Origin of the sequence: Actinoplanes hulinensis, assembly GCF_019429605.1 — a bacterium.
Lineage (GTDB): Bacteria > Actinomycetota > Actinomycetes > Mycobacteriales > Micromonosporaceae > Actinoplanes > Actinoplanes campanulatus.
In genome coordinates this window covers 57672-167459 of the sequence record NZ_JAHXZI010000022.1, presented here as the reverse complement: position 1 = coordinate 167459, position 109788 = coordinate 57672, and the positions used below count along the sequence as shown (strand labels likewise).

Sequence of the window (109788 nt, the reverse complement as noted above, 5' to 3'; positions counted from 1 at the left end):
CACTGTTGACGTTCTTGATCAAGTAATTCGAACCCGAAGCGACCAGCGTGAACTGCTGCCACGTGGAGTTGACGGTGCAACCCCACTGCTGCAACAGGGCACCGTTGGCCGTCGACGCGCCCGGCACGTCGAGACACATGCCGGACCTTGTCACCTTGAGCTGGTAGACGACACCGGTGACCGGCGCCGCCTGGGCGGGCGCCGTGGGCATGCCGAACAGCACACCCGCGGCGAGGAGCGCGAGGATCAACACCTTGCGCATCATGGGGATTCCTTCCTTCCGGGTCAGGGGGTTACCGGAGGCCGGTGGTGGCGATGCCCTTCACCAGGTATTTCTGGCCGGCAATGAAGAAGCCGATGACCGGTGCCAGGGACAGGAACGACATCGCGAACATCTCGCCCCACTGGCTCTGTCCTTCGGAGTCCATGAACTGCCGCAGGGCGAGCGGGACGGTGTACAGCTCGGGGTCGGTGAGGTAGAGCAGCGGGCCGAAGAACTCGTTCCACACCGAGATGAAGGTGAAGATCGCGGTGGTGGCGAAGGCCGGCAGGCAGAGCGGCATGATGACCTTCCAGAACGTACGGAAGGGGCCGCAGCCGTCGATGCGGGCCGCGTCGTCGAGCTCCTGCGGCAGCGATCGCATGAACTGGACCATCAGGAAGATGTAGAACCCGTTGGTGGCCAGGAAGTTCGGGACCAGCAGCGGGTAGTACGTGTTGAGCCATTCCAGCCGGTCGAACATGACGTACTGCGGGACGACCAGCACATGGCCGGGCAGCATCATGGTGCCGAGCATCATGGCGAAGAACAGCTTGCGGCCGGTGAAGCGCAGCCGGGCGAAGGCGTACGCGGCGAGCGAGCAGGACAGCAGGTTGCCGACGATGCTGAGGATCACGATGACCAGCGAGTTGACGAGATAGATCTCGAACGGTTCGCTGAGCGCGGTCCAGCCACGGGCGTAGTTGCCGAGGTCGACCGCGGCCGGCCACAGTGATTCGTCGGTGAAGACGGTGTTGCTGGGCTTGAGCGAGCTGGAGATCATCCACAGCAGCGGGTACATCATGAGCACACCGACCGCGCTGAGCAGCACGTGGCGCATGAAGCGGGGACGGTGGCGTTTCGGCGGCGGTTGATCGACCGGCGGCTCGACGGACGTTTTCCGGGTCATGGTGAGCGTCATGGAAGCCCTGTCAGTTGTCGTAGAAGACCCAGAAGCGGGCCGCCAGGAAGTTGACCGCCGTGAACCCGGCGATGATCACCAACAGCAGCCAGGCCAGCGCGGACGCATAACCCATGTCGAATTCGGCGAAGCCCTTCTGGTACAGGTACAGGTTGTAGAACAGGGTGGATTCGCCGGGGCCGCCGGTGCCGTTGCTGATCACGTACCCCTGGGTGAAGGTTTGAAAGGACGCGATCAGCGCCTGCACCAGGTTGAAGAAGATGATCGGGCTGAGCAGCGGCAACGTGATCGAGCGGAACTGCCGCCACCCGGAGGCGCCGTCCATCGACGCGGCCTCGTAGTACATGGCCGGGATCTGCCGCAGCCCGGCCAGGAAGATCACCATGGGTGAGCCGAACGTCCATATGTGCAGCAGGATCAACGTGCTCAACGCGTACCGGGGATCGGAGGCCCACCCGGGGCCTTGAATGCCGAACCAGGCCAGGAAGTCGTTGACGATGCCGTTGTAGCCGAAGATGTAGCGCCACAGCATGACGATCGCGACGCTGCCGGCCAGGAGAGAGGGCAGGTAGTAGACGCTGCGGTAGACGGCCAGCCCCCGCACGCCGCGGTCGAGGACCATGGCGACGGCAAGGGCGACGATCAACGACAACGGTACGGAGACCACCGTGTAGATGATCGTGACCTTGAGCGACTGGTGCAGTTTGGCGTCGTCGAACATCCGCCGGAAGTTGTCCAGTCCGGCCCAGGTCGGTGCGGTGAGCAGGTCGTAGTCGGTGAACGCCAGGTACAGCGACGCGAAGAACGGGACAATCATGAACAGCATGCCGCCGAACCAGGGCAGCAGGAACAGGTAGCCGGCCCGGTCCTGGCGCCGGATCGCCGTCATCCGTTGATCTCCTTGCGGGCCTCGGTGATGAACCGCTCTCCGGCGGCTGCCGGTTCGAGCCGCCCGAACTCGACCTCGGTGCTGATCGTCTTGAGGATGTTGGTGAGTTTGCTGGCGCCGACCGGATAGGGGTACGACGACGGCAGCTTCTCGTTCTGCAGCGCGCTGAGGAATTCGGTGGCCCGCTTGTTGTCGGCGTCCAGGTCGGGCACGATCTGCTCGGCGATCTTCCGGTTCGGTGGCACCCCGCGGGTGGCGCCGGAGACCCGGGCCGCCTCCACGTCGTTGATCAGGAAGTTGAGCAGCTTGAGCGTCTCGTCGGGATGCTTCGAGGTGGCGGCGATCGACCACAGGGCCGGGGTGTCGATGGACTGCCCGCGGCGGGCGGTCTCCCCCGGGATGCGCAGCATGACGAGATTGCCGCCGCACGCCTGGTTGTAGCCGAGCAGGTTGTTCGACGGGATGATCTGCGAGGCGATCGACTTCTTGGCCAGGTAGGACTGGGCCGGTGAGGCGCCGTTGTTCTGGTCGATGAATCCGGCCGGCGGGAACGCCTTGGCGGCGCGCAGACCTTCGGTCAACTCGAACCAGGCGGTGACGGTGCCGGCGGTGGCGCCGAGTCTGCCGTCGGCGGTGAAGAAGTCCTCGCCCCGCTGGCGGGCGAAGACGAGCAGGTTGGCTACGGTCCACGGCTCGAAGTTGGCGCCGTAGACCTTGCCGCCGCTGGCCTTGGTGACGGCGGCGGCGAACGTGGACAGGTCCGCCCAGGTCCAGGTGTCGCCGTCCGGGATGCTCACGCCGTACTGATCGGTGATGGTCTTGTCGACGACGAAGCTGATCGTGTTGAGGCCGGAGGGCACGCCGAAGATCTGTGGGCCGACCTGGCCGAGCGCCCGGGCCGGCTCGGTGAGACCGGTCAGGTCCAGGGCGCCGCCGTGTTTCGCCAGGTCGAGCAGGGTGCCGCGGTCGGCGTACTCGCGGAGGCTGTCGAAGCGCATGGCCATCAGGTCGGGCGGGTCGCCGGCCGCGAAGCGCGCGGCGAGTTTGTCCTTGTACGGCGAGCTGTCCTGGTATTCGGTGCGCACCCGGATGCCGGGGTTGGCGGTCTGGAAGAGGTCCAGCGATTTCTGGGTGAACTGGGCGCGCTGGGCGTCGCCCCACCACACCATGTTGATCTCGATCCGGCCGTCGTCGTCATCGCCTCCACCGCCGAAACCGCGGCCGCATCCGGGCAGGGTCGCGGCGGTGGCGGTGAGCCCGGCGAGGGTGAGCAGGTGGCGCCGGGTGGGTCCGGCGGTGTTGCCGATTGAGTTCACGATGGGTCCTCCCGACCGGCGAGCGGATTTGTTTCAGTGTTTTATCTATCGAGTACCATCCATGTCAACCGCCTCGGCGGAGTTTGTTTCAGAGGTTGACTTAAATGCGCCGGCGTCGATACCTTGCCGGGCATGCCGAAGGCTCAGGCACACGAACTCCGCTGCGCCGGCCGGGTCGTCGCCCGCTACGTCTGGGATCCGCGACTGCCCGCGACCGTGTCGCCCCGGCCCTACCTGCACCCGGTCACCACGCTCGGCGGCACCACGGTCACCGGGTTCATGCCCGACGACCACGTCCACCATCTGGGCGCCAGCATCGCCCTGCCGATCGTCAACGACGTCAACTTCTGGGGCGGCAGTACATATGTGACCGGGCATGGATCAATACGTCTGGACAACCACGGCCGGCAGGACCACCACCGCTGGCTGCACCGGGACGACGACCGCGCCGAACACGAGCTGCACTGGGCCGGCCGCGACGGCGTCACCCTGGTCCGCGAGCGGCGTGCCCTGACCGCCCGGCAACTCACCCACGACGCCTGGATGCTGCGCGTCGACTTCACCCTGACCAGCGCGGACGGCACCGCACTGGAGATCGACAGCCCGGCCGCCCGGGGCCGGGAAGGCGCCGGGTACGGCGGATTCTTCTGGCGCGCGCCGGCCGGCCTCGACCGGGTGCACGCCTTCGGCCGCGACACGAACGGCGACGTGCACGGCAGCCGCGACCCCTGGGTGGCGCTCAGCGGCCACCACCGCGGCGGTGCACCGTGGACGCTGATCTTCCTGGCCGACGAGAAGGACCCCTGGTTCGTCCGGTCCACCGACTACGCCGGCGTGTGCTCGGCGATCGCCTGGAAACGGCTCACCGTCGCGCCCGGCGGCACCCTGACCCGCGGCCTGACCGTGGTCATCGCCGACGGCCCACCCAGCAGCGCCATCACCGACACCGCGATGGCGGCCGTCCGCGAGGAGCCGGCATGACAGACCGATTTCACAACCCGATCCTGTACGCCGACTGGCCCGACCCCGACGTCGTCCGCCGTGGTGACGACTTCTACCTGGTCGCGTCCAGCTTCAACCGGGTCCCGGGGCTGCCGTTGCTGCACTCCACGAACCTCGTGGACTGGCGGATCATCGGCCACGCCCTGACCCGGCTCGTCCCCGAGGACCACTACCGCGTGCCCCGGCCGGGTTGTGGGGTCTGGGCGCCGTCGCTGCGCCTGCACGACGGCCGGTTCTGGATCTGCTACCCGGATCCGGACTTCGGCATCTATGTGACCACCGCCGAGGACCCGGCCGGCGAGTGGAGCCCGCCCCGGCTCGTCCTGCCCGGCCGGGGGCTGATCGATCCGTGCCCGCTGTGGGACGACGACGGCAGCGCCTACCTGGTGCACGGCTGGGCGAAGAGCCGGTGCGGGTTCAACAACCGGCTCACCGCGTACCGGATGGCCCCGGACCTCAGCCGGTCCCTCGGCGACGGGGTGCTGATCGTCGACGGGGACGCCATTCCCGGCTGCCGCACTCTCGAGGGTCCCAAGTGGTACCGGCGCGACGGCTGGTACTGGATCTTCGCCCCCGGCGGTGGAGTGGCGAACGGCTGGCAGTACGTGATGCGCTCCCGTCACGTGTTCGGCCCCTATGAGCCGCGGATCGCGCTCTCCCAGGGCGACAGCGACGTCAACGGGCCGCATCAGGGCGCCTGGGTCCCCACACCCGGCGGCGAGGACTGGTTCGTGCATTTCCAGGACCGGGGGGCGTACGGGCGGATAACCCACCTGCAGCCGATGACCTGGGTGGACGGCTGGCCGGTCATCGGCGACCACGGCACACCGGTACGCGCGCACCGCACCCCGGACGGCCTGCCCCGGGTACCGGTCGCACCGGCGACCAGCGACACCTTCCCACGCGGGCGGCCCGGTCCGCAGTGGAGCTGGTCGGCCAACCCGTCGCCGGGATGGATCGTCGATCACCCCGGTGACGGGTTGCGCCTCGCCTGCGTTCCCGGTGGCGGCGACCTGCGTACCGCCCCGAACCTGCTGGGCCAGCCGCTGACCGGGCCGCACCTGCGCGCCGAGGCGACACTGCGGCTCAGCGGGACTGAGTCCGCGCGGGGTGGGATCACGGTTCTCGGGCGCACGTACGCCTGGATCGGCTTGGAGAAGACGCCCGGCGGAACCCGGTTGACCTGCCGGATCGCCGACGCCGAAGGCGAGGCGGAGAAGGACGCGGCGGCGCCCGTCACGGTCCCGGACAAGGCCGGGGTGCGCCTTTCCGTGACCGTGACCGACGGAGTGGTGACCGGGTTCGCCGCCGAGTACGGCGGTGAGCGGTGGGAGTGCGGCCTGCCGTTCACCGCCACCCCGGGTGGCTGGATCGGCGCGACCGTCGCGCTTTTCGCCACCGGCCCGGACGGTCACGCCGACTTCACCCACTTCCACGCCATCACCTCGGAGCAGAAATGATCACCGCCGTAGTCCTCGCCGCGTTGGCGGCCATCGTCCCGGTGAGCACCACCGACGGCAGCACAGCCACCACGGCCGGAGGGACCGAAGGGTTCATCAGAGCCGGCACGGCTGACGGGTTCGCCGCTGGCACCACCGGGGGCGGTGGGGGCGTCACGGTTCGCGCCACCACGTTCGAGCAGCTCCGGGCGTTTGCCGCGGCAGCGGATCCGCTGGTCGTGCAAGTGGTGGGCAGCATCCGGGTCGATCCGTTCGGGGACATGATCCCGGTCGCCTCGGACAAGACGATCATCGGTGCCGGACCGGGTGCGGAGATCGTGGGTGGTGGTCTGTTCCTCAACGGCAGCCACAACGTGATCATTCGAAACCTGACGATTCGCGACTCCTACATCCCCGGCGATTTCGACGGCAAGAGTCCCGCCAACGACAACGACGGCATCCGCCTCGACACCGCCGATCATGTCTGGATCGACCACACCAGGATCGAACGTGTCGGCGACGGCGGCATCGACATCCGCAAGGACAGTGATCACGTCACCCTGTCCTGGAACGTCGTGAGCGACATCAACAAGGCACTCGGCGTCGGGTGGACGCCGAACGTATTGACCAGGTTGACCGCACATCACAACTGGATCCGCAACACCGTTCAACGCAACTGGAGTATCGACAACACGGCGGCCGCACACCTCTACAACAACTATCTGGAGAACGTGACCCAGTACGGCACGATGAGCCGCAACAACGCCCGGGTGCTCGTTGAGGACAGCGTGTTCGAGCAGGTCAACGACCCGCTGGTCGTCCATGGCGCCGCGGCGGGGCTCGCGCAGAGACGAAACATCCTCACCGGCACGACCGGACGGGCCGATCACGCGGGCGAGGCGTTCGAGGTGCCCTACGGCTACTCCCCCGACGCCGCCCGACGGGTCAAGGACCTGGTCACCCGGTATGCCGGGCCGCAGCCGACGACACGGTCCACACCGTCGACGATCACGGTGGCACTGGACGGCAGCGGCGACTACGGCAGCCTGCTGGCGGCGCTCGGCGCCACCCGTGACGCCCGTGGACCGGTCACCATCCGGGTGGCGCCGGGCCACTACCGGGAGCAGGTGCGGGTGTGGCCCAGCCAGTCGGACGTCACCATCGCCGGGCCCGCCGACGCGGTCATCGCCTACGACCTGGACTCGGGCGGGCAGAAGTTCTACGGCGGGCCGCTCGGGGACGACGCGGCCACGTTCACGCTGCTCGGCGAGGGCACGACGGTTCGGGGGCTGACCGTCACCGGCACCGCGGCGCCCGCTATCCGGGCCGCCGGCGACCGCACGGTCCTCGCCGGCACCCGGCTGACCGGGTTCCTGGCCGGGCACGGGCGCAGCTACCTGCGGGACTGCACGGTCGCCGGCGGCGGGGATCTGATCACCGGGACGGCCGTGGCGGTTCTCGACCGGTGCATCATCGATCCGGCCGCCGGCGCGAGCGTCACCGCGGTGGCCACGCCCGCGCGTCAGCCGTACGGAATCCTGGTCTCGAAATCGATCGTCGGCTGCGCCGCGGAGACGGGAACCGCTCTCCTGGGCCGGAGCGGGCAGGTCGTGGTCCGGGAATCCGTGCTCGGCCCACGGGTCGCCGCCGCGCCGTGGCTGGCCGGAAGCGGGCGGTTCGGTGAGTACGCCAACACCGGGCCCGGCAGCGGCCGTCCGGAGATGAGCCGTGACCAGGCGCGGCGGTACACGGTCGGCGCGTACCTCGGCGGCTGGCGTCCCCGAACCTGATCCGGCTCATGACTATCCTGCTGGGGAATCGACCGACCAGCCCGGAGGCAGCCGTGACCGGTGACGCCCGTGCGACCCTGCGTCTCGCCGACCAGGTCGTCGCCGAGTACACGTGGCGTCCCGACCTGCCCGTGGCCCTGTCGCCCCGGCCCTACCTGCATCCGGTCCGCACGCTTGGCGGGATCTGTGTCACCGAGCTCATGCCCGCCTCGCACCGCCACCATCTCGGTGTCAGCGTCGCCGTCGCCGAGGTGGACGGCGCCAACTTCTGGGGCGGGCGCACCTTCATTCCCGGGCACGGTCCCGCCTGGCTCGACAACCAGGGAACCCAGGCGCACGCCCGCTGGCTGCGGCGCACCCCCGAGCAGATCGGCCACACCCTGCGCTGGACCGGCATCGACGGCGCCCTGCTGCTGACCGAACGGCGCGAGATCTCCGCCCGGCGGCTCGCCGACGACGCATGGGCGCTCGACTTCGGGTTCACACTCTCCAACGCCGCCGACCGGGACATGCCGGTCCGCAGTCCCGCGGTACACGGCCGGCCGGGCGCGGGTTACGGCGGCTTCTTCTGGCGGGCGCCCGCCCCTGACTCACCGGTCCGGATCGACGCGGAGAGCGGTTCCGGAGTGGAGGCGACGCACGGGCGTACGTCCCGCTGGTTGTCGGTGCACGGCGGCGCGTGGACGCTCGTCTTCATCGGCGGGACCGAGCGGACCCGTTCCGACCGGTGGTTCGTGCGCACCCGCGACTATCTGGGCATCGGGTCGGCGCTGTCGTGGGACGAGCCGCTCGTCCTGGCCCCCGGATCGTCCTTGACCCGCCGGATGGTCACGGTGATCGCCGACGGCACGCTCTCGCCGGAGCGGGCCGCCGCCTACGCCGACGAACTGGCCTCATGACCCGCCCGGTGCACCGGGTCGCGCCCGCCACCGACACGCCCGTCCGGCAGGACAGTCTCCGCGCCCACAACCTCATCCTCACGTTTCGGCAGATCGTCGGCGCTCCCGTCCCGATCTCGCGGATCGAGCTGGCGGCGGACACCGGCCTGACCCGCCCGACCATCTCCCGCATCGTCGACGAGCTGCTCACGGCTGGTCTGGTCGTGGAGGCGGAGCCGGCGCGGTCCGGCAACAGTGGCCGTCCCCGGGTGGGTTTGAGCCTGGCGCGGACCGGGCCGGCCGGGTTGGGCCTCGACATCCGCGCGGACAGCCTCTCGGTCTGCGTCGTCGACCTCACCGGGACGGTTCGTCACCTCGATTTCACCCCGCATCGCGCTCTTCCCGGCCACGGTTATGGCTCTGCCCCGAGCCGCCGCGCCGTCGCGGACCTGGACAGGACTCGGGGCGGGGGGCGAGGACTGGATCCGGAGGACACACTGCGGAGTCTGGCCGCCATGGCGGAGAAGGCGATCCGCGCGACGATGGCCGAGAACCTGACCGTCGTGGGCGCCACCCTCGCCGTACCGGGGCCGGTCGACGGCGGCATGGTCCGCTTCGCGCCGACGCTGGGCTGGCGGGATGTCGACGCGGGTGGGATTCTGTCCGCCCTGATCGGCACCGACGATCTGCCGGTCGGCGTCGACAACGACGCAGGGCTGGCCGCGCTCGGCGAGCTCTACGCGGGCGGTCCCGAGCTGCGCGACTTCGTCTGTGTGAGCGGTGAGTTCGACATCGGCGCCGGCCTGGTCCTCGGCGGGGTCCCGTTGCGCGGCTCCCGCGGCTGGGGCGGCGAACTCGGCCACGTCATGGTGGACAGCGCCGGCCCGGCGTGCGCATGCGGCGCCACCGGCTGTTTACAGTGCTACGCCGGCCTGCAACGCTTCATCGACGCCGCCCCGGATCTGGCATCGTCACCGCAGCAGCCGGCCGTCGCCATCGACACGCTCGTCTCGAACGGTTCCCCGGAGATCCTGGCCGCCCTGAACCGGGCCGCCTCCGCCCTGGGCATCGCCGTGTCCGCCCTGGTCAACCTGGTCAACGTGGACACCGTGCTGCTGGGCGGCAGCTACTCCCTGCTGACCTCGTGGCTGACCGACGGCATCGACCGTGAACTCCGTAGCCGGGTCCTGACGACCCGCTGGTCCCCCATCGAGGTCCGCCCCTCCCTGCTGGGCCCGGACGCCGCGGTGATCGGTGCGGCCTTACAGGCCATCGACCAGGTGCGGCGAGACCCCAATCCCTGGCTCGCCCGCCGCGGTTGACTCTTCTCCGGTACGGGTGAGCACGCGCTTGCTCACCAAGCTGTTCAACACCGCGGCCGACATGCTGAACGGCCAGCACACGACGGTCCGGGTGGCGGCCCCACCTCGCGAACCAGCCGACCGATCGCCCTGGGGCCGGTGCCCGTACCGGGGCCGATTCGCTGCCCGTCGCAGGCCCAGCCCTCGCACCAGCCGATTCGCTGCCCGTCGCAGGCCCAGCCCTCGCCCGGTGCCCGCACCGGCCGAGTCGCCTCCTGTCGGGGGTCGGCTTCCGCGCTCGCCACGACAGCCGCACCTTCTCCAACGGCCGCGTCCTCTACCGGCCGCGTCGGCGGAGGGGAAGCGTGAGCACGACGAGCGGCAGGAAGATGAGCAGGCCGAGAAGGAGCCAGCGCTGGGTGGAGCGGCCCTGGATCGGATCGCCGATACCGGCCGTCTGGGCGACCGGTGCGCTGCCAGTGCTTACGGACGGGGCGACGACGGCGGATCCGGCCACCGTGAACTGGAACTCTCCGTAGCTGAGGTCGTCCTTGACCCGCCCCGCCGTCCAGCTAACTCGGTGCACGCCCGGCACGGTGATCCGTACGGTTCTCTCGAAGTTGATGTCGAGCCACACCCGAACCGGTCCCTCCTGGCAGGGCCGGCCGTCCGGGCCGGTGACGACGATGTCACTGAACTCCGGGTAGGTGGGGTCGTTGACGCTGACCCGGACGACCTTGATCGGCTCGGTGACCGTCGACCTGGTCTCCGGCACCGTCTGCAGCACCAGATAGTCACCGGCCAGAGCCGGTGCCCCGCCCGGCCCGGCCACCAGGCCGGTGACCAACGCACAGATCATGAAGAATCCCAATGTCCCCCGCACGAGCTGATGATCAACTATGGATGGCGGCCGCCTGGACGCGGGGTCGGCCCTTCGGGAAGTGGCAGGTCGGCGAGGTCACCTACGAGTTCAAGAAGCTGGACCGGCGGCACGTGCTCGGCCCGGGGACCGGCTGGGACAAGGCGTTCGACCTGCTGCGGGCGCTGGCCGCCATCCACGGCGACGACGGCGTACGTCTAGTGGTCGGGTTTGTTGGATAATCGTGCTCCGTTCAGTTTGTCCGGGTTGGTGATCGAGTAGACGCCGTTCACGGCCGAACCGTCGAAGGTGAGCACCAGGACGGCCACCGGCGCCTCGCCGTCGAAGACGACGATCGCGGGGTCGCCGCCGACGATCCGGTAGCCGACGTCGAAGCCCACGACGCCGGCCGCGACCGAGGCCAGGACACGGGCCACCGCGTCCCGGCCGTGGATTGGGTCGGGGCTGGTGGCGGGGCCCTTGCCGCCGCCGTCGGTCCACAGCGTCACATCCGGTGCGAGCACCCGCAGCAACTCCTCGACGTCGCCGCCGATCGCCGCTTCCAGGAAGCGCTCGGTGACCGCCTGCCGGGTGCGCGGGTCGGGCCGGTACCGGGGCCGCCGAGCGTGCACGTGTGATCGGGCGCGGTGGGCGACCTGCCGGATCGCGTCGGGGGTGCGGCCGACCATGTCGGCGATTTCAATGAGCGGGTACGCGAACACCTCGTGCAGCACGAACACTGCCCGCTCCAGGGGACTGAGCGTCTCCAGGACGACGAGCAGCGCCATCGAGGCGGTGTCGCGCCGCTCGGCCGGGTCGCCGGTGACCGGGGTGACGAGTGGCTCGGGCAGCCACTGACCCACATATGTCTCCCGTCTCCGGCCGATCTCGGCACGCCGGGCGAGGGCCTGATTGACGGCGATCCGCACGAGGTAGGCGCGTGGGTTGTCGACCTCGCGATCGCGGGCGGTCCAGGCGAGCCAGGTCTCCTGGAGCACGTCCTCGGTGTCGGCGACGCTGCCGAGCATGTCGTAGGCGATCGAGAACAGCAGCTCCCGATGATCGACGAAGTCCTGTGTCGCGGTCACGCCACATGAGATGACGTCAGGCTCCGGGAACGTGACGGGATGTGACCCACCTCTCCGCCCGTCACGTTCCTGGTGAGGACGCCCCTCTTGGATGGCATGACTCGCACCTTGATTCGTGACGTCCGCGTCTTCGACGGTGAGCGGACCGTCCCCCGCGCCGACATCCTCATCGACGGCGCCCGCATCACGGCGCCCGACGGCCGTCCGGCTGACACGGTGGTGGACGGCTCCGGGCGCACCCTGCTGCCGGGCCTGATCGACGCGCACACCCATGTGGTCGACGGCAGCCTGGCCGCCGCCCTGGCCCACGGGGTCACCACCGAGCTGGACATGTTCTGCGTGCCCGGCAATCTGGCCCGCCAGCGGCGTCTCGCCGCTAGCCGCGACGATGTCGCCGATCTGCGCAGCGCCGGGATGCTGGCGACCGCGCCGGGCGGTCACCCGACCCAGCTGCTGGTGGACGCCGGGGCGCTGGGAGACGCGGCCGGGCCGATCGACGCGGTGACCGGCCCGGCGGACGCGAAACGGTTCACGGCGGACCGGGTGGCGGAGGGCGCCGACTATCTGAAGATAGTGGTGGACGACGGGATCTTGCACGGCGGGCACTTCCCCACACTCGCCCCGGCGACGGTCGCGGCGCTGGTGGAGGCCGCCCACGCGCAGGGACTCCGGGCGATCGCGCACGCCGTGACCGCACGGGAGATCGCCATCGCCCTCGACGCGGGTGTCGACGGGCTGGCCCACGTGCCCGCCGATCTACCGGCCGGTCCGGAGCTGTCCGCGCTGGCCGCCCGGGTCGCCGCCGCGCGTGTGTTCGTGGTGACGACGCTGGTCTATTTCGAGGCGATCACCGCACAGGCCGCGGCGGCCGACCATGCGAAACCGTCGGCCGCGACCGACGCCGGCCACGCGGCACGGGCCCTGCACGAGGCGGGCGTGGTGCTCCTCGCGGGCACGGACGCCAATCCATATGTCCCGGAGCACGGCATCGCGATGCACCGCGAGCTGCTGCTCCTGACCGGGGCGGGGATGTCCCCCGATGCGGCCCTGGCTGCCGCTACGAGCATCCCGGCCCGGGTCTTCGGGCTCACCGACCGCGGGCGCATCGCTCCTGGCTTCCGGGCCGACCTGCTGCTCGTCGACGGCGACCCGACCAGCGACATCAGCACCACGAAAGCGATCGCGGGGGTCTGGCGAGGAGGCGTCCGCCTACAGCCCTGACCGGCCCCTCCCCGACCACAGCCGTCCGGCGAGGAGGCGTCCACCCACAGGCTCCTCCCTCAATCACAACTGTCCTGGAAGGAGGCGTGGTGGTGCTGTGAACAGATCGATTCCGCCGGCGGGGCGATCGCCCGGCAAACCGGGATCAACCCCTTCATCAGGGATCGTCCTGGCCAGCTCAGGCCTCGATGCCGGCCGCCTTCAGCATTCGGCTCACGTCAGACCATTCGCCGCTCGCCGCCGGGAGCGGGGCCGGGGATCCGATCGGGTCCTTGAAGCCGCTGGAGGTGGAGACACAGACGACCGGCCCGTCGAGTGGTGCCATGCCGCGCAGCCCGGCCAGGCCGGCCGCACCGGACAACTCCACCCAGAGTCCCGAGCGGGCGAGTTCGGCCTGGGCGGTTCGCAACTGCTCGTCGTCCACGGCGACGGCGAGCCCACCGCTGGAGCGCACGGCGAGCACCCCGCGATAGCCGCTGACCTGCGACACGATCGAGTAGGCCGCAGTGGGCCCGACGTCGACCCGGGCTGCCGGCACCCCGCGGCGGAGGGCCTCCACGAGCGGCGCCGCGGCGGCGGGTTCGCAGGCGATCATGCGTGGCACCCGGTCGGCGAGCCCGAGTCGTTCGAGTTCGGTGAAGCCCTTCCACACGCCGTAGAGCAATTCGCCGTACCCGGTGGGAAGGAAGACAGCGGTGGGCGTGCCGATCTCCAGATGGATCTCGTAGGCGATGGTCTTGTAGCCCTCGGGCCCGAAGGGGTGCCCGGTGTGGGTGACGGTGGTGCTGCTCACCGGGTGCAGGCCGCCCCGCTCGGCGATCCGCCGCATCACCGGCCACCGCCGCTCCCACGGCACGGGCAGCACCACCGCACCGTAGGCCCGCAGGAAGGCCGTCACCTGCGGCGCCGGAGCGGGGCCGGTGATCACCACGCAGGGCAGGCCGTTGCGGGCCGCGTAGGCGGCCGCCGAAGCCCCGTGGTTACCGGAGGAGGCGACCACGACGCCGGGCGCGCCGACACCGACGGCCGCGCTGACCGTGCAGCGGTTGAGCCGGTCCTTGTGGCTCCACGTCGGATTGCGAGACTCGTCCTTGATGTAGACGCCCGCTTCCAGTTCGACGAGCGGCGTCCCGCCCTCGCCGAGCCCTTCGGCCGCGAGCGGTGGCAGGAGCGCCGGAAAGCGGTCGGCGGTGAGCCGGCCGGCCGGCATCCGGTCGTAGTCGTAATCGACGTCGACCGGATAGGCGATCTCGGTGCTGCTCGTCTCGGGGCACCCGCTGGTCAGTGGCGGCCAGAGCGGATATCCGATGCGGGTGTCCCCGAGCGAGCGCTGTCCGGTCGCGAGCGATTCGACGGTTGCCATGGTCAGCAAGGCTATGCGTCGGGCGACAGACGGCGGTGACGGCGTTCGCAAAGCCCGTGGGCGCCCCGCGGGACTCCGTCATCAGGCGGGCTGGGACATACTGGCCGGATGAGACAGTCGTTGAAGGACCTGACTGTCTCCGAGCACTCCGACTGGTTCGGCCTGGGCCCGCTGGCGCTCGCCGCCCTGGCCGGTGTCCGCGCCTTCCTCGCGGACGAGCCCTTCGTCCGCTGGGCCTGGACCACCGTCGCCGTCGTCATGCTGATGCTCTGCGGCGCCTACCTGATCTGGAGATCAGCCCGGCGAAAGCCGGAACCGGCCGGTCGTGAACCACAGGAGGACGCCGAGGCCGGGCGCCAGGCTGACCAGTAGGATCCACCGGGTGAGCGATCGTCTGCTCAGCCCCGCCCGGATGATGCTGACGATCGTGGCGACGAAAAGCGCCACCCCGCCGGCGAGCAGGACGGTCCAGAAGGCGATGCCGCCGAGGGTCGTGCCCAGGTCGGCCGCGGCGATCGAGTGGAAAGTCATTACTGCGCTCCTCGTGTCGTTGACGCATCCCATGGTGTCGGCGCCGGAGAGTCCCGGGCGTCAACCCTGGGTCTGAACACCGAGGTCAGACCCAGGTCTGACGCGCGTTCCGGCCCGCCCGGATAGCCTGGTCGTGTGACACGGGCCTATGGAGGAGACGCGGCGGTCGCCGCAGTGCTGATCTACCTGATCGGCTCCTCGACCCTGGACCCGCCCGGTCCGGCGTGGACCGGCGCGGCCGCGGTGGCATGGCTGGCGGCGGCCGCGATCGCGCTACCGCTCGTTGTCCGCCGCAGATGGCCCCTGCCGGTGCTGACCGTCGTGGTCACGGCCGCCACGATCGCCACCGCCACCGGCGTGGTCGGCCTCGGCGTGATCGTCGTGACCTGGTTCCCGGTCACGCTCGCGCTCTACACCGCGGCCACCGCGACCGGCCGGATCACGGTGGCGCTCGCGCTGGCCGTCGCCCTGGCCGCGCCGGCCGTCACCATCCCGTGGCTCTATCTGCGGACCGGTGTCGGCTCCACCGACGCGCCGGGGAGCGAGGTGCCACTGTGGTGGCAGGTGGAGCTGGGCGTCACCGTGGTCGCCCTGGTCTCCGCCTGGGCGATCGGCCGGCTCGTCCGGTGGCGGCGCGCCCTCCAGGCCGACGCCGCCCGCCGCCTGGCCCGGGACGCGGTCGCCGACGAGCGGCTGCGGATCGCCCGCGAGCTGCACGACATCGTCGGGCACAGCCTGAGCCTGATCGCGGTGAAGGCGACCGTCGCCAACCACATCGCCGAGGAGCGGCCGGCCGAGACCCGGGCGGCGCTGCTGACCATCGAGAGGACCAGCCGGTCGGCGCTCACCGAGATCCGCCGGCTGCTCGACGTGCTCCGCGCCGACGACGACGCCGACGGCGGTGCCGCCGAGCTGGCCCCGGCGCCGGGCGCCGCCGACCTGACCGATCTCGTCGAGCGGCTGCGGTCCACCGGGCTGCTCATCGACCTCGAGGTCAGCGGCACCGGCGAGCTGCCGACCGCGGTGGGCCTGACCGTCTATCGCATCGTCCAGGAGTCACTCACCAACGTGATCAAACACGCGGAGGCGAGCCGTTGCCGGGTGGCGGTCCGGGCCGCCGGCTACGAGGTGCGCATCGAGGTCACCGACGACGGGCGGGGCCGCCAGGCGCCACGGCGGCGGCGCGGCGGTCAGGGCCTGATCGGCATGCGCGAGCGTGTGAGCATGTATGGCGGCAGCCTGTCCACGGACACCCGGCAAGAAGGCGGGTTCCGGGTGGTCGCCGTCGTTCCGTACACCGCAGTCGAGGAGACCGTGTGACCGACTCATCCGTGCCGGACATCAGCGTTCTGCTGGCTGACGATCATGCGCTGATGCGGGAGAGTTTCCGGGCCCTGCTGGACGCGACACCCGGCCTCACCCCGGTCGGCGAGGCGGGCAACGGCGTGGAGGCCGTCCGGCTGGCCCGGCAGCTGCGGCCCGATGTGGTGCTCATGGACGTGCGCATGCCGGAGATGGACGGCATCGAGGCGACCCGCCAGATCTGCTCCGCGCCCGAGACCTCCGCGGTCCGGGTGCTCATCCTGACCACGTTCGACCTCGACGAGTACGTCTACGCCGCCCTCCAGGCCGGCGCCAGCGGTTTCCTGGTGAAGGACTCCACAGCGGCCGAACTGCTGGGCGGCATCCGCCTGGTCGCGGCCGGCGAGGCACTGCTCGCGCCGCGGGTCACGCGCCGCCTGATCGACGCCTTCACCAAACAGATCAAACCCCTTCCTGGTACGCCGCACGGCCTCGACACGATCACCGAGCGCGAACGCGAGGTGCTCACGTTGATCGCCGGCGGCCTCTCCAACACGGAGATCGCGCAGCACCTGCACCTGGGCATGGGCACCGTGAAGACCCACATCGGACGGCTGCTGCACAAGCTGGCCGCCCGGGACCGCGCCCAGCTGGTGATCGCCGCCTACGAGTCCGGCCTGGTGACCGCCCAGGGCTCCCGCTCGTGAAGCCCGGCGGAGATCCTCTACGGACCTCTCGCCGAGCGATTGGATGACGTGTTCGCGAAGCGGCCGACGCCCCTCGATCGTCGCGGCCGCAGCGACGATGCGAGGCAGCCACGCCGCTACCTTGACAAGGCGGAGCCGACAGCATGCCGGACAGGGTTGATGCCCTCAAGGGACGGCCCGGGCGAGGGCGCACAGGAGAACGCCGTCAACGACAGCCCGGGGCCTGGGCGCACAGGAGAACGCCGTCAAGGACAGCCCGGGGTCTGGGCGCAGGGCAACGCCCTCAAGGACGACCCCGGGCCAGGACGCGGGGCAATGCCCTCAAGGACGACCCCGGGCCAGGCACCAGGCTTCGACCTCGTCGGCCAGCCAGACTCGGCCCTGGGCGAGCTGGGCGATCGGGCGCGGGAAATCGGCGCGGTTGGTGATCTGGTAGACGCGCTGCCGGCTGATCCCGCCCAGCCGAACACGAACCTCCTGGTGACCGACCAGGTTCGGGAAAAGAAAGTCCACGCCGCCAAGCCTAGGCGCACGACAACCTGTCTAGCGCCTATGTCACTCGAACGGGTGAGTCGAGGGCAAAGCCCTCGAGCGGCCCCGAGCGGCACAGGCGGCGAACAACCCCGACTGGCCCGGATTGGCGAGGAGTGCGGCGGGAAGGCGCGCGGGCACGCGAGCAACTTCAAGCGGGGGCGGATCGGCGAGCAGCCCCAAGCAGTGCGGATCGGCGAGCAGTTCGAGCCCACGCAACGTGGGGACGACAGGTGGCGACGGCCGACGCTCCGAAAACGGGCCGGCTGACCGGCCCGCGCCACCGGCGAGGTCGCCGCGGCCCGGGTACACCGAGCGTCACCCGACGCCGTGAAGCCGCCCCGGCCAGGCACCCATCGCACCTTCGCCACCGCGGCCGGATCGGTGAAGACGAGCACGGATTCGTCGAGCCGCCGCCAGGTGAGCTCACCCGACCAGCCCTCCTCGGACTCACCGGCGACCAGAAGCACTTCGCGGTCCGCGATCCGGAGGCTCACCTCGGCGAGAATCTCGCCGTCCAGGTAGACCGACACCTCTTGGACCGGCCCGGTCGGCAGATCGGTCAACGCCCGGCGCCGGTAGCCGCGACCCCAGCCGTCTCCCGCGCGACGCGCGCCCGGCTCCGCCCAGATGCCGAAGTAGCAGTCGTTCTGGTAGGTGCCGACACTGACGGCGCCGTCCACCATCACCGCGTCCAGGAGAAGAAGCTGGAGGTTCGGGACGTCGGGACCGTCGTACTCGGGCTCGCCCTCGTCACCGCCCCGAACCGCCATCTCCACGCCCTGCCACGAGCCGACGACCCGCCCCCGCAGCGCCAGGAACACGGCGGCCTGGTCGCGCACCCAGTTCTCGATCGTCGGCATGAGCGGTGAGGCTATCCCAGCGGGAACCGGTAGTTCACCGTCGAGCCGGACCGCTTCCTCGAAGATGTCCATGGTGGCCGACGATACGGTGATGATCACACAGGAAAGGGTGCCGCGGTGTTTCGACTGGAGCGAGGAGCGACCGGATTCCGGCACGCCAAGGAGCCGGAGCTGCCGGAGATTCCGCTCCGGAGATTCCGCGGCGGCTCCCACGAGGCCGCACGGCGCGCCGGTGGGGCCGTAGAACAGATCCGTGAGCGGGCCTATCCACGCGACTACCACTCGGCGGTCATCGTGGCCTCGGGTAGCCGGTTCGTGATCCTGTGCCACGCCGTACATCCGTGGATCGCCTTCGCCGAAAAGGACGCCGGCGACCTGGACAGCCCGGGGACCTTCTCGGATCCACCGGTATGGGCCACGGCGTACACCGACATGGGTTTTGTGGTCATGAGCCGTGAGCTGCTCGACTCGCCGCTCAGCGACGTCGACACGACAGCCCTGGGCGAGGGCGAATGGATGCAGATCCACTCCTGGCGGCCGGAGAGCACGGGCCGCGCGGTGTTCAACTCCTGGGATTGAGCCGGCGGATGTCGAGAACGCCCGGCCCGCTCCGTCCCAGGGGCATGAGACCGCAGGAGATCAGCACGATTCTCGACCGCCCGGCCAGCCGCGAACTGCTGGCGCGGGACCTGCTCCGGATGGCGTATGTCGCCAAGGACGGCAGCCCGCGCAACATCCCGATCGGCTTCACCTGGAACGGCTCGCAGATCGTCGTCTGCACGGCGAAGAACGCCCCGAAGCTGCCGTCGCTGCGCCGCGATCCGCGGGTGGCGCTGACGATCGACACCGAGGTGCACCCGCCGAAGATCCTGTTCATCCGCGGCCGGGCGGAACTCGACACCGTGGACGGCATCCCGGAGGAGTACCTGCGGATGAACGGCACCTACGAGATGACCGCCGGGCAGCGCGCCGAGTGGGAGAGCGGGGTCCGGTCGCTCTACGACGGGATGGTCCGGATCGTCATCACCCCGACGTGGGTAAAGCTCATCGACTTCGAGACGACCCTGCCCAGTGCGGTCGAGGAGCTGCTCCGGCGGCGGACCGAACGGCAGCGGGCCGGACGTCAGGGCGCCTGACCCAGCCGCCGGGCGATCCGCTCGACGGCGAGGAGGTCCTCCGGGGTGAGCCGGTCGATGAAGTGGTGCCGCACCGAGGCGACGTGGACCGGTGCGGCGTCGGCGAGCGTCTCCAGGCCGTACGCGGTGAGCACGAGCAGGCAGCCCCTGCCGTCGGCCGGGTCGGGTTCGCGCCGCAGCATCCCACGCGTCTCCATCCGGCTCGCGTGCCGCGACAGGCGGCTGCGTGACCAGCCCATCTTGTCGGCCTGCCGGCCCAGGGTGCTGGTGTGATCAGGCTGCTCCGACAGGGTGCTGAGCACCTCGTAGTCGGGTTCGGAGAGTTCGATCGAGGCCAGGTCCCGGGCCGTGCCGGTCTGCACGGCGACGACCACCCGCAGGAACGCCCGCCAGGCCCGCTCCTCGTCCGGGCTCAACCATTTCGTTGACATGTAATCAACCTAGCATCTAACCTTCGTTTCCATGTCAACGAAACCGATCCGTGTCCTGGTGCTGACGTGCAGCACCCGCCCCGGCGCCCTCGGGCCGGCCGTGAGCCGGTGGCTGACCGAGACGATCGCCCCGCGCGCCGCCGAACTCGGCGCCGAACTCGTGCCGGTGGCCATCGACGACCTGAACCTGCCGTTCCTCGACGAGGAGGAGCCGGGTGGCCACCGGCACGAGCACACCCGCCGGTGGAGCGCGATCGTCGATGCGGCGGACGGCATCATCGCGATCACCCCGGAGTACAACTACGGCATGCCGGCGACCTTGAAGAACGCGCTGGACTACCTCACCCGCGAATGGACGTGGAAGCCGATCGGTTTCGTCAGCTACGGCCACACGTCGGCGGGCACCCGCTCGGTGCAGCACGCCAAGCAGGTCGTCACCACACTGCGCCTGGTCCCGCTGGGCGCGACGGTCGCGATCCGCATCGGCGACGGCCTGCGCCCCGACCCCGCCCGCGACGAGGCCGGCATCGGCTTGCTGGACGAGTTGGTCCGCCTGGCCCATGCGCTGCGCCCGATGCGCGAACGCTCCGCGACGGCGCCCGGGCCGCTCCCGGGCTCCTACGTGCGCCCGCTGACCTCGGACGACGCCTCCGAGGTCGCGGTGCTGCAGCGATGCTGCTGGGTGGACGAGGCGCTCGCCAACGACAGCCTGGCGATCCCGGCCCTGCACGAGTCGCTCGAGGACGTCCGCGACTGGCTGTCGACCTGGCACACCACCGGCGTCTGGCGCGACGGCCGCCTGCTGGGCATGGTGCGGGCCCGCCGCACCGGCGCCGACTGGCACATCGGCCGGCTCGCCGTCGTCCCCGACCTCCGCGGCCGGGGCCTCGGCCGCTGGCTGCTGCGCGCCGCGGAAGCCGCCGCCGACCCCGGCTGCCGGCGCGCCGAGCTCTTCACCGGGGCCAAGAGCCTGCACAACATCGCCCTCTACCACAGCGAGGGCTACCAGACGATGCCGCCCGCCGGCCCCGACGGCACCACCACGCTGGCCAAACCCCTCCGCTGACGCCGAGGTCCGTGCTTCGCTCCCGCTTTCCTTTTCCTGTACGGCTACGCGTTCCGCCCGGGGCAGACGGCGATCCAGCTGCCGGGTCGCGCCTTTGCCGCCCGCGCCGGGCTGAGCTCGGTGGTCCGGCTCAACCCGTCCGGCCGGCCGTCAGGGCTGTCTCGACGCAGTTGACGACGCGCTCACGGCCAGCTGGGGGCGGGCGCTCGCTGGGCGGGAGCGGCGGCAGGTGGGTGGGTGGGTGGCGGCGGGCCGGCCTGCCCGGCCACCGATCTCAGCCCGGCGGGCGCGGCACAGGCCGGAGCGGGCAGCGAGATCGCGCGGCACGGCGAAACGGTCCAGAAAGTACGGAACTGCGGCACGCGTACCGGAAATGAATCGCTAAGGCCGGGTGTCCTCTTCGCGCAGGCAGGCGACGGTGCGGTTCTCGTCGTCGCCGGCGACGCCGTGGGTGATGCCGGTGAAGCCGGGCCATCGCCGGGCCAGAATCTGCTCGTGGCGCAGGAAACGGACGATCGTGGCGCTGATGCGCTCGCCGGGGACCAGCAACGGGATTCCCGGCGGGTAGGGCGTGAGCAGCACCGCGGTGGTGCGGCCGGCGAGTTCCGCCACCGGGACGTGTTCCACCCGCCCGGCCGCCATGGCGGTCCACGCGCGGGTGGGCAGGGTCACCTGGTCGACCGGTTCGGTGTAGATCGCGGTGGACAGTTCGGCCAGGTCGGCGTCGTGATACGTGGCGTGCAGGGCCTCGCAGATGTCCCGGAGACCGCTTCCCACGTATCCCGGAAAGGCGGCGGCGAATGCCGGCATCAGCCGCTCGATCTTCGCGTTCCCGGCATAGGCGCTCTTGAATCGGTGCAGTTCCGCGATCAGCGAGTTCCAGCGGCCCTTGGTGATGCCGATGGTGAACAGGACGAACAGCGAGTACAGGCCGGTCTTCTCCACCACCACCCCGTGTTCGGCGAGATAGCGCGCCAGCACCACGCCGGGGATGCTCGGTGCGCCCGGTGGGCTGAATTCGCCGTGCACGGTGAGGCCGGGCGTGGTGAGCGTGACCTTGATCGGGTCGAGCATGGCGAATCCGTCGTCCACCCGGTCGAATCCGTGCCAGGCGGCGTCGGCCGTCAGTTCCCATTCGGATCGTTCCGGAAGTCCGGTACGGGGCGGGGTGTCCGGGCCCCAGACGCCGAACCACCAGTCCGGCGATTCCGCGCCGATCCGGATGACGGTGCGGCGGAACTCCATCGCCTCGGTGATCGTCTCCTCCACGAGTGCGGGACCGCGCTTTCCCGCCATCATCTCGGCGGACACGTCGCAGCTGGCGATGATGGCGTACTGCGGGCTCGTGGACGTGTGCATCCGGTAGGCCTGGGCGAAGACCCGCTCGTCGAAACGGCCGTCGGCGCTGTCCTGTACGAGGATCTGTGACGCCTGGGAAAGGCCCGCGAGCAGTTTGTGGGTGGACTGCGTCGCATAGACCACGGTCCGTTCGGTGCGGGCGCGGTCGTTGGCGACGCCGTGCAATCCCTCGTACAGATCGTGAAAGCTCGCGTGCGGCAGCCAGGCCTCGTCGAAATGGATCGCGTCGACGACGCCGTCGAGCATCTCCCGGATCGCGTCCGCCCGGTAGATGATGCCGTCGTAGGTGGACTGGGTGAGCGCCAGCAGGCGGATCCGCCGGTTCTTGTCGGCGATCAGCGGGCTCGCCTCGATCTTCTCCCGCAGCGCCTCGGCGGTGAATTCCCGGCGCGGAATCGGCCCGATCACTCCGGCCCTGTTCCGCGTCGGCATCAGATAGATCGGTACGGCGCCGGTGAGCACGATGGCGTGCAGCACCGACTTGTGGCAGTTGCGGTCGACCGCGACGATGTCGCCCGGCCCGACCAGCGAGTTCCACACGATCTTGTTCGAGGTGGACGTGCCGTTGGTGACGAAGAACAGGTGGTCGGCGCGGAACGTCTTGGCGGCCAGGCGCTCGCTGTCGGCGATCGGGCCGGTGTGGTCGAGCAGCTGCCCGAGTTCCTCGACCGCGTTGCAGACGTCGGCGCGCAGCAGGTTCTCGCCGAAGAAGTCGTGGAAGAGCGTGCCGATCGGGCTCTTCAGGAAGCCGGTGCCGCCGGAGTGGCCGGGGCAGTGCCAGGAGTAGGCGCCGTCGTTGGCGTACCGCATCAGCGCCGCGAAGAACGGTGGCGCCAGCTGGCCGAGGTAGTGGCTCACCTCCCGCTGGATCTTGCGGGCCAGGAAGTCGGGGGTGTCCTCGTAGGCGTTGACGACACCGTCGATGCGCGACAGCACCGACTGCGGAATCCTGCGGGCCGTGAGCTGCTCACCGAACAGCAGGATCGGCACCCGGTCGTTGTGCGCCCGGATGGCGTGCACGAACTCGGCCGCGGTGCGGATGGCGGCCATGTCGGCGGGTTCCTCGGGCCCGTCCTGGGAGCGGCCGATGGTCAGATGCAGCCCGTAGAGGACGGCCGAACTGGACCGGGCCACGTGCGCCAGCATGCCCGGCCGCTCGGTGTACCGCCCCTCGTCGCCGAGGCGCCGCAGCTCCAGCCCGGTACGGATCAGCGCGGCTTCCAGCAGTTCCAGCTGCCGCCTCGCCCCGGCGGGCCCGTCGACGGGCGTGACGATCGTGACCGGGAACGGCAAGGCGAACGTCCTCTCGGCGGCGGGTGCGTCGCGGTGACGGTAGCCAGGACGGCCCCGCTCCGGCCCGGAAACCGGTTACCGGTCCCCGGGCCGGGTGACAATCACGCCGGCCGGGCCGCGGAGGAAGCCGCGTTTCGAAACGGTTCGACGTTGACCTATTCAGTTACCGTGTCGAGATGCCAATCAGCCCTGATCCCGGCCCCGGGACCCGTGTCGAGATCATTCTCACCGGCGACGGCTCCTACAACGAGCTGCGTAAATGGCTGCGCGGCGATGAGGATCTCGACGGCGTGCGGGTGGACACGGTCGAGGCGCCGCCGCTGCCGGGGCAGATGTCCGGCGGCGCCGTCGAGGCGCTGATCGCGACGGTCGCGGATCCGGGGCTGCTCGGCGCGCTGTTCGGGGCGGTGGGTGGGTGGGCCGCCGCCCGGGCGTCCACCCGGCGTACCAGGATCCGGGTGAAGGTCGGCGATCGCGAGGTCGAGGTGGAGGGTCCCGCGCTGCGGGATCCGGAGGCCGTGGCGCGCCGTCTTCGCGCGGAGCTGGGCGAGGCGCCGTGACATGCGGCTACCCGATTTCCGGCGGTCGCGGGCCGTGCTCATCGGCGCGGCCCGTTACGACAGCGACGACCTGCCCGACCTGCCCGCGGTCGAGAGAAACGTCGCCGCGCTGCAGGAGCGCCTGAGGGACCCGGTCCTGTCCGGCTTCCCTGGCAGGAACTGCGTGACAGTGCTGAATCCGGAACGATCGGACGACGTCATCGACCCGGTGCAGGCTGCCGCCGGTCTGGCCGAGGACGTGTTGTTCGTGTACTACGCCGGGCACGGCCTGCTGGACCGCAACGGCGAACTCCATCTGGGTCTGCAGCACTCCGAGTTGCAGCGGCGGTGGAACAGCCTGCGGTTCGAGGACTTCGCCGAGGCCCTTCTGGACAGCGACGCCAAGTCGACGATCGTCGTCCTGGACTGCTGCTACAGCGGCCTCGCCTCGCGGTACCTGCAGATGGGCGACGAAGAGGCGCCCGCGGCGGTGGCCGACCAGGCGCCCGAGGAGGTGGTCGAGCAGGCCGCCAAGAAGATGATCGAGCAGGCCGCGGAGAGGCAGGACATCGACGGCCTGTACGTCCTGATGTCGAGTTCGGCCACCAAGGCGTCGCTCGCGCCGGAGGGCGACGAGTTCACCGCGTTCACCGGGCGGCTGCTGAAACTGATCGACGCGGGCGTGCCCGGCCCGCACGAGCTGCTCACCATGCAGACGCTGTACGCGGCGGTCCGCGACGAGATGCAGCGCCGCCGCCTGCCCCGTCCGCAGCAGCACAGCGGCAACCTGGCGGGCGAGGCGGCACTGTTCCGCAACCGCGTGCACTTCCCCGCCGTACCCCTGATCGAAAATGTCCCGGCCGGGCTTGACCGGCGGATGAGCCCGGTGTGGCGCCGGGCCGCGGGTGGCGCGTTGTGCCTCACTGTTCTCGCCGGGGCGACGAGTGCCTCGGCCGACACCTCGGTCCTGGCGGCGTGCGCCGCCCCCGAGTCGGTCCGGATGCTGGTGCCGCTGGACACGGTGGAGATGTTCACCGACATCGCCGATTCCTACGAGTACGCCACCCGCGGCGCCGGCCACTGCCAGCGGGTGCGGGTCACCGTGGCCGGCGCGTCCCGGGACGACGCCGCGCGGGCGTTCGCGCTCTCCTGGCGTACCCCGAAGGAGGCCTCCGCCGCGGACCGGCGGCTGCTTCGCCGGATCGGCCTGCCGCCGGACGTGTGGATCGCCGACCTGGGTGTCGACATGGCGGCGGTGCAGGCCGTTCTGGCCACGACCCCCGGCGCCGCGGTGACCGTCCCGGGCGACCCGGACCAGTGGTCGCTGGCCGAGTCCCCGGTCGTGCTCGCCGAACCGGGCGCCCCCGCCAGCACTCCCCGCGCCCGCCCCGCCTCGGCCTGGGGCGAGCTGGTCAGCGGCGTGGTGCGGCCGGACCCGGACACCACGACGGTCGGCCGGCTGGTCAACGTGTCGCTGTACCCGGCGGGACAGCAGGCCGGCGTGGCGCGCGACCGGGTGCAACGGCCGCTGGACGCGGCCGCGGTCGCCGCCGGTCAGGGCATCGGGCCGCCGGACGTCACCGGGCTGCTGTGCCGCTCACGGGACACCCGGTTGATCGTCGCGGAGTGGCAGCTCGTGAGGCACAACCTGCATCGCGACAACGGGGAGTGCCCCGGCGTGTGGGACGCCCGCTATCCGGGCGACACCGGCTGGCTCGACTACCCGATGGTGCGGCCGGTGTGGGCGGGCAGTCCGGCCCGCCGTTCCGCCGGCGACTTCACCGCCTGGCTGCGTTCGGCCGCCGGCGCCCGGGTGCTCGCCGACAACGGCCTGCGGCCCCGCAGCGCCGGCCCGGACTCCGGGATCATCAGCACGAACGGCGCCCTGGCGAACTGGTCGGCGAGACCGGCGTACGCCACGAGCGCCGCGAGTCTGGAACGCGCCTCGTCGGCGTACGACGCTGCCAGGAAGCCTGTGACCGTGCTGGTGGCGGTGGACGGTTCGGGGTCGATGACGGCGCGCAGCGGCGGGCGGTCCCGGTTCGACGCGGCGCTCGACGGGATCGCCGCGTCGATCGGCGCGATGGGCCCGCGCGACCGGGTCGGCCTGTTCCTCTTCTCGACGGCGATCAAGGGCGGCATCGCGGAGATCCCCGGCGACGACCGGAAGGCCATCGACCGGGCGCGCGCCTATCGGCCGGCCGGCGGCACACCGCTTCACCAGGCCATCGATCATGGGGTACGGGAGCTGCGCGCCGACAGCCGCACGGCGGCCGGCGACCGGCACCGCATCCTGGTCGTGCTGACCGACGGCGAGGACACCACGCGGCACCCGCTGCCCCGGCTCGACGACGACTCGGTGCGGGTCGTCATCGCGAACGTGGGTGTGTCGGCCTGCCCGGAGCCTGCCCTGGTGGCCCTGACCAGGGAGCGCGGTGACTGCATCGGGGTGCCGTCCGGGCTGGTCGACGTCCGGGTCGCCGAACAGATCGGACGGTTGTGGCAGAGGTGAACTCGAAACGCTTCTCGCTGCTGGTCGCCGCCGTGTTCGCGGGCGGTGTGCTGACCGGCCTCGTGGTTCCGCGGCTGGTCGCGTCGTGGGGTGACGGGCCGGGCGAACTCGTGATCGTCAGCGGGGTCGAGGACGGCGAGGGCGGCGCCCGGCAGGCACTCATCGACCTCTGGAACGAGACCCATCCGGAAAGGCGGGCCAGGATCCACCTGATCGCGGGCAGCGCCGACGTCCAGCACGACGCCATGGTCCGGTTCGCCAAGGGTGAGGAGGAGGTCGAGGCGGACATCCTCAACCTCGACGTGACGGCGGTCGCGGAGTTCGCCGAGTTCGGGTACATCGCCGGCTGGCCGTCCCAGCAGGTGCCCGGGCAGCTGCTGAACACCCTGCTGGAGAAGCCCCGGGAGAGCTGCTACCACGACGGGAGACTGTGGGCGCTGCCGTTCAACACCGATGCCGGGGTGCTGTTCGCCCACCGTGACGGGCTCGGCCAGCCCATCGCCCACACGTGGGAGCAGATCGCCGCCCGTGGCGAGAACCTGCCGGACCCGTCCGGCAACCCGGTGGCCGCGTACGCCGGCCAGCTCGACGACTACGAGGGCCTGACGGTGAACGCGCTGGAAGCCCTGTGGGCGGTGGAGACGGAGAAGACCGGGTCGGTGGCGGACACGCCGCTGGGGGTGTCGGCCGACCCGGCGATCTGGTCGGAGGCGGTGGCCCGCCTGTACGGCCGCAACGGCCCCGGCCGGGTGGTCGACCCGGCGTCGACCACCTACCAGGAGAACGAGACCACCGCGGCGTTCCTGGAGAAGCGGATCGTCTTCATGCGCAACTGGCCGGTGGCGTACCGGACCCTGGTGGAGACCACCGACCAGCAGGCCACCGTGACGGCCTCGAGGATCGGGATGACACCGCTGCCCGGACCGGCCGTCCTCGGTGGCCAGAACCTGGCGGTGGTGGCCGGTTCCGCCCATCAGGACGACGCCCGCGAGCTGATCGAGTTCCTGGCCTCCGAGCCGTCCCAGCGGCTGCTCATGCAGGTGGGCGGTTTCGCGGCGGCCACCAGCGCCACCTACGACCGGACAGAGATCAAAGCCACCCATCCGTACGCCGCGACGGTGCGCGCCGCGGTGGAGAGCAGCCGGCAGCGGTTGCCGACGCCGTACTACCCGCGGTTCAGCGAGGAGGTCCGCGCCCTGGTCGCCGAGATCAGGGCGGACGGCAAGGTGCCACCCGACCTGGAGAAACGCCTCCAGGACGCGGCCGAGGGCCGGCTGTCCCCACGCTGATCTGTGACGGTCAGTACTCCTCGGCGAGCGGCAGCCGGGGTGGCCGGCGACGGCGCGACGGCCGGCGGTCGCGCCGTCGGCCCTGGTCCGGCGGATCGGGTGGAGTGGTCTCCGGCGGCCACCGGCCATGCCGGACGAGCCGGTCCAGATGGTCGCGGAGCTTACGTTGGCTGCGGCTCAGTCGCTCCCGCTCGTCCGCGGGCAGGTCGGCGAGCGCGTCCCAGAGCACGGTGTCGCGGGCGACGAACACGATGTTGTCCGCGACCTCGCGACAGATTGTGCACCAGGACATGCCGAGGCAGCGTTCGTAGCTATCGCTCTCCGGCGGGTGGATCCGGCACGTGTAGTGATAGACCCGCCCGGGGCAGGACGAGACGGCGTCGTCGCCGCGGCGGTGAACCGCGTTGAGGGACGCCGCCCATCCATACGCCTCATACCCATCACGCATGATCGGGATTATGCCGCGCTGCCGGCCGGGACCGGGCGGAGCCTGGCTTGCCCGCAATGCCACGGAACCGTCCGCCGGCCGGTCGCCGCCCCGTCAGAATGACGGCATGGAGACGCGCTGGCTGTTCGCTGACCAGCTGGGTCCGCACTTCCTCGACGACCCCGGCCAGCCGGTCCTGCTCATCGAGTCCAAGGCCGTCTTCCGGCGGCGCGCCTTCCACCGGCAGAAGGCGCACCTGGTGCTGACGGCGCTGCGGCACCGGGCGCGGGCCGGCGACGTGCGGTTGGTGCGCGCGGAGACGTACGCCGAAGCGGTCAAGGAACCGGTGAGCGTCTGCCATCCGACCTCGCGTGCCGCCCGCGGCCTGGTCCGGCGGCTGCCGGGTGTCGAGATGCTGCCGCCGCGCGGTTTCGTCACCGCCCCGCAGGACTTCACGGCGTGGGCCGAGGGCCGCGACCACTTGCGGTTGGAGGACTTCTACCGGCACGCCCGGACGGTGCACGACGTGCTGATGGACGGTGGCGAGCCGGCCGGTGGACGGTGGAATCTGGACACCGACAACCGCGAGCCGCCGCCGCGCGGTGTGACCCGCCTCGACGTGCCGCCGCCACCGGCCGTCGTCGAGGACGACATCGATCATGAGGTGCGGGCGGAGCTGGACCGCTGGCAGTCCGACGACGGCATCGCGTTCGTCGGCAACGACGGCCCCCGCCTGTTCCCGGCGACCCGGCAGGAGGCGCTGACCCGGCTGCGGCACTTCGTGGAGCACCGGCTGCCGATGTTCGGCCCGTACGAGGACGCGATGCTCGCCGGCGACCCCTGGATGGCGCACAGCATGCTCAGCCCCGCCATCAACCTGGGCCTGCTCGACCCGGTGGAGGTGATCGAGGCCGCCGAGCGCGCCTACCGCTCCGGGGCGGCGCCGCTGGCCGGTGTGGAGGGCTTCATCCGGCAGATCCTCGGCTGGCGCGACTTCATCTGGCACCTGTACTGGTATTTCGAGCCACGCTACCGGTCCGCCAACGAGCTGCGGGCCCGCAAGGATCTGCCGAGGTGGTTCGCCGAGCTGAACGCCGACGCCGTCGAGGCGCGGTGCCTGTCGGACGTGCTGGCCGGGGTCCGCGACCGCGGCTGGGTGCACCACATCCCGCGGCTCATGGTGCTCGGCAACTACGCGATGCAGCGCGGCTGGCGGCCCGCGGCGGTGTCCGACTGGTTCCACCGGTGCTTCGTCGACGGCTACGAGTGGGTGATGACGGCCAACGTGGTCGGCATGAGCCAGTACGCCGACGGCGGCCGGATGAGCAGCAAACCGTACGCGGCGGGCGGCGCCTACGTGAACCGGATGAGCGACTACTGCGGTGGCTGCCGCTACGACCCGAAGGTCCGCGCCGGCGACGACGCCTGCCCGTACACGGCCGGGTACTGGAGTTTCCTGGCCCGCCACGAACGGGAGCTGGCCGGCAACCACCGGATGGCCCAGCCGCTGCGGGGCCTGCACCGCCTCACCGACCTCGACGCCCTGCTGGAACAGGAGAGGCTGCGCGGCTCCCGGGCGCCCTGAACCGCGGCTGTACGGATCTACGTAATTACGTTACGGTCGATGGATGAGTGAGACCGACCGTCTCGACGCGCTGGAACGGCGTGTCACCGAGCTGGAGAAGCGCCTGACGGCGTCCGAGCCCGGGGCGGCCACCACCCCCGACCCGGACGTCTTCTGGGCGCTCGAGGGCCTTCTCGCCAGGGTGGACGATCCCGGCGCCGTCATGATCACCGGGCATGTGACGTTGCCCGACGGCCGCGCAGCCCGCTGGCAGGAGGCCGTCCGCACCGGCGAGCTGCTCGACGGCGACTGGTCGCAGCACGTCACGACGCTGGCCGCGCTCGCCCACCCGGCCCGGATCCGGTTGCTGGGGCACGTGCTGCACGGAGCCGTCACCGCCCAGGACCTCACCCGCCTCGACGGCATGGGCACCAGCGGCCAGGTCTACCACCACCTGCGGCAACTGGTCTCCGCCGGATGGCTGCAGACGGTCGGCGGCGGCCGCTACGAGGTCCCGGTCGCCCGCGTCGTGCCCCTGCTCACCACGATCCTGGGAGCCCGGCGATGAAACGTGCGATCGCCCGCGGGCAGACCTGGTGGCTGCGGCTGTTCCTCCTCACCGTGCTGGTGATGACGGCTCTGCCCGTACCGAAGCCGTGGGATCTTCTGATCATTGCGGTGCCGCTGCCGCTCGCTCTCGTGCGACCGCCACGGTCCGAACGGGACCCGGTCGAGCTGGCCGCACCGGTCCGGGGCCGCTGGGTCGCCGTCAACGGCCCGGGCACCGCCGTCCCCAGCCATGGCGTCAGGGCCTACGGACAGATGTATGCCGTGGACCTGCTGCAACCCTCCCCCGACGCGCCGGCATCCATCGGCTGGAGCCTCCGCACCCGCGCGCCCGAGTCGTTTCCCTGCTTCGGCGCGCCGGTCCTGTCCATGGCCGACGGCACGGTCGAGCGGGTCACCGCCTCCCGGCGCGACCACCGCAGCCGCGACACCTGGCCGACGCTGCTGTGGATGATGACGGTCGAGGCCTTCGCCCGGGAACTGGCCGGCGCTTCCGCCATCCTGGGCAATCACGTCATCGTCCGCCACGACGACGAGACCTTCTCGGTGTACGCCCACCTGCGCCGTGGCTCCGCACGGATCCGCACCGGCGACCGGGTGACGGCCGGGCAGCAGTTGGCCGAGGTCGGCAACACCGGCAACACCTCCGAACCGCACCTGCACGTCCAGCTCATGGACGGTCCCCGGCCGACCGCCGCCGCCGGGGTGCCGATGTGCTGGCCCGGCCTGGTCGCCGATCCGGCCGACCGGGACGCCCGCTGGTCCACCGGCGACCCGAAGCCGTCGGCACTGCCCGGCTTCCCCCGGAACGGCCAGATATTCGATGCCGTCGACCCGTTCGAACTCCTCCGTCCGGGATGAGTTCGGGCGAGGCCGGAAGCGGTCAACTGTAGGCCGAGAGGTCGATCCCCGAGCAGACCGGGATCGACGACCGCCTCGGAAGGGAACCGACGTGTTCGACGACAACGGATCGTTCCTGCTCGCGATGTTCGAGTTCTTCATCTTCGTCGCCTGGTTCATGTGCCTCTTCTGGGTCTTCGGCGACCTGTTCCGGGACAAGGACCTCAGCGGCGTCGCCAAGACGCTATGGACCCTGCTCCTGGTCTTCCTGCCGATCCTCGGCATGTTGGTCTACCTCATCGCCCGGGGCGGTGGCATGACCGAACGGGCGCTCGCCGCCCAGGCCGAGGCGGTGAAGCGGCAGAACGCCTACATCCGGGAGGTCGCGGCGCCGGCCGCCACCACCCCCACCGACGAGATCGCGTCCGCCAAGAAGCTGCTCGACGCCGGCGCCATCAGCGCCGCCGAGTACGAGCAGCTGAAGGCGAGCGCCCTGGCCAAGACCACGGCCGCGGCGGCCGCCACGCGGGGGGAGGGCCACGCGGGGCCTCGTCGCCGCCCGTGTGCCGGATCGCGCTTACCAGCCGCGGTACGGCACACGGGCGGCGACTGGCGGGTGAGGAGCGGCTCCGGACCGTAGCGTGAGGGTATGAGCCTCGACTGGAACCGGGAACTGCTCGATCAGCTCGACTGGCACTGGCGTACGCATCTGCGGCCCCGCCTGGACGGGATCAGCGACGCCGAGTACTTCTGGGAGCCGGTCCCGGACTGCTGGAGCGTCCGCCCGCGTGGCCTGAGTGCGACGCCGATGGCGGCGGGCACGGGCGACCACCTGATCGACTTCGCGATGCCGGAGCCGGTTCCGGCGCCGGTGACGACGATCGCCTGGCGGCTGGGCCACCTCATCGTGGGTGTGTTCGGGATGCGGAACGCGTCGCACTTCGGCGGACCGCCCATGGACTACGGCTCTTTCGAGTACGCCGGGACCGCGGCGGAGGCGCTCCGTCAACTCGACGAGGCCTACGCACGCTGGGCCGACGGCGTTCGAGGGCTGGGCGGCGACGGCCTTGCCCGGCCGTGCGGCCCCGCCGAGGGCCCGTTCGCGGAGTACCCGATGGCCACGCTGGTGCTGCACATCAACCGGGAGGCCATCCACCACGGCGCGGAGATCGCTCTCCTCCGGGATCTCCATCTACGGGCCGTGGCCACTGGCTGAATTCTTCGTTACCGCACCGTTACCTTTGGGCGCGAACCAACCCGTTCGGAGGCGCATCGCACCTGATGACGAAGCGGCACACGGCCGCCGAGGAAACGGGGAAGTAGATGTACAAGCGTCTGGCCTTCGCAGCGGTGCCCGTCGTGGTCGCGGCTGTCGCGGCCACCATGTCCGGCTCGATGGCCGCCTCGGCGGCCACCGCTGACGACGGCCCGATCACCGCGGTGGCCGAGAACGTCCAGCTGGCCGGCGAGGTGAAGCAGACCGGCAAGCTGAAGGTCACCGTCCACAACGGCACCGAGTTCCAGGACGAGGGCCGCTTCCTGGTGCACATGCCGCAGACGGCGCGGCTGGCGCCGGGGCAGCAGTGCGTGCTGTACGACTGGAACCTCTCCCAGTGGCTGTGCGAGGGCACCCGCCTGGAGGCCGGCGAGTCGCACACCACCACCCTGCGGGTGCGGTCGATCCTCAACACCACGGACTACCACGGCTACGACGTCGGCTACGTCCAGGGCCTGGCCAACAGCAACGCGAAGAGCGAGCGCCTGTGGTTCGAGATCCACTGGCCGGCCGCCCAGCAGTGATCATCCCCTGACCGAACGGGGTCACGCGTACCCGAAAGGAATTGCCTCGCCGTGGGTCCGGAGAACGGGATCCACGGCGAGGCGCCGGGTGGGTCAGGCCTTGGTGAACTTCTGGGCGGCGGAGCCGTTGCAGTCCCAGATCTGCAGGCGGGCGCCGTTGGCGGTGCTGCCGTTGGGCGAGTCGACGCAGCGGCCGGACTGCGGGTTGCTCATGCTGCCGTTGCTGTTCAGGACCCAGGTCTGGGCCGGGTTGCCGGTGCAGTCGTGCAGCTGGAGCTGGGCGCCGTTGGCCGTTCCGCCGCCGGCGATGTCGAGGCACATGCCGAGGGTGGTCAGCGACTGGCCGGTCCAGGACCAGTGCTGGTCGCGGGCGGTGAGCTGGCAGTCCCAGAGCTGGACGGCGGCGCCGTCGCCACCGGTGTCGTTGCCGGCCACGTCGACGCATTTGGCGCCGGGGGCGGCGAGGTTGGTGGCGCCGTTGTTGTAGGCGAACCTCTGCGCCGCGGAGGTGTTGCAGTCCCAGAGCTGGAGGCGGGCGCCGTTGGCGGTGCTGGCGTTGGGCGAGTCGATGCACCGGCCGGACTGCGGGTTGCGGATGGTGCCGTTGGCCTGGGTCACCCACTGCTGGCCGCCGACGCCGTTGCAGTCCCAGAGCTGGAGTTTGCTGCCGCCGGCGGTGGCGTTGCCGACGACGTCGAGGCAGCGGCCCAAGGTCTGCAGGGTGCCGTTCCTGAGGGTCCAGTGCTGGTCCTTGGCGCCCGACTGGCAGTCCCACAGCTGGACGGCGGTGCCGTTGCCGCCGGTGTCGTCGCCGGCGACGTCCACGCACTTGCCGCCGGGGCCGGTAACCGCGTACCCGGTGGCCGAGCCGCCGCCACCGCCACCGCCGGTGAACGGGGAGAGCGTGATCCCGGCGGAGCTGGGGTTGCTGGAGTAGACCAGCGACTCCTGGGCCTGCACGTCGTCGAAGGCGAAGGCGTACGCCTTACCGTCGGCCATGTTCGCGTGGATGATCCGCGCGTACTGGTTGGCGGGGTTGCTCTTGTAGAAGTCGGACGCCGTACCCCCGGGCTGGGTGTCGATCGTGCCGAGCGTGCCGCGGTTGAGCGCCGCGCAGAGGGTGCGGGCGATCGGGCCGACGACCAGGTCGTTGGGGGCGTGGAGGTTGCCGTCGCAGCCCCAGACGTGGGCGCTGGTCGGCTTGTTGAACGACGCGACCTGTGCGCCGGAGCTGTTGGTGAACACCATGGTGTTGCCGGAGGTGCGGCCGAAGTACCGGGTGTTGGGCTGGTCGCCGAACGGTACGACGGTAAGCGTTTTCCCGGTGTAGGCGTTCCAGGCGGAGTTGATGTACGAGTCGAGGTAGGTGCTGCTGAACAGTCCGGCGTCGGCGGCCTTGCCGGGTGCGAGCACGCGCAGCACGGTGCCGTCGGAGCGGGTGACCACGGTGTTGGCCCAGCCGGACTGCGCCCTGATCTGGTCGATGATGTTCTGCCGGCCGTTGGCGACCACGGCGCCGGTCGTCCTCGTGCCGTCGGTGCCGGAGACGGTGACCGAGTGCGGCACGGCGAACATGTCCACCTGCGAGCTGTTGAGCCACAGCCCGGAGTCGTTGTAGGTGAACTCGCTCCAGTCGAAGAGGATGTCGTGGTTGGGGTCGCCGGATGCCCACGGCGCGGGCTGGACCAGGCCGTCCGGGGTGAGGAAGAACTTCAGCTTCTGGCCGAGCGACATGTAGAGCCGGCCGGAGAAGTTGCGCGGCAGCTGGATGGTGGTGCTGCCGCCGTTGCCGGGGCCGCCGATGGCGACGTCGGGCGCGGCCGACGGCGGGAGCGAGCCGGCCGGCCAGTTGTTGAACGTGCCGCCCGCGTTGACGTAGCCGAGCCGTCCGGTGTTGAGGTTGACGCCGATCATGTAGAGGTAGGTGGCGTCGCCGCGGCCGCTGCTGTTGGTGACGGTGAACGGCAGCAGGGCCGGGCCGACCGCCTGCGCCGCCGGGGCGGCCGCCGTCGCGCCGATGGGTATCGCCGTGAGGAGCGCCGCGAGCGCGCTCAGGATCTTGGTACGTGGGGACATCGAGGACTCCTGGGGGGTGCGGGGACGTACGCCGGGGCGTCCGCAGCTCAGAGAGCGCTCTCAGAGAATGCTTAACAAAGTTACAAGTGTCAATAGCGAATGTTACAGGGCTGTTGAACTTCGGATCCGCAGCTGCGTGGCGGCCACGTAATGGCGCGGTTCACTCCGGCCCTGGAGCCGCTCCAGCAGCATCGTCGCGGCCTGGGCGCCCATCTCCACGCCCTGCTGATCGACCGAGGTGAGGTCGATCAGCGGATGGGCGGCCAGGTCGGTGTTGTCGTAGCCGGCCACCGCCACGGTCTTGTCGCGCCCGGCGACCGCCACGGCGCGGGCCACGGCGGCCAGGGCGTCGACGGCCATGTCGTCGTGGCCCGCGAAGATCGCGGTCGGCGGCTCGGGCAGGGCGAGCAGTGCGGCCGCGGCCGCGACGGCGTCGCCTCCGCTGACGTCCCGCCGGGCCACCCGGATCTGGTCGGCCAGACCGGCCTCGGCCATGCAGGCGCGGTAGACCTCCAGGCGGACCGAGTGCGGGGTTCCGGATCCGGGGGCGGTCACGTTCTCCGGCTCGGTCAGGTGGGCGATGCGGCGGTGGCCGAGGCTCAGCAGGTGCTCCATGACGGCCCGGGCGCCGGCGTGGTCGTCGCCGGTGACGGTGTCGTAGCCGGCCGGCGTGTCGTGGCGGCCGAGCATGACCACCGGCACACGGCGGGCGAGATCCTCCAGCCACCCCTGATCGACCAGGGGTGAGATGGCGATGATGCCGTCGACGAGGCCGTCGGCCAGCGATTCGAGAGTGTCGTACTCCGGGCCGTCGGCCGGGGCCAGGATGATCTGGTACGGCGTGCCGGCCACTGCCCGCTTGGCGCCCTCGACGATCTGGGTCATGAACCGGGCGCCGGTGTACGGGATCTCCAGGCCGAGCCGGTAACTGGAACCGCGCAGGGCCCGGGCGGCGACGCTGGGCCGGTAACCGAGCTGCTCGATGGTGCTCTCGACGCGCTGGCGCATGCCGGGGCTCACCCCGTACGCGTTGCGCAGCACCTTCGACACGGCGGCCCGCGAGACGCCGGCGGCCTCGGCCACGTCGCTGATCGTGACCGAGCGGCCCTTCCTGATCGACATGTCCCTCACTGTAAACCGGTCTCCAAGACCGGGAGCAGCCGTGTCCCGGATTTTTGAAACGTTTCGGATCGACCCTTGTGTGGCCGGCGTAGATCGGTCTACCGTGACGGCTGTCACCACTTGAAGACCGATCTACAAACATTCCGGAAACCGGAGGTTCATATGCGACTCGTTACGGCGCTGGCGGCCGGAACGTTGTCGCTCGCCCTGTCCGCGTGCAGCGCGGGCTCGCTGGGATCCAGCGACGACGAGGGCGGCGGCAAGGCCGAGATCACCTTCCTCACCAACAACGACCCGTCCAACGTCAAGGTGGCCGAGGCGGTCATCGCCGCGTTCGAGGCCAAGAACACCGACGTGGACGTCAAGCTGGACACCCGCCCGCAGGGCAGCGAGGGCGACAACCTCGTCAAGACCCGGCTCGCCACCGGCGACATGGCCGACGTCTTCGAATACAACTCGGGCTCGCTGTTGCAGGCCATCGCGCCCCAGACGAGCCTGACGCCGGTCACCGGCGAGGCCTGGGTCGGCGACCTCGACCCCACCTTCAAGCAGGTGGTCAGCGCCGGCACCGACGTCTACGGCTCACCGTGGGGCGCCATCGTCGGCGGCGGCATCTTCTACAACAAGCCGCTCTACACGAAGCTCGGCCTCCAGGTGCCCAAGACCTGGGCCGAGTTCATGGCCAACAACGCGAAGATCAAGGCGGCCGGGGTGGCGCCGGTCGAGCAGACCTACAGCGAGACCTGGACCTCGCAGATCCTGGTTCTCGCCGACTTCCACAACGTGTCCGCGGCACAGCCGGACTTCGCCGAGAAGTACACGAACAACCAGGCCAAGTTCGCCACCACGCCGCGGGCGCTGGCCGGGTTCCAGCACCTGGAGGAGCTGAAGAAGGCCGGGTACTGGAACGACGACTACGCCTCCGCCAAGTACAACGAGGGGCTGAACGCGGTCGCCGTCGGCAAGGCCGGGCACTACCCGATGATCACGTTCGGGGTGCCGGCGCTGGACACGGCCGCCCCGGACAATGTGAACGACGTCGGCTTCTTCGCACTGCCCGGTGACGACGCGTCCAAGAACGGCGTCACCCTGTGGGAGCCGTCCGGCATCTACATCCCGAAGAGCACCGAAGGCGGCGAGCTCACCGCCGCGAAGCGGTTCCAGGCGTTCATCGCCTCGCCCGAGGGCTGCGCGGCCAATGCGAGCGCCGCGCCGGTCGGCGGGCCGTTCGCGGTCAAGACCTGCAAACTGCCCGACACGGTCGCCACGGCGGTCAAGGACCTGAGCGCGTACGTGGACGCCGGCGCCGCCAGCCCGGCGCTGGAGTTCCTCTCGCCGATCAAGGGGCCGGCCCTGGAGCAGATCACCGTCGAGGTCGGATCCGGCATCCGGGGCGCCACCGACGGCGCGAAGCTCTACGACGAGGACGTCAAGAAGCAGGCGCAGCAGCTCGGCATCAAGGGCTGGTGATGACCACCTTCGCCCCGGCGGAAACCGCTTCCCGGCTGGACCATCAGCCGGGAGGCGGGCGCCCGAAAGTACCGAAGAGCCCCTACCCGTACTGGTTCCTGGTCCCCGGCGGCCTGATCTTCACGATCTTCTTCCTGGTGCCGTCGGTGATGGCGTTCTACTTCAGCCTCACCCGCTGGACCCTGTTCGACCAGGAGTTCATCGGCCTCGACAACTACGTGCAGTTCTTCCGGGAGCCGGCGCTGGCATCCGGGCTGTGGCACACCATCGTGTACGCCGCGGTCACCTCCGGGCTCAAGGTGGTGCTCGGCATGGCCCTCGCGGTGCTGCTGACCGGCCCGATCCTCGGGCGCGGCTTCATGCGGTCGGTGGCGTTCTTCCCGGTGCTGGTCAGCACGATCGGCGTGGGCCTGACCTTCCAGGTGCTCATGCACCCCACCAAGGGCGTCATCAACCAGGCGCTCGACCTGATCGGGATCACCGGGCCGGCCTGGCTGGTGGACCCGGACTGGGCGCTGTTCTCGGTCGCGCTGGTCGACGTCTGGCAGGGTGTCGGGCTGGCCACCGTCATCTACATGGCCGGCATCCTGTCGATTCCCGGTGAGTACTTCGAGGCGGCCAAGGTGGACGGAGCCGGGCCGTGGCACCGGTTCCGGCACGTCACGCTCCCGCTGGCCAGGCCGGCCACCGTCTCGGTGATCATCCTGTCGCTGATCGGCGGGATGCGGAAGTTCGACCTGATCTGGGCGATGACCAAGGGTGGGCCGGGCTTCACCTCCGACGTGATGGCGTCGGTCGTCTACAAGCAGTACCAGGCCGGCTTCTACGGGCTGTCCACGGCCGGGAACGTCGTGCTGTTCCTGCTGGTCATCGCGATCGTGCTGCCGCTGTTCTGGTTCTTCAACCGCTCCGAGGACGCGCGATGAACACACGGACCCGGCCCAACTACTGGCTCAGCGCGCTGGCGATCGTACTGTTCGCCGTCGTCTTCCTGGTTCCGTTCGCCTTCATCGTGCTGACCGCAGCGAAGAGCCAGACGGAATCCGCTCTCCTGCGGTTCTCCTGGCCGACCGAGTGGGCGTTCGTCCAGAACCTCCAGGCGGTCGTCGAGGCCCGCGATTACCTGCTGATCATCGCATTCGTCAACAGCACGATCCTGACCGTGGCCAGCGTCGCGGTGGTGGTGATCCTGGCGGCGATGGCGGCGTTCGTCCTGCAACGACGGAAGGGACGGTGGACCAGCGGGCTGAACCTGGTGGTCCTCTCCGGGCTGGTCATCCCGCCGGCCGTGGTGCCGACCATCTGGGTGCTGCAACAGACCGGCCTGTTCAAGACCATGCCGGGGCTGATCCTCGTCGAGATCGCGTACGCCATGGCGTTCTGCGTGCTGCTGTTCCAGGCGTTCATCGCGAGCGTTCCCCGGGAGCTGGACGAGGCCGCCACCATCGACGGTGCCGGACCGGTCGGCCTGTTCTTCCGCGTCGTGTTCCCGCTGCTGCGCCCGATCATCGTGACGATCGTGGTGGTGCAGTCGGTGTTCATCTGGAACGACTTCGCGAGCCCGCTCTACTTCCTGCCCGGTGACGAGAACGCCACCGTGCAGCTCACCCTCTTCAACTTCCAGGGCCAGTACACCAACGCCTACAACCTGCTGTTCATGGACATCCTGCTGGTCACGGTGCCGCCGCTGATCATGTTCATGATCTTCCAGCGCCAGATCGTCTCCGGGATGGTCGCCGGCTCGGTCAAGGGCTGACGTCGATGGAAAGGTTCCACCATGTTGCACACCGCGCGGATGATCAGCCCGGCCGTCGAGCTGGGAAGCGCTCCCCTGTTCCGCACCGGGATCACCCTGGACACCGGCCACGGCGCCGTCACCCGGGCCACCCTCACGATCAGCAGCCTCGGCGTCCACGAGGCCAGGATCGGCGGTCGGCCGGTCGGCGACGACGTGCTCAGCCCCGGCTGGACCTCGTACGAGCACCGCCTGCGCTACCTCAGCCACGACGTCACCGAACTGATCGCCGGGAAACCGCTCTCCATCCTGACCGTCCTGGTCGGCAACGGCTGGTACCGGGGACGGCTCGGGTTCATGGGCGGCAGCGCCTTCTACGGCGACCGGCTCGGGGTGATCGCCGCGTGCGAGATCACCTTCGCGGACGGGCACCGGCAGGTCGTGGTCACCGACGAGACGTGGACCGCCGGCGGCTCCGACGTCCTCGCCGACGACCTGTACGACGGGCAGACCATCGACGCGCGGCGGCGCTCCGGCAAGTGGTTCCTCCCGGACGGCGAGCCCGAGTGGTTCCTGCCGGTCCGGGTGCTCGATTTCGACAACAGTGTGCTCACCCCGTACATCGGAGAATGGGTGAGCAGGCAGGAGAGCGTTCCGCCGCGGAAGGTCTGGGAGTCGCCCACCGGGCGGGTGTTGATCGATTTCGGCCAGAATCTGGTCGGTTGGCTGCGTTTCACGGTGCGCGGGCCGGCCGGCTCGGAGATCCGGATCCGGCACGCCGAGGTCCTCGAGGGCGGCGAGCTGGGCGTGCGGCCGCTGCGCGACGCGCAGGCCACCGACCGGTTCATCCTCAGCGGCGGCGACGACCTCTTCGAGCCGACCATGACGTTCCACGGATTCCGGTACGCGGAGGTCAGCGGCTGGCCCGCCGGGGTGCCGCTGGACGTCGAGGCCGTGGTCGTGCACTCGCGGCTGGAACGCACCGGCGACTTCGCCTGCTCCGACGAACTGCTCAACCGGCTGCACCGCAACGTCGTCTGGAGCACCAGGGGCAACTTCCTCGACCTGCCGACCGACTGTCCGCAACGCAACGAACGGCTCGGCTGGACCGGCGACATCGCGGTGTTCGCGCCATCGGCCGCCTACCTGTACGACGTGCGCGGCTTCCTCGGCGACTGGCTCGCCGACCTGGCCGCCGAGCAGCGGGCCGCCGACGGCCTGGTCCCGTTCGTCATCCCCGACGTGCTCAAGTACCAGCCTGCGCCGCCCGAGTTCCCGGACCCGGACAGCACCGCATTCTGGTCGGACGCGGCGGTGTGGGTGCCGTGGACGCTGTGGCAGGCCTACGGCGACCGGTCGATTCTGGCCAAGCAGTACCCGTCGATGACCGCGCACGTGCGGCGGGTCCGCACCCTGCTGTCGCCGGCCGGGGTGTGGGACGGCTCGTTCCAGTTCGGTGACTGGCTCGACCCGGACGCGCCGGCCGACGCACCGGCCAAGGCGAAGGCCGACCCCGGCGTGGTCGCGACCGCCGCCTACTACCGGTCGCTGACACTTGTCGCCGAGACGGCCGCGCTGCTCGGGCACGACGCTGACGCCGCCGAGTTCACCGAACTGGCGGCCCGGGTCCGGATCGCGTTCTCCAGCGAATACGTGGACGCGGACGGCACCGTGCGTTCCGACTGCACGACGGTCTACACCCTGGCCATCGTCTTCGGGCTGCTCGACGACACGTCCTTCGCGGGGCGGCGGCTGGCCGAACTCGTCGCGGACAGCGGTTACCGGGTGTCGACCGGGTTCGCGGGGACGCCCTACATCACCGACGCGCTCACCGTCACCGGACATCTCGACGCGGCCTACCGGCTGCTGCTGGAACGGGAGTGCCCGTCCTGGCTCTACCCGGTGACGATGGGCGCCACCACCATCTGGGAGCGGTGGGACTCCATGCTCCCGGACGGGACGATCAACCCGGGCGAGATGACCAGCTTCAACCACTACGCCCTAGGCGCGGTCGCCGACTGGATGCACCGGACCATCGGCGGCGTCGCCCCACTGGATCCCGGCTACTCGCGGGTGTCGATCGCGCCACGGCCCGGCGGCGGCCTGACCTGGGCCCGCGCCGGTCTGCGGACCCGGCACGGCCGCATCGAGGTCTCCTGGCGGACCGGGCCGGACGGTGACCTCGCCGTCGACGTGACGCTCCCGGACGGCGTCACCGGCGTCCTGTCGCTGGACGGACGGCCCGAGGTGGAGATCTCGGCCGGCACGCACTCCTTCTGACACGTTGGGAGAACCATGCGCTTTCGACGGATCGGGGCGGCACTGCTGCTGCTCGCCCCGCTGGCCCCCATCGTCACGGCGGGCCCGGCACTCGCCGCGGACTGCTCCACCCACCCCTGGACGGACAGGCACAGGTCGCCCGAACATCGGGCCCGCGCTCTCCTGGCCGCCAGCAGCCCGCACCAGATCTACCGCTGGCTGGTGGAACAGCCGGCGAACAGCCCGCAGCAGACACAGTGGGCCGGTGACGTCGTCTATCCGGTGCAGGTGCCGTGCACGCCGACCGTCGTCTACACCGACGGGCCGGACGGGATCCGGTTCACCGACGGGGTAACCGCCTTCCCGGCGACCATCGCCACCGCGTCCACCTGGAACGAGCGGCTCGCGTACGTCAAGGGCGCCGCCCAGGCCGACGAGGGCTACCAGAAAGGCAAGAACGTCGTCCTCGCACCGGGAATCGCCAGTGGCCGCACTCCCCTGTCCGGCCGCACCCCCGAGTATCTCGGCGAGGACGCCCTGCTCAGCGGTCTGATGGCGGCGGCCGGCGCGCGGGGCGTCCAGAGCGACGGCCGGGTGCTGGCGACGCTCAAGCACTACGTCGCCAACGAGCAGGAACTCGACCGGCAGACCAGCTCGTCCAACGCCGATGAGCGGACGCTACGCCAGGTCTACGACCTGCCGTTCGAGATCGCCGCCAAACGCGCCCGCCCGGCGAGCATCATGTGCTCCTACAACCAGGTCAACGGGGTGTACGCCTGCGAGCACCCACGACAGAACAGCGTCCTCAAGGACGACATGGGCTTCGACGGGTACGTGATGAGCGACTTCGGTTCGGTGCACTCCACCGCCGCGAGCCTGGTCAACGGGCTCGACCAGGAGCTGAACCGGCCGATCTGGTTCACCCCCGCGAAGCTCGACGCGGCCCTCGCCGCCGGGCAGATCACCCAGGGTCAGGTCGACGCGGCGGCGCTGCGGGTGGTCACCGCCTACATCCGTGGCGGGCTCTTCGACCATCCGCTGCCGGCCACCCCGGTTCTGGACGCGTCCACCGCCGCGCACAAGGCCGTCGCGCGGACGGTCGCCGAACAGGGCTCGGTCCTGCTCAAGAACGTCAAGAACACACTGCCGATCAAGACCGGTGAGGGTACGCGGATCGCCGTCATCGGTTCGACCGCATCGGAGAGCGCGCACTCCGTGTGCAGTCTGCCCTGGCGGTTCGGGAATCCGACCACGATGCGGTGCGAGGATCTCGTGACGCCGCTGGCCGGGATCACCGCGCGGGCCGCGCGGGCCGGGGCGACCGTCACCTACGACAACGGCAGCGATCCGGCGGCGGCCGCGGTCGCCGCCGCCGGGGCCGACATCGCGGTCGTCTTCGGACATCAGCGGGCCGGGGAGTTCACCGACCTGGCCGATCTGCGGTTGCAGGGCGGCGGGGACGCGCTGATCTCGGCGGTCGCCGCGGCCAATCCCCGTACCGTCGTGGTGTTGCAGACCGGCAGCGCCGTCGAGATGCCGTGGCTCGACCAGGTTCCGGCCGTGCTCCAGAACTGGTACGGCGGGGAGCAGATGGGCCCGGCCCTGGCGGCGCTGCTGTTCGGCGACGTCAACCCGTCCGGGAAGCTTCCGATGACGTTCCCCCGGTCGCTCGCCGACACGCCGACGGCCGGTGATCCCGCCCGTTACCCGGGTGTCGTGGTCGACGGGATCCGGCAGGTGTCCTACAGCGAGGGTCTCCAGGTCGGCTACCGCTGGTACGAGGCTCGGGGCATCGATCCGCTCTTCGCCTTCGGGTACGGGCTGTCGTACACGTCCTTCGCCTACCGCGACCTGGAGGTGACCGGGGACGGCCGCGACGGGGTCCGGATCCGGTTCCGGCTGACCAACACCGGGAAACGCTCCGGGACCGAGGTGGCCCAGGCCTATGTCACGTTGCCGCCGTCCACCGGAGAACCGGCCAGGCGCCTGGTCGGGTGGTCCCGGGTGGCCCTCGACCCGGGTCGCTCTCATACCGTCCAGATCGACCTGAGCCCCGCCGATCTGGCCGACCTGCACCTGCTCCAGTACTTCGACCCGGCCCGTTCCGGCTGGGTGACGGCCCGGGGCACCTACCGCTTCACCGTCGGCGGCTCCTCCACCGCCACCCTGCACGACACGCTCCGCGTGCACTGATCTCTCCTCGTCGCCGTAACGCCGGTCGCCCGGGGTGGGTACGCACGGTCGGCGGCCGGGGCGTGGTGGACGCGCACGACGGCGGCGTCGTGGTCGCCCACGTGCCCTACAGCCGTGATGCCCCCGCACGCTACGTCCTCCGTGTGCGCCCACCACGCCTGCGGCCCGCCGACCGTGCGCACCCGCCCGGCGTGACCGGTTCCCTACGGGATGAGGACGCCCGCGGCTCGGAGCCGGGCCTCGAAGAGGGCGGTCAGGCGGGCGGCGGCCGGGGTCGGCTGCTCGCCGTGGTGGGCGATCAGCCGGTAGCGGGTGGCGGCCTGGTTGCGGGCCCGCAGCCCGGTCACCGTGCCGAGCAGGGCGGGATGGGCCAGGTAGTGGTCGGCCACGGCGGCCGCCAGCTCGTCGATGCGGGGATCGCCGGGCTCCCAGGTCGCCGCCTCGGCCGTGAGCCGGGTCAGTTCGAGAAGGCGGGGGTCGCCCACGGCGTACTCGAAATGGGTCAGATAGTCGTCGAAGCCGTCCGGGACCAGGGCCCGGGCCAGCACCCACGCCTCCCTGGTGGCCGCCACCTCCTCGGCCGGGAAACCGAGGCCGCGCATCCGCTCCAGCAGTGCCACCGCCCGGTCCGGCAGCAGGGCCCGGTCCCCGTCGGCGAGCCGGTGCAGCGTGTCACGGCGGGCGGTCAGCTCCGCGATCCGTTCGGTGAGCCGCCGTTCGACGTCGGCGAGGGTGGCGGCGAACCGGGCGGTGCCGGCGTCGAGCAGGGGGCCGATCTCGGCGAGGGGCACTCCCGCGGCGGCCAGCGTACGGATCTGGACCAGCCGCAGCAGGTCGCCGGAGCCGTACCGTCGATAGCCGGAGCCGTCCCGTTCCGGTTCCCGCAGCAGGCCCAGTTTGTGGTAGTGCCGGACGGTCTTCACCGTGACGCCGACGAACTCGGCCGCCTGCCCGATCGTGACACCGCGCATCATCGGCCGGTGAACACCTCGTCGAGCAGCCGCTGCTGGGCACTCCGGAAGACCGTCGCGATGCTGAGTCCGGCATCGTCCACACAGCTCAGCGCGGCGGTCAGGGTCCGGCTGCCGTCAGGGGTGCTGTACATCAGTGCGGCGTGGCCGACGGCGGCGCCGTTGTGGGAGATGATCGTGCCGCCGGGGGTGGTCAGGACGAACACACCCAGACCGTAGTCCATGTCCGGGATGCCGGTGGGGTGCGGGGTGAACATCTCGGCGAGCAGCGGAGGCGGCAGGAGACGGCCACCCGTCAGCGCCGAGATGAAGGTGTGCAGGTCCCGGGTGGTGGAGATCATGTCACCGCCGGCGGAGATCCACGAGGGATTCTGTCGGGTGACGTCGATGATGTCGCCGTCGCGGTAGTAGGCGTGGGCGAACGGCTCGGGGATCTCCGGCGACGCCTCCGGCAGCAGGGTGCCGGTCAGGCCGAGTGGCTCCAGGATCAGGCGGCGCATCTCCTCGGCGAGGGTACGGCCGGTGATGCTCTCGATGATCAGCCGGGCCAGCACGTAGTTCGTGTTGGAGTAGCTCCACCCCTCCCCCGGCTCGAACCGCGCCGGCTGGGAGAGCGCGATCCGCACCAGTTCCCGCGGCTGGTAGGTGTGGAAACGGTTCTCCAGCCACTGAGCGGCGCCGGGGCCGTAGGGCACGGGGATGCCGGGCACGATCGTACCGTCGGGGTTGATCTCGCCGGTGAAATTGAAGAGTCCGCTGGTGTGCCGCAACAGCATCCGCACGGTGATCCGCTCGTCCAGCCCCAGGTCGGGCAGGTGAACGGCCGCCGGAGCGTCCAATCCGGCCCGGCCCTCGGCGACCAGGCACAACATCAGGGTGGCGAGGAACGTCTTGGTGTTGCTGCCGATCCGGACGTACCCGTCGATCGACGGCTTCGCGGTCCCGCCGAGTTCGGCGACCCCGGCGCTGCCGGTCCATTCGCCACCGTCGTCACTGAGGCGCAGGGTCACCGCGTGGAAACCGGAGTCGACGATCGCGTCGATCGTCGACTGTGGGGAGATGTTGAGGGACATGATGGTCGCTCCATGTGTACTGGATGTCTCGCGTACATGAGGAGCGTCCACCCTGACCTTGGGTCAACCTCAAGAATGATCCACGTCACCGGTGGCGCCCGCACACAACCGGCCTCCCCGGGCGGGCGCACACGTTCGGGCTTCACCGTGGGCGGCGCACACGTTCGGGCTTCACCGTGGGCGGCGCACACGTTCGGATGGCCGATGCCGTGGTCGCCGCACACGAAAGTCGCCGCGTGCGCGACCACCACGACTATCAGCCACGTAGGCGACCACGACACCGCCACCGTGTGCGCCCACCTCGCGCGGAACCGCGACCACCCGTCACAGCGACCGGCGCAACGGCTGGGATCGGCGTGCCGGTCGCCCGGCCGTGAGCGGCGGCAGACGGGGGTGGCGGCGACTGGCTGGGCCTGCCCGGCCACCGATCTCAGCCCGGCGGGTGCGGCACAGGCTGGAGCGGGCAGCGAGATCGCGCGAGCGGACGGGACGGCCCAGGTCGGGTGGGACGAGGACACGCGTACAGGAAGGAAGAGCTGGAAGCGGAACGCGGACCTCGACCGCAAAGGTCTTCAGGCGGTGCGGCCGGCTCGGCGGGCGGCGTCGACCACCGGGTCGGTCTCGTCGTCGAACTGGCCGATCACCTGTTCCAGCAGGTCTTCGAGGGTGACCAGGCCGATCACCGTGCCGTTGTCGGCGACCAGGGCGAGGTGGCTGCGCCGCTGCCGCATCACGGCGACCGCGTCCAGGACGGTGGTGTCGGCCGGCAGCGACAGCACGGCGGTCATCAGGTCCCGCGCCGTCACGATCCGCTGTGCGCTGATGGCCTTGGCGGCGTCGCGGACGTGCACGACGCCGACGATCGCCCCGGCACGGTCGGTCACCGGCAGGCGGGATCGGCCGGTCTCGGTGCTGCGCACCTCCACGGCGCGGGCGTCGGCGTCGGCGGGCACGTCCAGGATCTGCCCGGTCGGGACCATCACCTCGCGTACGGGCATCGACTGCACCTGCAGCATGGCGGTGAGCAGTTCGTGCTCGGCGTCCTCGATCGTGCCGTGCTGCTTGGAGGTCTCCAGCAGCATGCGCAGCTGCTCGGCGTTGTGGACCTGGGCGAGTTCGTCCTGCGGGGTCACCTTGATCAGCCGCAGGCAGGCGTTGGCGAGGCCGTTGAGGGCGGCCAGAACCGGGCGCAGGACGGTGGTGAAGCCGACGAACGGGATCGCCAGGATCTGTGCCGAGGCCTCCGGGTGGCTGATCGCCCACGACTTGGGCGCCATCTCCCCGACGACCACGTGCAGGAAGCCGACCAGGGCGACGGCCAGGACGAAGGCGACCGCGTAGGCGGCGCCCTCGGGCAGCCCGGCCGCGGTGAGCGCCGGTTCGAGCAGGTGGGCGACCGCCGGTTTGGCCAGGGCGCCGAGCCCGAGGGTGCACAGGGTGATGCCGAGCTGCGCGCCGGCCAGCATCAGCGACAGCCGGCGGGTTCCGGCGAGGGCCGCGCGGGCGCCGCGGGATCCCGCGGTGGCGGCGGTCTCCAGGCGGTGCCGTTTCGCGGCGACCAGCGCGAACTCGGCGGCGACGAAGAAACCGTTGAATGCCAGCAGCACCACGGAGATGAGCAGCGACGAGGCGGCGCTCATGTCGTCACCTGCCCGTCGGCGCCGGGGATGAGCGGCGGCGAACTGGCGCTCATGGGATGACCCGCCCGTCGGTGTCGGGGATGACGGTGAGGGCGATCCGGTCCGGTACGAGGCGGCGGACGGCCAGGACCGTCAGCCGGGCCACGCCCTGCGGCACCGGTTCCCCGTCGGCGTCGACCGTCGGGGGAAGCGCCAGGTCGACCTGTTCGCCGGCGACCGGGAGGTGGCCGAGGCGGGCCATGATCAGGCCGGAGACGGTGTCGTACCGGTCGTCGCCCGGGAGGTGGACGCCGGTGGCGTCGATGATCTCGTCGATGCGGGCCCGGCCCGGGATCAGCCAGTCGCCGTCACCGGCGGGTTCGATGACCGGTTCCGGCAGGTCGTCCTCGTCGCGGATGTCCCCCACGAGTTCCTCGGCGACGTCCTCGAGGGTGATGATGCCGGCGAAGCCGCCGTACTCGTCGACGACGATCGCCATCTGCCGGTGCGCGGCTTTCAGCCGGTCCAGGACCGCGGGCAGCCCGAGCGGCTCGGGCAGCGCCACCGGCGCGGTCGCCAGCGACCCGACCGGGGTGGTGCCCCGGTCGGCGGGGTCGAGGGTGACCACGTCGGCGATGGAGACGATGCCGATGACGTCGTCGAGGCCGTCGCCGATCACCGGGAACCGGGAGTGGCCGGTGTCGAGCAGGTCGACGACCCGCGACGCCGGCTCGTTCTCGCCGATCGTGGTGACATCGACGCGGGGGCGCATCACCTCGGCGGCGGTCCGCGCCCGGAAGTCCAGGCCGTGGTCGAGCAGCCGGGCGGCGTGCGCGTCGAGGCTGCCCCGGCTGCCGGCGGCGGCGATGATCCGGTCGAGGTCCTCGGTGGTGGCTCCCTGCGGGAGTTCCTCGATCGGTTCGATGCCGACGGCGCGCAGCAGCCGGTTGGCGGTGGCGTCGAACACCCGGATGAGCGGGCCCACCACGGTCAGGTAGACCAGTGTGGAACGGGCGAGCGCCCGGGCGAGCGCCTCGGGCTTGGCGATGGCGAGGTTCTTCGGCGCGAGTTCGCCGAGGACCATCTGCACCACGGTGGCGAACAGCAGCGCGAACACCATCGCGATCGACGCGCTGGCGGTCTCGGACAGGCCGGTCAGGCCGAGCAGCTCGGCGGTGCCGCGGCCCAGGTAGGGCTCGGCGACGTAGCCGGCGAGCAGGGCGGTGACGGTGATGCCGACCTGGGCGCCGGACAGCACGAACGACAGCCGCTGGGTGACCCGCAGCGCACGCGCGGCGGCGGTGTCACCCTCGTCGGCCCGTGCCCTCAGGCGTTCCCGGTCGACGGCCACGTAGGCGAACTCCTGGGCCACGAAGTAGCCGGTCGCCGCGGTCAGCAGCACGATGGCCAGGACACCGATGGTGATCAGCATGGGGTGCCATCGTAACGGCTACCCACGGCGCGCCGGTTCGGCGTGCGGCAGGCGCGCCGGTCCCTCGACCGGTCCGGTTCGGCCCTTCCAGGCTGTCGCCGCTTCCTCCAGCACCGTCAGGAGGCGGGACTCCTCGCCGGCCCGGTCGCGGTACCACGCCAGCGCCCACGCCCGGTGCAGCCGCCAGCCGAGACCGGTGAGCACCTGGTCGTTGAGGTGGTCGCGGTCCCGCGCGGCCGGGCAGTCCCGGTAGCCGGGGCCGTCGCAGCGCACACCGAGCAGGTAGTCGCCGGCCGGATCCAGGGGGTGGCGGACGGCGATGTCCACCCGTCCGCCGGCGGTGCCCAGGTCGGTCCACGCCGGATAGCCCCACGACCGTACGGTCTCCAGCACCGAGGTGACGAAGTCGTCGGCCGGGCCGGTTCCGTGGTCCCGGGCGGCGCCGCCGTCGCGTTCCACGTGGTCCAGGTAGGCGACGAGCTGGCGGACCCCCTCGTTCTCCGACTCCGGTATGTCGCGGGCCAGGATGGACGTCACGATCTCCACCCGGTGCCGGGCACGGGTGATGGCCACGTTGAGCCGCCGCCAGCCGTTGGGGCGGTTGAGGGCGCCGAAGTTCGCGGTGATCCGGCCGGCCATGTCGTACCCGTACCCGATCGAGAAGATCATCACGTCGCGTTCGTCGCCCTGCACCGACTCCAGGCTCTTGATGAAGAAGCCGTGCAGCCGGTCGTGGACCACCGCGCGTTGCAGGGCCGGGTGCTCGGCGGCGATCCGTTCCAGGGCCCGTTCGATCGCCTCGGCCTGGGCCACCGAGAAGGTGACGACGCCCAGGGTGGCATGGGGCCGGGTGGTGAAGTGGTGCACGATCCGTTCGGCGACCCGTTCCGCCTCGACCGGGTTGTCCCGGCTGGACGCACGGCGGTAGACGCCGGCGACCGGGAACAGTTCCACACCGGTGTCCGGGCCGCCGGCGATCGGGGCCGGGAAGGTGCTCAGCCGTCCCTGGTAGAAGGCGTCGTTGGCGAAGGCGACCAGGGACTGGTGCCGGCTGCGGTAGTGCCAGGTCAGGCTCATGCCGGGGAAGGCGCCGCACGCTTTGGCCAGCTCCAGCACGGACGGGAAGTCGAGCACCTCGCTGTCCTGGCCGGTGGCCGTGAAGGACCGGTCGAAGAACGACGTGGGCGGCAGCTGCCGGTCGTCGCCGGCGGTGATCAGGGACCGGCCGCGGTAGATGCAGTTGACCGCTTCGGCCGGCGTGACCTGGGAGGCCTCGTCGAAGATGACGACGTCGAAGGTGATGTCCGGGGGCAGTGACTGGCTCACCGTCAGCGGGGAGGCGAGCACGCACGGGCGCAGGGCGAGGACGGCGTCCCGGGTCTGGGCGATCAGGTCCCGTACCGGGAGTTGCCGGCCGGCCTTCATAGCCTCGCGCCGCAGCAGATTGGTGGCGGCACTGTCGGCCGAAGGCCGTCGTGTCTCGATCGAGGCGATGATCTGCCGGGCCGCGATCGCCGCGAGTTTCTCGTCGGCCTGCCGGAATTCGGCCACCAGGCGGTCGCGGTCCTCGCCCCGCCAGGTCCGCAGCCGGCTGTCGGCGCGGACCACCGCGTCCACCCAGCCGTGCAGCAGCGCCCGGCGCAGGACCGCGGGCACCTGCGCCCGGTCCAGGTGCTGGTCGGCGCAGTACTCGACGGCCGCGTCCAGGCCGTGGGCGGCGAGCACCTCGCGGGCGTCGAGGCAGGCGAACCATTCCTCCTGCCCGCTGCTGTCGTCGCGCAGCCGCCGCAGCAGGGTCCCGGCCCGCCGGTAGTCGTCGAACTGCCGGCGCAGCTCGTCCTGCCGAAGCGGCGCGAATCCGGCGAGCACCGCCCGGCCGGCCTCGGCCCACTCGCGGGCCCGTTCCATCAGTTCGGGCACCGGTTTGAGGTCGTCGAGGGCGGCGGCCTGCGCCTCGGTCAGCGGCCCGCCGGCCATCTCCCGGGTCTGCGCGGCCCAGGCGACGGCCGCGGCGAGCGCGGCCGGATCGGTTGCCGGCATCTCCCCGGTACGGTCCCGCGCCGCCGTCCGCGCCTCTTGCGCCGCCGTACGCAGCCGGGCCAGCCGGAGTGTCTCCGCGTAGTCCAGGGTCCGCCCGGTCGCCGCGTCGTACGCCCGGACCGTCTCCGCCACCGCGTGCAGTGTCACGGTGTGCTCGGTCAGCCAGGTCAGCGCGTCGTCGATCGGCTCGTTGACGAGTTCCGGCCGGGCCGCCGGGCTGGGCGCCGGCCGCAGCGTGGCCTGCCAGCGCAGCAGCGCGTCGCGGGCCTCGGTGACGACCCGGCTCGGCGCCGGGTCGGAGGCCGGCGCGCAGAGGTGGCCGAGGACGCCCTCGAGGACGGCGGGCGGGACCGTGGCGAGCGCGGTGGCGGCCACCGCGATCGCGTCGTCGAGGGCGGCGAAGTCGGTGCCGCGGCCCTGCCAGTACCGGCCGAGCACGGGGGCGTACGACTGGTCGGCGGCCGTCAGGTCCTGGAGTGCCCGTTTCCAGGCGACCGCGGTGCCGATGCGGGAGATCGCGTCCCCGAGGTCCGCGGTGGGCAGCACGAATCCGGCCACCTGCCGCCGGTCGCGCCGGTACGCCGCCCGCAGTCTCCCCAGCCCCCGGTGCACGGTGGTGAACCGTTCGGCGAGTTCCTCGACCGGCTGGCCCAGGATGTCCTCGGAGAAGTACGGCCGGGCCTGGATCTCCGCGGCGACCAGCGCCTCCAGTGCCCGCCGCAGGACGCCGGCCCCGGTCCGTACCGCGGGCAGCGTGCCGGGCCGGAACCAGAACCGCTCCGGCTTGTGCGGCCGGTCGCCCAGTTCGACGATCGTGGCGACGCGGGAGATGTCCTGGACGGTGTGGACCGGGGGCAGCCCGAGGCGGGCGGTGACCCGGTCGACGGCGCGGCGGCGTACGTCGAGTTGTTCGGCGGCCCGGGTGAACGAGCGGGCGAGTTCGTCGGCGGCGCCGGCGGTCAGCGTGGTGATGTCGACCGGCGCGGGAAGCGCGTCCAGGGGCGGGACGACCGGCAGGCCGGCGGCCGAGGGCAGCGCGGTCCAGGGCACTCCGGCGTGCTGTTCGGCCAGCGCGGCGGCCTGGGCGGCGGCGGCGAGCCCGGTGGCGTGCCGGTCGGCGGCCCTGCGGATCGGGTCGAGGTCGTCGGCGGTGAGCCAGGTGGCGGGGACCGGGCCGGGGCGGGCGCCGGCGTGGTCGGCGAGCCGGGCGAGGGCCTTCGCGTCGTCCGGCCGTCGCAGCCGGAACGCGGTGGCCGCCGGCTCGGCGGTGCGGGCCGCCCGCGCCAGCGCGGCGAGGGCCTTCTCGGCGCGGCTGAGCGCGGGGTCGAGCGGCTCCCGGGTGGTCACGTCGCGCCACACCAGGCCGGCGTCGGACATCGACCGCCACGAGCGGGACAGCTGGTCGGTGGCCTCCCGGATGCGGTGCATCGCGTCCGGGGTGAGGTCGCCGGGGTCGATCGCGGGGACCGGTGCGGCGGGGGTACGGGAGAGGGTCACGCAGTGGCCGATCACCTGGTGCAGGCTGGCGCCGAGGGGTTGGCGGGTCTCGTTCATGGCGTACGCGAAGGCGGTCAGCTGCTCGCGGAGTTCCCGCAGCGTTCCCAGGTCGACGGTGGGCGCCGGAGCCGGGATCTCGGGGATCTCGTCGGCGGCCGCGGCGAGCAGGGTCGCGACCTCGCGGCGGCCCGCCTTCTGGCCGTGCAGTTCCAGCAGGTAGCGGGCGAGCCCGGCCTCGGTGAGCCGGTGGTGGACCACGTCGAGGGCGGCGACCTTCTCGGAGACGAAGAGCACGGTCTTCCCGGCGTGCAGGAGCGCTCCGATCATGTTGGCGACGGTCTGTGACTTGCCGGTGCCGGGCGGCCCGTCCATCACGAAGCTGTGCCCGGCGAGCGCCGCGGCGACGCAGGCCCGCTGCGACGAGTCGGCGTCCAGGACCAGGGGCACGTCCTCGGGCGGGGCGAGCCGGTCGGTGTCCTCCGGCCGGATCGGGGTGAACCGGAACCGGGTGGTCTGCCGCCGGCTGTCGGTGACGGCCAGGGCGCGGACGACCGGGTGGGCCAGGATGCGTTCCTCGTTGTCCTGGAGGTCCCGGAAGATCGCCTCCTTGTGGAAGGTGAGACAGGTCAGGACGGCGGCCGGTTCGATGTGCCATCCGTTGCGGCGGGCCACGGTGTCGGTGAAGCCGGCCCAGAAGCGGGTGAGGTCGAGTTCGGCGCCCGGTTCCAGGGGCGGCACGCTGATGCCGGCCCGTTTGAGCCGCAGTGCCAGGGCCGGGTTGAACACCGCTTCGGCGTCGCGCAGCCGCAGGTCCGGCGGCCGCCCCTGTTCACCGGCGACGAGTTCGGCCGGGAGCAGCAGCAGGGGGCTGGTGTAGCTGGTGGTCCGGCTCTCGGCGTCCTCGTCGTCGGCGGCCAGCCGCCAGTGCAGCAGCCCGAGCGCGAGATGCAGGACGGCCACGCCGCGGTCGAGGTGTTCCTGCTGGGCTCGCCGCATCATCCGGCGCAGCAGCGGCCCGAGGGCACGGCCGGTGAGTTCGGTGCGGAAGGCCGGGACCTGCCCGTCGCCGTCGCCGGGGCCGGTCAGGGCGCACCGGTCGCCGCGGGCCAGGGCGGTGACCACCTGCGCGGGTTCCGGCGAGCTGATCGCGACGGCGTCGCCGTTGCCGGTGGTGAAGTTGATCAGCCGATTGTTGTCGCCGAGGTCGATCAGGCTGTCGCGCCAGGCGCGCAGAGCCGCGTGCGTCCCGGCCCCGGCCGGTCCCGGCTCGGGACGGTCGTCGTCGTCGCACCGGATGCCCATGTACCCGATTGCAGCAGGAGGCGGCCCTTTCGCGCTGGTGATTGGACTTCTTCTGCTTTGTCGGTTTCGCCACGAGGCTTTTCGGTTTGGCCACGAGGCTTTCGGTTTGGCCAGGAGGCTTAGCGGTTTCACCACGCGGCTTATCGGTTTCGCCCCGAAGCCTGGGACGTCTCGTGGACCACGGTGTCCGCCGGGCCGCGGTCGGCGGCGGGCCGGGCGCACATGTCGGCCAACTGGGTGATCACCACCTCCGGGTCCGCGCCGAACGGGATCCGGTGCAGTTCGGCCGGGTCCAGGGGCGGCACCTCGACGTGCGAGATCAGCGGGTGGAACGGCCGCCGGTCCTCCTCGTCGGCGCCGAACAGCGTCTCGGTCAGCTTCTCCCCCGGGCGCAGCCCGGTGTAGACGACCGGGATCTCCTTCTGGGACAGGGCGACCATCTGCGCCGCCACCTCGGCGATCCGGACCGGGGCGCCCATCTCGAGGACCAGCGCCTCGCCGTCCATGCCGATGGCCGCGGCCTGGATGACCAGGTGGACCGCCTCCTGCGTGGTCATGAAGTAGCGGCTCACGTCGGGATGGGTGACGGTGACCGGGCCGCCCTCGGCGATCTGGGCGTTGAACGTGGTGAACACCGATCCGCGGCTGCCGAGGACGTTGCCGAAGCGGACGCTCAGGAAGGTGCCCCGGCTGCGCCGGGCGGTCCAGGCGGTGAGACGTTCGGTGATCCGTTTCGCGTAGCCGAGCACACTCGCCGGATCGGCGGCCTTGTCGGTGGAGATGTTGACGAACCGCTCGACCGAGCCGCACGCCCGCAGGACGTTGAGCGTGCCGATGACGTTGGTCTTGACCGCCTCGCCCGGATAGCGCTGGAGCAGGGCCAGGTGTTTGAGGGCGGCCGCGTGGAAGACCACGTGCGGTCGCCGTTCGCGGAGGATCTCCCGCATCCGCCGGGCGTCCCGGACGTCGGCGAGGATCACCGCCGGGTCGTCGAGTCCGGCCCGCGGGTCGATCGACAGCTGGACGGCGAGCAGGGACGTCTCGTCGCGGTCCAGCATCATCAGCTCGGCCGGCCGGAAATGGTGGATCTGCCGGCACAGTTCCGACCCGATCGAGCCGCCCGCTCCGGTCACCAGGATGCGTTTACCGGTCAGATAGCCGCCGATGCTGCTCAGGTCGGTGTCGATCTGGTGGCGCCCCAGCAGGTCGGTCACCTGCACCTCGCGGATGTCGCCGACCTTGACGGGCTGGCTCATCAGCTCGCTGACCGACGGCACCACCTTGAACTCGGCGCCGGCCGCCAGGGCCCGGTCGCGGATCTCACGGACCAGGCCGGCGTCCGCGTTGGCCACCGCGAAGACCACCAGCTCGGCTTCGGTGGCGGCGAGCGCCTCGGCGATGTCGTCGCGGGTGCCCAGGACCGGTACGCCGTGCACGCGCAGCCGGCGCTTGGCGGGGTCGTCGTCGAGCAGGCCGACGGGCAGCCAGCGGCCCTTCGGGTCGCGCAGCATCGACTGGATGAGCAGGGACCCCGCCGACCCGGCGCCGAACAGCAGGGCCGGGGCGGCGACCCGGCGGTCCGGGCGCAGCCGCCGGAACCGCAGGGCCCGCCACAGGTAGCGGACGCTGAGCATGATCATCAGCGCGATCAGGCCGCCGAGAGCGGGGACGCCGACCGGCACCGGCGGGTGGGACAGCAGCACGATGGCCGCGGTCAGCATGAGCCCGACCAGCACGGCGGTGGTGGCGACCGAGTTCGCGTCGTCGACGCTGGCGAAACGGTGGATACCCCGATGCAGCTGCCGGGCGTGGTCGATCGCCGTGTGCACGAGAACGGCCAGGACGATCACGACCAGGACGCCGATCAGCGGACGGAGATCGGGGACGAAGTCGTAGCGGACGAAGACGGCCGCGACCAGGCCGATCACCCACGCGGCGCTGTCAACGAGTTGCCGCAGCAGGCGAGCGCGCCTCATGTTCGTCAGCGTATCAAACTCGGCTATTCCGGGATGATCCCTTTAAATCACCGTATCGTCGGTCTCGAAAAGGGGTGCGGGGAGGTTCGGTGGGCCTGCGCGAATACCTCCGGGTCGTCAGGCGGCACCGGTGGCTGCTGATCGCCTCGGTCGCTGTCGCGCTCGGGGTCGCCACGATCATCAACATCAACACCACACCCGTGTACGCCGCGCGCGTCACGTTCTTCTTCGCCACCCCGGCCGTCAGCGGCGCCGACGCCTACCCGGCCAGCCTGTTCAACTTCAACCGGATGTCCACCTACACCGAACTGCTGACCAGCGACGAGGTCGTCACCCCGGTGGCCGCGACGCCCGGCGTCGACATGGACGCCGAACAGATCCGTGCGGCGATCGCCGCAGAGCCCGTCCCGGACACGGTGATGATGAAGGTCAGCGTGCAGGACCAGAGCCGCGACCGGGCCCTGCTGCTGCTCACCCGTCTCACCGGGCGTTTCGCGCGGGTCGTCGAGGAACTGGAGCGGCCGGCTCCGGTCGCGCCGCCGACGGTTCGGGTCACCGTCGTCTCCGGCCCCGCGCTCGACACGGCTCCGGTGTCGCCAGACGTGCTGAACAACCTTGCCCTCGCGCTGATGGCCGGCCTGATCCTGGGCGCGATCGGTGTGGTCGGCCGGGAGGTGGCCGACCACACCGTGCGCACCGCCAAGGCGCTCGAGGTCCTCGCCTCGGCGCCGGTGCTGGCCCGGGTGCCGACGGACCCGGGAGACCCCGTCGTCTCGCGCGGCGCCTCGGCCCGCACCGAGGCGCTGCGCGAGGTCCGTACGCGGGTGCAGTGTGCCGCGGCCGCCGGTTCGGTGAAGACCCTCGCCGTGACCAGCGCGGTCCCGGGCGAGGGCCGCTCGGCCACCGCCTGCGGGCTGGCGCTGCTGTTCGCCGAGGCCGGGCAGCGGGTCCTCATCGTCGAGGCCGACCTGCGCCGTCCCCGGCTGGCCGCGTTCCTGGGCCGGGAGGAGGCGGCCGGGCTGAGCACGGTGCTGGACGGCGGCGCGACGCTGGCGCAGGTCCTCCAGCCCTGGGGGGCCGGGCTGTGGCTGCTGGCCGGCGGACGGACCCCGCCGAACCCGAGCGAGCTGCTCAGTTCATCGCGGATGACCGAGCTGGTCGACGAGGCCCGCCGGCGGTTCGACGTGGTGATCTTCGACTGCCCGCCGCTGCTGCCGGTCACCGACGCCGGTGTCGTCGCCGCCCGCGCCGACCGCACGCTGCTGGTCGTACGCGCCCACAGGACGACGTCGGCGCAGGTCACCACCGCCGTCCGGACGCTGCACGCGGTCGACGCCACACTGCTGGGCTGCGTACTGAACATGGTCGCCCGCAAGGGCCCGGACGCGGTGCCGAACTACGACACCTACCTGTCCGGGTCCGGGCCGGCCCGGGGCGATCAGGGCGGCGGGAAGAGACCGGCCACGTGAGCCTCCGGTCACTGCTGCGGGCCGTGCCCGCCACCGTACGCCGCGACTTCGTCGCCACGTTGCTCGTGCAGTTTCTCGTCCTGGGCATCGGGCTCTACCTGTTCCACCTGGTCGCCGAGCGCGGCAGCGTCGACGGGTTCTCGTTCTACCAGATCGCCCGGAGCGTGGTGAGCACCGTGCAGCCGGCCGTGCTGCTCGGCCTCGGCGTGAGCCTCTACCGCTTCCTGCCACGTACCGTGCACACCACCCGGCGGCTCGCCCTGCAGGCGCTGTCCATCGAGGCAGGCCTGGTCACCACCGTGACGCTGGCCGGCGCGGTCGCCGGTGGCGAGATCGCCGCGCTGCTCGGGCTACCCGGCGGAAGGTCCGCGACGACCGCCGTCCTGATCACGCTGGCCGGCAGCAGCCTGTGCGCCGTCGCGCTGGCCGCCCTCCGCGGCGCCGGCCAGGTGGTCGCCTCGAATCTGACCGCCGGGATCGGCGGCGCCGTGGTCCCGCTGGCCGCGTTCGCCGCCACCGACCGGATCGAGGACTTCCTTCTGCTCCAGGGCCTCGCCACGGCGGTGGTGGGCCTCGGGGCGACCTTCGCGGTCCGGCGGCGCCGGCCTCCGGCCCCGTCCACGTCCACGGCTCCGGAACCGGACGTCAGGACTTTGATCGCGTACGGGATACGCCGAATGCCCGGGGAACTGGCCCTGCCCGCCCTCTTCACGCTGCCCACCCTGGCCGTGGCCGTGACGACGACCGGCGGCGAGGACGCGGGATACGTCGGATTCACCACCTCGGCGGTCACCCTGATCTGCTCGGTGTTCGCCATGCTCACCCCGGTGCTGATGCCCCGGCTCAGCCGCCTCTTCCACCACGGCGGCGAGCACCGGGCGGTACGGCGGCGGCTCGCCGTGCTGCCGTTGCTGGCCGGCGTGGTCGCCACGCTGCCGACCGGCGTGATCATCCTGTTCGCCCCGCCGATGGTGCACGGCTTCCTCGGCCCCGAATTCGACGCCGCGGTGCCGGTGCTGCGGCTCGGTGTGCTCGCCGCGGTCCCGCTGGCGATGTTCTACACCGCCCGGCCGTCGCTGGACGTACTGTTCGAGGCCAAGCCGATGAGCCAACTGCTGGTCGCCTGCCTGTTGGTGGAAGTCGTGATGATCGCCGTCGGCACCCGGTTCCTCACTCCGTCGTACGCGTCGATGCTCGGACTTCTGTCGGCGGCCACGGTGCTGGGACTCACCGCGGTAGGGCTCGCCGCGAACGCCCTGCGCCGGTCACCGTCATGACCAACCGCACCGAGCGGCACCCGGCCGTAGCTGACGACGGTCTCGCAGGCGAGGGCCGGGCGGGCATGACCAGGAAAGCACCGTCATGACCAACCGCACCGAGCGGCACCCGGCCGTAGCTGACGACGGTCTCGCAGGCGAGGGCCGGGCGGGCATGACCAAGAGAGCACCGTCATGACCGCCCCGGACACGCCCCGGCCCGGCCTGGTCGTGCTGCTCGCGTTCGTGGTGACCCTGGCCGGCCATTTCACGCTGACCCGGGCCGGTCTGAACATCCCGATCCTCAACGACGTACGCGTACCCCTGTTCTTGATCCTGCTGTTGGGTCTCGTTCTGGAGGCGCACCGGGTCGGCCCATGCCCGGCCGAGGGCGGGCATGCGCTGCTCGGCATCCTGTTGCTGTTCGGCTATCAGGGGCTGTCGGTGCTGTGGGTGCCGCCGGGCTCGGTGACCGGGCCGGGGCTCGGCGACCTGTGCGCGATCACCGGATTGCTGGTGGTCTACTTCAATCTCGCCGCCTGGGACCGTGACCGGGTCACCGAGATGACCTTCAAGATGTTCTACGTCGCGGCCTGGATCTACTTCCTGGCCGGCGCGGCCGGGCTGGGCCGCGACGTGACCGGACGGTGGGCGGCTTTCGGCGGCGGCCCGAACGTGTTCATCCGCCTCATGATCATGGGCGTCTTCACGTCGTTCTACCTGTACCTGCGCAGCGGCGACAAGCTGACGTGGCTGGCGCCGATCCCGGTGTTCCTGTTCGGCGCGGTCGCCTCCGGCTCCCGGGGCGGCCTCATCTCGTTCGCCATCACCGTGGCCGTCGCGTTGCTGGCGATCCGGCCCCGGTTCAACATCGACCGGATCGCCAAGCCGCTCGCCCTGATGGTCGCGATGACCGCGATCCTGGTGGTCACGGCCGGGCCGTCGATCGCCGACTTCGTGCGGACCCGGTTCCTCGAGGGGACCGTCGAGCAGGGATACACCTCCGACCGCGACGTGCTGTACCAGATGGCGCTGCAGATCTTCTGGCAGCGGCCGCTGCTCGGCACCGGGATGAACGGCTTCCATACGATCGCCGATCTCGGCTCCGGCGAGAGTTACGTGCACAACCTGCCGCTGTCGATCGCGGCCGAGGGCGGGTTCGTCGGGCTGACACTGCTGGCGCTGGCGTGGCTGGGCCTGTGGCACGCCTACACCGCCGTGCCGAGGAGCGAACGCAGCCTGGAATCCCGGTTCGCCGCCTACTGCGGCATCTTCATGGGCGCCACCAGCCTGTTCTCCGGCGACTACTACGACGCGCGACTGATGTGGATCTTCCTCTTGCTGGCCGTGGTCCGGCCCGCGCGGGCGCCCGCCCCGCTGCCGCGGTAGACGGCCCGGTTCAGGACCCGCTCGAAGTCCTCGAACAGCAGGTCACGGTCGAAACGGTCACGGGCCAGGGCGGACGCCGCCGCCCGCGCGGACGTGCGGTCGGACTCGTCGCCCAGGAAGTCGGCGACCGCGATGGCCGCCGCCCCGGGATCGCCGGCCGGCAGCACCAGGCCGGCGCCGCTCTCGGTGAGCAGGTCGGCGATCCACCCACCGTGGTTGACGGCCACCGGGCGGCCCGCGGCGAACGCGTCGAAGACCTTGTTCGGCGAGTTGTTCCCCAGCTCGGGGATGTCGACGAACACCGACGTCGCCAGGTCGCACGCGCCGAAGAACGCCACCACCCGCTCCTTGCTGACCGGCCCCAGCAGGAACAGGTTGCGGTCCAGCACGCCCAACCCGGCGGCCAGTTCCCGGAGGCTGTCGCGCATCCGGCCGTCGCCGACGATCGCGACCCGGGCGTCAGGAGCCGTCTCGGCCAGGCACGCCGCCATCCTGACCAGGTAGTCGACGCCGTTGGCCGGGCCGAGCGTGCCGGCGTAGAGGACCAGCGGCCGGTCCCCCAGCCACGGCGTCTCCTGCCGCAGGATCGCCCCGGCCCGGTCGGCCCCGGCGAACAGGCCGATGTCGGAACTGTTGGGCACGACGGTGACCCCGACCCGGGGGAACCGGCGCTGGATGCTGGCGGCCATGCCCGGGGAAAGCGCGATGACGTGGGCCGCCCGGCGGTAGGCCCACGCCTCCAGCCGTTCGGCCGCCCAGCGGCTGACCGGTGACCGGAGCGCGCCCATCGCGATCGGCAGTTCCGGCCACACGTCGCGGACCTCCAGCACCATCGGCACACGGCGGCGCATGGCCGCGTACGCGCCGGGGATCGCCACGGTGAGCGGGGTGCTGGTCGCCAGGACGAGATCGGCCGGGATCCGGGCCGCCTCGACCGTCGACCGGCGGACGAAGTCGAAGAACGCGCCGATCCGGCGACGGTACGACATCGCGTTGCTGTACGGCACCGGCAGCCAGTGCACGACGATGCCCGCCTCCCGGGTGGCCCGGGCCCGGTCGCCGTCCGGATCGCCGGTGATCATGTGCACCTCGTGGCCGCGGTCGACCAGGCGCCGGGCGAACTCGTACGACCGGGTTCCGCCGGACATCCCGGGCGTCTTGAAGTACTGGTGGATGTAGGTGATCCGCACGATGTCATCTCCGCTATCTGGCCGGCACGCCCTTGACGATCTGCCCGGCGCCGACGTCCCGGGCCACGCAGGCGCTCGCGCCCACGGTCGCGCCGTCACCCACCTCCCGGCCCTGGAGCACCACGGCGCCGGCGCCGATCAGCACCTCCCGCCCGATGCAGCAGTCGCCGGACACCGCCGCGAGGGGATTCACCTGCACGTGGTCGGCGAGCACCGCGTCGTGGCCGACCGTCGCGTTCTGGTTGAGGTGCGTGTGCCGGCCCAGGGTCACGTTCGTGGTGATCTGGGCCCCGGCGAACAGGACCACCCCGTCGGCCACGAGGTTGTGCGGTCCCTGGCCGGCCGCCGGGTGGACGAGGGTGGCCGCGGGCCTGCCGAACGGTTCCAGCAGGGCGGTGACCGCGGCCCGGGTCCGCGGGTCGCCGATGCCGATGACGTAGTGCGCGTCCAGGTCCCCCAGCAACGCGTTCGGGCCCAGCCAGGCGGTGCCGAGCCGGTCCAGGCGGCGCAGATTCGTCTCGGACGGGGTGTCGTCGAGGAAGCCCAGCACCTTCCACGAGTCGGCGACGCCGTTGATGGCCGCGATGACGCCGAAGATCTCCCGGCCGTGACCGCCGCACCCGACGATGACGACCGGTTCAGGCATCGCCGTCGGCTTCCGCCACGGCCCGCGGAGAACCGGTGAACAGCGGCATCGTGGCCTCCCCCGGCGCCGAGATGCCCTCCCGGCGGAACAGGGTCAGCACGGTCCGCAGGCAGATCTTGGCGTTCAGCGCCAGCGAGCGGTGGTCGACGTACCAGACGTCGAGCGCGAGCCGCTCCTCCCAGTCCAGCAGGTTCCGGCCGCTCACCTGGGCGAGCCCGGTGACCCCCGGGCGGACCAGATGACGCCGCGCCTGGTCCGGGCTGTACAGGTCGAGGTACTGCATGAGCAGCGGCCGGGGTCCCACCAGGCTCATGTCGCCGCGCAGCACGTTCCACAACGTCGGCAGCTCGTCCAGGCTGGTGGAGCGCAGCGCCCGGCCCAGGCCGGTGAGCCGGTCCGCGTCGGTGACCAGGCCGCGCCGCTCGTCGACGTCCCGCATGGTGCGGAACTTGACCAGGGTGAACGGGCGGCCGTGCAGACCCGGCCGTTGCTGGCGGAACAGCACCGGGCGCCCCAGGTTGGCCGCCACCGCCGCGGCGACCCCGGCCATCACCGGCGCGGTGACGACCAGGGCGGTCGCGGACACGCCGATGTCGATGGCCCGCTGCGCCATGTCGGTGAATCGAGCTTTCATCGGTGGCCTTCCAGGAACTCGGTGATCTCGTCGAGGACCCGGCGTACCCGGTCGTCGCCGAGCGCGGATCCGCCGGGCAGGACCAGGCCGTCGGCGAACAGGCGCTCGGCGGCGCCGGTCAGGAAGGCGCGGGCGTGCGCGTACGCGGGCTGGCGGTGCATGGGTTTGAAGACGGGCCGCGTCTCCACCTTGCGTGCGGCCAGGTGTACGGCCAGGTCACGCGCCCGCCAGCCGGTCCGGTCCGGATCCACGACGACGGCGGTGAGCCAGCGGTTGGCGGCCGGGTCGTCGCCGCCGAGCATGCTCACCCCGTCGACGTGCGCGAAGATCTTGGCGTACCCGTCGTGCAGCGCCCGCCGTCGTTCGATCATCGCGTCCAGGCGGCACAGCTGGGCCCGGCCCAGCGCGGCCAGCAGATTGCTGAGCCGGTAGTTGTAGCCGACGTCGCCGTGCTCGTAGTGCTCGGCCGGCAGCCGTGCCTGACCGGCCAGGTAGCGGGCCCGGTCGGCCAGCCGCTCGTCGGCGGTGACCAGCATGCCGCCGCCGGACGTGGTGATGATCTTGTTGCCGTTGAACGAGAACGCCGCCGCCCGCCCGAACGAGCCGGCCGGTCGCCCGGCGTGGGCGGCCCCGAGCGCCTCGGTCGCGTCCTCGACGACGGGTACGCCGTACCGGTCGCAGGCTGGCAGGATCCGCCCGTAGTCGGCGCACTGGCCGTACAGGTCGACGGTCATCACCGCCCGCACCCGTGCCCCCTCGACGTCCAGTTCGGCGAGCACGCCGGCCAGCAGACCGGGATCGAGGTTGCCGGTCGCCGCGTCGCAATCGGCGAAGACCGGAGTGGCGCCGGCGTGCATGACGGCGTTCGCCGTGGCCACGAAGGTCAGCGTGGGCACGACGACGACGTCACCGGGACCGGCGCCGACACCCATCAGGGCCAGGTGCAGGGCGGCCGTCCCCGAGTTCACCGCGACCGCGTGCGGCACCCCGGCCCGCTCGGCGATCTCCCGCTCGAACCGGTCCAGATCCGGGCCGACCGGTGCGATCCAGCCCGAGCGGAGGGCGGCCAGAACGTACTCCTGCTCCAGCTCGCCGACATCCGGTCCGGACAGCAGAACGGCGCGATCATCGGCTTGCATCCCCCACCACCCATCGTGACCGACACCAGGGGGAGTGTTCGGCTCGACCTTCTCGCCAGCCATGCTAGCTGCACAAACGGCTGACATCCGGCCAATCGGCGTACCGCTGAGAGTCGTCTGCGATATCACCGAGGGTGATGCGGCACCGGGGTCGTCCCCGGCCCCTCCGGGTCCGGCTAACCGCCGAGGACCACCATTTCGGTACGGCCGCTGGCGGTGCCGTTCTCCTGCACCAGCATCAGGTCCGGGCGGCGGTCGCCGTTCCACTCGGTGATCAGCAGCTCGAGGTGGTGGGTGACACCCGGGGCGGTGTCGGCCTTGAACAGCGTGCGCTGGAACCCGGTCGCCCCGTCGAGCACGCGCAGCCGGGTCCGGCCGTCGGCCCTGGCGGACGTCTCGACGATCACCAGGTCGGGCCGCCGGTCGTTGTTGAAGTCGGTCACGAGCACCCGGTGGTCAGGGTTCGCGGCCTCCGCGGTGACGATCGCCGGAGTCAGGTGCCGCTGGAAGTTCGCGGCTCCGTCGAGAAGTTGGACCTGCATCCGGTTGCCGGTGGTGCCGGAGGTCTTGGTGACGACGAGATCCGGGTGGGCGTCGCCGTTCCAGTCGGTCACGGCGAACTCCCGGCGTTCGTCGTTGGCGGCCAGCGGCGTACCGGTGTGGAACAGCTGCTGCCGGAAGGCCGACGCCCCGTCGAGGACGGTCACCTCGGCGGTACCGCTCGTGGTGCCGGAGCGCTGCACCACCACGAGGTCCGGACGCTTGTCGCCGTTGATGTCGGCGATCGCGTAGGTGTACAGGTCGCCGGTCTCGTCGAGCGCGGTCACCCTGTTCAGCAGCAGGGCCGCGAAGTTGGCGGCGCCGTCCATGATGCGGATCTCGGTCTTGCCGCTGGCCGTCCCGGTGCCCTCGACGACGAACAGGTCGGGCCGGCCGTCGCCGTTCCAGTCGGCCAGCGCGAGCTCGTGCCGCCCGGCGAGAGCGCCCAGCTGGGTGCCCACCGCGGCGAGCGCCTTCTGGTACGGCCCGGACGACGCCGTCGGCTGCGGTGCGGGCGCCGCACCCGACTGTGTCCACAACCGCCCGACGATGAGCTGCGCGTCGTGGGCCTCCGGGGCGTACGCCAGCGGCAGTGCCGAGCCCTGCACCCGCTGGCAGATCGCTCCGATGTCGCCGGTCATCCAGCCGCCGCCCGGGTGTTTGCGCAGCATGGCGTTGAGGAACGCGTTGGTGGCGTAGACCGGGTCCACCACCTGCGCGGGCTTACCCCACCCCTGCGAGGGCCGCTGCTGGAACAGGCCGAGACTGTCGTGATCGTAGGCGACCGTGTGGTTGTTCAGCGTGCTCTCGGCGATCGCGGTGGTGACGGCGATCACGGCGGCGCGCTGGCCCAGCCCCCGGGACTGGACGGTGGCGACGATCACGCGGGCGCAGGCGATCCGCGGGCCGGAAACCGCGGAGCCGAGGCGGCGGCCGTTCATCATCGGCTTCAGCTGGGCGGCGATCGCCTCGTCGGCCGCCGTCACCACGCCCGGCACGCACGGGGCCAGCGCGGGATAGCCGGGAGCGGCCCACGCCGGCGCCACCGGGGACAGCACCGCCGCCGCGATCGTCGCCGCGGACAACGCCCTGAGCATTCGGCGCCGCTGCCGTGAAACCGCCATGTCGTACCAGACCCCCCGTTACTCGCCTATGTGCCTGGCCAATGTGCCACATGACGTCACTCACCCGAAAGGCGTACTTTCACCCGCGGGCCATGTGCCGGGCGGCACGCAGTCCGAAGACCACCGCGGGGCCGATCGTGGAGCCGGGACCCGGGTAGGTGCGGCCCATCACCGAGGCGGAGTTGTTGCCCGCGGCGTACAGGCCGTCGATGACGGTGCCGTCCTCGCGCAGGGCGCGGCCGTCCGGGTCGGTGAGGACGCCGCCCTTGGTGCCGAGGTCGCCGATGACCACCTTGAAGGCGGTGAACGGGCTCTTCTCCAGCGGGCCCAGGCAGGGGTTGGGCCGGACCGTGGGGTCGCCGTAGTAGCGGTCGTACGCGGAGTTGCCCCGGCCGAAGTCGCCGTCGACGCCGCAGCGGGCGAAGCCGTTGAACCGCTCGACCGTCGCGCGCAGCCGGTCCGGCTCGACACCGATCCGGCCCGCCAGTTCGTCCAGGGTCGGCGCCTTCGCCAGGATCCCGGCCTCGCGCATGGCCCGGTTGTTGCGCGGGTCCAAGGCGAAGGTGCGCAGGTAGCGGCGGGCGTGCCGGGCGTCGGCGATCATCCAGTACGCGCCGTCCTTGTCGTGTTCGAGCATGTGGTGGCCGAGATCGACGTACGACTCGGACTCGTTGGCGAAACGGTCCCCACGGGCGTCGACGATGATCGAGTACGGCAGGGACCGCTCCCCGACGATGAAGGCCGGCACGTGCCCGGGGGCGGCCGCGACCGAGGCGCCCCACCACGCGTCGTCCATCAGCTCCACCGCGGCGCCGGCCTTCTCGGCCAGTTCGATGGTGCCGCCGAGATTGCCGGGATTGCCGGACGGGGCGCCGTCGATACCGTGGAACCGGCGCCGCCACTCGGTGTTGTGGTCGAACCCGCCGGCGGCGAGCATGACGCCGCGGGTGGCGGCGACGGTCACCGGCCGGCCGTCGCGGGTGATGCGGACCCCGGCCACCCGGCCGTCGTCGTCGACGATCAGCTCCTCCAGCGGCGAGCCGAGCCACAGCGGCGCCCTGCCGTCGATCACGACCGCCCGCAGGAACGCGGTGGCCAGGCCCGCCCCGATACCGGCCAGCCGGTGCCCGCGGACCAGGCCGCCGAGCACCCGGAGGACCAGCCGGGCGCCGCGGGCGAAGCCGCCGAGGGTGGACCAGGCACGCCCGAGCAGCCACACGTCGTCGGTCTTCACCGGCATCGCGGCCGGCGCGTTGCCGGTCTTCCACCAGGCGCCGGCGATGCGCGAGTTCAGCGGCTCGACCTCCAGCGAGCGGCCGATCTTCCCGCCCGGCAGCTCCGGGTAGTAGTCGGGGTAGTCGGTGGCGCGGGCGAAGACCAGACCGTGCTTCTCGGCGGTGGTGACGAAGTCGTCGACGGCGTCGACGAAGGCCTCCTTGCGTTCCCGGGAGGTGGCCCGGCCGGTGACGCCGACGGTGGCCTCCAGGTAGGTGAGCGCCTCCTCGCGGGAGTCGCGCAGCCCGGCCCGGCGCATCAGCGGGTTGTTCGGCAGCCACATGCCGCCGCCCGACATGGCGGTGCTGCCGCCCCACCTGGCGCTGCCCTCGACCAGCAGCACGCTGAGTCCCTCGTCGATCGCGCCGAGCGCGGTGGCGAAACCGGCGCCGCCGGAGCCGATCACGACGACGTCGTAGGTGTGATCCCAGCTGTCAGGGATGGTCATGGCGGCGCTCCTCACATCCGAGCATCCGGACAATGCTGTCCGGTTGTTAGGGTGATCACTATGAGCACGAGTTCCGGCCGCGTCAACCGTGGCCCGGCCGCGGCCTCGGAGAACCGGCAGGCGATCCTCGGCGCGGCCCGCCGGCTGTTCGCCGCACGCGGCTACCACGTGCCGCTCAGCGCGATCGCCAAGGAGGCCGGCGTCGGCCAGGGCGTGTTCTACCGGCACTTCCCCACCCGGCTCGACCTGGCGCTGGCCGTCTTCGAGGAGAACTTCGCCCAGCTCGACGCGATCTGCGCGGCACCCGACGAGCACACCTTCGGCCGCCTGTGGGAACGCATGGTCGAGCTGACCATCGAATCCGCGGCCTTCGTCGAGATGGCCGTCGACGCCCGCCGCAGCATGCCGGGCTACTCCGGCCCACAGCGCATGCTGGCCCTCGTCCGGACCGCCCTGCCACCCGCCCAGGCGGCCGGGCTGGTCGACGCCCGGCTCACCGTCGACGACATCCTTCTCGCCCACCGGATGATCTACGGCGTGGTCGCGACGACGCCCGAACCCGCCGACATCGGACCGGCCGTGCAGCGGGCGTTGCGCCTGCTTGCTCCACGACTCGGCCCGTCGTAGCCCTTCTCAGCCGGCAATCGGCCGGCCGAACCAACGCACCCGACTCAGCCGAGAGTATTCCCTGGCCAGCTGGCAAATGGCGGCCGCTGTACTACCTCGTATGGTCCGGGCAGAGGTCGGCGGCGATGGTCGCGGCGACCGCTCGCCACGACAACTCCTGCCCCGCGCGGTGGATGCGCTGCTCGAGCGCCGCAGCGTCCTCGGGTGACAGACCGGCATGACGGCGGAGGGCTTCAGCTGCCGCATCCACGTCATGGGGCGGGACGGTGTAGCCGACGCCCCGCTCGGTGACGTAGTCGAGCAGGTCCGGGGGGCCCGCCGCGAGCAACGGCCGAGAGAACGCGCGCGCCCGCTTCGCCGTCCCGCTCTCGTGCGTCATCGCCGGGTCGTAGAACGCGGACACCAGATCGGCCGCGCCGAAGTAGAGGGGATGCTCGACCGCCGGGATGAACCGTTTGTGGATCACGAGCCGGTCGCCGAGCCCGTTTGCCTCACCCAGCTGCTCCAGCTCCCGGTAGGACGCGTCGCCCTCTGGGCCGGCGTGCACGAGCACCCAGCCCGGGCTGGCCGCGACGGCGCGCACCAGCGTGGACAGATCCTTGTCGCGGCGCAGCGTGCCCAACGACAGCAGGATGTTCCCGGCCGGGAGCCCGAGCACCTCCCGCGCCTTCTCCCGGGTGGGGAGCACGACTTCGGCGGGGTCGGGGGCACCGTGAGGAAGCACCCGCACAGGCGAGGTCTCGGGCAGGGACAGCTCGTCGAGGAGCCTGCGGCGTAGGTGCGGGCCGTGCACGTACACCACGTCCAGGCTGCGTGCGATTCGCCGTGCCGCCCGGGTCGAGACCCGCTTGTACGCCGTCCGCAGCACGCCTTCCCGTTCGGAGCGGAAGGTGGTGGAGTGGAAGATGCCCCCGGTGAGCCCTCCGTTGTGCCGCCGCAGATAGCGGGCGAGGCTCAGGTACTCGAACGTCTCGAACAACACCGGGGCGTCCGGGTGCTCCGCCCTGACCCGGCGCAGCGTGGACAGCAGGCGAGGCTCCGCCATCAGCCGGAACGCGTGCCTGCGCAGTCTCGACGGCAGGACGCCGAGCAGCCGGTCCCAGACCGCGGAGGTGGCAGTATGCACAATGACATCGGACAGCACCAGCGGCCCGTCGTGCGTCACGACGTGCACCTGGTGGCCCTGGTCGCACAGACCGGACCCGAGTCCGCCGACGTAGTCGAAGGCGTGACCGTAGGGCTGTAGCGCACCGGGGCTGTAGATGATGAAGGTCGCCACCCACGGAAACCTACCGAGCGGCCCGCCTCCGTGACGCGAAACGCCCGGATTGATCCCCATCGAGCCGTTTCCCGCCGCAGACCGTCGAACGCGCCGGATCGCCGGCCCCTGCTGCGGGTCGCCGATCCGGCAGCGCTCGGATTGCGTCAACGGCGCGGTGTCGTAGCCCTTCTCAGTCGGCGATCGGCCGGCCGAACCAGCGGGCGAGATGTTCGTCCAGATCCCGCTGGTCGTCGCCGATCCAGACGACATGACCGTCCGGGCGCAGTAGGAGACCGGGCGCGTCCAGGGCCGCGGTGGGATCGGCGAGATGATCGACACGGTCCGCCCAGCCGCCGGCGGTCAGCCGTTCGGTGCGATCCAACAGCAGGCCACGGCCGCGGTGCAGCAGACCGTAGAGCCGGCCCGATTTCACCTCGACGTCGGGCATGCGCCGGCCGAGCAGATCGGGGCCCGCACCGAAGTCGTACCGGATGTCGATCCCGGCGATCCTCCCGATCAGATACCGATTCACCTCGTCGAAATCCATCAATTCCGACAACAGTTTTCGTACGGCCTGAGCACCCGGGTCGGAGGACACCAGCGTCATCTGGGCACGGGTGTTGTCCAGCACGTCCGCGGCGACCGGACGGCGTTCGGCCTCATACGTGTCCAGCAGCGTCTCCGGCGCCCAGCCGCGGATCCCCGCGGCCAGTTTCCAGCCCAGGTTGAACGCGTCCTGCACACCCAGATTGAGGCCCTGACCGCCGATCGGCGGGTGAATGTGGGCCGCGTCGCCGGCCAGCAGAACCCGCCCCACCCGATAGCTCCCGGCCAGCCGGGTGGCATCGCCGAAACGGGACATCCAGCGCGGGGAATGCACCCCGAAATCGGTTCCCGCGACGATCTGCAACTGCCTCTTGAAATCGTCGAGAATGGGCGGCTCCCCACGATCGCTGACGCCCTCGACCGGGATCACCACGCCGTAGACGCCATTGCCGGCGGGCCGGAGACTGAACCGCCTGTCGGCCACACTGATCTCGGCCATCCGGGCGGCGATCTCCTCCGCCGGGGCGGCCACGCTCATCTCGCCCATCAGCGTCTCGTTCCGCGAGGGCTCCCCCGGGAAGCCGACGCCGAGCAGTTTGCGCACCGTGCTGCGGCCGCCGTCGCAGCCGACCAGATAGCGGGCGCGCACCGTCTCCCCGCCGGCCAGCTCGACCGTCACGCCTTCGTCGTCCTGCTCGAAACCGGTCACCGCCGCACCGTGCCGGACCTGTGCGCCCGCTGCGACCGCGTGTTCCTCCAGCAGGCGGACGATCACCGGATGCGGAATGCCGAGCAGGTAGGCGTACCCGGAATCGAGATTTTGGGGTTGAGGTTTGTCGATCGCCGCGAAGAAACCGGCGGCCGGGCGCCGTCGCCCGTGTTCGAGAACGCGGTCGAGCAGGCCGCGCATCGCCATCAGTTCGAGACTGCGGATGTGCAGACCGACGATGCGGATGAACGACGCCGGCTCGGTCTCCTTCTCGAGAACGAGAACCCGCACGTCGTGCAGTCGCAGTTCGGCGGCGAGCATCGCGCCGGCCGGCCCGCAACCGGCGATGATCACATCGAATTCCATGGTGTTGCCTTTCGGGAGTGCCTTCGTGGCGCTCCCGGCGACACCTACGTCAGTCGCCCCACCGTGACGGCAAGAGGGAGCACCCACTGCGATACAACGTTCATGGGTCTCACCTCCTCGGGCGGTGTCACGGGCAGCAGAAAACTACCCGCCCAACCGCCGCCCCGTCCAATCCTTTCCGGTCCGTCGGCGTCGCCTCGCCCAAGTCTTTCCCACCCGCCGGCATCGCCCCACCCATACGCCACCCACCCGCCGGCATCGCCTCGCCCCGCACCGCCCTCCCCGCCCGCCAGCCTCGCCCCACCCAAACCCCTCCCGTCCGCCAGGTAGTAGTGACGAGAGTGGGGAGGTCGGCGGGTGATCACTGGTCTGCTGCTGGACGTTGCCGGGTTCGAAATGCAGGTCGGCGGCGAGCCGGTAGGTGCCCGGCGGAAACTGGACACCGCCGACGTGGAGTTACTCCAGGGCGTGGCGGGCCGGTATGTGGAGGCGATACACGCCCGCGCGGACGACGCGGTGTTCGTGGGGCTGGGCCGGGAATTGTTCGCGTGGCTCGACGGCGGCGGCGAAATGCTGAGCGCGCGGTTGGAACGCGCCACGGCGCCGCTGGTGTTCGAGGTGCGGGCGCCGCAGTCACCGTCGGCGGCCGGGTGGGCGGTGCTGCGGGCGCCGTGGGAGGTCCTCGCCGACCAGGGTGGATTTCTTGCCGCGGACGGGCTGCGGCGCTTCGAGGTGGTCCGCCGGCTGGGGACGCCTGTCGCCGCTCCACCGCTGGACGACCTCCGGCTCGGGTTGATGTTCATGGCGTCGGCGCCGCGCGGCCAGCACGAACTCGACTTCGAAGCCGAGGAGTCCGCCATCCTGACCGCAGTCGGCGACACCCGGGTGGATCTGGTCGTGGACGACACCGGTGACCCGGAGCAGCTCGGGCTGCGGTGGGCTGACCTCGGCGGCCTCCCGGTACTGCACCTGTCCTGCCACGGGGTGAACAACTGGCAGACGACGCCGGACGGACCCCGAGTGCCGGTGCTGATGATGGAGAACGAGGTCGGCGACGGCCAGGCGGTCACCGCGGCGGACCTGATCCGGCGACTGTCGCCCATGCCGCGACTGATGGTCGTCTCGGCCTGCCTGACGGCCACGGCGGCGGATGCGGACGGCCATCTGCCCGGCGGGCCGGATCATCGCTCCCCCGATGCTCCGGACAACGCCGGAGCACCCCAGGGCGAGGTGGCGCATTCGCTCTCCACCAGCTTGGTGACCGCCGGGGTGCCCGCGGTGATCGGCTGGGACGGTTCGGTGATCGACGGCGCGGCGACCCTGTTCGCCCAGCACCTCTACGAACAGCTCGGCCTACGCCAGGAGTTGGCGGCCGCTGTGGGCGACGCACGCCGGAAGCTCATGGCCTGCGAGCACCCGCGATTGCGGGCGGACTGGCATCTCGCCCGGATCTGGCTCGGCCCCTCGGGCGGCGGTCCCCTGGTAGCCGGGACACGTAAGCGGCAGACGATGCCGGCGCTGCACGGCACCAAGACCTTCCTCGACCTCAAACGGAGTCACGTCCCGGTGGCCACGGCGAAGATGTTCGTCGGGCGACGTCGCGAGATGCGGCAGGCGATCCGGGCGCTACGCGGTGGTGAGCGAGCCGGGGTGTTGCTGCACGGGCAGGGCCGTTTGGGAAAGTCGAGCCTCGCGGCACGGTTGGCGGACCGGTTCACCGACCACGCGGTGGCGGTGGTGTTCGGTGACTACACGGCGATGGGCGTGCTGGACGCGATCGCGGCCGCGGTGGAGGACAACCCGGTGGCCCGGTCGTTGATCGAGAAGCGGCGAGCGGAGGTCCGCGACCAGCCGGAGGCGCTGCGGTGGGTGCTGGTGGACCTGCTGTCCGGCCCGTGCGCCCAACCCGGTAAGGAGGGACAGCGGCCACTGCTGCTGATCATCGACGACTTGGAGCAGATCCTCGATGCGCGGCCCGAGGGGCCGCATCGGGTGGCCGACGGGTATGCGCCGGTGCTGGTCGCGGTGCTGCGGGCCTTCGGTCCCGGCCGGGGTGACAGCCGCCTGGTGATGACCAGCCGTTTCACGTTCACCTTGGACGAGCTACAGGAGCGGTTGGAGCCGGTGCAGTTGGCGCCGTTGTCCCCGGTGGCGCAGCAGAAGCTGGCGGCGCGGCAGCAGGCGGTGCCGACGGACCAGTTGAGGGAGTCGCGGGCCGAGCTGGCGACGCGAGCGGTCGCGGTCAGCCGGGGCAACCCAGGTCTCCAGGATCTGGTCGCGTTGCGGCTGGTCTACAGCGCCCAGGTCGAGTCAGCCCGCGCCGAGCAGGCAGTCGCCGACATGGAGTCGTACCTGGACCGTGGTGACCTGCCCGCCGACGCTGAAGTTCGCGCGTTCGTCGAGAATCTGGCCCTGGACGCACTCCTCGACCAGGCAGGATTTGCTCACATCGCCCTGCTACGGGCGCTGACATTGTTCGAGCTGCCGATGCCGACGGCGGTCACCGACGTGCTGAGCGACCGCACCGGCGGGTCAGTGCAGCGATTGTGCGGCCTGGGGTTGGCCGATACCTTTCCCCACGCCCGCGGTCAGCAAGACACCGCTACCGCGGTCAACGCACTGGCCGCCGGTCGGCTCATCCCGCTGACCGACGCCGAACGGGCCGACCTGGCGGGTGTGGTGGTACACCCTTTGCTGGCCGCATGGGGCGGCGCCGAAGAACAAACCGTTTGGAACCCGGCCTTGGACGTGCAGCTCACCCGGCTGGCAGTGCTGGCCGATGATGCCGCGGTGACCGCGCTCTCCGCCGCGGACGCGGTGCACGCCTTGCTCGCCGGGCCGGCGAAGCAGGCTCTGAGGCTCGGGCAGCAGGCCATCGCCGTGCTTGATCGGCACACCACGCCTGTGCCCGTGTTCCTGCTGCGACGCGCCGCTGAGGCGGCCCGGATCAGCGGTGACGGTGACCTCGCGGCCGCACTGTTCGATCGTGCAGTCAAGCGCACCACCGCCGACGGTGCCGCAGCCGACCCGCTGGAACACGCCCGTGTCAGCGCTGAGTACGCCAGGCTGATGGTCACGCGGGGAGAGCTGGAACAGGCCGAACAGCTGCTGTATCAGGCCCGCGACATGTTCGCCGCCGCCGGATCCGAAGGCGAGGTAGCGGTCGCCTGGACCGCTATCGCCGACATTCGGTACCAACGTGGGGACTACGACGAGACACTCCGCATCCGCCACGAAGTCCAGCTACCAGTCTACGAACGGCTTGGAGACACTCGTTCCACCGCGATCACCTGGGGCAGCATCGCCGACATCCACTACCAACGCGGCGACTACGACGAAGCACTCCGCATCCGCCAGGAACTTCAACTACCAGTCTACGAACGACTCAGCGACGTCCGATCCGCCGCAATCACCTGGGGCAAGATCGCCGAGGACCTGCACCGGCGCGGGGATCACGAGGAAGCACTCCGCATTCATCGGGAGAAAGCGCTGCCGGCATTCGAACGACTCGGCGACACCCGCAACACGGCGAGAGTCTGGAGCAGCATCGCCGACATCCACTACCAACGCGGCGACTACGACGAAGCACTCCGCATCCGCCACGAAGTCCAACTACCAGTCTACGAACGACTCGGCGACACCCGCTCCACCGCGATCACCTGGGGCTACATCGCCGACATCCAATACCAACGCGGCGACTACGACGAAGCACTCCGCATCCGCCACGAAGTCGAGATTCCGGTCTACGAACGACTCGGCGACACCCAGTCGGCAGCGATCACCTGGGCCCAGATCGCCGACGACCTGCACCGGCGCGGGGATCACGAGGAAGCACTCCGCATTCATCGGGAGAAAGCGCTGCCGGCATTCGAACGCTCTGGCAACGCCCGCAATGCCGTGGGCAGCTGGAGCAGCATCGCTGAAATCTTGTACGAGCGGGGTGACCACGCCGAAGCGCTCCGCATCCGCCAGCAGGAAGTCCTGCCTGCCCTGGAACGGTTGAACCACCTGGAGGGTATCGCCGGCATCAACTGGGGAATCGCCGAGATCTACCTGGGACATGACGACTTCCAAGCCGCGAAACCTTACCTCGTCGAGGCGTTCCACATCCTCGACCAACTGCAACGCCCTGACGGCGTCGCCTTCGTCGGCGGCACTTTGGGCAACCTCCTGGCCACCCTCGGGGAGCGGGACAGCGCACGAGTGGTACTGGAGAAGAGCCTCGCAGCGGCACGCGAGATCGGGCACGCCGTTCTCGTGGACCAAATCAGCCAGGTGCTGCGTGCTATCGGCTCCGAGGCTCACCCGGAAGACGAACAGGGTTGACCGGTGGTCGTAAAATGCGGGCGATGAGAGGACTGGGCATGCGCAGACGGGATCTGGTCTCCCTGGCGGCCGGTGCGCTCTCCCTGGCCGCGGCCTTCATCCTCATCAACACTCCCCTGCCGGCCGACCGCCCGGCCGATGTCGGGACCGGCGGTGGGTTCATCGTGGTGACCGAGAGCGGGACGCCGGAGAGCGGCATCGCCTGGGACTGTCCGGAAGAATACTTCTGACCTGCTACCTTCCTGCTCGTGGATGCGGACGACGATCTCGGAAACGCCCTGCGCGAGTGGAGTGGCCGGCTGAGCCGGCTCGGCGCACCGGCCGCCGACCGGCTGCGGCCCGGACGGCCGGATGAGGAGATCACCGCCGCGCTGGGCGCCGATGTGCCGGCGGCCGTCCGGACCTGGTTCTCGTGGTGTGACGGCGTCGACGACGCGGACGGCCAGACGATCGGCGACTGCTGGGTGATCCCGGGTTACTGGCCGGTCACCCTCGACGAGACGAAAGCCGATCTGTCCGTCGAGCTGCCCTACGCCCACCGGGTGCCGCTGCTGCGTGACGGCGGCATCGACCTGTACGTGGCCGCCTGGAACACGCCGGGCGAGGAGCCGGTGGTCGTGTCGCTGCTGGTGCCGGGCCACCCGGTCGTCGAGTTCAACTCGGTCGCCGAACTGGTGGCCGTCACCAACGCCTGCTTCGACAGGGGCGTCTACGCCGTGGACGACGACGGCCTGCTCGACCTGGTCGACTCCGCGGCCTACGACGCCCTCTACGAGGAGATCACCGGCCTACCGGCAACGTGAGTCAGGGCCTGAGCAGCGCCTTGATGGAGCGACGCTCGTCCATCGCGCGGTAGCCCTCGGCCGCCTCGTCGAGTGGGAGCGAGAGGTCGAACACCCGGCCCGGGTCGATCTCGCGCTTGAGGATGAGGTCGATCAGCTCGGGCAGGAAGCGGCGCACCGGGGCCGGGCCGCCGTGCAGGTGCACGCCGGAGAGGAACAGTTCCATGCCGGGCAGTGTGACGCCGTGGGCGACGCCGACGTAGCCGACGTGCCCGCCGGGCCGCGTGGAGCGGATCGCCTGCAGCATCGACTCCTGGGTGCCGACCGCCTCGATCGTCGAGTGGGCCCCGTACCCGTCGGTCAGGTCTTTGATCTGGGAAACGCCCTCGTCGCCGCGCTCGGTCACGATGTCGGTGGCGCCGAACTCCAGGGCCAGCTTCTGCCGGTCGGCGTGCCGGCTCATCGCGATGATCCGCTCCGCGCCCAGCTGTTTGGCGGCCAGGACGCCGAGCAGGCCGACCGCGCCGTCGCCGACCACCGCGACCGTCCTACCGGGGCCGGCCTCGGCGGCGACCGCGCCGAACCAGCCGGTGCCGAGCACGTCGGAGGCGGCCAGCAGTGACGGGATCAGGTCGGCGTCCGGCTGTCCGGGCGTGGCGACCAGGGTGCCGTCGGCCCACGGGACGCGCAGGAACTCGGCCTGCGCGCCGCCGGACTCGTCGACGATCGGCCGGAGGTTCGGGCAGCGGGACTGGTAGCCGGCCCGGCAGATCTCGCATGTGTTGTCGCTCGTGAAGAACGAGCCGACGACGAACTGGCCGGGCCTGATGTCGCGGACCTCGGCGCCGATCTCCTTGACGACGCCGACGTACTCGTGGCCCATCGCCCGCGGCTCCGTGATCTGGTCGACTCCCCGGTACGGCCACAGGTCGGAGCCGCAGACGCACGCCGCCGCGACCCGGATGACCGCGTCGGTCGGGCGGGCGACGGCCGGCCGGTCGCGCTGCTCCACGCGGACGTCACCGGGGGCGTACATGACTGCCTGGCGCATGGTGGTCCTCCTCAGGAAGGTTCTCTCACCACCATCAAAGCGCCAGGAGCCGGGCGGCAGGGAGTCACTGGTGAGACAGGTACCGGCAGGGCACCCTACGAGGGGGCGACCAGGCCCGTCTCGTACGCGAGGATCACCAGATGGACCCGGTCGCGGGCGTCGAGTTTGGTGAAGAGCCGGGCCACGTGGGCCTTGGCGGTGGCCGGGCTGATGTGCAGTTCCCCGGCGATCTCGGCGTTCGACCGGCCGCGGCCCACGAGGGTGAGCACCTCACGCTCCCGTTCGGTGATCGCGTCGTCAAGGCGTGGCCGGGCCGGCGGCGGGGCCGGCGCGGGGGCGGCGGCGAAATGCTCGATGAGGCGGCGGGTGACGCTGGGGGCGATCAGGGCGTCCCCGGCGGCGACCACCCGGATCGCGCCGAGGATGTCGTCCAGTGCCATGTCCTTGACCAGGAACCCGCTGGCTCCGGCACGCAGGGCGGAGTAGACGTACTCGTCGTCGTCGAACGTGGTGAGCATGAGCACCCGGGCCGGGCCGGTTCCGGCGGTGATGTGCCGGGTGGCCTCGATCCCGTCCATGACCGGCATCCGGATGTCCATGACGACGACGTCGGGTTCCTGTTCGCGGACCAGGCGCACGGCCTCGGCCCCGGTGGCGGCCTCGCCGACGACCCGCAGGTCCTCGGTGTCGTCGATGAGCACCCGCAGCCCGCTGCGGATCAGTGGCTGGTCGTCGGCGAGCACCACACGGACGCTCATCGGGTGCCCTCCGGGAGGGGGATGGTCGCGGCGATCCGGAATCCGCCGCCGGGCCGGGGGCCGGAGGCGAACTCGCCGCCCAGGAGGCTGACGCGTTCCCGCATGCCGGTGAGGCCGTTCCCGCTGCTGGCGACGGCGGGTTCGCCCGTGCCGGGGCCGTCGTCGGTGACCTCGATGGTGAGCGCGCGGTCGTCCTGCTGGACGCCGACGTCGCAATGGCCGGTGCCGGCGTGCCGGATCACGTTGGTCACCGCCTCCTGGACGATGCGGAACGCGGACAGGTCGATGTCGGGCGGCAGCGGCGTCCGGTCGCCGTGCCGGCGCAGCCGGATCTCCACGCCCGCCTGGGCGCTGCGGGTGACCAGGTCGTCGAGGTCGGCCAGGCCCGGAGCGGGGTCCCGGGGCGCCGGGGCGGAACCGCCGTCGCTGCGGCGCAGGCTGACGAGCATCCGGCGCAGGGCGGCCGCGGTCTCCCGGCTGGTGTCCTCGATGTTGGCCAGGGCGTTGCGTGCCTCGGCCGGCTGGGTGTCGATGACGCGGCGGCCCATGCCGGCCTGTACGGCGATGACGGCGATGCTGTGCGCGACCATGTCGTGCAGCTCGCGGGCGATCCGCAGCCGTTCCGCCTCGACGGCCCGGGCCTCGGCCTGTTCCCGCTGGGTGGCGGCATGCCGGCGGCGCTGCCGGACCGAGTCGCCGATCACCCATGCGGTGATGACCCCCAGCAGGATCACGGTGAGCACGGTCGGCACGTCGCCGGCCTGGCCGATGGTCAGGGCCAGGTTGCCCTGCACGACCGCGGTCAGGGCCGCCGCCGGCAACGACAGCCGCCGTGGCCGGGTGGCCGCCACGTGGCCGGTCATGCCGTCGGCCACGATGACCACGGCGAGGATCAGGATGCGGCCGAAGGTCTCGTCCTGGACGAGGAACAACACGGCTGTTCCGCCGGCGAGCAGCACCAGCAGGCCCGCCAGCGGGGATCGGCGGGCCAGCCCCAGGGGCAGCAGCAGGGCCAGGGCGACCAGGGGCAGCTGGAGCAGGTTCCCGTCGCCGCCACCCGGCAGAGTGATCGTGGCGAACAGGGCGAACGGGAACAGGAGCGCGGCGCTCCAGACCAGCACGCCACCCGTCCGTTTCGGTGGGGTAGGCATGCGGCCGACTGTATCGACGTGAAGATCACCGGCGCATCGGCTCGCGGGCTTACGCCCACGGGCTGATCCCAGTGCCGTCTGCGGGCCGATGTGGCGGCGCCCAGTCGCCGGGCACCGTGATCGGCATGATTCTGATCAATCGGTTGCGGACGATACTGGCGGTCACCGCGGTCATCGTGGCGCCGTCGGCGGGCACCGTGCTGGCCGCGCCCCCTGTTCCGGCCCCGGTGGGCGCCGCCGCACGGCCGGCGACGGTCCACGAGTGGTTCGCCGCCATGCCCGGCGACCGGCAGCGGGAGATGGCCACCGAACGTCCCGAGGTGGTCGGCAATCTGGACGGGGCGCCGATCACGCTGCGCTACGAAGCGAACCGGCGGTCCATGCGGGCGGCTGGGATCGACCGCCCGGATGGCGATTTCCTGCTGTTCGACCCGCGCGGGCGGGGCCGGGTCGCCCAGGTGTTCGGTGACTTGTCTACGGCGCGGCGGATCGCGGTGCTGGTGCCCGGCATGACCAACCGGCTGGCGAATTTCTGGCGGGGCGTGGGTGGGCGGTCATACCGGTCACCGGCCGTGCAGGCCGCCGACCTGCAACGGGCCGGGGCGGGATCCGGCGGGTTCGCGGTGATCGCGTGGCTCGGTTACGACACGCCGCAGGGGTTCGACGAGGCCGGCCGGGCGAACCTGGCGCGGGCCGGGGCGGCGGAGCTGGAACGGTTCGTGGCCGGTCTGGTCGCGGTTCGCCCGCAGGCGACGATCGCGCTCCTCGGGCACAGTTACGGTTCGGCGGTGATCGGGCACGCCGCGCCCCGATTGCCACCGCAGGTGACCGACATCGCCGTGTTCGGCAGCGCGGGCATGGGGGTCGGCGACGTCGCCGGTCTGGGCACGGGCGCCCGGGTGTGGGCCGGTCAGGGCGATCAGGACTGGGTGCGGTGGGTTCCGGAGGTGCGGCTGTTCGGGCTGGGTCTCGGGGCCAAGCCGGCCGGGCCGGGGTTCGGCGCCCGGGTGTTCGCCACCGCGGACGTCCACGATCACGATCACTATCTGTCACCGGGCACCGATTCGCTGGCAGCGCTGGCCCGGATCGCCGGCGATTTGCCATGACTATTTCAAGATCCACAAAACCCGAGACCCGCGATCGTACGATCGACGCGCTCCGGGCCGTGGCGATCCTGGGCGTGGTGATCGGGCATTGGCTGGTGTCCGCGGTGGTGAGCGATCCCGCCCGGCCCGCGGCGTGGCACGGTGCGAGCCCGCTGGCGGCGTTCCCGGCGCTGACCCCGGCGACGTGGGTGTTGCAGACCCTGGGCCTGTTCTTCTTCGCCGGCGGATTCGCAGCCGCCCGCAGCCGCCGCGAACCGGCCACCCACAGCCGCCGCGAACCGGCCACCCACAGCCGCCGCGAACCGGCCACCGGCAGCCGCCGTGAACGGGCCGCACGCAACCGCCCCGGGCTTGCCGCCCGATTTGCCCGGCTGGCCCGCCCGGTTGGGCTGCTGGCCGCCGTGTGGCTGCCCGCGTGGCTGCTGCTGCGGGTGACCGGCGCGCCGGACAGCACCCTGCACGTGGTGCGCTCGCTGCTCGTACATCCGCTGTGGTTTCTGTTGGTTTATCTGGTCCTGACCGTGAGCGCTCCGCTGCTGCGGGCCGCGGTCGGCCGATACCGGCTGTGGCCGCTGGCGCCGGCGATCGCGCTGGTGGCTGCCTGTGACGTCGCCCGCCACTTCGAGACAGCGGCCTGGCTGCATCCGGCGGCCACGGTGGCCGGCTGGGCGGTGCCGTATCTGCTGGGTATCGCCCTGGCCGACGGCCTGCTTCCCCAGCGGGCCGGCCGGATCCTGGCGCTGATGGGCGTGGCCGCCGGCGCCGGACTGGTGCTGCTCGCCGGCTATCCGGCCAGCGCGGTGGGCGTCCCCGGCGACGGCTGGTCGAACCTCGATCCGCCGTCGCTGTTCGCCCTGGCCCTGGCCGCCGCGCAGATCGGCGTGTTCCTGCTGGTGCGGGACCGGCTGGCCGGATGGCTGCGGCGACCGGCCGTCGGGACGCCGGTCGCCGTGCTCAATCGGTCGGCGATGACCGTCTACTGCTGGCACCAGAGCGCCCTGCTGCTGGTCACCTTCGGCGGGCTGCTCGCCGGCCCGCTGCCCGGCCTGTCCGACCCGCCCGCCGGGATGTGGCCACTGCACCGCCTGCTCTGGCTGCCGGTCTTCGCCGTGACCCTGGTGTTGCTCTGCGCGGCCTTCCACCGCGCGGAGCGGGTCAGGACTTGGCGGCGGCCGCCACGCTGAGTGCCTCGGCGGCGTGCTGGTTCATGTCCAGCTCGCTGTGGATGACGTCGAGGATCTTCCGGTCGGTGCCGATCACGAACGTCATCCGCTTGGTGCTCAACGGGCCGAGGTTCAGCTTGCGCTTCACGCCGTACGCCGCGATGGTCGCCGAATCGGGATCGGACAGCAGCGGGTAGTCGAAGGTGTGGGTCTCCGCGAAGAGCTTCTGCTTCTCGACGGTGTCCCTGCTGATGCCGACCCGCTGCACGCCGGCCGCGCGGAACTCCGCCGCCAGGTCCCGGAAGTGGCAGGCCTCCGCGGTGCAGCCCTTGGTCATGGCCGCGGGATAGAAGAAGAGGACGACGGGCCCGTCCGCCAGCAGGTCGGTCAGCCGCCGGGGCGTGCCGTTCTGGTCGGACAGCTCGAAGTCGGGTGCGATGTCGCCTTTGCCGATGCTCACCCGACGCAGTCTACGGACACGAAGGTATGTCACATTCATTTCACCGGCCGACGAGAGAATGTCAAACCAGAAACGGCACGATGCCGCCCGGTAGGTGACACGAACGGGCCACTGACCGGCTGGACAGTGAGATCCATGGATGAACTCTTTCGGACCTCACGCCGACTCGCCCCCATCGACATCGCCTCGCTCAGCCACCGGGAGGTACAGATCCTGACCCTGGTGGCGGAGGGTAAGACCAACAAGCAGATCGGCGCCCACCTCTACCTCAGCGCGGCGACCATCCACAGCCACCTGAAGAACGTCTTCCGCAAACTGGACGCCAACGACAGGGCCCACGCGGTGGCCAAGGCCTTCCGCGCCGGTGTCCTGCAATGATCGAGGTGCCCGGGGACGAGGAGCCCCGGGCACACCTCGCGTCAGCCGGTCACCGTGCCGTCGACCTCCGGGAGCTCGATCGGCCACCAGGTGTCCGGCGGGTAGAGCAGCGGCAGCAGCCGCAGGTGCTCCGGGCCTTCGGCGGTCGCGTCGGTGACGGTCGGCACGGTCAGTTCGAGGCTCGTCGTGCCCGGCTCGATCGGCAGGAACAGCTGGAGAGCGGTGCCGGACAGCGGCCGGGAGGGTTCCGGATCCTCGCCGGTGTTCTCGGTGAACCAGGCGGGGTCGACGTCGGTGGAGGACAGCTCCGGTCCGGTCGCCGGCGGTCGCGTCACGAACAGCATGTAGAGGTATTCGTCGGCCGGGGCGGACAGGGTGATCGTCCAGGTCAGCGGCGCTCCCTCGGCCGCGGTGACGGCCGGGGTGACGGTGACCTCCGGTATCGGCTCGTCGTCACGGACGAGGACACCGCCGTCGTGATCGCCGACCACCGCGCCGCGGACCGCCTTCGCGGACAGGACATATCGCCGGTCGCCGCCATAGGTCGTGTTGCCGGCCACCGCGACCGGCACGGTGATGCTGGTGGTGCCGGGTGCGATGTCGGCCACCCAGTTCCTCGTCTCGTAGGTGCGCGCATCGGTCAGGAACAGCCGGATCCGCGCCGGCCGGTCGCCGTCGATCCGCACCGGGACGGTGTAGGTGGTGGACCCTTCGTCGCCCTCGTCGACGGTCAGGGCGCCGACGTCGACGCGGTCGAGATCGGCCGGTCGCGGCGCCGGGCTGCCGGGCCGCCAGCCCCAGGCGTCGATCAGCCAGGCGGGCCGGTCACCCTCCGCGACGATTTCCAGACCGGCGATGGTACGGACGTGCGCCGGCAGCCGCAGCCGCACCTCCTGCGCCCAGTACGACATGGTCCCGTCGCTGCCCGGTAGCCCGGTGACGGTGGCCGTGCCCAGTCCGGTCCGCCGGCCGCGATCATCGGTGACGGCGACGGTGAACGTGGTGGCGGGCGCGTTGGGCGGCACGATGAGCCGCATCGCGAGGGCCTCCGCCCCGGCGACCGGCATCGGTGTGGCCGGTTCCAGGGTCGCCGCGCCGTCGAGCCGGACCGCGTACCGCCCGGGTTCCGGCTCCCAGAACGGCACGAAGTGCGGTGAGCCGTCCGCGTACCGGTCGTTGCCCACGCAGCGCTGCCCGGGATCGGCTGTTACCTGCTCGCACAGCCGGGCACCGCGCAGCGTCAGATCGGTGTCCGGAACGATCGCGGCGCCACGGTTCGCGCCGATCGCGTGGGCGAGCACCCGCGCCGGGCCGGCCGAGGGCGCACGCACCCCGGTCCCGTCGAGCAGCGGCCGCGCCCGGTCGTCACCGGCGACGAACAGCCGCGCCGCCGTGGCGATGTACGTGGCCCCCGCCGTCTGCTGCCGCTCCGGGCTGAGCCGTGCCGGCGACAGTCCCGCCGTGCACAGCGGGTCGTCCTCGGCGAAGACGTCGTCGAACGCCGGCCCGGCGGCCTGCCCCGGAGTCCACTCGGTGTTGAAGTAGTTGTGGTTCGCCCCGACCATGTACAGCGCGCTGTGCAGCGCCCGGCCGGAGCTGACACCCCGGGTGGCGTCGACGTACATCTGCCCCTGAAGGTCGGCGACGTCCCCGTCGCACCCGGGCAGGATCGTGGCCGACGGCACGTCGGGTTGCGGGTTGTGACCGAAGATGGTCGGCCCGATGAGCATCAGCCCACGGATCGTCCAGCGCACCCGGCCGCGATAGTCGTCCTGTCCGGCCGGCGGCGGGTCGAGGCTGTCGATGGCGGCCCGGTTCACGCCCTCACCGCCGCGCGAGTGCCCCATCAGGAACACCCGGTCCAGGTCGGCGCGGGGTGCCGCCTTCACTGCCGCGGGCGCCCGGTTCCGGCCGGTGCCGGACCAGCCGGCCCAGTGGGCGAGGTGGGTGCGGATCAGCGCCGACCGGGCCCGGGCGCCGCCGTCGGTGTCCGCGTCGTCCTGCGCGTTGATCCCGTTGGCCGAGATCGACACGGTGACGTAGCCCTGCGACGCCAGCAGTCGCTGCGCCTGGAGGTAGCCACGATGGCTGGGCACCGGCTCGGACCCGCCCGAACAGGGCCAGTCCATGATGATCATGTCGTCGTCGCCCTCGATGAAGCAGGTCCAGTGCCGGCCGTGCAGGAACAGCGCCAGCGGCCGCTTCCCCGGCGCCCCCTTCGGCGCCACCACGACGCCCTGCATCTCGACCGGCTCCGGATAGGTGGACAGCCTGATGCCCGGCAGCGTGTACTCACCGGTGGTGGTCGCGTAGGGTCCCGGGATCCCCGGATCGATCGGGTGGGCCGGTTGGTCGGGCACGGCGGAGGGCGTGCCCGCGGTCCGGGCCCGCGGGGGCGCCGCCGCGTCCACGCGTTTGCCGCCGATCCGGACCCGCAGGTCGGTCAGCCGCCCCGAAACCCCGCCGCTGAGCACGAAGGTCCGCAGGTCAGGGCCACCGCGAGCCCGCCCGAGCAGCCGCTCCCCCGACCAGAACTCCACCGCCGCGTCGCCGGGCGGAATGATCCGCTCGCTGGTCCAGGTGAGCGCCCCCTCGCCGAAGGACCATCCGGGTGGCAGTCCGGTGGGTGCGGGCCGGGGCGGGTCCGCCGACGCGGGTCCCGCCACTCCGAGACCCAGCACAATCGCGGCGATGGCAACCGAAAATCCACGCATGCATCCGGTTCTAGTAGATACATGCAAATTCTTAACTTCATTTGGTACGCCTACGTGCACCGCCTCGTGCTGGAAGCGACCTGGCTGCCCACTCCCGCCTGTGCCGCCCGCGCCGGGCGCAGATCGGTGGTCCGGCCGGCCCTCAGGGCTGTCCCAACCGAGTTGACAAAACGCTCACGGCCGGCCGGCAGTTGATCCAGTCGGACCCATCGGGACAGGCCCGGCCATGGAGAGCCGGGCCGTCTCGCGTATCAGGGCGTGCTGGGGGTGAGGACCACCTCGGCGGAGCCGGTCTGGCCGTCACCGTCGGTGTACTCGGCGACGAAGACCGCCACCAGGCCCTCCGCCCCGGCGTGCCCGGGGTCGACGAACGTGGTGATCGAGCCGCTGCACCCGGAGGTCGTCGACAGCGGGTGGCCGTGCTCGTCGTGGCCGAGGATGTAGGAGACCTGGACGTTCGCACAGTTCACCGGCCGGTCGTCGACCACGTTCACCTGGAAGGTGACGGTGTCGCCGAACGTGAACGGCTGGTCCTCGGTCGGTGTCACGAACGACACGGTGGGCGCCACCGGGCCGACGTGCAGGCGGAACTCCGCGGAGGCGGAGCGGCCGGTGGAGTCGGTGACCTTGAGGGTGGCCCGGTAGTCACCGTTCTCGGTGTACGTCCAGGACGGATCGGCCTGACGCGAGTCGACGTCGCCGTCCGCGTCGAAGTCCCACGCGTACCGGAGGGCGTCGCCGTCCGGGTCGACGGTTCCCGCGCTGGTGAAGTTCACCGTGAACGGCGCCGACCCGACCGTGGGCGACCCGCTGATCTTCACGATCGGCGTCTTGTTCTTCGGCGCGTAGTCGATCCGGGCGAGCTGTGCCTCCGGGTTCTCGGCGAAGAAGCCGTCGCCGTACTCGAGGACGTAGAGCGCGCCGTCGGGCCCGAACTCCAGGTCCATCGGGTTGTCGAAAATGATCGACGGCAGGACCGCCTCGACGGCCGTGACCTGGTCGCGGCGGTCCAGGGTGAAGGCTTTCACATAGTCGCGGGTCCACTCGTAGAACAGCGGTTTCCCGGCGAAGTCGGCCGGCCAGCGGAACGGTGAGGTGTTGCGCCGGTCGTACTGGTAGGCGGGCCCGCCCATCGGCCCGATGCCGCCGGTGCCCAGCCCGGGGAACTGGGCGCTGGCCGTGTACGTGTAGACGACCTCCGCCTTCTCCACCGGCGGCAGGTTCCGCAGGCCGGTGTTGTTCGGCGACTCGTTGACCGGCTGGGCGCAATTGAACGGCGCCCCGGAGGTGCTCGTGCCGAAGTCGTAGTCCACGTACGGCATGTCGGGCGCCACGCAGTACGGCCATCCGTAGTTCGCGGGCTTGTCGATCGCCATCCAGCGCCCGTGCCCGGCCGGCCCGCGAGCCGGGTCGGCGTTGCGCGCGTCCGGCGAGTAGTCGGCCATGTAGACGACGCCGGTGCGCTCGTCCACGTCGAAGCGGAACGGGTTTCGCAGGCCCATGGCGTAGATCTCGGGACGGGTCTTCGGAGTGCCCGGTTTGAACAGGTTGCCGCGCGGGATCGTGTAGGTCCCGTTCGACTTGACGGTGATCCGCAGGAGTTTGCCGCGCAGGTCGTTGGTGTTGCCGGAGCTGCGCTGGGCGTCGAACGCGGGGTTGCGCCCGGCCCGCTCGTCGATCGGGGTGTATCCGCTGGACGCGAACGGGTTGGTGTCGTCGCCGGTGGAGAGGTAGAGGTTGCCGTGCCGGTCGAAGTCGATCTTCCCGCCGACGTGGCAGCAGATGCCCCGGTCCACCGGGACCTGGAGGATCCGCTGTTCGCTGCGCAGGTCGAGGGTGTTGCCGCGCAGCTTGAACCGGGACAGTTGCAGGTGGCCCTTGAACGGGGCGAAGTCGGCGGCGGCGCCGTTCTCCGGGGCGTTGCCCTCGTTGACGTTCGGCGTGGCCGGGTCGTCGACCGGGGTGTTCAGCACCGGCGAGTAGTAGACGTACACCCAGTGGTTGTGGCGGAAGTCGGGGTCGACGGCGATGCCCTGCACACCCTCCTCGTCGTGCAGGTAGACCGGAATGGTGGCGGCGAGGACGTTGCGGCCGGTCCGCGGCTCGTGGATGCGCACCTCACCGCGGCGGGCGGTGTGCAGCACCCGCTTGTCGGGCAGTACGGCCAGGGCCATCGGCTCGCCCGGGTAGTCGTTGAGGGTGACCTTCTGGAAGTCGGTGTCCGGCGGGGCGGCCTGGGCCGGGTTGCCGAAGCCGGTGACCAGGGTGGTGGCGAGCAGGGCCGCGGCGGCGCCGGTGACGAGCCGTCGCATGTCAGTACCTCAGCCCGGCGAGGTACTGGTAGCCGACGCGGGCGGTGTCGAGGGCCTGCTCCGGGGTGCGGGGCGGGCTGCCGGCGTCGTCGCGTTCCACGATGTATTCGATGAGGCCGGCTTCGTGGGCGCGGCGGAACACCCGCTCGAAGTCGATCAGACCGTCGCCGGGGTCGGCGAAGCCGCTGCTCACGGCCATGTCCTTGACGTGCACCTGTTTGATTCGGCGGCGGTTTCGCTCGATCAGGTCGACCGGGTCGGCGGCGCCGCGCCAGGCCCAGTAGATGTCGACCTCCAGGTGCACCAGGCGGGGGTCGGTCTCGCCGGTGAGGATGTCGAAGCCGGTGGTCTCGGTGCCGGTCTGGCGCAGGAACTCGTTGTGGTGGTTGTGGTAGCCGAAGCTGAGCCCGGCCCTGCGGGCCAGCTCGCCGGCCTTGTTGAGGTCGGCGGCGAAGGCGCGGTAGACGGCGCCGTCGCGGATCGGCCCGGTGGGCCCGGTGCCGAAGTACGGGTGGACGATGAACTTGTTGCCGACGACGGCGGCGTCGTCCAGGGTGCGTTTCCAGGTCTCGGCGTTCCACGGTTGCGGGATGCCGGCGTGGCCGGAGGTGGCGCGCAGGCCGGCGTTGTCGAGGGCGGCCCGGAACTGGGCGGCGGTGCGGCCCACGAATCCGGCGTGCTCGACACGGGTGTAGCCGATCTCGGCGAGTTCGGCGAGGCTGCCCTCGAGATCGATGGCGAGCTGGTTGCGCAGCGTGTAGAGCTGCACGCTGATCTGGTCGCGGGGAACCCGGTGCGGAGAGCCGCCGCCCCCGGCCGCGGCGGGTGATCCGATGGCGGTGGCGGTGGCGCCGGCGGCCACGGCGCCGAGCAGGTTGCGGCGGCTCAGGGCGGACGGACGGGATGGTGACTCATGCATGGTGGTGCCTCCGGTTACGGCAGTGAACACGGATGGCCTGCGAGGAGCGCTCGCAGGCGGCAACTTTCGTGCAGAGCGGTTTCCGTACCGCACGTTACCGCGTATTCACAATCGTCTCTAGAGAAACATCCGCATGGATCAATCTAACTTTCGTTCTGTCCGACGAAAGGGCGTGGTGGTCCGGGCCGGGCGCGCACGGGCGCCCAGCCGGACTCTCAGACCGGGAGGGAAGGGTTACTGGTTGGAGGAGAAGGCCGCGTCGAACGCCGCAGACGGCGCGTCGAACGCCAGCCCGCGCACGAACTGGAGAGCCTCCGGGGCGCCGACGAGCCGGTCCATGCCGGCGTCCTCCCACTCGATCGAGATCGGGCCGTCGTAGCCGATCGCGTTCAGCGCCCGGAAGCAGTCCTCCCAGGGCACGTCACCGTGACCGGTGGAGACGAAGTCCCAGCCGCGCCGCATGTCCGCCCACGGCAGGTGGGAGGCGAGCCGGCCACGCCGGCCGTCGCCGGTGCGCACCTTCGCGTCCTTGCAGTCCACGTGGTAGATGCGGTCGGCGAAGTCGAAGATGAAGTTGACCGGGTCCAGGTCCTGCCAGACGAAGTGCGACGGGTCCCAGTTGAGACCGAACGCGGGCCGGTGCCCGATCGCCTCCAGCGCGCGTTTGGTGGTCCAGTAGTCGTAGGCGATCTCGCTGGGGTGCACCTCGTGCGCGAACCGGACGCCGACCTCGTCGAAGACGTCGAGGATCGGGTTCCAGCGGTCGGCGAAGTCGGCGTAGCCGCGCTCGATCATCGACGGCGGGACCGGCGGGAACATGGCCAGCGTGTGCCAGATCGACGACCCGGTGAAACCCACGACGGTACGCACGCCGAGCTTGGCGGCCGCACGGGCGGTGTCCTTCATCTCCTCGGCGGCCCGCCGGCGCACGCCCTCGGGTTCGCCGTCGCCCCAGATCCGGGCCGGCAGGATGTCCCGGTGCCGTTCGTCGATCGGGTGGTCGCAGACCGCCTGGCCGACCAGGTGGTTGGAGATCGCGAAGACCTTGAGGTTGTGCTTGGCCAGGGTCTCGCGCTTGCGGTCGAGGTAGCCGTCGTCGGCGAGCGCCTTGTCGACCTCGAAGTGGTCGCCCCAGCAGGCGATCTCCAGGCCGTCGTAACCCCAGCCGGAGGCCAGCCGGCACACCTCGTCGAACGGCAGGTCGGCCCACTGACCGGTGAACAGGGTGATCGGTCGTGCCATGGTCTCACTTCCTCGCAGCAGTGTCTCGAAAACGGGATTCGATGCCCGGCGCGAGGAGCCGGAGTGAGGCGAGCGGTCAGGGCAGGGTGCGGCGGGTATGCCGGGGTGGGTTGCGCCTCCCGTCCCGGACACCGCTGTGTCCACGGTCGCCGCAACCCACCCTAGTAGCGGTGGTACGTCTAGGGAAGACGCCACTGCTGGTTCGCGCCGGTGTGACAGTCCCAGAGGTGGATCTGCTGCCCGTCGGCGGAACTGTTCTGCGACACGTCCAGGCACCGGCCCGACTGCGGGTTGCGCACCGTGCCGCCGGCCTGCGCGGCCCAGTTCTGCGCGCCGCTGCCGTTGCACGTCCACAGCTGCACCCGGGTGCCGTTGGCGGTGCCGCCGCCGGACACGTCCAGGCACTTGTTCGACTGCGGGTTGCGCCAGACCTGGCCGCTGACCTGCCAGTTCTGCGCGCCGCTGCCGTTGCACGTCCACAGCTGGATCTTGGTGCCGTCGGCGGAGCCGCCGTTGCTCACGTCGAGGCACTTGCCGGCCAGGCCGACGACCGGCCCGGTTCCACCGACGGGTCCGCCCAGCTCCCTGATCCGGATGTTGCGGAACGACGCCTCGTCCCCGTCACCGTGGTTCTGGATGCCGATGTGGCCGGCCGGCGACCGTACCGGATCGGTGTTGGTGTAGTCGTTGATCTTGACGCTGTTGAGGAAGACCTGGAGGCGCTCGCCCTCGACCCGGATCTCGTAGGTGTTCCACTCCCCCGGCGGGTTGAGCGCCGCGTCCCGGGCCACGATGTCGGCGGCCTTGAACGTGTAGACCGAGCCGGTGGTGCGGTCGGCCGCGTCGGTGGCGTCGATCTGGATCTCGTAGCCGTTGTTCACCGCCGACCAGGGGTCGCTGGACGGCGGGAACCCGAGGAAGACGCCGGTGTTGTCGTCCCCGGCCAGCCGCCAGTCGAGTTTGAGCGAGTAGTTGGTGAACTGCTTGGCCGAGTACCAGTACAGGCCCATGCCGCCGGTGGACGTCAGGGTGGCGTCGGTGCTGGTGAAGGCGCCGGGGCCGGCCTGCGACCAGCCGCTGGTGGAGCCGTTGTAGAGCGCGGTGTAGCCGGTCTCCGGACGGCAGTCGGCGTGGGTCCGCTTGGCCGTGTAGCGGATCCCGCCGAGCAGGTGCGCCCGGAACGCCGGCTCGCTGTACGCGGACTGGGTGTGCCCGCCGCCGGTGTAGAACGAGCGGCCCGAGTCGAGGGTCTTGCACCAGGAGTGCGGGTGGTCGGCGCCCATCTGCCCGCCGGAGTACGACGACTCGTCGAGCGTCGACAGCACGTGTGCGGTGCTGCGGGCGTTGGTGCGGTAGTCGTACCACTCGTCGGTGCGCTGCACGGTCTGCGGCAGGTGTGCGGTGGCCGCGTGCGCCCGGTCCTCGACCCTGACGGTGGCCTGCTGGACCGCCGGGTGCGAGGCGAACCAGGCGCCGGCGAGCTGTCCGTAGAACGGCCAGTCGTACTCGGTGTCGGCCGCCGAGTGGATGCCGGTGTATCCACCACCGCCACGGATGTACGCCTCGAAGGCGCTCTGCTGGGTCGCGTCGAGGATGTCGCCGGTCGTGTTCAGGAAGACGACGGTCTCGAAGCGGGCCAGGTTCGTGGCGTTGAACGCGGTGGAGTCCTCGGTCGCGGTGACCGTGAAGTTGTTCGCCGCGCCCAGGTCACGGATGGCCTGGACGCCCGCGGCGATCGAGTCGTGCCGGAAGCCGGTGGTCTCGGAGAAGACCAGGACGTCGTACGGGGTGTCGGCCGCGACGGCCGGGGCGGGCGCCGCGGTGCAGGCCAGGGTGGTCAGCGCTGCGGCGATCACCAGGGAGAGTCTGCTGCGCATGGAATCCCTCCTCACAGGTTCCACTGCTGGTTGGCGGCGCCCAGGCAGTCCCAGATGTGGATCTGCTGGCCGTCGGCGGAGCTGTTCTGCGACACATCGAGACAGCGGCCGGACACCGGGTTCCGGACCGTCTTGTCGGCCTGTGCCGTCCAGTTCTGGGCGCCGGTGCCGTTGCAGGTCCACAGCTGCGCCTTGGTGCCGTTCGCGGTCGCGCCGCCGGCCACGTCGAGACACTTGCCCGACTGCGGGTTGCGCCACACCTGACCGTTGACCGTCCACACCTGCGCGGCCGAGCCGTTGCAGGTCCACAGCTGAATCTTGGTGCCGTCGGCGGTGCCGCCGCCGTTGACGTCCAGGCACTTGCCGGCGAAGCCGACGACCGGGCCGGTACGGGCCGCGGTGAGGGTGAACGCGTCGACGTCGAAGAGTGCCCCGGCGCCGCCGCTGAACGTCAGGTACAGCGTGGTGGCGCCGGCCGGCGGGTTGGTGAGGGCGCCGCCGACGTCGGTGAAGACGTTCCAGCCGCCGGTCACCGGCACGGTGGCCGAGCCGAGCACGGTTCCGGTGGCCGAGCCGGCCCGCACCTGGATGGTGCCGCCCACCCCGGCCGACGAGACCCGGGCGCTGAAGCGGGACACGTTGCCGAGCTGGTACGGCTGGAACGCGACCCAGTCGCCGTTGTGGATGTCCCCGACCGTCTTGCCGCCCTCGGCCTCCGGCTTGTTCATCGGGGCGACGCCGGAGGAGGCCCGGTGGTGCTCGGCCTGCCGGTGCGCGGGTTGCAGGGTGTGCTGAGTGTGCGTGGTCAGGCCGCCGGTGTCGGTGTACTCGGCGTCGAACACGGCGAAGATGTTCGCCGCGGTGTCGTGCTCGCCGTCGACCGGGATGGTGAGCGTGCCGGTACAGCCGGTCTTCGAGGTGATCTGGTGCCCGTGCTGGTCGTGGCCGAGCACGTAGGTCATCTTGACCTTGGTGCAGTCGATGGTGGTGTCCTCCGGGTCGGTGACGGTCACCGAGTAGGCGATCGTGTCGCCGAAGGCGAACACCTGCCCGTCGCCGGGTGCGCCGATCCGTACGGTCGGGGCGGTGTTGCCGACCCCGACCTGCACGTTGTCGCTGCCGGTGGCGCCCTGCGGGTCGGTGACGGTGAGTTTCACGTCGTAGGCGCCGTTGGCGGTGAACGTGTGCGACGGGTTGGCCGCCGTGGAACTGCCGCCGTCGCCGAAGTCCCAGCGGTAGGTGAGCGCCCCGCCCTCGGGGTCGGTGGAGCCGGCCGAGGAGAACTGCACGGTCAGCGGCGCCTGCCCGGAGGTCTGGTTGGCGTTCGCCACCGCGGTCGGCGCCCGGTTGCCGCCGCCCACGTAGTCGTACCGGTACAGCGCCGAGTTCTCGTCGCCGTTGAAGTAGCCGGTGCCGTAGTCGAGCACGTAGAGCGCGCCGTCCGGCCCGAACGCGAGGTCCATCACCTGCTTGCCGTTCCAGGCGAAGGCCGAGATCTCGCCGACCGAGCCGTCGGCGCCGACGTGGATCGGCTTGATCCAGCCGCGGCCGAACTCGGCGGCGAAGAAGTGCCCGTCCAGCGACTGGGGGAACTTCGTGGTGGAGGGGTTGGCGGCGTCGTACCGGTAGACCGGGCCGCCCATCGGCGATTCGGAGCCGCCGCCGAACTCCGGTGGCGTGCCGGCGTCCCCGCCGTACCGGATCCAGGAGGTCTTGGCCGCCGGAAGCGTGCCGAGGCCGGTGTTGCGGGGCGAGTTGTTGGCCGGCCCGGCCGCGCAGTTGAACGTGGCGCCGACAGCGCCGGTGGCGAAGTTGAAGTCGGCGTACGTCTCGGCGGAGGTGTTGGTGCCGGTGCAGTACGGCCAGCCGTGGTTGCCGGGCGCGGTGATCCGGTTGAACTCGACCTGGCCGCTGGGTCCGCGGGTGGACGACGATCCGGCGTCCGGGCCGTAGTCGCCGACGTAGACCACGCCGGTGCCCTTGTCGACGGTCATCCGAAACGGGTTGCGGAAGCCCATCGCGTAGATCTCCGGGCGGGTTCCGGCCGTGCCCGGGGCGAACATGTTCCCGGCCGGCGAGCTGTACGTGCCGTCCGCGTTGACCTTGATGCGCAGGATCTTGCCGCGCAGGTCGTTGGTGTTCGCCGCGGTCCGCTGGGCGTCGAAGGCCGGATTGCGGTTGGCGCGTTCGTCGATCGGGGTGTAGCCGTCCGACTGGAACGGGTTGCTGTCGTCACCGGTGGACAGGTAGAGGTTGCCGGCCGCGTCGAAGTCGATGTCGCCGCCGACGTGGCAGCAGATGCCGCGGGTGGCCGGCACGTCGAGGACGGTGCGCTCGGCGCTGAGCTTCCAGTCCGCGGTGAGGGTGAAGCGGGAGAGGCGGTTGACGCCGTTCCAGGCGGAGAAGTCGGTGCCGGTGTCCGGGGCGTCGCCGGCCGGGGTGTTCAGCGGTGGGGCGTAGTAGAGGTAGATGAACCGGTTGGTGGCGAAGCCGGGGTCGACGCCGACGCCCTGGAGCCCCTCCTCGTCGTGGGTGTAGACCGCGAGGGTGCCGACGACGGCGGTGTTGCCGGCGGCGTCGGTGCGGCGCAGCGTGCCGTTGCGTGCGGTGTGCAGCACGGAGCGGTCCGGCAGCACGGCGAGGCTCATCGGCTCGCCGACCTCCGGTTCCCCCTTGGCGAGGGTGACCTGCTGGAAGTCGGCGGGGTTCACGGGATGCGCCTGGGCTGGGGCCTGGCCGGTCGCGAGGATCAGAGCGGCTATGGAGCCGGCGGTCCACCATCGGTGGCGGGACGAAACGGGCATGATGCGGCCATCCCTTCAGGGCTGAGGAACGTGAGGAATGGGTGGTCGCGCCGCCGACTTCACCTTGCCGAAACAGTAAAGAAACCATCGACTTTTGTCACTACGTACGGAACTTTTCACCGCTGACGGTCAACCAACTCGTGCGCCAGCGCCGTCAGCCGGGCCGCCACCTCGGGCGCGATCCCCGATCCGGCCAGCGCCGCCAGGGCGGACTCCACCCTCAGCTTGATCAGTCGTTCCACGCCGTCCAGCGCGCCGGTGTCGACGATGATCCGGCGCAGCTCGGCCGCGCCCTCCTCGTCCAGGTCCGGGCTGCCCAGCAGCGCCCGGATCCGGGCCGCCTGCCGGTGACCGGCCGCCTCCCGGGCCAGCGCCGTCAGCACCGTGCGTTTGCCCTCGCGCAGGTCGTCGAGCACCGGCTTGCCGGTCACCACCGGATCACCGAACACCCCGAGCACGTCGTCACGCAACTGGAAGGCGTCGCCGAGCGGATCACCGAATTCGGCGAAGTCCGCCAGCAGCCCCTCCCCGGCGCCGGCCAGGGCCGCGCCGATCTGCAACGGCCGGGTCACCGTGTACCGGGCCGACTTGAGCCGGATCACGGTCAGGGCGCTGGCGGTCGAGCCGTCGCCCACCCCGGAGACCAGGTCGAGGTACTGGCCCGCGATCACCTCGGTGCGCATGGCGCCGAAGACCGCGTACCCCCGGCTCACCTGCTCGTCGCTCAGCCCGCAGCCCAGGAACATCTGGTCCGCCCAGGCCGCGCACAGGTCGCCGCAGAGCAGCGCGGTGTTGCGCCCGTACCGCGCCGCGTCGCCGCGCCACGCCGACCGGGTGTGCAGATCGGCGAAGAGCGCGTGCACCGACGGCTCGCCACGGCGCCGCTCGCTGCCGTCCATGATGTCGTCGTGGATCAGCGCGAAGGCGTGGAAGATCTCCAGCGCCGCGGCCGCCGTGACGATGCCCGGACCGTCCTCGCCGTCCGCGCCGCGCCAGCCCCAGTAGCAGAACGTCGGCCGCAGCCGCTTGCCGCCGGACAGCAGGAACCGTTGCAGCGTGCTGAACAGCCCCCGTGGCGCGCCCTCGGGCCACTCTGGGCCCTGCCCGGTGAGAAAGACGGCGAGCTGGGCGTCGAACCGGGCCCGCAGTGTCACGATCGCCTCCCCTACCGCTCGGCCAGGCGCAACAGCAGGCTCTTCACCTCGGTGGCGGCGATCCGGCCGACGGCACCGGCCGGGTCCGAGCAGAGCAGGACCGGGGAGTCCTCGGCGCGGTCCGGCAGGCGGCCGTGCGAGCCGCGGACCGCTCGCGCGCCGGCGTCCAGGCCGACCACCCGCATCAGGTAGCGCATGCCGACCTTCTTGCGGGCCAGCGCGACGGCCGCCCGGCGCTTCGCGGCCGCCGGCCCGGCGGGATCGAAGAACAGCTCGGCCGGGTCGTAGCCGGGCTTGCGGTGGATGTCCACCAGCCGGGCGAAGTCCGGGGCGCGGGCGTCGTCGAGCCAGTAGTAGTAGGTGAACCACGCGTCCGGTTCGGCGACCAGCACCAGCTCACCGGAGCGTTCGTGGCCGAGACCGTCATGTACCTCGGCGACCCCCGGAAGGTCCTTGAGGAGCGCCGCGACCACCGGAACATCGGCCGGATCACGAACGTACACGTGGGCGACCTGATGGTCGGCGACGGCGAACGCCCGTGAGGTCCACGGGTCCAGGTACTCCATGCCGGCCTGGGTGTGGACCCGCAGCAGGCCCTTCTCGCGCAGCCGCCGGTTGACGTCGACCGGCCGGTGGACCGGGGTGATGCCGTACTCCGACAGCGCCACGATCGTCGCCCCGCGGGCCGCGGCGGCGTCCAGCAGCGGGCCGAGCACGGTGTCCAGTTCGGCCGCGGCGGCCGCCGCGCGCGGGTCGCCGGGGCCGTACCGTTGCAGGTCGTAGTCCAGGTGTGGGATGTAGACCAGGGTCAGGTCCGGGTCGTGGGCGGCCATCACGTGTTCGGCGGCCCGGCAGATCCACGTCGACGAGGCGAGGCCGGCGCCCGGTCCCCAGTAGGTGAACAGCGGGAAGGTGCCCAGTTTCGCGGTCAGCTCGTCGTGCAGCTCCGGCGGGTCGGTGTAGCAGTCCGGCTCCTTGCGGCCGTCGGCGTGGTAGACCGGCCGCGGGGTGACCGTCCAGTCGACGTCCGCGCCCATGGCGTACCACCAGCAGATGTTGGCGACCGTGTAGCCCGGGGACCGTTTGCGGGCGGCCTGCCACACCTTCTCCCCGCCGACCAGGGCGTGATGCTGGCGCCACAGCAGCACCTCGCCCAGGTCCCGGAAATACCAGCCGTTGCCGACGATGCCGTGCCCGGCCGGGGTCTCCCCGGTCAGCAGGCTGGCCTGCACCGAGCAGGTGACGGCCGGGAGCACCGGGTCGAGCCGGTTGACGGAGCCGATCGCCCGCAGCCGGGGCATGTGTTCGAGCAGGCGCGGGGTCAGGCCGACCACGTCGAGGACCACGAGTTTCGTCATGCGCGGGCTCCGGTCAGCTGGTCGCGGGTCCAGGCGAGCTCACCGGCGATGCCGTCGGCCAGTTCCGCGGGCGAGGTGGGCCGCTGCCCGGCCGGCAGGACGTCCCAGGTGTAGGTCTCCACGTCGTAGTGGTCGCAGTCCACGACGGCGAGCGCGTCCCGCAGCAGCGGTGTGGTGGCGGTCAGCGGTGGCGCGGGTGGCGTGTGCAGCGGCACGTGGAAGTGGATGCGCCACGGGCCGGGCGGGTTCTCGGCCAGGGCGAGGTCCAGGTCGTCGCAGGCGTGGCCGGCGGCGCTACGGGTCTGGTGCAGGAACCGGGGTTCGGCGTACCGCTCCAGCACCGGCCGGGCCGCGACCGGATCGGTGACCTCCAGGGCGGCCGACACCTGCACCTTGACGATCGGGATCCCGGCCGTGGCCAGCCGGTCCACCGCCGCCTTCGGATCCTCCCAGGCGCACGCCAGGTGGGCGAGGTCCAGACAGACGCCGAGCCGGTCGGTGTCCGTGCCGGCCAGCATCTCGACGGCCTGCGCGGTGGTCTCGGCGACACAGCCGGGCTCCGGTTCGAACGCCACCCGGACCACCCGGCCGGTCTGCCAGGCGATCTCGGCCAGGCCCTCGGCGAGCCGGTCCAGCATCCGCCGGGCGGCGTCGTGGCTCTCCGTCGTCCACGGCTCACGCCAGGCCAGCGGCAGCGTCGACACCGAACCCCGGTCGGCGTCGGCGGGCATCAGGTCGACCAGGATCCGGGCCAGGTCCAGGGTGTAGTCCAAACGCTCGGGAGTGGTCCAGTCGGGCCGGTAGACGGCATGTTTGACCACCGGCGCCTGGAACGCCTCGTACGGGAAGCCGTTGAGGGTGACCACCTCCAGACCGCGCACGTCCAGCTCCTGGCGCAACCGGAGACGGGTCTCGCCGTCGTCGGCCAGCGCGGCGGCGACCGGCGCGGCCAGCCACAGGCCCAGCCCCAGCACGTCGGTGCCGAGCCGTTCCCGGACCGCGACGGCGTACGTGTCGAGCTGGCCGATGATGCCGGGCAGGTCCTCGGCGGGGTGCACGTTGGTGCAGTAGCTGAGATGGACCGGCCGGCCGTCCTGGCGGCGGACCCGCATCAGCTGCCCCCTCGCAGGATCGAGCTGCCCTCGAAGAGCGGCCCGGTGTCGCCGGTCTCGCTCAGGTCGAGGCGCCCGGACTGCCCGTAGAACGCGACCGGGTTGCGCCACAGCACCCGGTCCACGTCGTCGTCGCTGAACCCGGCCGCGAGCATCGCCTCGCCGGTGCGCCGGGTCAGCAGCGGATCCGAGCGGCCCCAGTCGGCGGCCGAGTTGACCAGCATCCGGTCCAGGCCGTGCGAGCGCAGAATCTCCACCATCCGCGGTGGTGACATCTTCGTGTCCGGGTAGATCGAGAAGCCCATCCAGCAGCCGGTGTCGTGCACGTCGCCGACGGTCACCTCGTTGAGATGGTCGACGACCACCCGGCCGGGCTGGATACCGCTCTCCCGCACCACGTCGAGGGTCCGTTTCACGCCCTGCGCCTTGTCCCGGTGCGGGGTGTGCACGAGTGCGGGCAGTTCATGTTCGACGGCCAGCGCCAGTTGCACGGCGAACGCCTCGTCCTCCTCCGGGGTCATCGCGTCGTACCCGATCTCGCCGACCGCCACCACCGTGTCCTTGTCGAGGTAGCGCGGGATCAGGTCGAGGACCGGCCGGCAGCGTGGGTCGTTGGCCTCCTTCGGGTTCAGGGCGATGGTGGCGTGGTGGCGGATGCCGAACTGGGCGGCCCGGAACGGCTCCCACCCGACCAGCGAGTCGAAGTAGTCGGTGAACGAGCCCGGGTTGGTGCGTGGCTGGCCGAGCCAGAAGGCCGGTTCGACGACGGCCCGGACTCCGGCGGCGGCCATCCGCCCGTAGTCGTCGGTGGTGCGTGAGGTCATGTGGATATGCGGGTCGAAGATGCGCACGGGACCTCCCAGGGGACGGGTCAGGGGATGCGGTCGAGCAGGCGGTACGCGTCGTCGGGCAGTCGGCGCCCGGCCGCCTCGCGCTCCGCGCGCAGGGCGGAGACCATCGCGGCCAGCTCACGGTCGGCGCGCCGGTCCAGGTCGTCGATCTTTTCCAGGGGTACGCCGTTGAAGACGCACTTGAGCACGGCGTGCCGCCAGGTGTGCTGGTCGAGATGCCGGGCGTACGGGCCGAGCGCGGCCGTGATGAGCCGGGTGTCGTTGGTGCGCAGCGCGTCGTGCAGCAGCGGCACCGCCTCGGCGCCGAGCGGCAGCGCCGGCAGTGCCGTGAGGATCGCCAGTTTCTCGCCCGCGTCGCCGTGCCGGTACAGGTCGTCGACCCAGTAGGGCACCGTCTCCGGTGGCAGCGCGAGCAGCAGCCGGGTCCGGGCGTTCTCCTCGGGGCGGGTGTGGCGGCCGGCCGCCGCGAACAGGCGCACGATCGCCCGGGGTGTGCCGGCGACTCTCGCGACGGCGTCGGTGAGCCAGGGGTTCTGTTCCATGGCGCCTCCTCGTCTACTTCTCGGCGGCTCTCAGGAATTCCAGTGAGCGGGCCGCGACCGTGGGGGCGGCGTGCGAGTGCCGGGGCAGTTCCACGGCGACCAGCCCTTCGTACCCGGCGGCGGACAGGGCCGCCAGCACCGGCGGGAAGTCGATCTCCCCGGTGCCGAATTCGAGGTGCTCGTGGACGTCGCGCCGCATGTCGTCGATCTGGACGTTGACCAGGTGTTCGGCCACCGCCGTGACGCAGTCGGGCACCGGGATCGGCTCCAGGCAGCGGCAGTGCCCGATGTCGAGGGTGATGCCGAAGGCGGGCGGTGCGCCGAGGTCGGTGTGCAGCCGCCGCCAGCCGGCGATGTCCGGCACGAGCATGCCCGGCTCCGGTTCGAAGCCGAGTGTCACGCCGCGCCGCTGGGCCGCCTCGACGGTCCGCGCGCAGCCGTCGACGAGCCGGTCCCAGGCGGTGGCCTCGCCGACGGCGGCGGGACGCACCCCGGCCCAGAACGACACCGCCTCGGCGCCGAGGTCGGCGCCGACGTCGACGGCCCGGCGCAGGAACTCCAGCCGCGGTTCCCGGTCGTCGTCGAGCAGGGTCGGTGAGTGTTTGCGCCACGGATCCAGCAGGTACCGGGCGCCGGTCTCGATCACCACGGACAGCCCGAGCGACGACAGCCGGGCGGACACCTCGCCGACCCGGCGGGCCAGGTCGCCCGCGAACGGATCGAGGTGGTCGTGGTCGAGGGTGAGCGCCACACCCTGGTAGCCCAGGTCGGCGATCACGGCGAGCGCGTCGTCGAGCCGGTGGTTGGCGAACCCGTTGGTGCCGTAGCCGAACCGCAGGCCGCTCATGTCGTCACCTCCGCTTCGCTCCGGCGCCGCCATGAGTTCAATTCGCTCGCAAGCTCGCTCATGTGGGGCTCACCTTCCGTGCCAGCGGGCCGGCCAGGAGCGCGGCGCCGGCCACCGCGACGCCTGCCGCGGGACGGCCGGCGCGGGCGGTCAGGGCGCCCTGCAACGCCGGGAACGCGGTGATCCCGGCCGTCACCGCGCCCTGCAACGTCGCCGCGTCCGGGCTGGTCAGGGCACGTTGCTGGGCGGCGCCGAAGCGGGCCGCGTACCAGGCCGAGAGCACTCCGCCGACGGTCGTTCTCGGTGAGGCGGCGACGCCCGCGACCACCGCGGTGCCGGCCAGGGTCGAGGCGGGCAGCGACGCGGTGGCGCCGGTCGTCTCCCGGCGGGACAACAGCGTGATCAGGTACGTGTGCGCGGCGACCGTGGCGGCGGCCGGAACCGCTGCCCGGTACCGCCCGGGGCCGACGCCGAGCAGCACGTCGAGCCCACGGCAGGCGGCCATCACGGCCGGTCCGGCGGCGGTCTTCTTGGCGATGAGGTCGTACGCCCAGACCGCGCCGGCCAGCGGAACCGCGACCGCGGCGGCCCGGCGGCCCCCGGCGAGCGCCGCGATCGTGACCCCCGCTCCGGTCAGGGCCGCGGCGACGCCCAGTGCGGTGCCGGGCCGGACCCGGCCGGACGGGATGGGCCGCCCGGGTCGTTCGACCGCGTCGATCTTCCGGTCCGCGAGGTCGTTCGCGGCCATGCCCGCCCAGTAGAGGCAGACGGACGCGCCGGCCAGCGCCAGTGTCCGGGGGCGCAGGGTGCCGGCCGCGGCCGCTCCGGCGATCACGTCACCGGGCACCGACAGGGCGGCGGGCGCGCGTACCAGTTCGGCCAGATCCCGCCAGCCGGTCACGGCAGAGCCCGGTCCAGGCCGGCGACGAAATCGGTGAGCAGCCGGTACTGGTCGGCCAGGCCGTGCGGGACGTCGCCCGGTGGGTCCTTGAAGAAGAAGGCCAGCTCGGTCAGTGCCCCGGAGCGCCCGGCGGCGTGTGCGGCGCCGGTCAGCCGGGCCAGGTCCAGGACGAGCGGGGCGGCCAGCGCCGAGTCGCAGCCGTGCCAGGTGAACTCCAGGCGCATCCGGGTGCCGAGGAAACCGGCGAACGTCACCAGGTCCCAGGCGGTCTTGAAGTTGCCGATGTCCTCGACGTACTCGATCCGGACCGTGCCCTGTGGCTGCTGTCCCAGCGTCTCCCGCAGGACCCGCTGTTTGCTCGCGGTCTTGGCGTCGTTGGCGGCCGGATCGGCGAGGTTCGCCCCGTCGCCGCCGCCGAGCAGGTTGATGCCGGACCAGGTGAGCACGTCCAGGTTGCGCTGGGCGAACATGGGCGCCAGCACCGACTTGAGCAGGGTCTCCCCGGTCTTGCCGTCGCGCCCGGCGTACGGCAGCCCCTGCCGCCGGGCCAGTTCGTCGAGGGCGGGCAGCCGGGCGCCGGTGGACGGGGTGAAGTCGACGTACGGGCAGCCGGCCCGCAGTGCCGCGTAGGCGTACAGCGCGCTCGGCGGCAGCACCGGCCGTCCCGCGGCGAGGGCGGCCTCCAGCAGCGCGAGTTCGGCGTGTGCCGGATCCGGCTCGGCGACCGGCTCGGTGGAGGCGACGTTCACCACCACGACCCGGTCCAGCCGGTGGCGTTCCCGGAACTCCACCAGGTCGGCGATGATGAGGCCGGCCGTCCCCGCCGGGGTGCTGGCGGACGGCAGCGGCCGGATCCGGGCATCCACCGTGGCCAGGTCGGCCTGCACGGCGGCCACCAGGCGCGCCGGGACGACCCCGGCGTCGGCCAGGGCCTCGGCCCGCTTGGTCAGCGGCACCGTGGACGGATCGTGGCCGCCGAAGACGAGATCACCGAAACCGGGAAGGGCGGCGGCACGCAGACCCGGCAGCTCGGTGACGCACCCGGTCGGCGCGGCCAGGCCGGCGCGCATGGCCAGTGCTCCGACAATGCTGGTAACCGCGACGCTGCCGCGACCGCCGACCAGCCAGACACCCAGGGACATGACTCCTCCGAATTCGTTGGCGGTGCCGGACAGTGCCGGCGGCGGGCGGGCAGACGGAACCGGTGCGGCGTTCCGGCTCCGCCTGCCGTTCAGGGGGTCACCCGGTCCGGCGCGGGAATCCCGTCCGTGCCGCACCGGGTGGCGGTCGTCTCTCCCGCCGCCCGTCCGGACACGGGGCGCACCGTGTCCGGACCCTCGCGGGTGGTGGAAGAGCCAGGTCGTTCAGCAGTGGTCAGGCGGCCACCTCCGCGAAGATCGGCTCCACGTCGGTCCAGCCGGAGCCGTGCCCGGCCGAGCGCAGGACGGCGTCCAGCACCAGCTGCACCTGGAGGGCGTCGATGAACGACGGGGCGGGGTCGGCGCCGGTGGCGATCGCCTCGATCAGGTCGCGGGCCTGGTGGGTGAAGGAGTGCTCGTAACCGATCCCATGGCCGGGCGGCCACCAGGCGGACAGGTACGGGTGATCCGGTTCGGTCACCAGAATCGTGGTGAAGCCCTGTTCGGTGGACGGTTCGGTGGCGTCGTAGAACTCGAGCTCGTTCATCCGCTCGAAGTCGAAGGCGATCGACCCCAGCGAGCCGTTGATCTCCACGCGCAGCCCGTTCTTGCGGCCGGTCGCGAAGCGGGTGGCCTCGTACGTGGCGATCGCGCCCCCGTCGAGCCGGGCCAGGAACAGCGCGGCGTCATCGACGGTCACCTGCCCGGTGGTGACCGTGCCGTTGCCGTCCCCGGCCGCCGCGCTGAGCCCGCTGGAGGCCTGCGGCAGTGGCCGTTCCTTGACGAACGTCTCGGTCAGCGCGGTCACCCCGGTGATGCGCTGACCGGTGACGAACTGGGTGAGGTCGATGATGTGCGCGCCGATGTCGCCGAGCGCACCGGAGCCCGCCTTGTCCTTCTGCAACCGCCAGACCAGCGGGAACTGGGGGTCGGTGATCCAGTCCTGGAGGTAGACGGCACGGATGTGCCGGATGTCGCCGATCCGCCCGTCGGCCACCATCCGCCGCATCAGCGCGACCGCGGGCACCCGCCGGTAGTTGAATCCGCACATCGACCGGACGCCGGCCGCCGCCCCCCGTTCCGCGGCGGCGGCCATCTGCCGGGCCTCGTCGATCGTGTTGGCCAGCGGCTTCTCGCAGAGGACGTGTTTGCCGGCGGCGAGTGCGGCGATCGCGATCTCGGCGTGGCTGTCCCCGGGCGTACAGATGTCGATCAGGTCGATGTCGTCGCGGGACACCAGCGCCCGCCAGTCGGTGGTGTGCTGCTCCCAGCCGAGCCGGGCCGCCGCGGCGGCGACGCTCGCCTCGTCACGGCCGCACACCGCCGTCATCCGGGCATGCAGGGGCAGGTCGAACACGCGGTTCACGGTGCGCCACGCCTGTGAGTGCGCGGCGCCCATGAACGCGTAGCCGACCATGCCGACCCGCAGTTGCGATTGCGTGGACAAGATGGGTCTCCCCCCGTACGCGGTCAGAACCCGAGCTTGGCGTAGCTGCTCGCGTTCCCCTTCGTGATGGTCTCCGAGGCCAGCACGATGTCCTTCGGCACCTGCAGCTCCACCAGGTCGGACATACCCTTGTTCTGGCCGATCAGCCGGGCCAGCGAGATGGCCGACGAGGCCATCGACGGGCTGTAGGTGACCGTCGCCTTGAGCACGGTGTTGTCGGCCAGGATCGTCTCGATGGCCTGCTTCGAGCCGGCGCCGCCGACCATGATGAACTCGCTGCGCCCGGCCTGGTTGATCGCGGCCAGCACGCCGACGCCCTGGTCGTCGTCGTGGTTCCAGAGCGCGTCCATCTTCGGCAGCGCCTGGAGCAGCTGTGCCGCCTCCTGCTGGCCGGAGTCGACGGTGAACCGGGCCGCACGGCGGTTGGCCACCTTGAACCCGGCCGCCGCCAGCGTGTCGCTGAAGCCCTTGGACCGCTCCTGGGTCAGCTCCAGCTCGTCCATGCCGGCGATCTCGCCGATGATCGGGGCGGTGACACCCTTCACCTTCATCTGGGTGATGATGTAGTCGGCCGCGGCCACACCCATGCCGTAGTTGTCGCCCTTGATCTGGGTGCGGTAGGCGCGGGCGTCGGGGAAGGCGCGGTCCAGGTTGACCACCGGGATGCCGGCGGCCATCGCCTCGAGGCCGAACGAGTTGAGCTCCTTGCCGTCGTGCGGGAGCAGCACGATGACGTTGGGTTTCTGCCCGATCAGCGTGGACAGCGCCGCGCGCTGGGCGGCGGCGTCCGCGCCCGCCTCCACCGACTTGAACTCGACGTCCGAGTAGGCCTGGGCCTGCGCCTTGGCGTTGTTGGTGATGGCCGCGATCCACCCGTGGTCGGCCGCGGGGGCGGAGAAGCCGATGACGACCTTCTGACCCGGCGCCGCGTTGCCCTCGGCGTTTCCGGAGTCCTTGGTCTGCGCCGTGGTCGGCGCCGCATCGTTGCTGGTGCACGCGGTGAGAAGGGCTCCCGCACCCACCGCGGCGCCGCCGAAGAGCAGCCGGCGCCGCGACAGGTCGGAGTTGATCTTTTCCATGGCCATCTCCTATGTCTCGTCTCGAGGACGGGGGTGTGAAGGGTGTGCGAGTCCCGGCGGCCGTCCGACGGACGGTCACCTCGCGGAGGAAGCTGGGTTCAGCTGGTGGTGGTCGCCCGGTTCCGGGCGAAGAACTGCGTGACGGACTTGAAGCGGAACTGCTGGACCAGGACCGCGGCGACGATGATGCCGCCCTTCACCATGTTCTGGGCCTCGGTGGAGAGACCGTTGATGGCGAACAGGTTGGTGATCGTGGCGAAGATGAGCACGCCCAGGATGGAACCGACGATCGTGCCCCGTCCCCCGCTGAGCAGCGTGCCCCCGATGATCGCGGCGGCGATGGCGTCCAGCTCGTACAGGTTGCCCATGGCCGCCTGCGCGGAGGTCGCCTGCGACGTCAGCATGATCGCGGCGATGCCGCAGCACAGACCGGACAGCCCGTAGAGCAGCATGGTGTGCAGTTTGACGTCGATGCCGGCCAGGCGCGCGGCCTCCGGGTTGCCGCCGACCGCCACCGTGCGCCGGCCGAACGTGGTGCGGTTCAGCAGCACCCAGCCGGCCACCGCGACGACGGCGAGGATGTAGACCAGCAGCGGGACGCCCAGGACCCGGTCGCTGGCGAGACTGTTGATGAAGGTGTTGGCGGAGATCTGCGTCTGCTTGCCGGAGATCGCCGCGGCCAGGCCCCGGGCCGACACGAGCATCGCCAGGGTGGCGATGAAGGGCACCAGGCGGCCGTACGAGATGAGCACCCCGTTGATCAGGCCGACGGACACGGCCACCACGATCGCCGTGAAGATCATGCCGATGGTGCCGTACGACTGGGTGGCCAGCGTCGTGCACCACACCCCGGCCAGGGCGACGATCGCGCCGACCGAGAGGTCGATGCCGCCGCCGATGATGACGAACGTCATCCCGACCGTGACCACGCCGACGACCGACGCCAGCTGCAGGATCGACACCATGTTGTTCCACACCCAGGTGGAATCGCTGTAGAGCTGCGGCTGGGTGATGGCGCCGATGACGATCAGCGCGACGAGCACACCGACCAGGACCAGGTTGCGGGCCACCGACTCGCCGGACTCGCCGGCCCACGACCGCTTCTGCGCGGCCCCGCCCGGTGGTTCCGTGGCGGCGCCGGGCACCGCCAGACCGGTGCCTTCACTGAGCGTCACGCTGGCGTCCCTTCCATCAACGACCCCGCCATCACGAGGTCGAGCACCGTGTCTTCGTCGAGTTCGTGGGAGGGCGCCTGGCGGACGACCCGTCCCTCGCGCATCACCAGCACGCGGTCGGACAGGCCGAGCACCTCGGGCACCTCACTGGAGACCAGCAGCACGCCCACCCCTTCCGAGGCGAGCCGGCGGATCACCCGGTAGAGCTCGGCCCGCGCGCCGACGTCGACGCCGCGGGTCGGCTCGTCGAGCAGCAGCAGGCGGGTGTCGCCGAGCAGCCAGCGCCCGACCACGACCTTCTGCTGGTTGCCGCCGGACAGCGTGCCCACCGGCCGGCGTACGTCACGCGGGCGCAGATCCAGCGACGCGGCGATCCGGTCGGCCTCGGAGCGTTCGCGCCCGGCGTCGGTGAAACCCAGGCGGGCCAGGCCGCTGAACGTCGCCAGCGTCATGTTGCGGTAGATCGGCTCGCCGAGCAGCAGCGCCTGGCTCTTGCGCTCCTCGGGGGCCATGCCCATGCCGGCCCGAACGGCCGAGCCGACGCTCCCGGGCCGCAGCTTGCGCCCACCGAGCGTTACGGTTCCGGTGTCGGCCCGGCGCGCGCCGTAGACGGTTTCGAGCAGTTCGGAACGGCCGGATCCGACCAGTCCGGCGATGCCGACGATCTCCCCGGCGGCGACGCTGAGCGAGACGTCGCGGAACTCGCCGGCCCGGGTCAGGCCGTCGACCCGCAACAGTTCCTCGCCCTGGGGCGGCTCCTCCGGGCGGGGCGGGAACACGTACTCGATGGTCCGGCCGGTCATCCGGCTGACCAGCTCGCTGGTCGGGGTGTCCTTGGCGGACAGGTTCGCGGCCGTGGTGCGGCCGTCCTTGAGCACGGTGACCCGGTCGCCGATCTCGCGGATCTCCTCCAGCCGGTGCGAGATGTAGATGACGGCGATGCCCTGGGCGGTGAGGCTGCGGATGATCCGGAAAAGGTTCTCCACCTCGTCGTGGGCGAGCACCGCGCTGGGCTCGTCCATGATCATCAACTTGGCCTCCTGGGACAGCGCCCGGGCCATGCTGACCACCTGCTTCCCGGCGGCCTGCAACGCGTGGACCATCCGGCGGGCCGGGATCTCCTCGTGCCCGAGCGACCCGAGGATCCGCCGGGTCCGGTCTGCCATGGCGCCCCGCCGGATGAACCCCAGCCGGCGCGGCTCGTGGCCGAGGAAGACGTTCTCCGACACCGACAGGTCGTCGACCAGGTCGAGTTCCTGGTAGATGGTGGCGATGCCGGCCTTCATGGCGGCCTGCGGGTTGGCGAAGGCGACCGGCTGGCCGAGCCATTCGACCGTGCCGGCGTCCGGCCGGTGCACCCCGGACAGCACCTTGATCAGCGTGGACTTGCCGGCGCCGTTCTGCCCGAGCAGGCAGTGCACCTCACCGGCCCGCACCTCGAGCTGCACCCCGTCGAGGGCCCGCACCCCGGGGAACGTCTTGACCAGATCGGTCAGCTTGAGCACGACCTCGGGTTCGCTCATGACATCACCTCCGCTTCGTTGGGGCACCGCCAGGAGGTCACGATCTTGCTCATCGAAAGCCCCTCCATGGAAACCCTCGGCTTTAGCCGTGGAAAGGAAACGGAACTCCTGCGGAGCAGGTCGGTGATGGCCCATCCGCGGTCAGGGTGGATGGGCGTCCGATCAGACGGTGCGCTGGTTCTCGACATACCTCTTTCACGATCTCCAGGGTTGCGCCGCCGGCCGTGGCGACGATGTACGAGTTGACGCACAGGCACCTTGTTTACATGCGTCAGGTGGTCGCATGTACAGTTGCGGTTGTGGTGGAGACGGTGCGGTACACCTATCGCCTGCGGCCCGGCCGGCAGGCGCAGGCCGCACTGCTCGACGAGTGGTCCCGCTGCCGCTGGCTGTGGAACGAGGCCGTGCACCAGCAGAACTCCGGCCGTAAGCCGACGTTCGGCAAGCTGTCGAAGCTGCTTACCGAGACCCGTTCCCGGCTGGCTTGGCTGCGTGACGGTTCGCAGGTCGCCCAACAGCAGACCCTGCGCACCTACGCTGCCGCCCTGGGTGCCTCGTTCACGATCGAGGGCCGGGGCCGGCCGAAGAAGAAGCGCAAGAAGGACGCCCTGCCGAGCCTGGAGTACACCACCCGGGGCTTCCGGATCAGAGACGGCCGCCTGCACCTGCCGAACAAGGTCACCGTCCCCGTCGCCTGGTCCCGCGAGCTGCCGTCCAGCCCGACGTCCGTGCGCGTCTACCGCGACAACCTTGGCCACTGGTACGCATCGTTCGTGGTCACCCACGACCGGGCCGAGACCCCCGAGGCGGACCTGCCGGGTATCGGTGTGGACCGGGGTGTGAAGACCACCGCCGCCACCACCAGCCCTGGCTTCGACCTGCCGCATCTTGGACACCACCGCCGGTGTGCGGCTGAGCTGGCCAAGGCCCAGCGGAGGATGGCCCGCCGTCGCCGGCGCGGGAGCCAGCCGCAGTCGAAGGGCTATCTGGCCGCGAAGCGGCAGGCGGCCCGCATCTCGAAGAAGGCGGCCCGGCAGAACACCCACGACGCCCGCGCCTGGGCCAAACGGCTTACCGACCACCACGCACTGATCGCCGTCGAGGACTTCAAACCGAAGTTCCTGACCAAGTCGCGGATGGCCCGCAAGGCCGCCGACGCCGCGATCAGCGCCTGCAAGAAGGAACTGATCGAACGTGGCACGCGGGCGGGCCGGAAGGTGGTGCTGGTGCCGCCCGCCTACACCACCATGACCTGCTCCGGGTGCGGCGAGAGAGCCAATCACCGCCTCGGACTGGGCGTCCGGACTTTCGAGTGCCCGGCCTGCGGATACACCGCAGACCGCGACCTCAACGCCGCGAGGACGATCCTCGCCACGGCCGAACGCGACCGTGCCAGTGCCGACGACGTAAGACATCGGATCGCCTCCTTCCGAGGTGGATCAGGTGCAGTCTGAGCTGGGAAATCCCCCGAATTCATCCACGGGGATGTCGTTAAGACGCCTGCTCGAAGGCGACGTCGCTGGCCAGGACGGCCGCTCCGGTGACCCCGGCGCGGGAGCCGAGTTCGGAGAGCACGATCGGGAGGTTGCCGGTGGCCAGGGGCAGTGACCGGCGGTAGACGGCACTGCGGATCTCCGCGAGCAGGATGTGACCCAGCTGGGCGAGCCCTCCCCCGATGACGATCATGGAGGGGTTGGCGAAACTGACCAGGGAGGCGAGCACCGAGCCGAGCCGGTGGCCGCCCTCGCGGATCAGCTTGATGCAGGCGACGTCCCCCTCGGTGGCGCCCTCGGCCACGTCGCGGGCCGTGAGCACGCCGCGGGCGGCCAGCCGGTCGGCGAGCGCGGGCGACCCGGCGCGGGCCGCGACGATCGCGTCGCGGGCCAGCGCCGTGCCGCTGAACAGGGCTTCGAGGCAGCCGACGTTGCCGCAGGAGCACATCGGGCCGTGCGGGTCGACCTGGATGTGGCCGATGTCGCCGGCGCAGCCGTCGGTGCCGCGGTAGACGCCGTCGTTGAGGTAGATGCCGCAGCCGATGCCGGTGCCGATCTTCACGAACAGGAAGTCCTGCACGCTGTGCGCGACACCGCCGTGCTGCTCGCCGACGGCCATGATGTTCACGTCGTTGTCGACCACCGCGGGGCAGCCGTGCTCGCGGGTGAGCAGCTCCCGGACGCCGAACCGGTCCCAGCCCGGCATGATCGGCGGCGACACCGGCACCCCGTCGCGGAAGCTGACCGGCCCCGGCACCCCGATCCCGATCGCGTCGAGCCGGTCGAAGGCGCCCTCCACCCGGGCCTTGGCCAGCAGTTCGTTGACGCGGTGCAGGATCACCTTGGGGCCGGAGCGGATGTCGGCCTCTTCGGTGTAGTTGGCCACCGGTTCCAGGCGGCCGTTGGTCACCTCGACGTCGATCGAGCTGGCGCCCAGGTCGACCGCGGCGAACCGCAGCCTGGGATGCAGCTCGACGAGCGTCGAGCGGCGACCGCCCCGGGAGGCGGCCATCCCGGCTTCGACGAGGTAGCCCGCGGCGACCAGACGTTCCACTTCGGCCAGCAGCCGCGGGCGGGGCAGTTGCAGGCGATCGGCCAGCTCGGCTCGCGAGATGGCGCCCTCGTTCCGCAGCAGCCGCAGCAGCCGCAGGTAGGGAGGATCGATCGTCACACGCACGTTGGCTCCACATCCGCACGCCACAGCGTGCCGCGCTCGCCGATTTCACATCGATGTCACGTCGATGTGTTACATGCGCCACAGTAGAAGTGATTGTTCCGGCTGTCCATAGCTTCCGGCTGATCCATCTCAAACTTTCGACAGATCCTGCAAAAGCTGGGGCGGGTCACCTCTCAAGCAAGATCCTTCAGACCGAAACCCCAACCGTCCAGGAGTACGGTCGGCGGCAGCCCCGGCCATTGCGCGGGCGAGATCGGGCAGTCCAGCGACCCGTGGCAGAAGTCCGGCAGCAGGTCGCGGATGTCCAGGTCCAGGCCGTGGCCGTGGTAGTGGATCCCCGGGCCGTCCGGGCCGTCGACGCTCAGCGGCCGGTCACGGTGATCGCGGTGCGGCTTCGGGCGCTGCCGGTGCGGCTTCGGGCGCTGCCGGTTCGGCTTCCCGGCAGCGGGCTCGGCCGCGGGCTTCGCGGCCGGCCGGGG

At 71.1% G+C, this 109788-nt stretch carries 90 protein-coding genes (1 of these 90 cut by a window edge); 39 read left to right on the top strand and 51 right to left on the bottom strand.

Annotated elements, in window-relative coordinates:
* The 4 genes from KZ829_RS34630 to KZ829_RS34615 form a co-directional block, all read right to left on the bottom strand.
* A partial coding sequence (locus KZ829_RS34630) for an RICIN domain-containing protein (protein ID WP_246636765.1) occupies nt 1-262 on the bottom strand: 262 nt, incomplete at its 3' end.
* Between the two features lie 31 nt (nt 263-293).
* On the bottom strand, nt 294-1169 hold the full coding sequence (locus KZ829_RS34625) for a carbohydrate ABC transporter permease (RefSeq protein WP_246636764.1): 876 nt from the start codon (nt 1167-1169) through the stop codon (nt 294-296).
* 22 nt (nt 1170-1191) lie between these two features.
* The gene (locus tag KZ829_RS34620) at nt 1192-2070 is read right to left on the bottom strand and encodes a carbohydrate ABC transporter permease (protein ID WP_220148062.1); all 879 of its coding nucleotides are present in this window, start codon (nt 2068-2070) and stop codon (nt 1192-1194) included.
* Nucleotides 2067-3386: an ABC transporter substrate-binding protein gene (locus KZ829_RS34615; RefSeq protein ID WP_220148061.1), complete on the bottom strand. Its 1320-nt coding sequence runs from the start codon at nt 3384-3386 to the stop codon at nt 2067-2069. The genes KZ829_RS34620 and KZ829_RS34615 overlap by 4 nt, the downstream gene beginning before the upstream one ends.
* 132 nt (nt 3387-3518) lie before the next feature.
* Between KZ829_RS34615 and KZ829_RS34610 the strand changes: the two genes are divergently transcribed.
* The 5 genes from KZ829_RS34610 to KZ829_RS34590 are packed head-to-tail and all read left to right on the top strand — an operon-like array spanning nt 3519 to nt 9817.
* Nucleotides 3519-4367, top strand: coding sequence for a DUF6807 domain-containing protein (locus tag KZ829_RS34610; protein WP_220148060.1), 849 nt, complete (start codon nt 3519-3521; stop codon nt 4365-4367).
* On the top strand, nt 4364-5848 hold the full coding sequence (locus tag KZ829_RS34605; RefSeq protein WP_220148059.1) for a glycoside hydrolase family 43 protein: 1485 nt from the start codon (nt 4364-4366) through the stop codon (nt 5846-5848). Before KZ829_RS34610 ends, KZ829_RS34605 begins: the two co-directional genes overlap by 4 nt.
* Nucleotides 5845-7617 (top strand): pectinesterase family protein, encoded by a 1773-nt coding sequence (locus tag KZ829_RS34600; protein ID WP_220148058.1) that lies wholly within the window; start codon nt 5845-5847, stop codon nt 7615-7617. The genes KZ829_RS34605 and KZ829_RS34600 overlap by 4 nt, the downstream gene beginning before the upstream one ends.
* An 8-nt stretch (nt 7618-7625) precedes the next feature.
* Nucleotides 7626-8516, top strand: coding sequence for a DUF6807 domain-containing protein (locus KZ829_RS34595; protein ID WP_220148057.1), 891 nt, complete (start codon nt 7626-7628; stop codon nt 8514-8516).
* Nucleotides 8513-9817: an ROK family transcriptional regulator gene (locus KZ829_RS34590; protein WP_220148056.1), complete on the top strand. Its 1305-nt coding sequence runs from the start codon at nt 8513-8515 to the stop codon at nt 9815-9817. Before KZ829_RS34595 ends, KZ829_RS34590 begins: the two co-directional genes overlap by 4 nt.
* Nucleotides 9818-10133: 316 nt before the next feature.
* Here the strand turns inward: KZ829_RS34590 and KZ829_RS34585 are convergent, their stop codons facing one another.
* Nucleotides 10134-10655 (bottom strand): copper resistance protein CopC, encoded by a 522-nt coding sequence (locus KZ829_RS34585; RefSeq protein WP_220148055.1) that lies wholly within the window; start codon nt 10653-10655, stop codon nt 10134-10136.
* Nucleotides 10656-10666: 11 nt separating this feature from the next.
* Here KZ829_RS34585 and KZ829_RS34580 point away from each other — a divergent pair, with 11 nt between their 5' ends.
* A complete protein-coding gene (locus KZ829_RS34580) occupies nt 10667-10897 on the top strand; it encodes a hypothetical protein (RefSeq protein ID WP_220148054.1) in 231 nt (76 codons plus the stop codon).
* Here the strand turns inward: KZ829_RS34580 and sigJ are convergent.
* On the bottom strand, nt 10874-11743 hold the full coding sequence (sigJ, locus tag KZ829_RS34575; protein ID WP_308285781.1) for an RNA polymerase sigma factor SigJ: 870 nt from the start codon (nt 11741-11743) through the stop codon (nt 10874-10876). The two genes, KZ829_RS34580 and sigJ, sit on opposite strands and share 24 nt — an antisense overlap.
* A 96-nt stretch (nt 11744-11839) precedes the next feature.
* Between sigJ and KZ829_RS34570 the strand changes: the two genes are divergently transcribed.
* Nucleotides 11840-12964, top strand: a complete 1125-nt coding sequence (locus tag KZ829_RS34570; protein WP_246636763.1) for an amidohydrolase family protein — start codon at nt 11840-11842, stop codon at nt 12962-12964.
* Between the two features lie 178 nt (nt 12965-13142).
* Here KZ829_RS34570 and KZ829_RS34565 read toward each other — a convergent pair whose 3' ends face one another.
* Nucleotides 13143-14327 (bottom strand): threonine synthase, encoded by a 1185-nt coding sequence (locus KZ829_RS34565; RefSeq protein ID WP_220148051.1) that lies wholly within the window; start codon nt 14325-14327, stop codon nt 13143-13145.
* A gap of 108 nt (nt 14328-14435) precedes the next feature.
* On the opposite strand from KZ829_RS34565, the gene KZ829_RS34560 reads away from it, so the two are divergent.
* From KZ829_RS34560 to KZ829_RS34545, 4 genes are read left to right on the top strand one after another with little or no spacing between them, the layout of a single operon-like run.
* On the top strand, nt 14436-14699 hold the full coding sequence (locus KZ829_RS34560; protein WP_220148050.1) for a hypothetical protein: 264 nt from the start codon (nt 14436-14438) through the stop codon (nt 14697-14699).
* Nucleotides 14700-14709: 10 nt separating this feature from the next.
* Nucleotides 14710-14934 (top strand): hypothetical protein, encoded by a 225-nt coding sequence (locus KZ829_RS34555; protein ID WP_220148049.1) that lies wholly within the window; start codon nt 14710-14712, stop codon nt 14932-14934.
* A gap of 59 nt (nt 14935-14993) precedes the next feature.
* Complete coding sequence (locus tag KZ829_RS34550) at nt 14994-16178, top strand: sensor histidine kinase (RefSeq protein ID WP_220148048.1); 1185 nt, start codon at nt 14994-14996, stop codon at nt 16176-16178.
* The gene (locus KZ829_RS34545; protein ID WP_308285779.1) at nt 16175-16867 is read left to right on the top strand and encodes a response regulator; all 693 of its coding nucleotides are present in this window, start codon (nt 16175-16177) and stop codon (nt 16865-16867) included. The genes KZ829_RS34550 and KZ829_RS34545 overlap by 4 nt, the downstream gene beginning before the upstream one ends.
* A gap of 321 nt (nt 16868-17188) precedes the next feature.
* On the opposite strand, the gene KZ829_RS34540 is transcribed toward KZ829_RS34545, so the two are convergent.
* Nucleotides 17189-17380, bottom strand: a complete 192-nt coding sequence (locus KZ829_RS34540) for a helix-turn-helix transcriptional regulator (protein WP_183227608.1) — start codon at nt 17378-17380, stop codon at nt 17189-17191.
* A 998-nt stretch (nt 17381-18378) separates the two neighbouring features.
* Here KZ829_RS34540 and KZ829_RS34535 point away from each other — a divergent pair.
* Both KZ829_RS34535 and KZ829_RS34530 read left to right on the top strand, forming a co-directional pair.
* Nucleotides 18379-18840: a hypothetical protein gene (locus KZ829_RS34535; RefSeq protein WP_220148047.1), complete on the top strand. Its 462-nt coding sequence runs from the start codon at nt 18379-18381 to the stop codon at nt 18838-18840.
* Between the two features lie 44 nt (nt 18841-18884).
* On the top strand, nt 18885-19397 hold the full coding sequence (locus KZ829_RS34530; protein ID WP_220148046.1) for a pyridoxamine 5'-phosphate oxidase family protein: 513 nt from the start codon (nt 18885-18887) through the stop codon (nt 19395-19397).
* Here KZ829_RS34530 and KZ829_RS34525 read toward each other — a convergent pair.
* A complete protein-coding gene (locus tag KZ829_RS34525) occupies nt 19385-19828 on the bottom strand; it encodes a MarR family winged helix-turn-helix transcriptional regulator (protein ID WP_220148045.1) in 444 nt (147 codons plus the stop codon). The two genes, KZ829_RS34530 and KZ829_RS34525, sit on opposite strands and share 13 nt — an antisense overlap.
* 31 nt (nt 19829-19859) lie before the next feature.
* On the opposite strand from KZ829_RS34525, the gene KZ829_RS34520 reads away from it, so the two are divergent.
* Complete coding sequence (locus tag KZ829_RS34520; RefSeq protein ID WP_220148044.1) at nt 19860-20894, top strand: bifunctional NAD(P)H-dependent oxidoreductase/GNAT family N-acetyltransferase; 1035 nt, start codon at nt 19860-19862, stop codon at nt 20892-20894.
* A 381-nt stretch (nt 20895-21275) separates the two neighbouring features.
* Here KZ829_RS34520 and KZ829_RS34515 read toward each other — a convergent pair whose 3' ends face one another.
* Nucleotides 21276-23546, bottom strand: coding sequence for an Orn/Lys/Arg family decarboxylase (locus tag KZ829_RS34515; RefSeq protein WP_220148043.1), 2271 nt, complete (start codon nt 23544-23546; stop codon nt 21276-21278).
* 176 nt (nt 23547-23722) lie between these two features.
* On the opposite strand from KZ829_RS34515, the gene KZ829_RS34510 reads away from it, so the two are divergent.
* From KZ829_RS34510 to KZ829_RS34500, 3 genes are read left to right on the top strand one after another with little or no spacing between them, the layout of a single operon-like run.
* Nucleotides 23723-24106, top strand: a complete 384-nt coding sequence (locus KZ829_RS34510; RefSeq protein ID WP_220148042.1) for an effector-associated constant component EACC1 — start codon at nt 23723-23725, stop codon at nt 24104-24106.
* A gap of 1 nt (nt 24107) precedes the next feature.
* Nucleotides 24108-26597 (top strand): caspase, EACC1-associated type, encoded by a 2490-nt coding sequence (locus tag KZ829_RS34505; protein WP_220148041.1) that lies wholly within the window; start codon nt 24108-24110, stop codon nt 26595-26597.
* Nucleotides 26594-27886, top strand: coding sequence for an extracellular solute-binding protein (locus tag KZ829_RS34500; RefSeq protein WP_220148040.1), 1293 nt, complete (start codon nt 26594-26596; stop codon nt 27884-27886). The genes KZ829_RS34505 and KZ829_RS34500 overlap by 4 nt, the downstream gene beginning before the upstream one ends.
* 10 nt (nt 27887-27896) lie before the next feature.
* Here the strand turns inward: KZ829_RS34500 and KZ829_RS34495 are convergent, their stop codons facing one another.
* Nucleotides 27897-28334: a hypothetical protein gene (locus tag KZ829_RS34495; RefSeq protein ID WP_220148039.1), complete on the bottom strand. Its 438-nt coding sequence runs from the start codon at nt 28332-28334 to the stop codon at nt 27897-27899.
* A gap of 106 nt (nt 28335-28440) precedes the next feature.
* On the opposite strand from KZ829_RS34495, the gene KZ829_RS34490 reads away from it, so the two are divergent.
* The 6 genes from KZ829_RS34490 (at nt 28441) to KZ829_RS34465 (ending at nt 33084) form a co-directional block, all read left to right on the top strand.
* Complete coding sequence (locus KZ829_RS34490) at nt 28441-29898, top strand: cryptochrome/photolyase family protein (protein ID WP_220148038.1); 1458 nt, start codon at nt 28441-28443, stop codon at nt 29896-29898.
* Nucleotides 29899-29941: 43 nt separating this feature from the next.
* Nucleotides 29942-30445 (top strand): ArsR/SmtB family transcription factor, encoded by a 504-nt coding sequence (locus tag KZ829_RS34485; RefSeq protein ID WP_220148037.1) that lies wholly within the window; start codon nt 29942-29944, stop codon nt 30443-30445.
* On the top strand, nt 30442-31305 hold the full coding sequence (locus KZ829_RS34480) for a M23 family metallopeptidase (protein ID WP_220148036.1): 864 nt from the start codon (nt 30442-30444) through the stop codon (nt 31303-31305). The genes KZ829_RS34485 and KZ829_RS34480 overlap by 4 nt, the downstream gene beginning before the upstream one ends.
* Before the next feature lie 91 nt (nt 31306-31396).
* A complete protein-coding gene (locus tag KZ829_RS34475; protein WP_220148035.1) occupies nt 31397-31924 on the top strand; it encodes an SHOCT domain-containing protein in 528 nt (175 codons plus the stop codon).
* Nucleotides 31925-31933: 9 nt separating this feature from the next.
* Nucleotides 31934-32500, top strand: a complete 567-nt coding sequence (locus KZ829_RS34470) for a DinB family protein (RefSeq protein ID WP_220148034.1) — start codon at nt 31934-31936, stop codon at nt 32498-32500.
* A gap of 107 nt (nt 32501-32607) precedes the next feature.
* The gene (locus KZ829_RS34465) at nt 32608-33084 is read left to right on the top strand and encodes a hypothetical protein (protein ID WP_220148033.1); all 477 of its coding nucleotides are present in this window, start codon (nt 32608-32610) and stop codon (nt 33082-33084) included.
* A gap of 93 nt (nt 33085-33177) precedes the next feature.
* On the opposite strand, the gene KZ829_RS34460 is transcribed toward KZ829_RS34465, so the two are convergent.
* Both KZ829_RS34460 and KZ829_RS34455 read right to left on the bottom strand, forming a co-directional pair.
* Complete coding sequence (locus tag KZ829_RS34460) at nt 33178-35160, bottom strand: beta-1,3-glucanase family protein (protein WP_220148032.1); 1983 nt, start codon at nt 35158-35160, stop codon at nt 33178-33180.
* A 102-nt stretch (nt 35161-35262) separates the two neighbouring features.
* On the bottom strand, nt 35263-36282 hold the full coding sequence (locus tag KZ829_RS34455; protein ID WP_220148031.1) for a LacI family DNA-binding transcriptional regulator: 1020 nt from the start codon (nt 36280-36282) through the stop codon (nt 35263-35265).
* A 162-nt stretch (nt 36283-36444) separates the two neighbouring features.
* On the opposite strand from KZ829_RS34455, the gene KZ829_RS34450 reads away from it, so the two are divergent.
* Genes KZ829_RS34450 through KZ829_RS34430 form a run of 5 tightly spaced genes read left to right on the top strand, consistent with a single transcriptional unit; the run spans nt 36445 to nt 43939 of the window.
* The gene (locus KZ829_RS34450; RefSeq protein ID WP_220148030.1) at nt 36445-37752 is read left to right on the top strand and encodes an ABC transporter substrate-binding protein; all 1308 of its coding nucleotides are present in this window, start codon (nt 36445-36447) and stop codon (nt 37750-37752) included.
* The gene (locus tag KZ829_RS34445) at nt 37752-38678 is read left to right on the top strand and encodes a carbohydrate ABC transporter permease (RefSeq protein ID WP_220148029.1); all 927 of its coding nucleotides are present in this window, start codon (nt 37752-37754) and stop codon (nt 38676-38678) included. Before KZ829_RS34450 ends, KZ829_RS34445 begins: the two co-directional genes overlap by 1 nt.
* A complete protein-coding gene (locus KZ829_RS34440; RefSeq protein WP_220148028.1) occupies nt 38675-39508 on the top strand; it encodes a carbohydrate ABC transporter permease in 834 nt (277 codons plus the stop codon). Before KZ829_RS34445 ends, KZ829_RS34440 begins: the two co-directional genes overlap by 4 nt.
* Before the next feature lie 21 nt (nt 39509-39529).
* Nucleotides 39530-41767 (top strand): alpha-L-rhamnosidase, encoded by a 2238-nt coding sequence (locus KZ829_RS34435; protein ID WP_220148027.1) that lies wholly within the window; start codon nt 39530-39532, stop codon nt 41765-41767.
* Between the two features lie 15 nt (nt 41768-41782).
* Entirely contained in the window at nt 41783-43939 is a 2157-nt protein-coding gene (locus tag KZ829_RS34430) for a glycoside hydrolase family 3 protein (RefSeq protein ID WP_220148026.1), read from the top strand.
* Between the two features lie 203 nt (nt 43940-44142).
* Here the strand turns inward: KZ829_RS34430 and KZ829_RS34425 are convergent, their stop codons facing one another.
* From KZ829_RS34425 to KZ829_RS34400, 6 genes are all read right to left on the bottom strand, one after another.
* A complete protein-coding gene (locus KZ829_RS34425) occupies nt 44143-44913 on the bottom strand; it encodes a MerR family transcriptional regulator (RefSeq protein ID WP_220148025.1) in 771 nt (256 codons plus the stop codon).
* Complete coding sequence (locus KZ829_RS34420; protein WP_220148024.1) at nt 44910-45983, bottom strand: serine hydrolase domain-containing protein; 1074 nt, start codon at nt 45981-45983, stop codon at nt 44910-44912. Before KZ829_RS34420 ends, KZ829_RS34425 begins: the two co-directional genes overlap by 4 nt.
* 572 nt (nt 45984-46555) lie before the next feature.
* Nucleotides 46556-47623 (bottom strand): hemolysin family protein, encoded by a 1068-nt coding sequence (locus KZ829_RS34415; RefSeq protein ID WP_220148023.1) that lies wholly within the window; start codon nt 47621-47623, stop codon nt 46556-46558.
* A gap of 49 nt (nt 47624-47672) precedes the next feature.
* Nucleotides 47673-49034: a hemolysin family protein gene (locus KZ829_RS34410; protein ID WP_220148022.1), complete on the bottom strand. Its 1362-nt coding sequence runs from the start codon at nt 49032-49034 to the stop codon at nt 47673-47675.
* A gap of 18 nt (nt 49035-49052) precedes the next feature.
* Nucleotides 49053-53873 carry a PDDEXK-like endonuclease domain-containing protein gene (locus KZ829_RS34405; RefSeq protein WP_220148021.1) on the bottom strand — a complete coding sequence of 1607 codons (4821 nt, stop codon included), beginning with the start codon at nt 53871-53873 and terminating at the stop codon, nt 49053-49055.
* Between the two features lie 140 nt (nt 53874-54013).
* Nucleotides 54014-55849: a polysaccharide biosynthesis protein gene (locus KZ829_RS34400; RefSeq protein ID WP_220148020.1), complete on the bottom strand. Its 1836-nt coding sequence runs from the start codon at nt 55847-55849 to the stop codon at nt 54014-54016.
* A gap of 89 nt (nt 55850-55938) precedes the next feature.
* Between KZ829_RS34400 and KZ829_RS34395 the strand changes: the two genes are divergently transcribed.
* From KZ829_RS34395 to KZ829_RS34385, 3 genes are all read left to right on the top strand, one after another.
* Complete coding sequence (locus KZ829_RS34395) at nt 55939-57318, top strand: tyrosine-protein kinase domain-containing protein (RefSeq protein ID WP_220148019.1); 1380 nt, start codon at nt 55939-55941, stop codon at nt 57316-57318.
* Entirely contained in the window at nt 57315-58595 is a 1281-nt protein-coding gene (locus KZ829_RS34390; RefSeq protein ID WP_220148018.1) for a lipopolysaccharide biosynthesis protein, read from the top strand. The genes KZ829_RS34395 and KZ829_RS34390 overlap by 4 nt, the downstream gene beginning before the upstream one ends.
* A gap of 174 nt (nt 58596-58769) precedes the next feature.
* On the top strand, nt 58770-59963 hold the full coding sequence (locus tag KZ829_RS34385; RefSeq protein ID WP_220148017.1) for an O-antigen ligase family protein: 1194 nt from the start codon (nt 58770-58772) through the stop codon (nt 59961-59963).
* On the opposite strand, the gene KZ829_RS34380 is transcribed toward KZ829_RS34385, so the two are convergent.
* The 6 genes from KZ829_RS34380 to KZ829_RS34355 form a co-directional block, all read right to left on the bottom strand.
* Nucleotides 59882-61153 (bottom strand): glycosyltransferase family 4 protein, encoded by a 1272-nt coding sequence (locus KZ829_RS34380; protein ID WP_220148016.1) that lies wholly within the window; start codon nt 61151-61153, stop codon nt 59882-59884. The two genes, KZ829_RS34385 and KZ829_RS34380, sit on opposite strands and share 82 nt — an antisense overlap.
* A 13-nt stretch (nt 61154-61166) precedes the next feature.
* A complete protein-coding gene (locus KZ829_RS34375) occupies nt 61167-61799 on the bottom strand; it encodes a NeuD/PglB/VioB family sugar acetyltransferase (protein WP_220148015.1) in 633 nt (210 codons plus the stop codon).
* Complete coding sequence (locus KZ829_RS34370; protein ID WP_246636762.1) at nt 61792-62433, bottom strand: sugar transferase; 642 nt, start codon at nt 62431-62433, stop codon at nt 61792-61794. Before KZ829_RS34370 ends, KZ829_RS34375 begins: the two co-directional genes overlap by 8 nt.
* Complete coding sequence (locus KZ829_RS34365) at nt 62430-63572, bottom strand: DegT/DnrJ/EryC1/StrS family aminotransferase (protein WP_220148014.1); 1143 nt, start codon at nt 63570-63572, stop codon at nt 62430-62432. The genes KZ829_RS34370 and KZ829_RS34365 overlap by 4 nt, the downstream gene beginning before the upstream one ends.
* Nucleotides 63573-63748: 176 nt before the next feature.
* Nucleotides 63749-65209 carry an FG-GAP repeat domain-containing protein gene (locus KZ829_RS34360; RefSeq protein WP_246636761.1) on the bottom strand — a complete coding sequence of 487 codons (1461 nt, stop codon included), beginning with the start codon at nt 65207-65209 and terminating at the stop codon, nt 63749-63751.
* A 106-nt stretch (nt 65210-65315) separates the two neighbouring features.
* Nucleotides 65316-66959, bottom strand: a complete 1644-nt coding sequence (locus tag KZ829_RS34355) for an FAD-binding protein (RefSeq protein WP_220148012.1) — start codon at nt 66957-66959, stop codon at nt 65316-65318.
* 60 nt (nt 66960-67019) lie between these two features.
* On the opposite strand from KZ829_RS34355, the gene KZ829_RS44245 reads away from it, so the two are divergent.
* Entirely contained in the window at nt 67020-67586 is a 567-nt protein-coding gene (locus tag KZ829_RS44245) for a TetR/AcrR family transcriptional regulator (protein ID WP_220148011.1), read from the top strand.
* 91 nt (nt 67587-67677) lie between these two features.
* Here KZ829_RS44245 and KZ829_RS34345 read toward each other — a convergent pair whose 3' ends face one another.
* Nucleotides 67678-68865: a glycosyltransferase gene (locus KZ829_RS34345; RefSeq protein WP_220148010.1), complete on the bottom strand. Its 1188-nt coding sequence runs from the start codon at nt 68863-68865 to the stop codon at nt 67678-67680.
* Nucleotides 68866-69037: 172 nt separating this feature from the next.
* Entirely contained in the window at nt 69038-70468 is a 1431-nt protein-coding gene (locus KZ829_RS34340; RefSeq protein ID WP_220148009.1) for an FAD-dependent monooxygenase, read from the bottom strand.
* Nucleotides 70469-70825: 357 nt separating this feature from the next.
* On the opposite strand from KZ829_RS34340, the gene KZ829_RS34335 reads away from it, so the two are divergent.
* Genes KZ829_RS34335 through KZ829_RS34325 form a run of 3 tightly spaced genes read left to right on the top strand, consistent with a single transcriptional unit; the run spans nt 70826 to nt 75597 of the window.
* Nucleotides 70826-74794 carry a tetratricopeptide repeat protein gene (locus KZ829_RS34335; protein WP_220148008.1) on the top strand — a complete coding sequence of 1323 codons (3969 nt, stop codon included), beginning with the start codon at nt 70826-70828 and terminating at the stop codon, nt 74792-74794.
* A 38-nt stretch (nt 74795-74832) separates the two neighbouring features.
* Nucleotides 74833-75024 carry a hypothetical protein gene (locus KZ829_RS34330; RefSeq protein WP_220148007.1) on the top strand — a complete coding sequence of 64 codons (192 nt, stop codon included), beginning with the start codon at nt 74833-74835 and terminating at the stop codon, nt 75022-75024.
* Nucleotides 75025-75042: 18 nt separating this feature from the next.
* Nucleotides 75043-75597, top strand: coding sequence for a hypothetical protein (locus KZ829_RS34325; RefSeq protein WP_220148006.1), 555 nt, complete (start codon nt 75043-75045; stop codon nt 75595-75597).
* Nucleotide 75598: 1 nt separating this feature from the next.
* Here the strand turns inward: KZ829_RS34325 and KZ829_RS34320 are convergent, their stop codons facing one another.
* The 3 genes from KZ829_RS34320 to KZ829_RS34310 all read right to left on the bottom strand — a co-directional run bounded on the left by KZ829_RS34320 (nt 75599) and on the right by KZ829_RS34310 (nt 78536).
* Nucleotides 75599-76627: a zinc-dependent alcohol dehydrogenase family protein gene (locus KZ829_RS34320; protein ID WP_220148005.1), complete on the bottom strand. Its 1029-nt coding sequence runs from the start codon at nt 76625-76627 to the stop codon at nt 75599-75601.
* 95 nt (nt 76628-76722) lie between these two features.
* Nucleotides 76723-77385 carry a response regulator gene (locus KZ829_RS34315; RefSeq protein ID WP_220148004.1) on the bottom strand — a complete coding sequence of 221 codons (663 nt, stop codon included), beginning with the start codon at nt 77383-77385 and terminating at the stop codon, nt 76723-76725.
* A complete protein-coding gene (locus KZ829_RS34310) occupies nt 77382-78536 on the bottom strand; it encodes a sensor histidine kinase (RefSeq protein ID WP_220148003.1) in 1155 nt (384 codons plus the stop codon). The genes KZ829_RS34315 and KZ829_RS34310 overlap by 4 nt, the downstream gene beginning before the upstream one ends.
* Before the next feature lie 125 nt (nt 78537-78661).
* Here KZ829_RS34310 and KZ829_RS34305 point away from each other — a divergent pair, with 125 nt between their 5' ends.
* Nucleotides 78662-79642, top strand: coding sequence for an alpha/beta hydrolase (locus KZ829_RS34305; RefSeq protein WP_220148002.1), 981 nt, complete (start codon nt 78662-78664; stop codon nt 79640-79642).
* Entirely contained in the window at nt 79639-80826 is a 1188-nt protein-coding gene (locus KZ829_RS34300) for an acyltransferase family protein (protein WP_220148001.1), read from the top strand. Before KZ829_RS34305 ends, KZ829_RS34300 begins: the two co-directional genes overlap by 4 nt.
* Here the strand turns inward: KZ829_RS34300 and KZ829_RS34295 are convergent.
* On the bottom strand, nt 80798-81265 hold the full coding sequence (locus KZ829_RS34295; RefSeq protein ID WP_308285778.1) for a peroxiredoxin: 468 nt from the start codon (nt 81263-81265) through the stop codon (nt 80798-80800). The genes KZ829_RS34300 and KZ829_RS34295 overlap by 29 nt on opposite strands.
* Nucleotides 81266-81400: 135 nt before the next feature.
* On the opposite strand from KZ829_RS34295, the gene KZ829_RS34290 reads away from it, so the two are divergent.
* Nucleotides 81401-81643 carry a response regulator transcription factor gene (locus KZ829_RS34290; protein ID WP_220147999.1) on the top strand — a complete coding sequence of 81 codons (243 nt, stop codon included), beginning with the start codon at nt 81401-81403 and terminating at the stop codon, nt 81641-81643.
* 41 nt (nt 81644-81684) lie between these two features.
* Here KZ829_RS34290 and KZ829_RS34285 read toward each other — a convergent pair whose 3' ends face one another.
* From KZ829_RS34285 to KZ829_RS34200, 18 genes are all read right to left on the bottom strand, one after another.
* Nucleotides 81685-84357, bottom strand: a complete 2673-nt coding sequence (locus KZ829_RS34285; RefSeq protein WP_220147998.1) for an alpha/beta hydrolase — start codon at nt 84355-84357, stop codon at nt 81685-81687.
* Between the two features lie 251 nt (nt 84358-84608).
* Complete coding sequence (locus tag KZ829_RS34280; protein WP_220147997.1) at nt 84609-86669, bottom strand: PQQ-dependent sugar dehydrogenase; 2061 nt, start codon at nt 86667-86669, stop codon at nt 84609-84611.
* A gap of 1 nt (nt 86670) precedes the next feature.
* The gene (locus KZ829_RS34275; protein WP_246636759.1) at nt 86671-87588 is read right to left on the bottom strand and encodes a sugar phosphate isomerase/epimerase family protein; all 918 of its coding nucleotides are present in this window, start codon (nt 87586-87588) and stop codon (nt 86671-86673) included.
* 234 nt (nt 87589-87822) lie between these two features.
* A complete protein-coding gene (locus KZ829_RS34270; protein WP_220147996.1) occupies nt 87823-88830 on the bottom strand; it encodes a sugar phosphate isomerase/epimerase family protein in 1008 nt (335 codons plus the stop codon).
* A gap of 179 nt (nt 88831-89009) precedes the next feature.
* The gene (locus KZ829_RS34265) at nt 89010-90707 is read right to left on the bottom strand and encodes a ThuA domain-containing protein (RefSeq protein WP_220147995.1); all 1698 of its coding nucleotides are present in this window, start codon (nt 90705-90707) and stop codon (nt 89010-89012) included.
* An 11-nt stretch (nt 90708-90718) separates the two neighbouring features.
* Nucleotides 90719-93511 (bottom strand): PQQ-dependent sugar dehydrogenase, encoded by a 2793-nt coding sequence (locus KZ829_RS34260; protein ID WP_220147994.1) that lies wholly within the window; start codon nt 93509-93511, stop codon nt 90719-90721.
* Nucleotides 93512-93627: 116 nt separating this feature from the next.
* Nucleotides 93628-94665, bottom strand: coding sequence for a polyprenyl synthetase family protein (locus KZ829_RS34255; RefSeq protein ID WP_308285777.1), 1038 nt, complete (start codon nt 94663-94665; stop codon nt 93628-93630).
* An 11-nt stretch (nt 94666-94676) separates the two neighbouring features.
* On the bottom strand, nt 94677-96023 hold the full coding sequence (locus tag KZ829_RS34250; RefSeq protein WP_220147993.1) for an alkaline phosphatase family protein: 1347 nt from the start codon (nt 96021-96023) through the stop codon (nt 94677-94679).
* Nucleotides 96020-97135: a metabolite traffic protein EboE gene (gene eboE / locus KZ829_RS34245; RefSeq protein WP_220147992.1), complete on the bottom strand. Its 1116-nt coding sequence runs from the start codon at nt 97133-97135 to the stop codon at nt 96020-96022. Before eboE ends, KZ829_RS34250 begins: the two co-directional genes overlap by 4 nt.
* Nucleotides 97135-97986 (bottom strand): TatD family hydrolase, encoded by an 852-nt coding sequence (locus tag KZ829_RS34240; RefSeq protein WP_220147991.1) that lies wholly within the window; start codon nt 97984-97986, stop codon nt 97135-97137. The genes eboE and KZ829_RS34240 overlap by 1 nt, the downstream gene beginning before the upstream one ends.
* 20 nt (nt 97987-98006) lie before the next feature.
* On the bottom strand, nt 98007-98528 hold the full coding sequence (locus tag KZ829_RS34235; protein WP_220147990.1) for an EboA domain-containing protein: 522 nt from the start codon (nt 98526-98528) through the stop codon (nt 98007-98009).
* A gap of 13 nt (nt 98529-98541) precedes the next feature.
* A complete protein-coding gene (locus KZ829_RS34230; RefSeq protein WP_220147989.1) occupies nt 98542-99375 on the bottom strand; it encodes a sugar phosphate isomerase/epimerase family protein in 834 nt (277 codons plus the stop codon).
* Nucleotides 99376-99433: 58 nt separating this feature from the next.
* On the bottom strand, nt 99434-100276 hold the full coding sequence (locus tag KZ829_RS34225) for an SCO3242 family prenyltransferase (protein WP_220147988.1): 843 nt from the start codon (nt 100274-100276) through the stop codon (nt 99434-99436).
* Nucleotides 100273-101418 carry an inositol-3-phosphate synthase gene (locus KZ829_RS34220; protein WP_220147987.1) on the bottom strand — a complete coding sequence of 382 codons (1146 nt, stop codon included), beginning with the start codon at nt 101416-101418 and terminating at the stop codon, nt 100273-100275. Before KZ829_RS34220 ends, KZ829_RS34225 begins: the two co-directional genes overlap by 4 nt.
* 232 nt (nt 101419-101650) lie before the next feature.
* Nucleotides 101651-102832, bottom strand: coding sequence for a Gfo/Idh/MocA family protein (locus KZ829_RS34215; RefSeq protein ID WP_220148064.1), 1182 nt, complete (start codon nt 102830-102832; stop codon nt 101651-101653).
* Nucleotides 102833-102885: 53 nt separating this feature from the next.
* Nucleotides 102886-103941, bottom strand: coding sequence for a substrate-binding domain-containing protein (locus KZ829_RS34210; protein ID WP_220147986.1), 1056 nt, complete (start codon nt 103939-103941; stop codon nt 102886-102888).
* Between the two features lie 98 nt (nt 103942-104039).
* Nucleotides 104040-105011 (bottom strand): ABC transporter permease, encoded by a 972-nt coding sequence (locus KZ829_RS34205; RefSeq protein WP_372453957.1) that lies wholly within the window; start codon nt 105009-105011, stop codon nt 104040-104042.
* 101 nt (nt 105012-105112) lie between these two features.
* Entirely contained in the window at nt 105113-106639 is a 1527-nt protein-coding gene (locus KZ829_RS34200) for a sugar ABC transporter ATP-binding protein (protein WP_220147984.1), read from the bottom strand.
* Between the two features lie 299 nt (nt 106640-106938).
* Between KZ829_RS34200 and KZ829_RS34195 the strand changes: the two genes are divergently transcribed.
* Nucleotides 106939-108093, top strand: coding sequence for an RNA-guided endonuclease InsQ/TnpB family protein (locus KZ829_RS34195; RefSeq protein ID WP_220147983.1), 1155 nt, complete (start codon nt 106939-106941; stop codon nt 108091-108093).
* A 37-nt stretch (nt 108094-108130) separates the two neighbouring features.
* Here the strand turns inward: KZ829_RS34195 and KZ829_RS34190 are convergent, their stop codons facing one another.
* Complete coding sequence (locus KZ829_RS34190; protein WP_220147982.1) at nt 108131-109309, bottom strand: ROK family protein; 1179 nt, start codon at nt 109307-109309, stop codon at nt 108131-108133.
* Nucleotides 109310-109482: 173 nt separating this feature from the next.
* Nucleotides 109483-109788, bottom strand: partial view of a hypothetical protein gene (locus KZ829_RS34185; RefSeq protein ID WP_220147981.1) — the 3' end only. It continues 528 nt past the right edge of the window; the window shows 306 of its 834 coding nt (coding positions 529-834); its start codon lies beyond the right edge, outside the window — the gene reads right to left on this strand; the stop codon is at nt 109483-109485.

What these genes read in the sequence shown, in the direction of transcription:
- KZ829_RS34625 (WP_246636764.1), bottom strand. Translation starts at nt 1,169, where the DNA reads ATGACCCGGAAAACGTCCGTCGAGCCGCCGGTCGATCAACCGCCGCCG.
- KZ829_RS34620 (WP_220148062.1), bottom strand. Translation starts at nt 2,070, where the DNA reads ATGACGGCGATCCGGCGCCAGGACCGGGCCGGCTACCTGTTCCTGCTG.
- KZ829_RS34610 (WP_220148060.1), top strand. Translation starts at nt 3,519, where the DNA reads ATGCCGAAGGCTCAGGCACACGAACTCCGCTGCGCCGGCCGGGTCGTC.
- KZ829_RS34605 (WP_220148059.1), top strand. Translation starts at nt 4,364, where the DNA reads ATGACAGACCGATTTCACAACCCGATCCTGTACGCCGACTGGCCCGAC.
- KZ829_RS34600 (WP_220148058.1), top strand. Translation starts at nt 5,845, where the DNA reads ATGATCACCGCCGTAGTCCTCGCCGCGTTGGCGGCCATCGTCCCGGTG.
- KZ829_RS34595 (WP_220148057.1), top strand. Translation starts at nt 7,626, where the DNA reads ATGACTATCCTGCTGGGGAATCGACCGACCAGCCCGGAGGCAGCCGTG.
- KZ829_RS34590 (WP_220148056.1), top strand. Translation starts at nt 8,513, where the DNA reads ATGACCCGCCCGGTGCACCGGGTCGCGCCCGCCACCGACACGCCCGTC.
- KZ829_RS34585 (WP_220148055.1), bottom strand. Translation starts at nt 10,655, where the DNA reads ATGATCTGTGCGTTGGTCACCGGCCTGGTGGCCGGGCCGGGCGGGGCA.
- KZ829_RS34580 (WP_220148054.1), top strand. Translation starts at nt 10,667, where the DNA reads ATGTCCCCCGCACGAGCTGATGATCAACTATGGATGGCGGCCGCCTGG.
- KZ829_RS34570 (WP_246636763.1), top strand. Translation starts at nt 11,840, where the DNA reads ATGACTCGCACCTTGATTCGTGACGTCCGCGTCTTCGACGGTGAGCGG.
- KZ829_RS34565 (WP_220148051.1), bottom strand. Translation starts at nt 14,327, where the DNA reads ATGGCAACCGTCGAATCGCTCGCGACCGGACAGCGCTCGCTCGGGGAC.
- KZ829_RS34560 (WP_220148050.1), top strand. Translation starts at nt 14,436, where the DNA reads ATGAGACAGTCGTTGAAGGACCTGACTGTCTCCGAGCACTCCGACTGG.
- KZ829_RS34530 (WP_220148046.1), top strand. Translation starts at nt 18,885, where the DNA reads ATGAGACCGCAGGAGATCAGCACGATTCTCGACCGCCCGGCCAGCCGC.
- KZ829_RS34525 (WP_220148045.1), bottom strand. Translation starts at nt 19,828, where the DNA reads ATGTCAACGAAATGGTTGAGCCCGGACGAGGAGCGGGCCTGGCGGGCG.
- KZ829_RS34520 (WP_220148044.1), top strand. Translation starts at nt 19,860, where the DNA reads ATGTCAACGAAACCGATCCGTGTCCTGGTGCTGACGTGCAGCACCCGC.
- KZ829_RS34510 (WP_220148042.1), top strand. Translation starts at nt 23,723, where the DNA reads ATGCCAATCAGCCCTGATCCCGGCCCCGGGACCCGTGTCGAGATCATT.
- KZ829_RS34505 (WP_220148041.1), top strand. Translation starts at nt 24,108, where the DNA reads ATGCGGCTACCCGATTTCCGGCGGTCGCGGGCCGTGCTCATCGGCGCG.
- KZ829_RS34495 (WP_220148039.1), bottom strand. Translation starts at nt 28,334, where the DNA reads ATGCGTGATGGGTATGAGGCGTATGGATGGGCGGCGTCCCTCAACGCG.
- KZ829_RS34490 (WP_220148038.1), top strand. Translation starts at nt 28,441, where the DNA reads ATGGAGACGCGCTGGCTGTTCGCTGACCAGCTGGGTCCGCACTTCCTC.
- KZ829_RS34485 (WP_220148037.1), top strand. Translation starts at nt 29,942, where the DNA reads ATGAGTGAGACCGACCGTCTCGACGCGCTGGAACGGCGTGTCACCGAG.
- KZ829_RS34480 (WP_220148036.1), top strand. Translation starts at nt 30,442, where the DNA reads ATGAAACGTGCGATCGCCCGCGGGCAGACCTGGTGGCTGCGGCTGTTC.
- KZ829_RS34470 (WP_220148034.1), top strand. Translation starts at nt 31,934, where the DNA reads ATGAGCCTCGACTGGAACCGGGAACTGCTCGATCAGCTCGACTGGCAC.
- KZ829_RS34465 (WP_220148033.1), top strand. Translation starts at nt 32,608, where the DNA reads ATGTACAAGCGTCTGGCCTTCGCAGCGGTGCCCGTCGTGGTCGCGGCT.
- KZ829_RS34460 (WP_220148032.1), bottom strand. Translation starts at nt 35,160, where the DNA reads ATGTCCCCACGTACCAAGATCCTGAGCGCGCTCGCGGCGCTCCTCACG.
- KZ829_RS34455 (WP_220148031.1), bottom strand. Translation starts at nt 36,282, where the DNA reads ATGTCGATCAGGAAGGGCCGCTCGGTCACGATCAGCGACGTGGCCGAG.
- KZ829_RS34450 (WP_220148030.1), top strand. Translation starts at nt 36,445, where the DNA reads ATGCGACTCGTTACGGCGCTGGCGGCCGGAACGTTGTCGCTCGCCCTG.
- KZ829_RS34445 (WP_220148029.1), top strand. Translation starts at nt 37,752, where the DNA reads ATGACCACCTTCGCCCCGGCGGAAACCGCTTCCCGGCTGGACCATCAG.
- KZ829_RS34440 (WP_220148028.1), top strand. Translation starts at nt 38,675, where the DNA reads ATGAACACACGGACCCGGCCCAACTACTGGCTCAGCGCGCTGGCGATC.
- KZ829_RS34435 (WP_220148027.1), top strand. Translation starts at nt 39,530, where the DNA reads ATGTTGCACACCGCGCGGATGATCAGCCCGGCCGTCGAGCTGGGAAGC.
- KZ829_RS34430 (WP_220148026.1), top strand. Translation starts at nt 41,783, where the DNA reads ATGCGCTTTCGACGGATCGGGGCGGCACTGCTGCTGCTCGCCCCGCTG.
- KZ829_RS34425 (WP_220148025.1), bottom strand. Translation starts at nt 44,913, where the DNA reads ATGATGCGCGGTGTCACGATCGGGCAGGCGGCCGAGTTCGTCGGCGTC.
- KZ829_RS34420 (WP_220148024.1), bottom strand. Translation starts at nt 45,983, where the DNA reads ATGTCCCTCAACATCTCCCCACAGTCGACGATCGACGCGATCGTCGAC.
- KZ829_RS34415 (WP_220148023.1), bottom strand. Translation starts at nt 47,623, where the DNA reads ATGAGCGCCGCCTCGTCGCTGCTCATCTCCGTGGTGCTGCTGGCATTC.
- KZ829_RS34410 (WP_220148022.1), bottom strand. Translation starts at nt 49,034, where the DNA reads ATGCTGATCACCATCGGTGTCCTGGCCATCGTGCTGCTGACCGCGGCG.
- KZ829_RS34405 (WP_220148021.1), bottom strand. Translation starts at nt 53,873, where the DNA reads ATGGGCATCCGGTGCGACGACGACGACCGTCCCGAGCCGGGACCGGCC.
- KZ829_RS34400 (WP_220148020.1), bottom strand. Translation starts at nt 55,849, where the DNA reads ATGAGGCGCGCTCGCCTGCTGCGGCAACTCGTTGACAGCGCCGCGTGG.
- KZ829_RS34385 (WP_220148017.1), top strand. Translation starts at nt 58,770, where the DNA reads ATGACCGCCCCGGACACGCCCCGGCCCGGCCTGGTCGTGCTGCTCGCG.
- KZ829_RS34375 (WP_220148015.1), bottom strand. Translation starts at nt 61,799, where the DNA reads ATGCCTGAACCGGTCGTCATCGTCGGGTGCGGCGGTCACGGCCGGGAG.
- KZ829_RS34370 (WP_246636762.1), bottom strand. Translation starts at nt 62,433, where the DNA reads ATGAAAGCTCGATTCACCGACATGGCGCAGCGGGCCATCGACATCGGC.
- KZ829_RS34365 (WP_220148014.1), bottom strand. Translation starts at nt 63,572, where the DNA reads ATGCAAGCCGATGATCGCGCCGTTCTGCTGTCCGGACCGGATGTCGGC.
- KZ829_RS34360 (WP_246636761.1), bottom strand. Translation starts at nt 65,209, where the DNA reads ATGCTCAGGGCGTTGTCCGCGGCGACGATCGCGGCGGCGGTGCTGTCC.
- KZ829_RS34355 (WP_220148012.1), bottom strand. Translation starts at nt 66,959, where the DNA reads ATGACCATCCCTGACAGCTGGGATCACACCTACGACGTCGTCGTGATC.
- KZ829_RS44245 (WP_220148011.1), top strand. Translation starts at nt 67,020, where the DNA reads ATGAGCACGAGTTCCGGCCGCGTCAACCGTGGCCCGGCCGCGGCCTCG.
- KZ829_RS34340 (WP_220148009.1), bottom strand. Translation starts at nt 70,468, where the DNA reads ATGGAATTCGATGTGATCATCGCCGGTTGCGGGCCGGCCGGCGCGATG.
- KZ829_RS34330 (WP_220148007.1), top strand. Translation starts at nt 74,833, where the DNA reads ATGCGCAGACGGGATCTGGTCTCCCTGGCGGCCGGTGCGCTCTCCCTG.
- KZ829_RS34320 (WP_220148005.1), bottom strand. Translation starts at nt 76,627, where the DNA reads ATGCGCCAGGCAGTCATGTACGCCCCCGGTGACGTCCGCGTGGAGCAG.
- KZ829_RS34315 (WP_220148004.1), bottom strand. Translation starts at nt 77,385, where the DNA reads ATGAGCGTCCGTGTGGTGCTCGCCGACGACCAGCCACTGATCCGCAGC.
- KZ829_RS34310 (WP_220148003.1), bottom strand. Translation starts at nt 78,536, where the DNA reads ATGCCTACCCCACCGAAACGGACGGGTGGCGTGCTGGTCTGGAGCGCC.
- KZ829_RS34305 (WP_220148002.1), top strand. Translation starts at nt 78,662, where the DNA reads ATGATTCTGATCAATCGGTTGCGGACGATACTGGCGGTCACCGCGGTC.
- KZ829_RS34300 (WP_220148001.1), top strand. Translation starts at nt 79,639, where the DNA reads ATGACTATTTCAAGATCCACAAAACCCGAGACCCGCGATCGTACGATC.
- KZ829_RS34290 (WP_220147999.1), top strand. Translation starts at nt 81,401, where the DNA reads ATGGATGAACTCTTTCGGACCTCACGCCGACTCGCCCCCATCGACATC.
- KZ829_RS34285 (WP_220147998.1), bottom strand. Translation starts at nt 84,357, where the DNA reads ATGCGTGGATTTTCGGTTGCCATCGCCGCGATTGTGCTGGGTCTCGGA.
- KZ829_RS34280 (WP_220147997.1), bottom strand. Translation starts at nt 86,669, where the DNA reads ATGCGACGGCTCGTCACCGGCGCCGCCGCGGCCCTGCTCGCCACCACC.
- KZ829_RS34275 (WP_246636759.1), bottom strand. Translation starts at nt 87,588, where the DNA reads ATGCATGAGTCACCATCCCGTCCGTCCGCCCTGAGCCGCCGCAACCTG.
- KZ829_RS34270 (WP_220147996.1), bottom strand. Translation starts at nt 88,830, where the DNA reads ATGGCACGACCGATCACCCTGTTCACCGGTCAGTGGGCCGACCTGCCG.
- KZ829_RS34265 (WP_220147995.1), bottom strand. Translation starts at nt 90,707, where the DNA reads ATGCGCAGCAGACTCTCCCTGGTGATCGCCGCAGCGCTGACCACCCTG.
- KZ829_RS34260 (WP_220147994.1), bottom strand. Translation starts at nt 93,511, where the DNA reads ATGCCCGTTTCGTCCCGCCACCGATGGTGGACCGCCGGCTCCATAGCC.
- KZ829_RS34250 (WP_220147993.1), bottom strand. Translation starts at nt 96,023, where the DNA reads ATGACGAAACTCGTGGTCCTCGACGTGGTCGGCCTGACCCCGCGCCTG.
- eboE (WP_220147992.1), bottom strand. Translation starts at nt 97,135, where the DNA reads ATGCGGGTCCGCCGCCAGGACGGCCGGCCGGTCCATCTCAGCTACTGC.
- KZ829_RS34235 (WP_220147990.1), bottom strand. Translation starts at nt 98,528, where the DNA reads ATGGAACAGAACCCCTGGCTCACCGACGCCGTCGCGAGAGTCGCCGGC.
- KZ829_RS34230 (WP_220147989.1), bottom strand. Translation starts at nt 99,375, where the DNA reads ATGAGCGGCCTGCGGTTCGGCTACGGCACCAACGGGTTCGCCAACCAC.
- KZ829_RS34220 (WP_220147987.1), bottom strand. Translation starts at nt 101,418, where the DNA reads ATGTCCCTGGGTGTCTGGCTGGTCGGCGGTCGCGGCAGCGTCGCGGTT.
- KZ829_RS34215 (WP_220148064.1), bottom strand. Translation starts at nt 102,832, where the DNA reads ATGGTCGGCTACGCGTTCATGGGCGCCGCGCACTCACAGGCGTGGCGC.
- KZ829_RS34210 (WP_220147986.1), bottom strand. Translation starts at nt 103,941, where the DNA reads ATGGAAAAGATCAACTCCGACCTGTCGCGGCGCCGGCTGCTCTTCGGC.
- KZ829_RS34200 (WP_220147984.1), bottom strand. Translation starts at nt 106,639, where the DNA reads ATGAGCGAACCCGAGGTCGTGCTCAAGCTGACCGATCTGGTCAAGACG.